Annotated in this window: 93 protein-coding genes, 6 tRNA genes, 1 other RNA gene and 6 pseudogenes (2 of these 106 only partly in view); 74 read left to right on the forward strand and 32 right to left on the reverse strand. The window is 64.8% G+C overall.

Going from position 1 to position 114,983, the window contains the following annotated elements; translation table 11 throughout:
- The 9 genes from tig to ACCQ13_RS04245 all read left to right on the forward strand — a co-directional run.
- Positions 1 to 991 carry the 3' portion of a trigger factor gene (tig, locus tag ACCQ13_RS04205; protein ID WP_159406679.1) on the forward strand. 302 nt of this gene lie to the left of the window's left edge, so only the last 991 of its 1,293 coding nucleotides appear in the window; its start codon lies beyond the left edge, outside the window; its stop codon occupies positions 989 to 991.
- Positions 992 to 1,083: 92 nt separating this feature from the next.
- Positions 1,084 to 1,710, forward strand: a complete 627-nt coding sequence (gene clpP, locus ACCQ13_RS04210; RefSeq protein WP_104605016.1) for an ATP-dependent Clp endopeptidase proteolytic subunit ClpP — start codon at positions 1,084 to 1,086, stop codon at positions 1,708 to 1,710.
- 125 nt (positions 1,711 to 1,835) lie between these two features.
- On the forward strand, positions 1,836 to 3,122 hold the full coding sequence (gene clpX / locus ACCQ13_RS04215; RefSeq protein ID WP_104605018.1) for an ATP-dependent Clp protease ATP-binding subunit ClpX: 1,287 nt from the start codon (positions 1,836 to 1,838) through the stop codon (positions 3,120 to 3,122).
- 144 nt (positions 3,123 to 3,266) lie between these two features.
- Entirely contained in the window at positions 3,267 to 5,738 is a 2,472-nt protein-coding gene (lon, locus tag ACCQ13_RS04220) for an endopeptidase La (protein ID WP_372372342.1), read from the forward strand.
- Positions 5,739 to 5,952: 214 nt separating this feature from the next.
- Complete coding sequence (hbs, locus tag ACCQ13_RS04225) at positions 5,953 to 6,225, forward strand: non-specific DNA-binding protein Hbs (RefSeq protein ID WP_002806049.1); 273 nt, start codon at positions 5,953 to 5,955, stop codon at positions 6,223 to 6,225.
- Positions 6,226 to 6,236: 11 nt separating this feature from the next.
- Positions 6,237 to 6,311 (forward strand) — tRNA-Val (locus tag ACCQ13_RS04230).
- 28 nt (positions 6,312 to 6,339) lie between these two features.
- Positions 6,340 to 6,416: transfer RNA gene (locus ACCQ13_RS04235), tRNA-Asp, on the forward strand.
- 93 nt (positions 6,417 to 6,509) lie between these two features.
- A tRNA-Asp gene (locus ACCQ13_RS04240) sits at positions 6,510 to 6,586 on the forward strand.
- A gap of 189 nt (positions 6,587 to 6,775) precedes the next feature.
- On the forward strand, positions 6,776 to 8,746 hold the full coding sequence (locus ACCQ13_RS04245) for a peptidyl-prolyl cis-trans isomerase (protein ID WP_104605024.1): 1,971 nt from the start codon (positions 6,776 to 6,778) through the stop codon (positions 8,744 to 8,746).
- A gap of 699 nt (positions 8,747 to 9,445) precedes the next feature.
- On the opposite strand, the gene ACCQ13_RS04250 is transcribed toward ACCQ13_RS04245, so the two are convergent.
- On the reverse strand, positions 9,446 to 10,633 hold the full coding sequence (locus tag ACCQ13_RS04250; RefSeq protein WP_159406681.1) for a lytic transglycosylase domain-containing protein: 1,188 nt from the start codon (positions 10,631 to 10,633) through the stop codon (positions 9,446 to 9,448).
- On the reverse strand, positions 10,630 to 11,397 hold the full coding sequence (gloB, locus tag ACCQ13_RS04255; RefSeq protein ID WP_159406682.1) for a hydroxyacylglutathione hydrolase: 768 nt from the start codon (positions 11,395 to 11,397) through the stop codon (positions 10,630 to 10,632). The genes ACCQ13_RS04250 and gloB overlap by 4 nt, the downstream gene beginning before the upstream one ends.
- A gap of 12 nt (positions 11,398 to 11,409) precedes the next feature.
- Here gloB and ACCQ13_RS04260 point away from each other — a divergent pair, with 12 nt between their 5' ends.
- The 3 genes from ACCQ13_RS04260 to dnaQ are packed head-to-tail and all read left to right on the forward strand — an operon-like array spanning position 11,410 to position 13,293.
- Positions 11,410 to 12,066 carry a hypothetical protein gene (locus tag ACCQ13_RS04260; RefSeq protein ID WP_104605030.1) on the forward strand — a complete coding sequence of 219 codons (657 nt, stop codon included), beginning with the start codon at positions 11,410 to 11,412 and terminating at the stop codon, positions 12,064 to 12,066.
- Positions 12,067 to 12,096: 30 nt separating this feature from the next.
- Positions 12,097 to 12,549, forward strand: a complete 453-nt coding sequence (gene rnhA, locus ACCQ13_RS04265; RefSeq protein WP_159406683.1) for a ribonuclease HI — start codon at positions 12,097 to 12,099, stop codon at positions 12,547 to 12,549.
- A 9-nt stretch (positions 12,550 to 12,558) separates the two neighbouring features.
- The gene (gene dnaQ / locus ACCQ13_RS04270; protein WP_159406684.1) at positions 12,559 to 13,293 is read left to right on the forward strand and encodes a DNA polymerase III subunit epsilon; all 735 of its coding nucleotides are present in this window, start codon (positions 12,559 to 12,561) and stop codon (positions 13,291 to 13,293) included.
- Between the two features lie 118 nt (positions 13,294 to 13,411).
- Here the strand turns inward: dnaQ and ACCQ13_RS04275 are convergent, their stop codons facing one another.
- Positions 13,412 to 14,116 carry a PP2C family protein-serine/threonine phosphatase gene (locus tag ACCQ13_RS04275; RefSeq protein ID WP_104605036.1) on the reverse strand — a complete coding sequence of 235 codons (705 nt, stop codon included), beginning with the start codon at positions 14,114 to 14,116 and terminating at the stop codon, positions 13,412 to 13,414.
- 196 nt (positions 14,117 to 14,312) lie between these two features.
- Here ACCQ13_RS04275 and ACCQ13_RS04280 point away from each other — a divergent pair.
- Positions 14,313 to 14,403: transfer RNA gene (locus ACCQ13_RS04280), tRNA-Ser, on the forward strand.
- Between the two features lie 256 nt (positions 14,404 to 14,659).
- Entirely contained in the window at positions 14,660 to 15,064 is a 405-nt protein-coding gene (locus tag ACCQ13_RS04285; RefSeq protein WP_159406685.1) for a DUF6165 family protein, read from the forward strand.
- A 208-nt stretch (positions 15,065 to 15,272) separates the two neighbouring features.
- Here the strand turns inward: ACCQ13_RS04285 and ACCQ13_RS04290 are convergent, their stop codons facing one another.
- Entirely contained in the window at positions 15,273 to 16,322 is a 1,050-nt protein-coding gene (locus ACCQ13_RS04290; protein ID WP_104605040.1) for a glycosyltransferase family 9 protein, read from the reverse strand.
- 20 nt (positions 16,323 to 16,342) lie between these two features.
- On the opposite strand from ACCQ13_RS04290, the gene ACCQ13_RS04295 reads away from it, so the two are divergent.
- From ACCQ13_RS04295 to ACCQ13_RS04325, 7 genes and pseudogenes are all read left to right on the forward strand, one after another.
- Positions 16,343 to 17,092 (forward strand): 3-deoxy-D-manno-octulosonic acid kinase, encoded by a 750-nt coding sequence (locus ACCQ13_RS04295; RefSeq protein ID WP_104605042.1) that lies wholly within the window; start codon positions 16,343 to 16,345, stop codon positions 17,090 to 17,092.
- Complete coding sequence (locus tag ACCQ13_RS04300) at positions 17,092 to 17,841, forward strand: MBL fold metallo-hydrolase (RefSeq protein WP_104605044.1); 750 nt, start codon at positions 17,092 to 17,094, stop codon at positions 17,839 to 17,841. Before ACCQ13_RS04295 ends, ACCQ13_RS04300 begins: the two co-directional genes overlap by 1 nt.
- Positions 17,841 to 18,872: a GTP 3',8-cyclase MoaA gene (gene moaA / locus ACCQ13_RS04305; protein ID WP_104605046.1), complete on the forward strand. Its 1,032-nt coding sequence runs from the start codon at positions 17,841 to 17,843 to the stop codon at positions 18,870 to 18,872. The genes ACCQ13_RS04300 and moaA overlap by 1 nt, the downstream gene beginning before the upstream one ends.
- A 14-nt stretch (positions 18,873 to 18,886) precedes the next feature.
- A pseudogene (locus ACCQ13_RS04310) lies at positions 18,887 to 19,027 on the forward strand (DUF4440 domain-containing protein); the annotation flags it as partial.
- Positions 19,028 to 19,051: 24 nt separating this feature from the next.
- Complete coding sequence (moaC, locus tag ACCQ13_RS04315) at positions 19,052 to 19,549, forward strand: cyclic pyranopterin monophosphate synthase MoaC (RefSeq protein ID WP_104605048.1); 498 nt, start codon at positions 19,052 to 19,054, stop codon at positions 19,547 to 19,549.
- Complete coding sequence (moaD, locus tag ACCQ13_RS04320; protein WP_104605050.1) at positions 19,546 to 19,791, forward strand: molybdopterin converting factor subunit 1; 246 nt, start codon at positions 19,546 to 19,548, stop codon at positions 19,789 to 19,791. Before moaC ends, moaD begins: the two co-directional genes overlap by 4 nt.
- The gene (locus ACCQ13_RS04325) at positions 19,788 to 20,231 is read left to right on the forward strand and encodes a molybdenum cofactor biosynthesis protein MoaE (RefSeq protein WP_104605052.1); all 444 of its coding nucleotides are present in this window, start codon (positions 19,788 to 19,790) and stop codon (positions 20,229 to 20,231) included. The genes moaD and ACCQ13_RS04325 overlap by 4 nt, the downstream gene beginning before the upstream one ends.
- Positions 20,232 to 20,415: 184 nt before the next feature.
- On the opposite strand, the gene ffs is transcribed toward ACCQ13_RS04325, so the two are convergent.
- Together ffs and ACCQ13_RS04335 are read right to left on the reverse strand one after the other, a co-directional pair.
- An RNA gene (ffs, locus tag ACCQ13_RS04330) (signal recognition particle sRNA small type) lies at positions 20,416 to 20,512 on the reverse strand.
- A gap of 73 nt (positions 20,513 to 20,585) precedes the next feature.
- Positions 20,586 to 20,678, reverse strand: a tRNA-Ser gene (locus tag ACCQ13_RS04335).
- Between the two features lie 221 nt (positions 20,679 to 20,899).
- Between ACCQ13_RS04335 and dnaX the strand changes: the two genes are divergently transcribed.
- From dnaX to ACCQ13_RS04355, 4 genes are all read left to right on the forward strand, one after another.
- A complete protein-coding gene (gene dnaX, locus ACCQ13_RS04340; RefSeq protein WP_159406687.1) occupies positions 20,900 to 22,924 on the forward strand; it encodes a DNA polymerase III subunit gamma/tau in 2,025 nt (674 codons plus the stop codon).
- A gap of 6 nt (positions 22,925 to 22,930) precedes the next feature.
- Positions 22,931 to 23,251: a YbaB/EbfC family nucleoid-associated protein gene (locus ACCQ13_RS04345; RefSeq protein ID WP_104605090.1), complete on the forward strand. Its 321-nt coding sequence runs from the start codon at positions 22,931 to 22,933 to the stop codon at positions 23,249 to 23,251.
- Positions 23,252 to 23,346: 95 nt separating this feature from the next.
- Positions 23,347 to 23,940: a recombination mediator RecR gene (recR, locus tag ACCQ13_RS04350; RefSeq protein ID WP_104605088.1), complete on the forward strand. Its 594-nt coding sequence runs from the start codon at positions 23,347 to 23,349 to the stop codon at positions 23,938 to 23,940.
- 104 nt (positions 23,941 to 24,044) lie between these two features.
- Entirely contained in the window at positions 24,045 to 24,395 is a 351-nt protein-coding gene (locus tag ACCQ13_RS04355; protein WP_159406688.1) for a histidine triad nucleotide-binding protein, read from the forward strand.
- 140 nt (positions 24,396 to 24,535) lie between these two features.
- Here ACCQ13_RS04355 and ACCQ13_RS04360 read toward each other — a convergent pair whose 3' ends face one another.
- From ACCQ13_RS04360 to ACCQ13_RS04375, 4 genes are read right to left on the reverse strand one after another with little or no spacing between them, the layout of a single operon-like run.
- The gene (locus ACCQ13_RS04360) at positions 24,536 to 25,069 is read right to left on the reverse strand and encodes a Slp family lipoprotein (protein WP_104605084.1); all 534 of its coding nucleotides are present in this window, start codon (positions 25,067 to 25,069) and stop codon (positions 24,536 to 24,538) included.
- The gene (locus tag ACCQ13_RS04365; protein ID WP_104605082.1) at positions 25,066 to 27,018 is read right to left on the reverse strand and encodes a transglutaminase TgpA family protein; all 1,953 of its coding nucleotides are present in this window, start codon (positions 27,016 to 27,018) and stop codon (positions 25,066 to 25,068) included. Before ACCQ13_RS04365 ends, ACCQ13_RS04360 begins: the two co-directional genes overlap by 4 nt.
- Positions 27,011 to 27,967, reverse strand: a complete 957-nt coding sequence (locus tag ACCQ13_RS04370) for a DUF58 domain-containing protein (protein ID WP_104605080.1) — start codon at positions 27,965 to 27,967, stop codon at positions 27,011 to 27,013. The genes ACCQ13_RS04365 and ACCQ13_RS04370 overlap by 8 nt, the downstream gene beginning before the upstream one ends.
- A gap of 5 nt (positions 27,968 to 27,972) precedes the next feature.
- Positions 27,973 to 28,926 (reverse strand): AAA family ATPase, encoded by a 954-nt coding sequence (locus ACCQ13_RS04375; RefSeq protein ID WP_104605078.1) that lies wholly within the window; start codon positions 28,924 to 28,926, stop codon positions 27,973 to 27,975.
- A 38-nt stretch (positions 28,927 to 28,964) separates the two neighbouring features.
- Between ACCQ13_RS04375 and ACCQ13_RS04380 the strand changes: the two genes are divergently transcribed.
- On the forward strand, positions 28,965 to 30,806 hold the full coding sequence (locus ACCQ13_RS04380) for a glycosyltransferase family 39 protein (RefSeq protein ID WP_159406689.1): 1,842 nt from the start codon (positions 28,965 to 28,967) through the stop codon (positions 30,804 to 30,806).
- A 127-nt stretch (positions 30,807 to 30,933) separates the two neighbouring features.
- On the opposite strand, the gene ACCQ13_RS04385 is transcribed toward ACCQ13_RS04380, so the two are convergent.
- On the reverse strand, positions 30,934 to 31,518 hold the full coding sequence (locus ACCQ13_RS04385) for a Maf family protein (RefSeq protein WP_104605074.1): 585 nt from the start codon (positions 31,516 to 31,518) through the stop codon (positions 30,934 to 30,936).
- A 108-nt stretch (positions 31,519 to 31,626) separates the two neighbouring features.
- On the opposite strand from ACCQ13_RS04385, the gene ACCQ13_RS04390 reads away from it, so the two are divergent.
- From ACCQ13_RS04390 to ACCQ13_RS04455, 14 genes and pseudogenes are all read left to right on the forward strand, one after another.
- Positions 31,627 to 32,136, forward strand: a complete 510-nt coding sequence (locus ACCQ13_RS04390; RefSeq protein WP_104605072.1) for a YceD family protein — start codon at positions 31,627 to 31,629, stop codon at positions 32,134 to 32,136.
- A 99-nt stretch (positions 32,137 to 32,235) separates the two neighbouring features.
- Positions 32,236 to 32,427 (forward strand): 50S ribosomal protein L32, encoded by a 192-nt coding sequence (rpmF, locus tag ACCQ13_RS04395; protein ID WP_159406690.1) that lies wholly within the window; start codon positions 32,236 to 32,238, stop codon positions 32,425 to 32,427.
- 92 nt (positions 32,428 to 32,519) lie between these two features.
- Positions 32,520 to 33,497 (forward strand): beta-ketoacyl-ACP synthase III, encoded by a 978-nt coding sequence (locus tag ACCQ13_RS04400; protein ID WP_104605068.1) that lies wholly within the window; start codon positions 32,520 to 32,522, stop codon positions 33,495 to 33,497.
- Positions 33,498 to 34,095: 598 nt separating this feature from the next.
- The gene (fabD, locus tag ACCQ13_RS04405) at positions 34,096 to 35,040 is read left to right on the forward strand and encodes an ACP S-malonyltransferase (RefSeq protein WP_104605066.1); all 945 of its coding nucleotides are present in this window, start codon (positions 34,096 to 34,098) and stop codon (positions 35,038 to 35,040) included.
- Between the two features lie 81 nt (positions 35,041 to 35,121).
- Positions 35,122 to 35,865, forward strand: a complete 744-nt coding sequence (gene fabG / locus ACCQ13_RS04410) for a 3-oxoacyl-ACP reductase FabG (RefSeq protein WP_104605064.1) — start codon at positions 35,122 to 35,124, stop codon at positions 35,863 to 35,865.
- Between the two features lie 204 nt (positions 35,866 to 36,069).
- Entirely contained in the window at positions 36,070 to 36,309 is a 240-nt protein-coding gene (gene acpP / locus ACCQ13_RS04415; protein ID WP_002814322.1) for an acyl carrier protein, read from the forward strand.
- Positions 36,310 to 36,450: 141 nt separating this feature from the next.
- A complete protein-coding gene (fabF, locus tag ACCQ13_RS04420; RefSeq protein WP_104605062.1) occupies positions 36,451 to 37,686 on the forward strand; it encodes a beta-ketoacyl-ACP synthase II in 1,236 nt (411 codons plus the stop codon).
- Between the two features lie 206 nt (positions 37,687 to 37,892).
- A complete protein-coding gene (locus ACCQ13_RS04425; RefSeq protein WP_104605060.1) occupies positions 37,893 to 39,248 on the forward strand; it encodes an aminodeoxychorismate synthase component I in 1,356 nt (451 codons plus the stop codon).
- 60 nt (positions 39,249 to 39,308) lie between these two features.
- Positions 39,309 to 40,382, forward strand: a complete 1,074-nt coding sequence (gene mltG, locus ACCQ13_RS04430; protein WP_104605058.1) for an endolytic transglycosylase MltG — start codon at positions 39,309 to 39,311, stop codon at positions 40,380 to 40,382.
- Complete coding sequence (locus ACCQ13_RS04435) at positions 40,379 to 41,338, forward strand: DNA polymerase III subunit delta' (protein ID WP_159406691.1); 960 nt, start codon at positions 40,379 to 40,381, stop codon at positions 41,336 to 41,338. Before mltG ends, ACCQ13_RS04435 begins: the two co-directional genes overlap by 4 nt.
- Positions 41,335 to 41,688, forward strand: coding sequence for a PilZ domain-containing protein (locus tag ACCQ13_RS04440; RefSeq protein WP_159406692.1), 354 nt, complete (start codon positions 41,335 to 41,337; stop codon positions 41,686 to 41,688). The genes ACCQ13_RS04435 and ACCQ13_RS04440 overlap by 4 nt, the downstream gene beginning before the upstream one ends.
- A 169-nt stretch (positions 41,689 to 41,857) precedes the next feature.
- Positions 41,858 to 41,932: transfer RNA gene (locus ACCQ13_RS04445), tRNA-Val, on the forward strand.
- A gap of 122 nt (positions 41,933 to 42,054) precedes the next feature.
- Positions 42,055 to 42,816 carry a hypothetical protein gene (locus ACCQ13_RS04450; RefSeq protein WP_159406693.1) on the forward strand — a complete coding sequence of 254 codons (762 nt, stop codon included), beginning with the start codon at positions 42,055 to 42,057 and terminating at the stop codon, positions 42,814 to 42,816.
- 86 nt (positions 42,817 to 42,902) lie between these two features.
- Positions 42,903 to 43,643 (forward strand): annotated as a pseudogene (locus ACCQ13_RS04455) (IS1595 family transposase); the annotation flags it as partial.
- Between the two features lie 26 nt (positions 43,644 to 43,669).
- Here ACCQ13_RS04455 and tnpC (ACCQ13_RS04460) read toward each other — a convergent pair.
- From tnpC (ACCQ13_RS04460) to tnpA (ACCQ13_RS04480), 5 genes are read right to left on the reverse strand one after another with little or no spacing between them, the layout of a single operon-like run.
- Positions 43,670 to 45,250 carry an IS66 family transposase gene (gene tnpC, locus ACCQ13_RS04460; RefSeq protein WP_506185098.1) on the reverse strand — a complete coding sequence of 527 codons (1,581 nt, stop codon included), beginning with the start codon at positions 45,248 to 45,250 and terminating at the stop codon, positions 43,670 to 43,672.
- Positions 45,251 to 45,270: 20 nt separating this feature from the next.
- Positions 45,271 to 45,612 carry an IS66 family insertion sequence element accessory protein TnpB gene (gene tnpB / locus ACCQ13_RS04465; protein WP_104605767.1) on the reverse strand — a complete coding sequence of 114 codons (342 nt, stop codon included), beginning with the start codon at positions 45,610 to 45,612 and terminating at the stop codon, positions 45,271 to 45,273.
- Positions 45,606 to 45,896: an IS66 family insertion sequence element accessory protein TnpA gene (tnpA, locus tag ACCQ13_RS04470; RefSeq protein WP_274392039.1), complete on the reverse strand. Its 291-nt coding sequence runs from the start codon at positions 45,894 to 45,896 to the stop codon at positions 45,606 to 45,608. The genes tnpB (ACCQ13_RS04465) and tnpA (ACCQ13_RS04470) overlap by 7 nt, the downstream gene beginning before the upstream one ends.
- Complete coding sequence (gene tnpB, locus ACCQ13_RS04475; RefSeq protein ID WP_159406698.1) at positions 45,896 to 46,309, reverse strand: IS66 family insertion sequence element accessory protein TnpB; 414 nt, start codon at positions 46,307 to 46,309, stop codon at positions 45,896 to 45,898. Before tnpB (ACCQ13_RS04475) ends, tnpA (ACCQ13_RS04470) begins: the two co-directional genes overlap by 1 nt.
- Positions 46,303 to 46,602 (reverse strand): IS66 family insertion sequence element accessory protein TnpA, encoded by a 300-nt coding sequence (gene tnpA / locus ACCQ13_RS04480; protein WP_159406697.1) that lies wholly within the window; start codon positions 46,600 to 46,602, stop codon positions 46,303 to 46,305. Before tnpA (ACCQ13_RS04480) ends, tnpB (ACCQ13_RS04475) begins: the two co-directional genes overlap by 7 nt.
- A gap of 159 nt (positions 46,603 to 46,761) precedes the next feature.
- On the opposite strand from tnpA (ACCQ13_RS04480), the gene ACCQ13_RS04485 reads away from it, so the two are divergent.
- Complete coding sequence (locus ACCQ13_RS04485; RefSeq protein ID WP_506185142.1) at positions 46,762 to 46,962, forward strand: phage major capsid protein; 201 nt, start codon at positions 46,762 to 46,764, stop codon at positions 46,960 to 46,962.
- Positions 46,963 to 47,080: 118 nt separating this feature from the next.
- Here ACCQ13_RS04485 and ACCQ13_RS04490 read toward each other — a convergent pair whose 3' ends face one another.
- From ACCQ13_RS04490 to ACCQ13_RS04500, 3 genes and pseudogenes are all read right to left on the reverse strand, one after another.
- Positions 47,081 to 47,743, reverse strand: a complete 663-nt coding sequence (locus ACCQ13_RS04490) for a DUF2290 domain-containing protein (protein WP_159406696.1) — start codon at positions 47,741 to 47,743, stop codon at positions 47,081 to 47,083.
- Complete coding sequence (locus ACCQ13_RS04495; RefSeq protein WP_159406695.1) at positions 47,743 to 48,867, reverse strand: DEAD/DEAH box helicase; 1,125 nt, start codon at positions 48,865 to 48,867, stop codon at positions 47,743 to 47,745. The genes ACCQ13_RS04490 and ACCQ13_RS04495 overlap by 1 nt, the downstream gene beginning before the upstream one ends.
- Before the next feature lie 271 nt (positions 48,868 to 49,138).
- Positions 49,139 to 49,369 (reverse strand): annotated as a pseudogene (locus ACCQ13_RS04500) (transposase); the annotation flags it as partial.
- 86 nt (positions 49,370 to 49,455) lie between these two features.
- Here ACCQ13_RS04500 and tnpA (ACCQ13_RS04505) point away from each other — a divergent pair.
- The 3 genes from tnpA (ACCQ13_RS04505) to tnpC (ACCQ13_RS04515) are packed head-to-tail and all read left to right on the forward strand — an operon-like array spanning position 49,456 to position 51,691.
- Entirely contained in the window at positions 49,456 to 49,755 is a 300-nt protein-coding gene (tnpA, locus tag ACCQ13_RS04505; protein ID WP_146090374.1) for an IS66 family insertion sequence element accessory protein TnpA, read from the forward strand.
- Positions 49,749 to 50,090 carry an IS66 family insertion sequence element accessory protein TnpB gene (tnpB, locus tag ACCQ13_RS04510; protein WP_104605767.1) on the forward strand — a complete coding sequence of 114 codons (342 nt, stop codon included), beginning with the start codon at positions 49,749 to 49,751 and terminating at the stop codon, positions 50,088 to 50,090. Before tnpA (ACCQ13_RS04505) ends, tnpB (ACCQ13_RS04510) begins: the two co-directional genes overlap by 7 nt.
- A gap of 20 nt (positions 50,091 to 50,110) precedes the next feature.
- Positions 50,111 to 51,691, forward strand: coding sequence for an IS66 family transposase (tnpC, locus tag ACCQ13_RS04515; RefSeq protein ID WP_159406550.1), 1,581 nt, complete (start codon positions 50,111 to 50,113; stop codon positions 51,689 to 51,691).
- Between the two features lie 35 nt (positions 51,692 to 51,726).
- Here tnpC (ACCQ13_RS04515) and ACCQ13_RS04520 read toward each other — a convergent pair.
- The 6 genes and pseudogenes from ACCQ13_RS04520 to prpR form a co-directional block, all read right to left on the reverse strand.
- A pseudogene (locus ACCQ13_RS04520) lies at positions 51,727 to 52,125 on the reverse strand (transposase); the annotation flags it as partial.
- Positions 52,126 to 52,284: 159 nt separating this feature from the next.
- The gene (locus ACCQ13_RS04525) at positions 52,285 to 54,765 is read right to left on the reverse strand and encodes an XVIPCD domain-containing protein (RefSeq protein WP_338063394.1); all 2,481 of its coding nucleotides are present in this window, start codon (positions 54,763 to 54,765) and stop codon (positions 52,285 to 52,287) included.
- Positions 54,762 to 55,193, reverse strand: coding sequence for a hypothetical protein (locus tag ACCQ13_RS04530; protein WP_159406701.1), 432 nt, complete (start codon positions 55,191 to 55,193; stop codon positions 54,762 to 54,764). Before ACCQ13_RS04530 ends, ACCQ13_RS04525 begins: the two co-directional genes overlap by 4 nt.
- Positions 55,194 to 55,376: 183 nt before the next feature.
- The gene (locus ACCQ13_RS04535) at positions 55,377 to 55,532 is read right to left on the reverse strand and encodes a hypothetical protein (protein WP_274392054.1); all 156 of its coding nucleotides are present in this window, start codon (positions 55,530 to 55,532) and stop codon (positions 55,377 to 55,379) included.
- Between the two features lie 60 nt (positions 55,533 to 55,592).
- A pseudogene (locus ACCQ13_RS04540) lies at positions 55,593 to 57,138 on the reverse strand (IS3 family transposase).
- 155 nt (positions 57,139 to 57,293) lie between these two features.
- Positions 57,294 to 58,871 carry a propionate catabolism operon regulatory protein PrpR gene (gene prpR, locus ACCQ13_RS04545; protein WP_372372344.1) on the reverse strand — a complete coding sequence of 526 codons (1,578 nt, stop codon included), beginning with the start codon at positions 58,869 to 58,871 and terminating at the stop codon, positions 57,294 to 57,296.
- Between the two features lie 173 nt (positions 58,872 to 59,044).
- Between prpR and prpB the strand changes: the two genes are divergently transcribed.
- From prpB to pbpC, 12 genes are all read left to right on the forward strand, one after another.
- Positions 59,045 to 59,941, forward strand: a complete 897-nt coding sequence (gene prpB, locus ACCQ13_RS04550) for a methylisocitrate lyase (protein WP_104605162.1) — start codon at positions 59,045 to 59,047, stop codon at positions 59,939 to 59,941.
- A 76-nt stretch (positions 59,942 to 60,017) separates the two neighbouring features.
- Positions 60,018 to 61,172 carry a bifunctional 2-methylcitrate synthase/citrate synthase gene (gene prpC, locus ACCQ13_RS04555; RefSeq protein WP_159406704.1) on the forward strand — a complete coding sequence of 385 codons (1,155 nt, stop codon included), beginning with the start codon at positions 60,018 to 60,020 and terminating at the stop codon, positions 61,170 to 61,172.
- 151 nt (positions 61,173 to 61,323) lie between these two features.
- Positions 61,324 to 63,918 (forward strand): Fe/S-dependent 2-methylisocitrate dehydratase AcnD, encoded by a 2,595-nt coding sequence (acnD, locus tag ACCQ13_RS04560; protein ID WP_372372345.1) that lies wholly within the window; start codon positions 61,324 to 61,326, stop codon positions 63,916 to 63,918.
- Positions 63,919 to 64,006: 88 nt separating this feature from the next.
- Entirely contained in the window at positions 64,007 to 64,249 is a 243-nt protein-coding gene (locus ACCQ13_RS04565) for a type II toxin-antitoxin system ParD family antitoxin (protein ID WP_104605156.1), read from the forward strand.
- Positions 64,246 to 64,563, forward strand: coding sequence for a type II toxin-antitoxin system RelE/ParE family toxin (locus tag ACCQ13_RS04570; RefSeq protein WP_104605154.1), 318 nt, complete (start codon positions 64,246 to 64,248; stop codon positions 64,561 to 64,563). Before ACCQ13_RS04565 ends, ACCQ13_RS04570 begins: the two co-directional genes overlap by 4 nt.
- 81 nt (positions 64,564 to 64,644) lie before the next feature.
- Positions 64,645 to 65,844, forward strand: coding sequence for a 2-methylaconitate cis-trans isomerase PrpF (gene prpF, locus ACCQ13_RS04575; RefSeq protein WP_104605152.1), 1,200 nt, complete (start codon positions 64,645 to 64,647; stop codon positions 65,842 to 65,844).
- A 404-nt stretch (positions 65,845 to 66,248) separates the two neighbouring features.
- Positions 66,249 to 68,465 (forward strand): TonB-dependent receptor, encoded by a 2,217-nt coding sequence (locus ACCQ13_RS04580; protein ID WP_372372346.1) that lies wholly within the window; start codon positions 66,249 to 66,251, stop codon positions 68,463 to 68,465.
- A 76-nt stretch (positions 68,466 to 68,541) separates the two neighbouring features.
- Entirely contained in the window at positions 68,542 to 69,534 is a 993-nt protein-coding gene (locus tag ACCQ13_RS04585; RefSeq protein WP_104605148.1) for a nucleoside hydrolase, read from the forward strand.
- 571 nt (positions 69,535 to 70,105) lie between these two features.
- A complete protein-coding gene (locus ACCQ13_RS04590; protein WP_208800478.1) occupies positions 70,106 to 75,007 on the forward strand; it encodes an alpha-2-macroglobulin family protein in 4,902 nt (1,633 codons plus the stop codon).
- Positions 75,008 to 75,367: 360 nt separating this feature from the next.
- Positions 75,368 to 78,334, forward strand: coding sequence for a TonB-dependent receptor (locus ACCQ13_RS04595; RefSeq protein WP_159406709.1), 2,967 nt, complete (start codon positions 75,368 to 75,370; stop codon positions 78,332 to 78,334).
- Positions 78,335 to 78,408: 74 nt separating this feature from the next.
- Positions 78,409 to 79,356, forward strand: a complete 948-nt coding sequence (locus tag ACCQ13_RS04600) for a glycerophosphodiester phosphodiesterase family protein (protein ID WP_104605142.1) — start codon at positions 78,409 to 78,411, stop codon at positions 79,354 to 79,356.
- A 99-nt stretch (positions 79,357 to 79,455) separates the two neighbouring features.
- Positions 79,456 to 81,867: a penicillin-binding protein 1C gene (gene pbpC, locus ACCQ13_RS04605; protein ID WP_104605140.1), complete on the forward strand. Its 2,412-nt coding sequence runs from the start codon at positions 79,456 to 79,458 to the stop codon at positions 81,865 to 81,867.
- Positions 81,868 to 82,680: 813 nt separating this feature from the next.
- Here pbpC and ACCQ13_RS04610 read toward each other — a convergent pair.
- Positions 82,681 to 83,163 (reverse strand): peroxiredoxin, encoded by a 483-nt coding sequence (locus ACCQ13_RS04610; RefSeq protein WP_104604715.1) that lies wholly within the window; start codon positions 83,161 to 83,163, stop codon positions 82,681 to 82,683.
- 162 nt (positions 83,164 to 83,325) lie between these two features.
- Between ACCQ13_RS04610 and ACCQ13_RS04615 the strand changes: the two genes are divergently transcribed.
- The 11 genes from ACCQ13_RS04615 (at position 83,326) to ACCQ13_RS04665 (ending at position 94,427) form a co-directional block, all read left to right on the forward strand.
- Positions 83,326 to 83,799, forward strand: coding sequence for an Hsp20/alpha crystallin family protein (locus ACCQ13_RS04615; RefSeq protein ID WP_104604713.1), 474 nt, complete (start codon positions 83,326 to 83,328; stop codon positions 83,797 to 83,799).
- Between the two features lie 394 nt (positions 83,800 to 84,193).
- Entirely contained in the window at positions 84,194 to 85,102 is a 909-nt protein-coding gene (locus ACCQ13_RS04620; protein ID WP_159406710.1) for a DnaJ C-terminal domain-containing protein, read from the forward strand.
- Positions 85,103 to 85,447: 345 nt separating this feature from the next.
- Entirely contained in the window at positions 85,448 to 85,834 is a 387-nt protein-coding gene (pilH, locus tag ACCQ13_RS04625; protein ID WP_104604709.1) for a twitching motility response regulator PilH, read from the forward strand.
- Positions 85,835 to 86,352: 518 nt separating this feature from the next.
- A complete protein-coding gene (gene hflK, locus ACCQ13_RS04630; RefSeq protein WP_104604707.1) occupies positions 86,353 to 87,483 on the forward strand; it encodes an FtsH protease activity modulator HflK in 1,131 nt (376 codons plus the stop codon).
- The gene (gene hflC, locus ACCQ13_RS04635; RefSeq protein ID WP_104604705.1) at positions 87,483 to 88,346 is read left to right on the forward strand and encodes a protease modulator HflC; all 864 of its coding nucleotides are present in this window, start codon (positions 87,483 to 87,485) and stop codon (positions 88,344 to 88,346) included. Before hflK ends, hflC begins: the two co-directional genes overlap by 1 nt.
- A gap of 383 nt (positions 88,347 to 88,729) precedes the next feature.
- The gene (locus ACCQ13_RS04640; RefSeq protein WP_104604703.1) at positions 88,730 to 89,194 is read left to right on the forward strand and encodes an REP-associated tyrosine transposase; all 465 of its coding nucleotides are present in this window, start codon (positions 88,730 to 88,732) and stop codon (positions 89,192 to 89,194) included.
- A gap of 108 nt (positions 89,195 to 89,302) precedes the next feature.
- Positions 89,303 to 89,416, forward strand: a complete 114-nt coding sequence (locus tag ACCQ13_RS04645) for a DUF2065 family protein (protein ID WP_146090345.1) — start codon at positions 89,303 to 89,305, stop codon at positions 89,414 to 89,416.
- A gap of 126 nt (positions 89,417 to 89,542) precedes the next feature.
- The gene (locus ACCQ13_RS04650) at positions 89,543 to 89,656 is read left to right on the forward strand and encodes a DUF2065 family protein (RefSeq protein WP_159406711.1); all 114 of its coding nucleotides are present in this window, start codon (positions 89,543 to 89,545) and stop codon (positions 89,654 to 89,656) included.
- A gap of 148 nt (positions 89,657 to 89,804) precedes the next feature.
- A complete protein-coding gene (locus tag ACCQ13_RS04655) occupies positions 89,805 to 89,990 on the forward strand; it encodes a DUF2065 domain-containing protein (protein WP_104604699.1) in 186 nt (61 codons plus the stop codon).
- A gap of 320 nt (positions 89,991 to 90,310) precedes the next feature.
- Complete coding sequence (locus ACCQ13_RS04660) at positions 90,311 to 91,603, forward strand: adenylosuccinate synthase (RefSeq protein WP_159406712.1); 1,293 nt, start codon at positions 90,311 to 90,313, stop codon at positions 91,601 to 91,603.
- 160 nt (positions 91,604 to 91,763) lie between these two features.
- Positions 91,764 to 94,427, forward strand: a complete 2,664-nt coding sequence (locus ACCQ13_RS04665) for a M1 family metallopeptidase (RefSeq protein WP_159406713.1) — start codon at positions 91,764 to 91,766, stop codon at positions 94,425 to 94,427.
- A gap of 137 nt (positions 94,428 to 94,564) precedes the next feature.
- Here the strand turns inward: ACCQ13_RS04665 and ACCQ13_RS04670 are convergent, their stop codons facing one another.
- The 4 genes from ACCQ13_RS04670 to hsdR form a co-directional block, all read right to left on the reverse strand.
- Complete coding sequence (locus ACCQ13_RS04670; protein WP_208800480.1) at positions 94,565 to 95,902, reverse strand: restriction endonuclease subunit S; 1,338 nt, start codon at positions 95,900 to 95,902, stop codon at positions 94,565 to 94,567.
- Positions 95,895 to 97,433 (reverse strand): class I SAM-dependent DNA methyltransferase, encoded by a 1,539-nt coding sequence (locus tag ACCQ13_RS04675; protein ID WP_104604692.1) that lies wholly within the window; start codon positions 97,431 to 97,433, stop codon positions 95,895 to 95,897. Before ACCQ13_RS04675 ends, ACCQ13_RS04670 begins: the two co-directional genes overlap by 8 nt.
- Complete coding sequence (locus tag ACCQ13_RS04680; RefSeq protein ID WP_159406714.1) at positions 97,430 to 98,632, reverse strand: Fic family protein; 1,203 nt, start codon at positions 98,630 to 98,632, stop codon at positions 97,430 to 97,432. Before ACCQ13_RS04680 ends, ACCQ13_RS04675 begins: the two co-directional genes overlap by 4 nt.
- 88 nt (positions 98,633 to 98,720) lie before the next feature.
- Entirely contained in the window at positions 98,721 to 102,194 is a 3,474-nt protein-coding gene (gene hsdR / locus ACCQ13_RS04685; protein WP_159406715.1) for a type I restriction-modification system endonuclease, read from the reverse strand.
- Between the two features lie 269 nt (positions 102,195 to 102,463).
- On the opposite strand from hsdR, the gene ACCQ13_RS04690 reads away from it, so the two are divergent.
- The 4 genes from ACCQ13_RS04690 (at position 102,464) to ACCQ13_RS04705 (ending at position 106,591) form a co-directional block, all read left to right on the forward strand.
- Complete coding sequence (locus ACCQ13_RS04690; RefSeq protein WP_104604686.1) at positions 102,464 to 102,697, forward strand: XAC0095 family protein; 234 nt, start codon at positions 102,464 to 102,466, stop codon at positions 102,695 to 102,697.
- A gap of 369 nt (positions 102,698 to 103,066) precedes the next feature.
- Entirely contained in the window at positions 103,067 to 104,719 is a 1,653-nt protein-coding gene (locus tag ACCQ13_RS04695; RefSeq protein WP_159406716.1) for a CHASE2 domain-containing protein, read from the forward strand.
- On the forward strand, positions 104,712 to 105,098 hold the full coding sequence (locus ACCQ13_RS04700) for a hypothetical protein (RefSeq protein WP_104604682.1): 387 nt from the start codon (positions 104,712 to 104,714) through the stop codon (positions 105,096 to 105,098). Before ACCQ13_RS04695 ends, ACCQ13_RS04700 begins: the two co-directional genes overlap by 8 nt.
- A gap of 14 nt (positions 105,099 to 105,112) precedes the next feature.
- A complete protein-coding gene (locus ACCQ13_RS04705) occupies positions 105,113 to 106,591 on the forward strand; it encodes a M48 family metalloprotease (RefSeq protein WP_159406717.1) in 1,479 nt (492 codons plus the stop codon).
- A gap of 109 nt (positions 106,592 to 106,700) precedes the next feature.
- Here the strand turns inward: ACCQ13_RS04705 and ACCQ13_RS04710 are convergent.
- Both ACCQ13_RS04710 and ACCQ13_RS04715 read right to left on the reverse strand, forming a co-directional pair.
- Positions 106,701 to 106,808: pseudogene (locus tag ACCQ13_RS04710) on the reverse strand (TetR/AcrR family transcriptional regulator); the annotation flags it as partial.
- 18 nt (positions 106,809 to 106,826) lie between these two features.
- Complete coding sequence (locus ACCQ13_RS04715; protein WP_104604678.1) at positions 106,827 to 107,573, reverse strand: EAL domain-containing protein; 747 nt, start codon at positions 107,571 to 107,573, stop codon at positions 106,827 to 106,829.
- A gap of 265 nt (positions 107,574 to 107,838) precedes the next feature.
- Here ACCQ13_RS04715 and ACCQ13_RS04720 point away from each other — a divergent pair, with 265 nt between their 5' ends.
- The 3 genes from ACCQ13_RS04720 to ACCQ13_RS04730 all read left to right on the forward strand — a co-directional run.
- Positions 107,839 to 108,477 (forward strand): HD domain-containing protein, encoded by a 639-nt coding sequence (locus tag ACCQ13_RS04720; RefSeq protein WP_104604676.1) that lies wholly within the window; start codon positions 107,839 to 107,841, stop codon positions 108,475 to 108,477.
- 102 nt (positions 108,478 to 108,579) lie between these two features.
- Complete coding sequence (locus ACCQ13_RS04725; protein ID WP_104604717.1) at positions 108,580 to 111,108, forward strand: excinuclease ABC subunit UvrA; 2,529 nt, start codon at positions 108,580 to 108,582, stop codon at positions 111,106 to 111,108.
- Between the two features lie 754 nt (positions 111,109 to 111,862).
- Positions 111,863 to 114,983, forward strand: partial view of a transducer protein car gene (locus ACCQ13_RS04730; protein ID WP_159407925.1) — the 5' portion only. Its footprint extends 2,882 nt past the window's final position; 3,121 of the gene's 6,003 nt are visible here — the first part of the coding sequence; its start codon is at positions 111,863 to 111,865; its stop codon lies beyond the right edge, outside the window.

Below are 114,983 nucleotides of genomic sequence, written 5' to 3' on the forward strand. Positions count from 1 at the left end.
CGTCGCCACCTTCGAAGTGGTGCCGGATTTCGGCGATATCGACGTGGCCAAGCTGTCGGTGGTGCGTGCGGCCGCTGAAGTGACCGATGCCGACATCGACCAGATGATCGAAAACCTGCGCCTGCAGCGCCGCACCTGGAATCCGGTCGAGCGCGGCGCGCAGGTCGGTGACCTGGTGGCACTGGAGACCTGGTCGCAGGCCGGTGATGAGCGTCTGCCCGCCGAGGGCGTGGAGACCGGCAGCAGCGTGCTGGGCTCGGGCGTGATGTTCGACCAGATCGAAAAGGGTCTGGAAGGGCTGTCCAAGGGCGAAGACAAGACCCTGAGCGTGGATTTCCCGGCCGAATGGCGGGTGCCGCAGCTGGCCGGCAAGACCGTGCAGGTGCATGTCAAGGCAGTGGAAGTGTCCGAACCGGTGTTGCCGGCGGTGGACAAGGAATTCATCAAGAGCTTCGGCGTGAAGAGTGGCGATGCCGAGCAGTTCCGCGCCGACATCCGCACCAACCTGGAGCGCGAGCTCAAGGGCGCGCTGATGAACCGTCTGCGCCGGGAAGTGGGCGAGCAGCTGATCGCCGCCTATGCGCATGTCGAAATGCCGCCGCGCCTGGTCGAGAACGAAGCGCGCTCCATGTTGGCCCAGCAGGTCGAGCAGCTGCGCCGCAGTGGCCGCGATCCGGGCCAGGTGCCGGCCGACGCCCACCAGGGTTTCATGGACGCCGCCGCCAAGCGCGTGCTGGTCGGTCTGCTGGTGGGTGAAGTGGCCCGTCGCAACGAGCTGCGCCTGGAATCCAAGCGCGTCAGCGAAACGCTGCGTCTGATCGCCTCGACCTACGAAGAGCCGGAGCAGGTCATTGAGATGTACCGCAACGACCCCCAACTGATGGGTGGGCTGCAGAGCCGTGTCATGGAAGAGCAGGTGATCGACTGGATCGCCGAGCGCGCCCAGCACACCGAGCAGTCGCTGTCGTTCCAGGACGCCATCCGGGTCTGAGGCGGGAGCAAGAGAACCGCGCCCTGCCGTCGTCGGGGTGCGGATATCGAACACGGGCATCGGCACAGGCCGCTGCCACAACAGGAAGACCGATGAGCATTGTGACCAAAGCCCTGAATCTGGTGCCCATGGTGGTCGAGCAGACCAGCCGTGGCGAGCGTGCGTACGACATCTACTCGCGTCTGCTGAAGGAGCGTCTGATCTTCCTGGTCGGTCCCATCGACGACCATATGGCCAACGTGATCGTGGCCCAGCTGCTGTTCCTGGAAGCGGACAATCCGGAAAAGGACATCAGCATCTACATCAATTCGCCCGGTGGCGTGGTCACCGCCGGCATGGCGATCTACGACACCATGCAATACATCAAGCCGGACGTGAGTACGATTTGCGTCGGCCAGGCAGCCTCCATGGGCGCGCTGCTGCTGGCGTCGGGTGCGGCGGGCAAGCGCTATGCGCTGCCGAATTCGCGCGTGATGATCCACCAGCCGCTGGGTGGTTTCCAGGGCCAGGCGACGGACATCGACATCCATGCCCGCGAGATCCTGACCCTGCGTTCGCGCCTGAACGAAATTCTTGCCAAGCACACCGGTCAGTCGCTGGAGACCATCGCGCGCGACACCGAACGCGACAACTTCAAGAGTGCCGTCGATGCCCAGGCCTATGGTCTGGTGGATCAGGTGCTGGAGCGCCGTCCGGACGAGTCGATCCAGCCGTCTTGATTTTCAGGTCATTGAAATTGCAGGAAAATCCGGCAGGGTCGGGCAGGGCGAATGTCCTCCCGGCCCTGTGCTATTCTCGAAATCGAACCCCCGTGCATCGGGTGGGGTAACTGGGTAACAGAAGCATGAGCGAAGACCGCCAAGGTCGTTCCGGCGACAGCAACAAGATTCTCTACTGCTCGTTCTGCGGTAAGAGTCAGCATGAGGTCCGCAAGCTGATTGCCGGTCCTAGCGTATTCATCTGCGATGAGTGCGTTGAGCTGTGCAATGACATCATCCGCGAAGAACTCGAGGAAAAGGCGCAGTCGGCACGGTCCAGCCTGCCCAAGCCGCGCGAGATCCTCGAGGTGCTGGATCAATACGTGATCGGGCAGTTGCGCGCCAAGCGCACGCTCGCGGTGGCGGTGTACAACCACTACAAGCGCATCGAGAGCCGCAGCAAGAACGACGACGTCGAGCTGGCGAAATCCAACATCCTGCTGGTCGGCCCCACCGGTTCGGGCAAGACGTTGCTGGCCGAAACGCTGGCGCGGCTGCTCAACGTGCCGTTCACCATCGCCGATGCCACCACGCTCACCGAAGCCGGCTATGTCGGCGAGGACGTGGAAAACATCATCCAGAAGCTGCTGCAAAAGTGCGATTACGACGTCGAAAAGGCGCAGCAGGGCATCGTCTATATCGATGAAATCGACAAGATCTCGCGCAAGAGCGAGAACCCGTCGATCACCCGCGACGTGTCCGGCGAAGGCGTGCAGCAGGCGCTGCTGAAGCTGATCGAAGGCACGGTGGCCTCGGTGCCGCCGCAGGGTGGCCGCAAGCATCCGCAGCAGGAATTCCTGCAGGTGGACACCAAGAACATCCTGTTCATTTGCGGCGGCGCGTTTGCCGGCCTGGACAAGGTGATCCAGCAGCGCTCCAACGATGCCGGCGGCATTGGCTTCGGTGCCAAGGTCAAGAGCAGCGAGCGCAAGCGGGAAGTGGGCAAGATCCTGGCCGAGGTCGAGCCGGAAGATCTGATCAAGTTCGGCCTGATCCCGGAATTCGTCGGCAGGCTGCCGGTGGTCGCCACGCTGGAAGAGCTGGATGAACCGGCGCTCATCAAGATCCTGACCGAACCCAAGAACGCCATCACCAAACAGTTCAAGAAGCTGTTCGACATGGAAGGCGTGGAGCTGGAGTTCCGCCCGGATGCCTTGTCGGCGATCGCCAAGAAGGCGCTCAAGCGCAAGACCGGCGCGCGCGGCCTGCGCACCATCGTCGAATCGGTGCTGCTGGATACCATGTACGAGCTGCCGTCGCAGGAAAATGTCAGCAAGGTCGTGGTGGACGAGTCGGTGATCGAACACAAGTCCGAGCCGTATCTGATCTACCAGGCGCAACCGGCGCCGGCCAAGGCCGCGTCCGGGGACTGAGCCCTGCCAACCCATTGCCCAGGTGGTGTCCTCGCTGGTGGCTAAAGGGTTTTCGAGCGCTACTTGCAACGTCTAGCCGATGGCCCCATAACGGGGCCATCGGTTTTTTTTACGCCTTGAATGTCCCTTCCTGCGGAGCGCCCCATGGCCCAGTCCCAACCAGAAGTTCTCGATCTGCCGGTGTTGCCGCTGCGCGACGTGGTGGTGTTTCCGCACATGGTGATCCCGCTGTTCGTGGGGCGTGACAAGTCGATGCGCGCGCTGGAAAAGGCCATGGAGGCGGACAAGCGCATCCTGCTGGTGGCGCAGAAATCGGCCGAGACCGACGACCCTGCGGCGGCCGACCTGTACACCGTCGGCACGCTGGCGCAGGTGCTGCAGTTGCTGAAGCTTCCCGATGGCACCATCAAGGTGCTGGTGGAAGGCCTGTCGCGCGTCACTGTCGACAAAGTGGTCGAGCTGGACGGCGCATTGCAGGGCCAGGGCACCGAGGTCGAAGCCAGCGATGCGCGCGAGCCACGCGAAGTGGAAGCGATCGCGCGGTCGTTGATGTCGCTATTCGAACAATACGTCAAGACCAACCGCAAACTGCCGCCCGAGCTGCTGCAGACCCTGGCCGGCATCGACGAGCCGGGCCGCCTGGCCGACACCATCGCCGCGCATATCGGCGTGCGGCTGGCCGACAAGCAGCGCCTGCTGGAGATCACCGAAATCGGCGAGCGGCTGGAGCTGCTGGTCGGCCTGGTGGACGGCGAAATCGACGTGCAGCAGCTGGAAAAACGCATCCGCGGCCGTGTGAAGTCGCAGATGGAAAAGAGCCAGCGCGAGTACTACCTCAACGAGCAGATGAAGGCCATCCAGAAAGAACTGGGCGACCTGGACGATGCACCGGGCGAGCTGGAAGAGCTGGCCCGCAAGATCGCCGAAGCCGGCATGCCCAAGCCGGTGGAAACCAAGGCCAAGGCCGAACTCAACAAGCTCAAGCAGATGTCGCCGATGTCCGCCGAAGCGGCGGTGGTGCGCAACTATCTGGACTGGTTGCTGGGCGTGCCGTGGAAGAAGCGCACCAAGGTCCGCAAGGACCTGAAGGCGGCCGAGGACACGCTGGATGCCGACCACTACGGCCTGGACAAGGTCAAGGAGCGCATTCTCGAATACCTGGCCGTGCAGTCGCGCGTGAAGCAGATGAAGGGACCGATCCTGTGCCTGGTCGGCCCGCCGGGCGTGGGCAAGACCTCGCTCGGGCAGTCGATCGCCAAGGCCACCAACCGCAAGTTCGTGCGCATGAGCCTGGGCGGCATCCGTGACGAGGCCGAGATCCGCGGCCATCGCCGGACCTACGTCGGGTCCATGCCCGGCCGCCTGGTGCAGAACCTCAACAAGGTCGGCAGCAAGAACCCGCTGTTCCTGCTGGACGAGATCGACAAGATGTCGATGGACTTCCGTGGCGATCCGTCGTCGGCGCTGCTGGAAGTGCTGGACCCCGAGCAGAACAACTCCTTCAACGACCATTATCTGGAAGTGGATCTGGACCTGTCGGAGGTGATGTTCGTCGCCACCTCCAACTCGCTCAACATCCCCGGCCCGCTGCTGGATCGCATGGAGGTCATTCGCATCCCCGGTTACACCGAGGACGAAAAGCTCAACATCGCCATGCGCTACCTGGTGCCCAAGCAGATCAAGGCCAACGGCCTGAAGCCGGACGAGATCGAGATTGGCAACGATGCCATCCAGGACATCGTGCGCTACTACACCCGCGAATCGGGCGTGCGTAATCTCGAGCGCGAGATCGCCAAGATCTGCCGCAAGGTGGTGAAGGAAATCGCACTAGCCGGCCCGCAGCCGGTGGTGGCCAAGACAGCCACCAAGAAAGGCAAGCCGAAGGCGCTTGTGGCCGTGGGGTCGAAGAATCTCGACAAGTATCTGGGCGTGCGCCGCTTCGATTTCGGCCGCGCCGAAGAAGAAAACGAGATCGGCCTGGTGACCGGTCTTGCCTGGACCGAGGTTGGTGGCGAACTACTGCAGATTGAGTCCACCCTGGTACCGGGCAAGGGCAACCTGATCCTCACCGGCCAGCTCGGTAACGTCATGAAGGAGTCCGCATCGGCTGCCTTGTCGGTGGTGCGTTCGCGCGCCGAGCGGCTGGGCATCGACGTGGATTTCCTGCAGAAGCAGGACGTGCACGTGCACGTGCCCGATGGCTCCACGCCGAAGGATGGCCCCAGTGCCGGTATCGCGATGGTGACCTCGCTGGTGTCGATCCTGACCAAGGTGCCGATTCGCGCGGATGTGGCGATGACCGGCGAGATCACCCTGCGCGGGCGCGTGTCGGCAATTGGCGGCTTGAAGGAGAAATTGCTGGCCGCCCTGCGCGGTGGCATCCGCACCGTGCTGATCCCGGACGAGAACCGCAAGGACCTGGCCGACATCCCGGCCAACGTGACCCGCGATCTGGAGATCGTGCCGGTGAAGTGGATCGACGAAGTGCTAGACCTGGCACTGGAACGCCTGCTGGCGCCGAAGAAGGCCGGCAAGGAAAAGGCGCGCAAGACCGCTTCGCGCGTGGCCGTGCGTGGCAAGTCGCGCAGCACCCCGGGAGCCCGCGTCAAGCACTAACGCGCGCTGTCTAGGACGTCCCGAAACACGCCAAAACCCGCGTCGTTATTGGGTTTTGGCTTGCGTGCTGTTGGGGGCGCTGGTATAAATGCACGACTCGTGGGCGCGGCAAAATGTGATGCGTCACGCGATACCACTTGTGTCGGGTTCTTCGCTAACGGCAAGAGCGCCGATTGTCGATTCCGCGGCATCTGCCGCAAAGGGAGTTTCAAGAATGAATAAAACCGAATTGATCGATGGCGTTGCCGCTGCCGCTGACATCTCCAAGGCTGAAGCTGGCCGTGCTGTCGACGCGGTTGTGAGCGAAATCACCAAGGCGCTGAAGAAGGGCGACGCCGTCACCCTGGTTGGCTTCGGCACCTTCCAGGTCCGCGAGCGCGCTGAGCGCACGGGCCGCAATCCGAAGACGGGCGACAGCATCAAGATCGCCGCTTCGAAGAATCCTGCATTCAAGGCTGGTAAAGCCCTCAAGGATGCAGTAAACTAATCGACTCGCTAGGGTGCTTAGCTCAGCGGTAGAGCGTCTCCCTTACACGGAGAGGGTCGGGGGTTCGAAACCCTCAGCACCCACCATTAAGCACCAGGCAACTGTTTCAAGCGCGGAGCGGTAGTTCAGCTGGTTAGAATGCTGGCCTGTCACGCCGGAGGTCGCGGGTTCGAGTCCCGTCCGCTCCGCCAGTTATACCAAAGCCCCTGAGCGATTGGGGGCTTTGTTTTCTCCACTGCATTCGCGTCGCGATTGCGGTGGGGGTAGAGGGTCAAGTTCAAAGCGGAGCGGTAGTTCAGCTGGTTAGAATGCTGGCCTGTCACGCCGGAGGTCGCGGGTTCGAGTCCCGTCCGCTCCGCCAGTTATACCAAAGCCTCCGGCCTTGTGCCGGGGGCTTTTTTTTGGTTCGGCGCGGCCCGTTTCGGATGCGCCTGCATCGCTCCGGATCGGCTGTTCTTGCGCTGCGCTCCCGTAGTGACAGGCGCCGGGCTGGGTGCGTGGCGTCAGGCGGGTTACACTGCGCGGCTCGCCCACAGGCCGTGATTTGCCAATGCTGCAGAAACTTCGCGACAAGACGTCAGGCTGGATCGCCACCGCCATCCTGGGGTTGCTGATGATTCCGTTCCTGTTCGTCATCGATAACAGCTATTTGGGCGGCATTGGCGCCAACAACGTTGCCAAGGTGCAGGCGCCGCCGACCTGGTGGAAATCGGCACCGACGTGGTGGCCGGTCTCGTTGCTGTGGCAGCACCATGAAATCAGCACGCAGGACTTCCGCACGCGTTTCGAACAGGCGCGCATGCAGGAGCGTCAGCGCCAGGGTGAAAATTTCGACCCGCGCACGTTCGAATCCCGCGAAAACAAGCTGCAGGTGCTCGACCAGTTGGTGGATGAGCAGGTCGTGCGGCTTGGCGCCGAAGATGCCGGGATCGTGATCGGCGATGCGACGGTGCGCGATTACATCACCAACATCCAGGCGTTCCAGGTCGATGGCAAGTTCAGCCCGGACCAGTACCGTGCAGCGCTGGCGCAGGGAAATCCGCCACGCACGCCGGCACAGTTCGATGGGCTGGTGCGCGACAGCCTGCAGCAGTCGGTCATTCCACAGGCCGTTGCCGAATCCGGGTTTGCGACCAAGACCGAGTTCGAGCGCCTGCTCAAGCTGATGGGCGAAACACGTGACGTGGAGCTGGCGATGTTGCCGGCGCCGGCGGCCGACACTGCCCCCGTCAGCGACGTGCAGATCAAGCAGTGGTACGACGCGCACACGCAGGATTTCCGTCAGCCGGAGACGGTGAGCATCGAATACGTGGAGCTCAACGCCGCCACGATGCCGCCTGCCACGGCGGCCGATGACGCCACGCTGCGCAAGCGCTACGAAGAAGAAAAGGCGCGTTTTGTCGAGCCGGATCAGCGCCTTGCATCGCACATCCTGATTACCGCCGGCAGCGATGCCGCTGCACAAAAGGCAGCAGAAGCGAAGGCCGCCAAGCTGGCCGCCGAGGCCAAGCAGCCAGGTGCGGACTTCGCTGCGTTGGCCAAGGCCAACTCGCAGGATCCTGGCTCCAAGGATGCCGGTGGCGACCTGGGGTGGGTCGAGAAGGGGGCAATGGTCAAGCCGTTCGAGGATGCGCTGTTCTCGATGAAGGCAGGCGACGTTGTCGGGCCGATCAAGAGCGAATTCGGGTATCACGTGATCCAGCTGCGCGAGGTCAAGGGCGGGCAGGGTAAGTCGTTCGAGCAGGTCCGCGACCAGCTTGCCGCCGAGCAGCTCAAGGCCGATGCCGACAAGGCGTTTGCCGATGTCAGCGGCAAGCTGGTGGATCAGATCTACAAGAACCCCACCGCCTTGGAGCCGGCTGCAAAGCAGGTCGGTTTGCCGGTACAGACCCTGGGCCCGTTCTCGCGGACCACTGCCAGCGGCATTGCCGCCAATCCGGTGGTGTTGCGCTCGGCATTTTCCGAAACGCTGGTGCAGGACGGGACCGTGAGCGACCCGATCACCATCGCGCCCAATCACAGCGTGGTGTTGCGCGTGACCAACCACACCGCCGAACAGGCGTTGCCGTTGGACAAGGTGCGCGACAAGGTGACTGCCGCCGTGCATGCAGACCGCACCGAGAAGGCCGCTGCCGCCGCTGCAGACGCCTTGCTGGCCCGCGTGCAGAAGGGCGAAACCCTGCAGGTGCTGGCGCAGAGCGAGAAGCTGCAACTGCAGCCGATCCCGGGGCTGCCACGCACCGCGCCAATCCCGACGCCGGCCGCAAACCGCGCAATTTTCAGTGCTCCTCGCCCAAGCGAAGTGAAGCCTTCGGTCGGCAAGGTGGAGCTGGACGGCGGGCGCTTTGCGGTGTTCGTCATCAGCAAGGCCACGCCGGGCGACTTGAAGCAGATGCCGGCCGAGCAACAGACGATGCTGCGCGAGCAATTGAGCCAGATCGACGGCAACAACGCGGCGCAGGCCTACATCAAGGAAATGCGCAAGCGCTACAGAATCCAGATCGAAGAGGCACAGCTATAACGGCGCGCTGTCGATCGATGGAAGGAAAGAGCCCGGGTGACCGGGCTTTTTCTTGACCTGCACCGCCGTTGTAGGAGCGGCCCCGGCCGCGAGAGGCATTTCCGCTAAAGCCCCATCGCGGCCAGGGCCGCTCCTACAAGAGCGGCATGGCGGGTGGGGTGGGCGACGGTTGTCACTGACGAAGATGCGTGCGTGTCAGAGCAGGCCGCGCCGCTCATGGCCACGTGCCTCTCCGTTGCAAGAGCGGCCCCGGCCGCGAGAAGCGTTCCCGATAAAGCTCCATCGCGGCCAGGGCCGCTCCTACAAGAGCGGCATGGCGGGTGGGGTGGGCGACGGTTGTCACTGACGAAGATGCGTGCGTGTCAGAGCAGGCCGCGCCGCTCATGGCCACGTGCCTCTCCGTTGTAGGAGCGGCCCCGGCCGCGAGAAGCGTTCCCGATAAAGCTCCATCGCGGCCAGGGCCGCTCCTACAAGAGCGGCATGGCGGGTGGGGTGGGCGATGGTTGTCACTGCTGACGAAGATGCGTGCGTGTCAGAGCAGGCCGCGCCGCTCATGGCCACGTGCCTCTCCGTTGTAGGAGCGGCCCCGGCCGCGAGAAGCGTTCCCGATAAAGCTCCATCGCGGCCAGGGCCGCTCCTACAAGAGCGGCCTGACGGGTGGGCTGGGCGACGTCTGTCAGCGAAAAAGATGCGGGTACGTCAGGGCGTATCGTTGAATGACAGCACCATGCCAGGCTTCAAGACCGCGCGCTTGTCCAGGCCATTGCTGGCGAGCAGGGTGGCGACCGTGATGCCGTAACGGCGCGCGATGGCCCAGGCCGATTCGCCATTGCGGACGGTGTGGGTCCTGGCGGCCGTGCTGGAGGCCTTGGCGGTGGCGACGCTGGCTACCTCTGCTGCGGTCGCGCTGCGATTGGAGTGGGTGTCGGGAGTCGGCGTGGCGGCAGCCACCACCGCTCCGCTGGAACCCGGCTGTGCGGCTGCAATGGGAGCAAGTACATGCACGCCCTTGGGCGCGGCGCGTGCGCCTGCCATGGCAGGGTTGAGGCGGGCCAGCAGTTGCGGCTCGATTGCGCGTTGTCCGGCCCAGGTGTTGAGGCTGGTGCCGGTGGGCAGAGCGTGTTCGGTCAGGACCGGAACCTGGCGGTCCAGCGAGGTCAACAGAGTGCCCTGTTGCTGCGCGTGATCGAGGACGCAGGCCAGCGCATGCAGTTTTTCGACATAGTCGTAGGTGACCTTGGACATGCCCGGCAGCTCTGACGGACGCGCATTCTGCGCATTCATTCCGGCGCTGCGCATCGCTTGCAACACGCGGTACTCGCCGGCGTTGTAGGCCATCAGGGCCAGGCGCCAGTCACCGCCGAACATGCCATACAGCGTCTTGAGGTAGCGCACCGCCGCATTGGTGGAGTCCACCGCCGACAGGCGGCCGTCGTACTGCGCGCCGACCGGGACATGGTGGTTCCGGGCCGTGGTGGCGACGAACTGCCAAAGTCCCGCCGGACCGCTGCCATTGCGCGCGCCGGGGCGATAGCCGCTTTCGACGAAAGGGATCAGCGCAAATTCGGTGGGCATGTCGGCGGCGCGCAGCTCGTCGACCACATAGCCGAACAGCGGCAGCACATCCTGCGCATCGTCGGCCAGACGCGCGGGCGCGCGCGAGAAATGCTGCTCCCAACGGGTGTCGCTATGTTCGCTGTCGCAGCCGGGGTCGGCGCGGCCTTCCAGGAACGACGAAAAGATCTCGCGCCCGTTCCGCATGCTGGGAGCGCTGGTCGGGGCAGGTGTGCTCTCCACCGATGTCAGGCGCCCGGCGTCAGCGGACCAGGCAGCCGTCGATGTGGTGGCCGCACAGACGGCCAGTACTGCCAGAGCCAGGCGAATCATGCGCGAAAGTCGTCTTTCCAGCGACGAAGTTCGGCGAAAACATCTACTTCGGACAAGACTGCACCAGCGGCGCGCGCTGCTGCGGCGGCGCGAATTTCGGGGCTATGGGTACGCAGGAACGGATTGGTGGCCAGTTCACTCTTGAGCGAAATCGGCAGGGTAGAACGGGCTGCTTGACGCATGGCCTGGGCTTCCTGTTGACGGCGCTGCAAGGCAGCGTTGGTGGGATCGACGTGCAGCGCAAAGGCCGCATTGGCCAGGGTGTATTCATGGCCGCAACACACAAGCGTTTTGCCGGGCAATCGGGCCAGGCGCTGCAACGAGTCGAACATCTGTGGAGCGGTACCTTCGAACATGCGTCCACAGCCTAGGCTGAACAGCGTATCACCACTGAACAACTGGCCATCGGTCACGAAGGCGATATGGCTACGGGTATGGCCGGGCACCTCCAGTACTTCGAATGTGGTTCCAAGCAGGCGCAAGCGCTCGCCCTGGCCAACCTGGTGGGCAGCTGCAGGGCTGCGGTCGTCGGCGGGGCCGAACAGTTCCAGCTGCGGCCAACGTGCCTGCAGCGCCGGCACGCCGCCGATATGGTCGGTGTGGTGGTGGGTCAGCAAGATCGCGCTGGGCATCCATCCATCGCGCGCGGCTGCAGCGATCACCGGCTCGGCCTGGCCGGGATCGACCACGATGGCGCGACCATCGGCGGCGACCAATGCCCAAATATAGTTGTCGTCGAATGCGGGCAGGGCGATCAGTCGCATAGAATTGGGACCATGCCTGCCACGCCATTCTGCCGTCAAGCTGGTGTCTCAACCTGGTTTGATACGGGCGCGGGGCGCATCCTGCTGCAACTGGAGCGCCAACTGGCGCTGCAGGAGCTGCTGAAGCGTCCATCCCAGCCGTGGTTGTGGGTGACGCCCGGCGAGGATTTGCCGCCGCGCGAGGGCTTGCAGGGCCGCGGTCTGCGCTTGTTTCGCCATGCCGGGCGCTTCGCCGGCGATGCCCGCTGTGCGATGCCGTTTCCGCTGCCCACCGAGAGCCTGCAGGCCATCGTGGTGCAGCATGCCGTGGTCGGCGGGGCGGTGGAGTTTCTGGCCGAGTGCGAGCGCTTGTTGATGCCCGGCGGCCGGCTGTGGCTGTTCACACTCAACCCGTTGAGCCCGTATCGCTTCCATTGGGCGCGCCGCGGCCCGGTGGCGCTGCGCCCGGATCGCTGGCGGGTGCTGGCACAACGCGCCGGCCTGCATGGCGTGAATGGCGAGCGCTACCTCGGACCAATCTGGCGTGCCGGGCGCGGCTCCTCCGACCCCGGTCGCGCGCCCTGGCGCGCGGTGTACCTGCTCGAAGTGGAGAAGCGCGCCTGCGCACCGATTGCGCCGACCCCGATCGCACGGCCATCGCGCTGGCCGCAGCCGGTCGCCACGATCTGACCCCTAGCACCATTGCAACCCTGGAAACTGATGAAATCACTTGAAGTGCATACCGACGGCTCCTGCCTCGGCAATCCCGGTCCGGGCGGTTGGGCGGCGCTGTTGCGCTACAACGGCCGCGAGAAGGAACTGGCCGGTGGCGAAGCGGTGTCCACCAACAACCGCATGGAACTGATGGCCGCGATCATGGCGCTGGAAACGCTGACCGAGCCGTGCCAGATCGTGCTGCATACCGACTCGCAATACGTGCGCCAGGGCATCACCGAGTGGATGTCCGGCTGGGTGCGACGTGGATGGAAGACCGCTGGCGGCGATCCGGTCAAGAACCGCGAACTGTGGGAGCGGCTGCATGCGGCCACGCAGCGGCACAGCATCGATTGGCGCTGGGTGAAGGGCCACAATGGTGACCCGGACAACGAACGTGTGGACGTGCTCGCCCGCAACCAGGCCATTGCCCAGCGCAATGGCAGCGCAACTGCGTAAGAGGATTTCATGCGTCAGATCATTCTCGATACAGAAACCACCGGCCTGGAATGGCGCAAGGGCAACCGCGTCGTGGAAATCGGCGCGGTGGAGTTGCTGGAGCGGCGCCCGAGCGGCAACAACTTCCATCGCTACCTGAAGCCCGATTGCGACTTCGAACCCGGCGCGCAGGAGGTGACCGGGCTGACCCTGGAATTTTTGGCCGACAAGCCGCTGTTTGCCGAGGTGGTGGAGGAATTCCTCGCCTATATCGACGGCGCGGAGCTCATCATCCACAACGCCGCGTTCGACCTGGGCTTCCTGGACAACGAACTGGCACTGCTGGGCGACGGCTACGGGCGCGTCGTCGACCGCGCCACCGTGGTCGACACCTTGATGATGGCGCGCGAGCGTTATCCGGGGCAGCGCAATTCGCTGGATGCCTTGTGCAAGCGGTTGGGCGTGGATAACTCGCACCGCCAGTTGCACGGCGCCTTGCTCGACGCGCAGATCCTGGCCGATGTGTACATCGCGCTGACTTCCGGGCAGGAAGAGATCGGCTTTGCCAGCGCCGATGCCGGCCAGCATGCCAGCGATGGCGGCAATGCGATCACCTTCGACCCGGCGCTGCTGTTGCCGCGCCCGCGCGTGGCGGTGACTGCGTCCGAGTCGCAGGCGCATGAGGCACGCCTGGCGCAGCTGCGCAAGAAGGCCGGGCGTGCGCTGTGGGATCCGCCGGTCGAAGAGGTTGCGGCTGCTGGTTAGCCGATTGGTGGGAGCGGGGCGATGCCGTCAGGCCCGCCTGGTCCAGCCTCTCTCGACGCGCTTTGCGTGGATCCATGCAGAGCGGCGATTGAAATGTTTCAACAGCGCGAAGCGCGCCTCAGTAGCTACGCACCAGGATGGCGGTGATGTTGTCCGAGCCGCCGCCATCCAGCGCAGCGGCAACCAGGCATTCCACGCACTCCTGCGCGCTGCAATCGGCCTGCGACAGCGTTGCCGCGATGGCGGCATCGTCCACTTCCTCGGTCAGCCCGTCGCTGCACAGCAACAGCTGCATGCCGGATTTGAGTTCGCCCTGCATGGTGGCGACGTTGAGGTGGATCGGGTCGGTCACGCCCAGCGCCTGGGTCACCACGTTGCGATGCGGATGCGCACGTGCCTGCTCGCTGGTGAGCGTGCCCTGGGCGATGAGTTCCTGCACATAACTATGGTCCTGGCTCAGCTGGGCCAGGCGTCCGTCGCGCCAGAGATACGCGCGGCTGTCGCCGACCCAGGCCACTTCGAAGCGCTGGCCCAGCACGCGTGCGGCCACCACGGTGGTGCCCATCGGCAAGGTGTCGTTGCAGCGGCGCGAGGTCTTGATGATTTCCTCGTCGGCAATACGGATGGCCTGTGCCAGCGGCGTGCCGGCGCGCACTTCGCGCACGATGGTCTCGCGTGCCAGCGCGCTGGCGACCTCGCCGCAGGCGTGTCCCCCCATGCCATCGGCCACCAGCCACAACCCAAGTTCGCTGTCGCCGTAGTAGGTGTCCTCGTTGAGGTCACGGCGCAGTCCAACGTGGGTGAGGTGTCCGAATTCGAGCATGGGGCCGGGTCGCCAGGGAGAAGGTGCGCCACCATCATCGCGGCCCGACCGGCCAGCAGCAACACGCGACTGGCGAACGGCGCAATACCTGTTCACGCCCGGCCCGGATTTGCGCCAGCTGGCGCAGGCCCGGGCCGCTTGTGGCCGCGGCCGTGTGCCCGTATGATGCACGGCCCCAGGACACTGGGGACCATCTGGAGAGGTGGCAGAGCGGTTGAATGTACCTGACTCGAAATCAGGCAGGCGTTTATAGCGCCTCGGGGGTTCGAATCCCCCCCTCTCCGCCAGATTAGGGCGAGCAGTTGTGCCAGTGCCGCGTGAGTTTCGCCGGCGGCATTGGGGGGTGAGAAGCCCCGGGTTCGACAGGCAGCGCAGCTGCCTGCACGGCGAAGCCGCCCGCAGGGCGAAGGCAGGCAGTGCCGAGTGAATCCCCCCTCTCCGCCAGATTCGCATCAGCCCCCGCAAGGGGGCTTTTGTTTATGTGTGGCGATCGCTGCCTGCGGCGATGGCTACAATTCGCTCGATTCCCGTTGGAGGCCTGTCATGTCCGAGATCCTGGTGCCCGTGTCCTTTGGTGAACTGCTCGACAAGATCGCGATCCTGCAGATCAAGTCCGAGCGCATGACCGATGTGGCCAAGCTGGCCAATGTGCGCAACGAGTTGTCCGCGCTGGAGAACAGCTGGATGGCGCATCCGGCCGCCGGCCACGACATCGTGCGGCTGCGCGCCGAACTGAAGGCCGTCAACGAGCGGTTATGGGTGATCGAGGACGACATCCGGCTCAAGGAGCAGGCGCAGAGCTTCGATGACGCCTTCATCCAACTGGCGCGCAGCGTGTATATCGAAAACGACGAACGTGCGCGGATCAAAAAGCAGATCAACCTGGCGTTGGGCTCTTCCTACGTGGAAGAAAAGTCCTACCAGGACTATCGCGCAAGCAAGGCCTGAGGGTCTCGTCCGGCTGATCGGGCTGCCGGCTGGTCGGGCGCGATCGGTGGATGCGGTGGCCGGGTGCCACGTTGGGTGAGATCGGGGTACCGGTCGCTGTTCAGGGGGCGACTGCTCCGCGCACGTAGGGAGTTCCGGCGCGGTGGCCGTGGCGCCCGGCCATCGCCCGGGTTGCCACCCCGGCGCCGGGTGGACCGGTCTCCAGCGGCTAGCGTGGATGATCGGCGCGATACCGCTCGAAGGCGGTAATCGCATCGTCCACGCTGACCAGCTGCATCACGTCGTCGAATTCGATCTTGGTGCCCCAGCGCAGCTGGTCGGCCGGCTTGTGCAGGTACTTGCGTGCCGCCGCGTCGTAGCGGTCCACGCAATAGCGCACGTCCGAATACGGGCCGCTGCGCCGGGGGTTGCTGGCCGCATGCAGCCCCAGCACCTTGGTCCCCATCGCGTTGGCGATGTGCATCGGCCCCGAATCTGGCGTGACCACCAAATCTGCGCGGGCGAGCAGGGCGGGCAGCTGCTTGAGCGTGTCCTTGCCGACCAGGTCCAGCACCGGCGTACGTGCGTTGGCGGTGATGGCATCGGCGGTGCTGCGTTCCAGATCGCTGCGGCCGCCGCACAGCACCACGCGCCAGCCCTGTGCGGCGGCATGGTCGGCCAGGGCGGCGTGGCGGTCCGGGTACCAGTTGCGCCGCGCATGGCTGGAGCAGGGCGAGATCATCAGCACCGGGCGGCCGTCGTCCTGCCACTGCGCTTGCGCCCAGGCATGTGCGTCCTCGGGCACCGGCAGGTCCCAGCGCACCTGCGTCTGGCGCAGGCCCAGCGGCTCGGCGAAGCTGCCGATGGCGTCGAGCACATGGATGCCGGGGCGGTCGGCGATGCGTTCGTTGACGAACAGGCCGTGCAGGTCCCTGGAGCGGCTGCGGTCGTAGCCGATGCGCCGGCGCGCCGGCACGAAGGCCGAGAGTACGTTCGCGCGCAACGCCACCTGCATCTGCAGCAGGGCGTCGAAGCGCCCCAGCTGAGCCAGTTGCCGGCGCAGCGCGCGCATGCCCGCCACGCCACTGCGTTTGTCGTAGGCGTGGAAATGCACGCCGGGCAGGCCGTCGAGCAACTTCAGCCCGGCCTTGTCGATGATCCAATGCAGTGTCGTCTGCGGGAAGCCCGCCTGCAGCGTGCGCACCAGCGGCACTACGTGGGTGACGTCGCCCAGGGCGGACAGGCGCAGCAGGCACAGCGATGCAGGCGTGAGAGCCATGGTGTTGTTAGACTCGATAGATGGTTTCTTTCGACGCCACCGAAGCGCTGACGCCGTACCGCGAGGGTCGCGGCTATGGCGCCATTCTGTTCGACCGCGAACGGCTACGGCAAGCCGACGCCGGGTTGTTTTCGCCGCAGCGCTGGGGCGACAGGGCGCGGCCGGTCGACGAGGGCGGGCGTGGCGGCGCGTGGTTCGTGGATGCGCCGTTCGGCCGCAGCGTGTTGCGGCAATACTTGCGTGGCGGCATGGCGGCACGCGTGAGCCGCGATCGGTACCTGTGGAAAGGCGCCGGACGCACGCGCAGTTTTGCCGAGTTCCGGCTGATGCGTGAACTCATCAAGCGCAAGCTGCCGGTGCCGCGACCGCTGGCCGCCTGTTACTTGCGCGAAGGCCTGGGCTATCGCGCGGCGCTGTTGATGGAGCGGCTGGAAAACGTGCGCTCGCTGGCCGATCACGCCCAGGTGGCCGGGCGTGGCGCGCCCTGGGAGGCCACCGGCCAGCTGATTGCGCGCTTCCATCGCGCCGGGCTGGACCACGCCGATCTCAATGCCCACAACATCCTGTTCGACGCCGGCGGGCATGGCTGGTTGATCGATTTCGACCGCAGCGTGCTGCGCATCCCGGCCACGCGCTGGCGCAAGCGCAACCTCGAGCGGCTGCATCGCTCGTTGCTGAAGCTGCGCGGCAACCGCAGCCGCGAAGAGGTGGACAAGGACTACGAACGCCTGCATCGCGCCTACGAGCTGGCCTGGGGCCGGGGCTACTGATGCAGTGGGCCTTGCGCGTGCAGGGAGTCGGCAATGCGTCGGCGGTGGCGCTCGGTTCGCCGATGGCCACGCTCGAGCGCGCCGGTGCGCCGTGGCTGACCATCGATTGTGGCAGCGAGGGTCTGACTGCCTATCAGGCGCACTATGGTGGCCTGCCGCAGGCGATCTTCATCACCCATGTGCATCTGGACCATGTGGGCGGGCTGGAGCGGCTGTTCGTGGACAGTTACTTCTCCGAACGTCGCGGACGCACGCGCCTGTACGTGCCGGCACCGGTGGTGCCGCTGCTGCAGCGGCGCATTGCCGATTATCCGAACGTGCTGGCCGAGGGCGGGGCCAACTTTTGGGATGCGTTCCAGCTGGTGCCGGTGGGCGATGCGTTCTGGCACGACGGAGTGCGGCTGGAGGTGTTTCCGGTGCGCCACCACTGGCCAGAGACTGCCTTCGGACTGCGCCTGCAGGGTGCGTTGGTGTGGACCGGCGACACCCGGCCCATCCCGGAGATGCTGAAGCGTTATGCGAGCGACAACGAGCTGATTGCGCATGACTGCGGCGTTCACGGCAACCCGTCGCATACTGGCGTGGACGATCTGGAGCGGGAGTACCCGCAGGACCTGTTGGGCCGCATGCTGCTGTACCACTACGCCAGCGATGCCGACGGCGACGTGCTGCGCGCGCGTGGCCACCGCGTCGCCGTGCCCGGGCAATACCTGGTGTTGGCGGACCCGACCGCCGCCATGGTGCGCTGATGGGCACCCCGACGCTGCCCACGCTGGCCGGCGCGCCCCTGCAGGACCGCTATGGCCGCCCGCTGCGCGACCTGCGCCTGTCGGTGATCGAGGCCTGCAACTTCCGTTGCGGCTACTGCATGCCGGCCGACCGCGTGCCCGACGATTACGGCTTCGACTCACAGCAGCGGTTGAGTTTCGATCAGCTGGAAACGCTGGTGCGTGCGTTCGTGTCGGTCGGCGTCACTAAGGTGCGCCTGACCGGCGGAGAGCCGCTGCTACGCCGCGACCTGCCGAGCCTGATTGCGCGGCTGACTGCGATCGAGGGCATCGAAGATCTGGCGCTGACCACCAATGGCACCTTGCTTGCGCGCCAGGCTGTTGCGCTGCGGCAGGCGGGGCTACGTCGCATCACCGTCAGCATGGATGCGCTGGATCCGACATTGTTTCGGCGTATGAGTGGCGACCGCGGCGAGATCGCGCAGGTGCTGGGCGGCATTGCCGCGGCCGAGCGGGCCGGATTCGAGCGGCTGAAGATCAATTGCGTGGTGCAGCGCGGCGTCAACGAAGACCAGGTGTTGCCGCTGGTAGAGCACTTCCGGGGCAGCGGGCATGTGCTGCGTTTCATCGAATTCATGGACGTGGGCAGCTGCAACGGCTGGACCCCTGATGCGGTGGTGACGTCCGCGCAATTGCACGAACGCATCCACGCGCGCTGGCCACTGGTGGCGCTGGACGCCAATTACACCGGTGAAGTGGCGCAGCGCCATGCGTTTGTCGACGGTGCTGGCGAAGTGGGCTTCGTCAGTTCGGTCAGCGTGCCGTTCTGCGGCGATTGCCAGCGCGCGCGCGTTTCGGCAGACGGGCATCTGTATACCTGCCTGTTTGCCAGCCAGGGCCACGACCTCAAACCAGCCCTGGCCAACGGCGAGCCTGCGCTGGCAACACATCTGCGTCAGCGCTGGAGCGTACGTGGCGACCGCTACAGCGAAGTGCGGGCCTCGGTACCACGCCGCGGCAAGCCGGTCGAGATGTTTTTGATCGGCGGATGAGCGCAGACGCAGTGCTGACGCAGCTGCGCACACCGTCGATGGATCGCCGTCCTGAGGTCGTGCAGGCCTTGCGTAACTGGCGGCGGCGCAGGAGTTATGGTTGGCAGCTGCTGTTCCATCAAGGCACCCTGTTCACCGAGAATGCCGCATCCTGATCGCCTGTCTTCGCGTCGCTTCCCATGCCTGCAAAATCCCGTTCCGTACGCCTGACCCACCTCGACGATGCCGGGCTTCCCACGATGGTGGATGTCTCGGACAAGGTGGTCACCGCCCGTAGCGCCACCGCAGAGAGCCGCGTGCGCTTTCCGGCCGCCGTGGCCGCGCAGCTGCGCGCCAATGGCTTGCGCAGCGCCAAGGGCGGCATCGTGGAAACCGCAGTGATTGCCGGCACCATGGCGGTCAAGCGCACGCACGAATTGATTCCGTTCTGCCATCCGCTACCGATCGATGCGTGTCGTTTCGAGATCGACTGGGCCGGCGAGCAGGTGCTCGACATCCGTTGCACGGTACGTTGCGTGCATCGTACCGGCGTGGAAATGGAGGCGCTTACCGGTGCCAGCGTGGCCGCGTTGACGGTCTATGACATGTGCAAGGCGTTATCGCACAGCATGAGCATCGGCCCGACCAAGCTTGTATCCAAGCGTGGTGGCAAGCGCGATATCGGAGCGGCGCAATGACTGCGACGGTAACGGTGCTGTATTTCGCCAGCCTGCGCGAGGCGGCGGGCATGGCCGACGAGCGCGTGCAGTCCGATGCACAGAGCCTGCGTGGCCTGTACGCCGAGCTCGCTGCGCGGCACGGCTTGCGCTGGGGGCCAGCACAACTGCGCGTGGCCGTGGATGGCGCGTTCGCGCGCTGGGAGGATGCGCTGCGCGACGGCAGCGAAGTGGTGTTCATTCCACCGGTGTCGGGAGGTTGAGCATGAGCGATCAGATTGCCGCAGTGTTTGCGTTGTCCGATGTCCCGTTGCCGCTCGATCATCTGCGCGGCGGGATGGAACATCCACATGCCGGTGCCTTTGCCAGCTTCGAAGGCTGGGTGCGCAATCACAATGACGGCCGCCAAGTGGCCGGGCTGCGCTACGAGGCGTATGCCGCACTGGCGCAGGCCGAAGGCCAGCGTGTGCTGGACGAGGCGATGCAACGGTTTTCCATCGTGCACGCGCACTGCGTGCACCGCGTGGGCGAGCTGCGCATCGGCGACATGGCGGTGTGGGTCGGCGTGAGTGCGGCGCATCGAGGTGCCGCCTTCGATGCATGCCGTTTCATCATCGACGAGGTCAAGGCGCGCGTGCCGATCTGGAAGCACGAACATTACCTCGAAGGCGACGCAGGCTGGCTGCACCCGCAGTCGCAATGAGGTCGGTGCGGAGGTATTGAGCGCTCGTGGACCGCAGGACGCCAACAGGCCTGAGCGAACGCAATTAGTGCAGGCATGGCCCGCGACTTGGTTGCTCGATATCCAGACCGATGACGACGACAGCGCGCATCTCGCAATAGCGCATGTGGCTTGCGATGCATCCGGGTGGGGGATTGGGGTGGTGTCCCCGCCGGTTGACCTCGGCGCCCGCATCGATCGATACCGTTGCTGCCTTCCGGCCCTGGCGGGATTTTCGATCTAGCGTCGCGAGGGACCGACGGGGCCACCATAAGACGTGGGCCAGTGTCATGGCCCGGATCTGCTGCGACCGATTCGTCGCGCAGATCATGAAACTGGCGGAGAGAGGGGGATTCGAACCCCCGAAGCGCGGTTTAGACGCTTACACACTTTCCAGGCGTGCTCCTTCAACCACTCGGACACCTCTCCGTACCTGCCGGACGACCAGGTCGAAGGCAGGAGCGGGATTCTAGCCGTCACACGCGCGGTTAACAAGGACAAGCGTGCATGCGCCAGACCGTATCCGCGCCATGGAGGGGCCGGCAGGGCGGGGCGGTCAGCTGCGTGAAGGCGAGCGGGGGTGACGCCCGCTGAACGATCGGCTTGACGCGGCGTGGCACAATATCGGCTCAGAAGAAGCTGGTTGCCCGATGTCCTATCTCGTTCTCGCCCGCAAGTGGCGCCCGAAGCGTTTTGCCGAGCTGGTGGGCCAGGAGCACGTGGTGCGCGCGCTCAGCAATGCGCTCGATAGCGGGCGCGTGCACCATGCGTTTCTGTTCACTGGCACCCGCGGCGTGGGCAAGACCACCATTGCGCGCATCTTCGCCAAGTCGCTGAACTGCGAGACCGGCACCAGCGCCGACCCGTGCGGCACCTGCCCGGCCTGCCTGGACATCGATGCCGGCCGCTACATCGACCTGCTGGAGATCGACGCCGCGTCCAACACCGGTGTGGACGATGTGCGCGAGGTGATCGAGAACGCGCAGTACATGCCCTCGCGCGGCAAGTTCAAGGTCTATCTGATCGACGAAGTGCACATGCTGTCCAAGGCGGCCTTCAACGCGTTGCTGAAGACGCTGGAAGAGCCGCCCGAGCATGTGAAGTTCCTGCTGGCCACCACCGACCCGCAGAAGTTGCCGGTGACGGTGCTGTCGCGTTGCCTGCAGTTCAATCTCAAGCGGCTGGACGAAGACCAGATCCAGGGCCAGATGACCCGCATCCTGGCCGCCGAGCAGATCGAATCGGACCCGTCGGCGATCGTGCAACTGTCCAAGGCGGCCGACGGCTCGCTCCGCGATGGCCTGTCGCTGCTGGACCAGGCGATCGCCTACGCCGGCGGTGCGCTGCGCGAGGATGTGGTGCGCACGATGCTCGGCACGGTGGATCGCACCCAGGTCGGCGCCATGCTGCAATCGCTGGCCGATGGCGATGGCGCGCAGTTGCTCAAGGTGGTGGCCGCGCTGGCTGAATTCTCGCCGGACTGGAGTGGCGTGCTGGAAGCGCTGGCCGAGGCCCTGCACCGCGTGCAGGTGCAACAGCTGGTGCCGTCGGTGGCATTTGTCGGCGACGGTATCGACCCGACTCCGTTTGCCGCCCAGCTGCGCCCGGAAGTGGTGCAGCTGTGGTACCAGATGGCGCTCAACGGGCGCCGCGATCTGTATCTGGCGCCCAGCCCGCGCGCCGGGTTCGAAATGGCGGTGCTGCGCATGCTGGCCTTCCGGCCGGCGGCAACGGTGCCGGCTGGCAGCAGCGACGATGGCCGTGGCGCTGTTGCTGGCGGCAGCCGCACCGTCAATGCCGGCACGCAGGCTGCTGCGTCCGCCGCTGCCGTCTCTGCGCCTGCGATGGTGTCGACGCCGGCGCAGTCCACGGAAGAGGCATTGGCGCAAAATGCGCCTGCTGCTGCACTGCCGGCTGCTGTTGCGGTGGCGCCGGTGGTTTCGCTGGCGCCCTCGGCAGCGGCTGCCGGCGCAGCGCCGGCGCCGGCGCGCACCGACGATACCCCGCCCTGGGCGGTGGACGACGCGCCGGTCAGGACGCCTGCAGCGCCCGCGCCGGCATCGATAGCCGCATCTGCGTCCGAACCCGCCTCGCCCACCGCCCCGGCGATCACTCCAGCCTCGGTGGTGGTCGCGCCGGAAGCGGCCATGGCGCCCCCCGTTGAGGCCGCAGCGCCTGCACCTGCAGTCGTGCCCGATGCGGTGGAAGTGCCGCTGGCACCGCCGCCGGGTTTCGCCATGGCATCAACAGCGTCAGATTCGGCGTCGCTGCTCGGCGACGGCCACATCGCCGACGCCGAGCAGTGGCTGGAGCTGGTCACCCGCAGTGGCCTGAACGGCCCGTCGCGGCAGCTCGCGGCCAACGCGGCCTTTATCGGTCACCGCGACGGGGTGCTGCGGCTGGCGCTGGCGCCGGGCTTTGAATACCTCACGTCCGAGCGCTCCATCGCCAATCTGGCGCAAGCGCTGGCACCGGTGATGGGCAACACGCCGCGCATCGTCATCGAGACCGGCAGTGCCGACGTCGAGACCTTGCACGAGCGCGCCAACCGGCAAAAAGGCGAGCGCCAGAGCGCCGCCGAAGACGCTTTCATGAACGACCCGAATGTGCAGCGGCTGATCCAGCAGCAGGGCGCGCGGGTGGTTCCCGATTCCATCCGCCCTTACGACGAGTAACGACCCATGCGTGGAAATATTGCCCAACTGATGCAGCAGGCGCAGAAGATGCAGGAGAGCCTGCAGCGCGCCCAGGAAGAACTGGCCAAGCTGGAAGTCACCGGCACAGCCGGCGGCGGCATGGTCAGCGTGACGCTGACCGGCGCCAAGGAATGCCGCAAGGTGCGCATCGACCCGAGCATCCTCTCCGACCAGGAGATGGCCGAAGACCTGATTGCCGCCGCCTTCAACGACGCCTCCAACAAGATCGATGCCGAATCCAAGGACCGCATGGGTTCGGCCACGGCCGGCATGCAGCTGCCGCCTGGCATGAAGTTGCCGTTCTGAGAGGCGGGGAATCGGGAGTGGGGAATGGGGAATCGTAGAGCGAGATGGCTTTGCTGTTGCGATTCCCAACTCCCGATTCTCGATTCCCAACCCGAATGTCCTCCCTACTCGAACAACTGATCGAGGCCTTCCGGGTGTTGCCGGGCGTGGGCCAGAAATCGGCGCAGCGCATGGCCTACCACGTACTCGAGCGCGAGCGCGAGGGTGGGCGTCGCCTGGCTGCGGCGCTGGCCAATGCGGTGGAAAAGGTCGGCCACTGCGTGCAGTGCCGGGATTTCACCGAGTCGGACATCTGCACGATCTGCGCCAGCAGCAGCCGTGATCGGCAGCAATTGTGCGTGGTGGAATCGCCGGCCGATCGGCTGGCGATCGAACACGCCACCGGCTATCGCGGCCTGTACTTCATCCTGCAGGGACGGTTGTCGCCGCTGGACGGCATCGGCCCGCGCGAACTGGGGCTGGACCGGCTCGGCGAGCGCCTGGCCGCCGGCGAGGTCACCGAAATGATCATCGCCACCAATGCCACCGTGGAAGGCGAGGCGACCGCGCATTACCTGGCACAGCTGGCCCGCCAGCACGGCGTGCGCCCCAGCCGGCTCGCTCAGGGCATGCCGCTGGGCGGCGAGCTGGAATACGTGGATCGCGGCACCCTGTCGCATGCCTTCGGCACGCGCAGCGAGGTGCTTTGAGTGCTGGGAATCGGGAGTCGGGAATGGGGAATCGGAGAAGCAACGTCAGGAGCCAAGGGCTGTAAGCTCTTGCGATTCCCCAATCCCGATTCCCGATTCCCGCCATGACCGACACCATCTTCGGCAAGATCATTCGCCGCGAAATTCCCGCCACTATCGTTTATGAAGACGACGAGGTGCTGGGCTTTAAAGACATCGCACCGCAGGCGCCGGTGCATGTGCTGTTCATCCCCAAGCAGCAGGCGATTCCCACCCTGGACGATGTGCCGCCGGAGCAGGCGTTGCTGGTCGGCAAGCTGGCGCTCGCCGCTGCCACGTACGCTCGCCAGCAGGGTCTGGCGCAGGACGGCTACCGCATCGTGATGAATTGCCGCGAGCATGCCGGGCAGACGGTGTTCCACATCCATCTGCATCTGCTGGCCGGCGCGCCGTTGGGGCGATTCGGCACGCCCTGATCCGGGTGTTTCGGTGCCGGCTACGCATCCTGCACGCGAATCACACCGACGGTTGTTCATCTGCCTGCGGATTACGCACAAACAAAAACGCCGCTCCCGAGAGAGCGGCGTTTTGCAGGCTACGCTGACTCAGCGCTGGATCACCACCAGCCGCGGCCCCAACCCCAGCCGCCACCCCAGCGCGGACCCCATGGGTCGCCCCACGGGCCGTACGGGTAGGCCGGAATCACGTCCACGTCGCGGACTTCCGGCCAGAGGTAGACCACGTCGGCCGCCACCTTGGGCAGCCGGTAGTCGTACTCACCGATCTTGGTGGTCTCGAAGCCTTCGATCTTGCCGATGAAGGTGACCTCGCGGCCGGGTTCGAACACCGCCGGATCGTAGAAGCCCGCGCGGCATGCGAGGAAACGCCCGTCGCTGGCGTCCACCGCGTTGCGGTCCGGGCGGCCGCTGGCGTTGAGCGGGCGCGAGATCAGTTCGAAGCAGGTCTGGCCCTGGCTGGGCTTGGTCTGGATGATCTTGCCGCCCCAGCGCACCGAGGTGCCCAGTTGCGCGCTGGCGGCAGAGTCGCTCGGGCTGACCGTGGGGAACTGGCCCTGCAGCGGCTTGGGTGCGGTGGCGCAGGCAGCGAGCCCGAGCACTGCGATAAGGGGAACAAGAAAACGGGTACTCATGAGGAAGCTCCGATTCGCGGGCGATGCTGCTGCAGGTCGTTCAGAAGCGTGGCGCTGTCCAAACTGGCGCCAGCGTAGCGCGCGGCAGCGAAACGTTGGCTGAGTGCCAGCAGCGGCGTGCCCGGGTGCGTGCGGGCCACACGCTGCGCCCAGGCGATGGCCGGCTCGTGCGGCTCGCGTGCCAGCCCCAGCTTGGCATAGCGGCGGCTCAATCGATGCCAGGCGCGCAGCAACGGGTCGCGCTCGCGTTCGCCGCGTGCCAGCAGCCAACCCATCCAGGCCAGGGCGCCGATGGCGAACACGCCGAAGATGGTAGCCAGCTGGGTCGGGTCCAGGCGTTCGATGCCGAACGGTTGCAATAGCCGTTGCTGGCGGTCGGCATTGAAGGACAGCACCAGATCGTTCCAGCCGCGGCGCAGCCAGTCGCTGACCTGGCCGAGGCTGGCCCAGGCGCCGAGCTGGCCGAAGTCGTTACCGCCACCGGTCTGCAGGCGATCCTCCAGCGTGTCGTAGATGCGCTCCGGTGCCACCGCGGCAGTGGGGTCCACGCGCACCCAGCCACGGCCTGCCAGCCACACCTCGGTCCAGGCATGCGCATCCATGCGCCGCACCACCCAATAGTTGCCAAAGGTGTTGTAGGTGCCTCCGGCGTAGCCGGTCACCACGCGCGCGGGGATGCCAGCGGCGCGCATCAGCACCACGAACGCCGAGCTGAAGTGTTCGCAGAAGCCGGCCTTCTGCTGGAACAGGAATTCGTCGACGCTGTTGCGGCCCAGCAGTGGCGTGTCCAGCGTGTAGGCGAATTCGCGGGTGATCCACTGCAGCGCCCGTTGCATGATGGCCTCGTCGTTGCCGCCAGCCTCGGCGCGCCATTGCCGGGCCAGGGTGAGCGTGCGTGGATTGAAGCCGGGCGGCAGCGCGAGCGCACGTTTGCGCAACTGTGCGGGCAGATCGGTGTCGAAGCGTGCCGGCGGTGCCGACTCCAGATCCCAGCGGGTAAGAGCGATCAGCGGCCGCTGCGCAAATAATTCGTAGTCAGGCGAGAGATCGGCATTGGCAACGCCTTGGGTAGGGAGATCCAGCGAGACCAGCTGGCGACGATCGGTGGGCTCGTAATCCAGGCGATAGCGATAGGTCTGCGGGCCGGGCGTGACCGATGCCGGTTGGCCGCGACCGGTCCAGCGCGCGCGCTGCCAGGAACGGCCATCGAAGTCCCACATCACTGGCCCGCGCCAGTAGCGTTGCTCCGGCGGCGGTGCCTTGCCGGTGAACTGCACGCGCAGCGCCGGGTTGTCGTCGGCCATCAGGTCGATCCACTCGCCCGGCGACATATTGTCCGACAAGCCGGGCCGCGCCAACGCACGCTCGGGCACGCCCCACAGCGGCGAGCTCAGGCGCGGCAGCAGCCAGAACGTGGCCAGTGCCAGCGGCACCCCGATCGCCACCAGTCTGCCGATGCCGCGCAACTGCAGGCGCAGGGTGGGGGTGGCGGTGTGGTGCTCTTCGTCGGCCAGCCGCTGCATGCTGAGCAGGGCGCTGAGCACGGCCAGCAGTGCCAGGGCCATCGTCGCCGGCCCCTGGTCGAGCAGGAACGCCGCAAACGGGGCGAACAATGCGAAGCCCAGCAGACTGCGTGCATCGCGCAAGCTGCGCAGTTCGGAGGCCTTGATCGCCAGCATCGCGGCCAATACGGCGCAGCCGGTATCGCGGCCGAAGCGCATGCCGATCTGCCAGTACACCGCTGCCAGCATCGCCACCACCAGCAGCAACCGCACCGGTGCCATCAGCGTGCCGCGCCAGCTCAGCACGCCGACCAGCAAAGCAGTCACGGCGATGGTGGCGGCGAGCAGGCCAGGCAACTGCAGTAGCAGCGGTGCCAGCGCCAGCCAACTGGTGGCCAGTACCCAGCCACGGCTGGCCTGCGCAATGGGAAGGGCCGGCTCAATCATGGGGAAGCAGTGCCAGGGCACGCAGACACAGATGATGGTGCGAAGGCCCTTGCGCAGGCCCCAGCGGCGGCTGGCCGGGCAGCAACAGGCGATAGCGGCGCCCGTCGCGTTCGGCCAGGCTGACCCAGCGTGCCAGCCGCGCGATGCGGCGTTCGTAGGGCAGTGCGTGCAAGGTGCGCCAGTCGAGCGTCACCTCGATGCCGAGCGGCTGTTCGTACTCGCGCACCAGCAGGGTGTCGCGGCGGGCCGAATGCTTCCAGGAGATCATACGTGGGGCATCGCCGGCGCGGTACGGGCGCAGCTGGTGCAGTTCCTCGCCCTGGGCGTGCAGCCGGGTCTGGTTGGGCGCGCCGGCGCCGTCCGGCAGGCTGGGGCCGTGATCCTCGGGCCGGGGGTAGGCCAGCAGCGGCGTTTCCGGCCACACCCAGGACCATGCACGCACCAGTCCCAGCGGCTGGGTGCTGGACAGCCGGATGCGTTCGATGTCCTGCCAGCCGCGCCGGATGGTGGGCAGCAGCAGGTCGACCTCGGCGTTGTCGTGATCGAGCAGCGAACAGAAGCCGCTGCTGTCCAGGTGATCCAGGCGCAGGCCACGTCGCATGCGGGTGTCGCGGCGGGCCAGCGAGACCCGCATGCGCAGCGCATCGCCGGCGATCACCGGTTCGGCCGAGACTGCCTCCACGCGCAGCGCCGACAACTGCAGGTGCGCCATGATGCTGCTGGCAATCCCGGCGGTGGCCAGCAGCAGCGCCAGCAGCAATGCCGGGTTGTTGTTGTAGTTCAACGCGCCCAGCAACATCGTCAGTAGCAAGGCGGTGACGAACAGCCCGAAGCGGGTCGGCAGCACATAGATCCGCCGCCGATCCAGCACGATCGGCAAGGCCTCCGCGCCCCGCGGACGGGCCAGCAGGCTGAGGCGGCGGCCAATGCCGTGCAATGACGCACGCACCGGTATCAGTCCACCGGCACGCTGTGCAGCAGCGCCTTGGCCAACGCCGGTCCGGACGAGGATTCGGCTTCCGGCACCAGCCGGTGCCCGGCCACGGCCACGAATAGTGCCTGTACATCCTCCGGCAGCACATGCTCGCGCCCCAGCAGCAGCGCGTAGGCCTTGGCGGCACGCAGCAGCGCGATGCCGGCACGCGGTGACAGCCCCACCCGCACCCCTGCATGCTGGCGGCTGCGCAGCAGCAGCGCCTGCACATAGGCGATCAACGCATCGCTGGTGTGGATCTGACCGACCGCCGCGCGCAATGCCACCACGTCGGTATCGCTGAGCTGCGGTGCGGCCTGGGCGATCAATTCGCGCCGGTCGGTCCCCGACAGCAGCGCGCGTTCGGCATCGGCGCTGGGGTAGCCCAGGCTCAGCCGCAGCAGGAAGCGGTCCAGCTGCGAGTCGGGCAGGGGAAACGTGCCCGACAGGTCCACCGGGTTCTGCGTGGCGATCACGAAGAACGGCTCGGGCAAGGCATGCGTGACGCCATCGAGGGTGACCTGCTGTTCGGCCATCGCTTCCAGCAAGGAACTCTGCGTGCGCGGCGGGGCGCGATTGATTTCATCGGCCAGCAGCACGTTGGTGAATACCGGGCCGGGATGGAACTGGAACTGGCGCGAGGCGGCATCGTAGACCGACACGCCCAGCACATCGGCCGGCAACAGGTCCGAGGTGAACTGCACGCGCTGGAAACCCAGCCCCAGGCTGGAGGCCAGGGCGTGGGCCAGGGTGGTCTTGCCCAGGCCGGGCAGGTCCTCGATCAATAGATGTCCCCCGGACAGCAGTGCCACGAACGCCAGCCGCACTTCCTGCGCCTTGCCCAGCAGCAGCGAATTGACCTGGTCTTGCGCGCGCCGCAGCGATTGACGCAGCGCATCGGTTAGCATTTCCGTGGAACGCAGCGGTGTCGACATCACAATTCCGTAGGTAAAAAAGAAGAGTGCACAGGGCAATGCAGGGAGACCAACGCGCACATCGCACCTTCGTGATCCTGTGGACACTGGCCACTGCCGTCAAGCTGTTGATCGCCGCACGGTTGCCGTTGTTCGTGGACGAGGCGTTCTACTGGCAGGAAGGCCAGCATCTGGCCGCGGCGTATTCGGATCTACCGGGCATGACCGCCTGGCTGGCGCGGCTGGGGGTCGAGCTCGGTGGGCATCACCTGCTGGCGCTGCGGCTGCCGTTTCTGGCCATCGCCGCGTTGCTGCCGTGGTTGATCGCGCACATCGCCACGCGCTGGTTCGGCTCCACCCTGGGTTGGCAGGCGGGCAGCCTGACTCTGCTGATGCCGCTGTCGGCCACGCTGGGCATCCTGGCGGTGCCGGATGTGCCGATGGCCTTGGCAGCGGTGCTCTGCATGGATGCCGGCGCGCGGCTGTTGCGCGAGGTCGATGCCACCAGTGCGCTGGAGCTCGCCATTGGCCTGGCAATCGGTGCGCTCAGCCACTACCGCTTCGTTGGCGTGATCGGCGTGGGCTGCATCGCGCTGGTGTGCATTCCGCAGGGGCGCGCGGTGCTGCGCGACCCGCGTATCTGGATGGCGCTGACGGTGGGCGCAGTGAGCTGGTTGCCGTTGTTGTTCTGGAACACCGACCACGACGAGGCCGGGCTGCGCTTTCAGCTGGTCGACCGACATCCGTGGCGGTTCCAGATTGGCGGTCTATGGTTCCTGTTGATCCAGGCAGTGGCGGTAACGCCGCTGTTGGCATGGGCGATGTTCAAGGTGGGCCTGGCTGGCACACGCACTGGTGGGGGTGCGCGCGCGCAATGGCGCTATTTTGGCCTGCTGGGCGGCATCTCGACCGTGGCGATCTTCGTGCTCGGCTTCTTCAGCGATGCCGAACGCATCAGCTTCCATTGGCCGCTGCCGGGCTATCTCGCGCTGCTGGTGCCGGTGCCGATGATCCTGATGCGCTGGCCGCACGCACTGCGGCGTGCCGCCTGGCTGCTGGCGCTGCTCGGCATGCTGGCCGCGTATGGGTATTACCTGGCGGTGTCGGTACCCTCCATTCGCGCGCATGCGGCTGGCGAAAAATACTACCCACGCAATTTTGCCGGCTGGAACGATCTGGCGCGCGCGGTCAGGCGTCAGCTGGCGCAGATGCCGCCGGACACGCGCGTACTGGCGGAGAATTTCAAGGTCGGCGCCGAGCTCGGGTTTCAGTTGCGCAATGCGCAGATCCAGGTGCTGCCTGCCGATTTGAACGACAAGCACGGGCGCAGCGCGCAGCTGCAGCAGTGGGGCCTGCTCAGCGACGGCACGCGTGACGGACCGCGATTGCTGGTGCTGTCGCCCAGCGATCAGCGCTACCGCGATCTGCTCGCGCGTTATCACGCCATCTGCGACATGGTCGGGCCGTTGCCACCGCCGACCGTGGTTTCCACCGATCATGGCTATCAGCGGTTTTTGCTGTTCGCATTGCCAGCGCAGCGCGCGCCCGGGCCATGCGTGGCCCCGGCGATGGCCTGGATCGATACGCCGCTGCCGGATGCCAATGTCGCAGGCCAGGTGCAGGTGCGCGGCTGGGCCTTCAAGGATGGAGTCGGGTTGGCAGATGTGGAGCTGCTGCTCGACGGCCGCCCGGTGGCCAGCGCCGCGTACGGCAGTGCGCTGGAGGTGCGCCCGTACTGGAAACTTTCCACCGACCCGCAGCATCCGAACGTCGGTTTTTCCGCCACGCTCGACACGCGGGCGTTGCCCCCCGGCACGCACTGGTTGGGACTGCGCCTGCACGGCCGCGACGGCAGCGTCGAGGACTGGTGGGAACAACCCGTCACCGTTTCCGCACCCTAAATTCCACAATGACCGATAGCTTGTGCCGTGCGCAGTGGTCACCGCGCTGTGGGCGCAGGCAGTGGCGCACAAGCTGGCAAGCATCAGTCATCGCGAGGGTGGGCCATCGCCACGGCCGGATCGGATTTCAAGGAAGCACGAAGCCCGCCTGCCGCAACAGCCGCGCCAGCGCGATCAGCGGCAGGCCGACCAGTGCGGTGGGGTCGGTGCTGCGGATGGCGTCGAACAGGCTGATGCCCAGGCCTTCACACTTGAAGCTGCCCGCACAATCCAGTGCCGGCTCGGTGGCCAGGTAGCGCGCGATGTCGTCAGGCGTCAGCGGGCGCAGCTGTACCTCAGTGAGATCCAGGGCATGCCATCTGCCTTGCGGGCCGACCAGGCTGACGGCCGTATGGAAGCGCACCACGCGCCCGGACATGGCGCCCAGTTGCGCCTGCGCCCCGGCGAGGGTGCCCGGTTTGCCCAGGGCCTCGCCATCCAGGTCGGCAACCTGGTCTGCGCCGATCACCCAGGCGTCGGGGGCGTCGGGGGCGCCGGCTGCCACGGCGGTGGCCTTTTCGGCGGCCAGGCGGGTGGCCAGGGCGGCCGGCAGTTCGCCTGGCCGGGCTCGCTCGTCGACCTCCGGGCGGGCGGTGCTGAATTCCAGTTGCAGGCGGCCAAGCAGGTCGCGCCGGTAGACGGAGGTGGAGGCAAGGATCAGGCGTGGCATCATGGGCGTTGCGCGAGGTGGCAGGAGAGTCTGCCAGCCCGCACGGGTTGCAGCATCTGTGAATGGGTGCATTTGACAGGGCTGCGGCGGGTGCTTAACATTCTGCGGCTTATGTCCGCGAACGTGCCCGAAATGTTGGATGCTTGGCGGATGGTCGCAGCGCGCAGGCGCTTCGATGGCCGCATCCGGTTGTCCGCGATGACCCGCCTGCAAGACAGCCTGGTCGATACCGAAGGCGAGTGCGTCTACTCGCTTGAGTTCGACCAGGACGCTCTGCTCAAGGTCGCCTATGTCGAACTCAGCATCGATGTCGAGCTGCCGCTGGCGTGCCAGCGCAGCCTGCAACGATTCCTGTATCCGGTGCGGATCAGTCAGCGTCTTGGCCTGATTCGCGACGAGGACGAAGAGGCTGCATTGCCGCCCGATTACGAAGCCTTGCTGGTGCCGGAAGACGGCATGCTGCGGGCGCTGGATCTGGTGGAGGACGAGTTGGTGTTGTCGGTGCCGGTGGTGCCGGTGGCGCCCGGAAGCGAAGCCGTCGAGGCTGAGTGGGTTCCGACCCGGGAAGAGCAGGACAAGGCCAGCCCGTTCGCGGCGCTGGCAGCGTTGAAAAAACAGTAACCGCCGCTGTTAAGGGCGGAAAGACAGGTCGACGCGGGCGTAGAGCGTGCGGTTCGACTCAACAGATCAAAGTTATCGAACTAAAGTTGGAGCAATCCCATGGCTGTGCAGAAATCCCGTGTCACCCCGTCCCGTCGCGGCCAGCGTCGTTCGCACGACGCCCTGACCGCCAAGCAGCTGTCGACCGACCCGACCAGCGGCGAGATCCATCTGCGCCACCACATCACCGCCGACGGTTACTACCGTGGCAAGAAGGTGATTGCGACCAGGTCGGCCGTTCAAGAAGATTGATCCGTGGCGCCCGCCGCGTCTTGTGCGCGGCCGGGCGGTCCTCGATTCTTCCGGAGCCGCCGGTCACTGTGGCTCTTGCACCAGGAAACAGTATGAGCAAGCGGATCTATTCCAGAATCGCGGGCACGGGTAGCTATTTGCCCGAAAAGGTGTTGACCAACGACGACATGTCGAAGATCGTCGACACCAGCGATGAATGGATCTTCTCGCGCACTGGTATTCGTGAGCGGCACATCGTTGCCGACGACCAGACCACCAGCGACCTGGCGTATTTCGCCTCGCTGAAGGCGATGGAAGCGGCCGGTGTGACGGCCGACGAGATTGATCTGATCGTCATCGGCACCACCACCCCCGACCTGATCTTCCCGTCCACGGCCTGCCTGCTGCAGGCGCGGCTAGGCAATGTCGGCTGTGGTGCGATGGACGTCAACGCGGCCTGTTCGGGCTTTGTCTACGCGCTTAGCGTGGCCGACAAGTTCGTGCGTAGCGGCGACGCCAAGACCGTCCTGGTGGTTGGCGCAGAAACCCTGACCCGTATCGTCGACTGGACCGACCGCACCACCTGCGTGCTGTTCGGCGATGGTGCTGGCGCGGTGATCCTCAAGGCCGACGAAGACACCGGCATCCTCAGCACCCACCTGCATGCCGATGGCAGCAAGAAGGAACTGCTGTGGGATCCGGTCGGCGTTTCGGTGGGTTTCCGCGAGGGCAAGAACGGCGGTGGCGCGTTGCTGATGAAGGGCAACGACGTGTTCAAGTATGCGGTCAAGGCGCTGGATTCGGTGGTCGATGAGACCCTGGCCGCCAATGGCCTGGACAAGCACGACCTGGACTGGCTGATCCCGCATCAGGCCAACCTGCGCATCATCGAGGCCACCGCCAAGCGGCTGGAGTTGCCGATGGAGCAGGTAGTGGTCACCGTGGATCGCCACGGCAATACCTCGTCGGCGTCGGTGCCGCTGGCGCTCGACGAGGCCGTGCGCTCGGGCCGCGTGCAGCGCGGCCAACTGCTGCTGCTCGAAGCGTTCGGCGGCGGATTCACCTGGGGCTCTGCGCTGCTGCGCTACTGAGTCCCCGCTTGCTGAGTGGCTGGCCGTCGCGTGCTTGTGGCGCGCCGCGCTGCGGTTGCGCAGATGCCATCGCTCACCATGTGGCCTGGTCCAGGTTGCGCGCGCATTTCCAACTCATCAGTGCAGCGCTCATGCGCCTGTTGTGGCGCGGGCACGGTGGCCGCCTGCGGGCAGTGGCTTGCCTGCAGGGCGCGTGGACAGTGCGTGTGCGAGCCGCTGCCCACCCGCCGTGGTGCGCACCGACTTCCAGCCTGTGCCATGTTCGCTGATGCAGAGCGCTCGCCCTGGCGTTGCGAGATGGCGTGGGGCCGCAAAGCTGTAGCTGGTCAGCTGCAGTATTGCCATCATGGGCTTCGGCAGGCTACGCGGCATGCTGTAGCAGGCATGCCTGCTGGTTGGCCACCAGAACGTCGTGTGCCCGGTGGACGGGTTGACTGCCGGTCGTGCGCGTCTGGATACAGTGGCGACCGGCTTGCCAGCGCAGATGGGTGGATCGGCATGGCCGGCTTCGCGCCCGCGTTGCTGCATACGCGGCAGTACAGACGCCAGAGCGATTTCGCACGTATCATCCCGGCTCGATTTTTGCTGGCAGCCGCGCGTGACCGAATCCACTCTCGCCTTCGTCTTTCCCGGCCAGGGCTCGCAGTCCTTGGGCATGCTGGCCGAACTGGCCGAGCTGCACCCGCAGATCCGCGAGACCTTCGTCGAGGCCTCCGATGGCGCCGGGGTTGATCTATGGGCACTGTCGCAGGGCGGCCCCGAAGAGCTGCTCAATCGTACCGAGTACACCCAGCCGGCGCTGCTGGCTGCGGGCGTGGCGGTGTGGCGGCTGTGGAACGCGCAGCGCGGGCAGCGCCCGGCGCTGCTGGCAGGGCACAGCCTGGGCGAATACACCGCGCTGGTCGCCTCCGGCGCCCTGTCGCTGCATGACGGCGCACACCTGGTGCGACTGCGTGGCCAGTTCATGCAGGCGGCCGCGCCGGCCGGTGTCGGCGCGATGGCGGCGGTACTGGGTGCCGAGGATGCGGTGGTGCAGGAGGTCTGTGTCGAGGCGTCCGGCAGCCAGGTGGTGGTGCCGGCCAACTTCAATTCGCCCGGCCAGATTGTGATCGGTGGCGATGCCGCAGCGGTGGACCGCGCGCTGGCGTTGCTGGCCGAGCGCGGCGTGCGCAAGACGGTCAAGCTGGCGGTGAGCGTGCCTTCGCATACCCCGCTGATGCGCGATGCGGCCAATCAGCTGGGCGAAGCGATGGCCGGGCTGAGCTGGCAGGCACCGCAGATTCCGGTGGTGCAGAACGTCGATGCGCGCGTGCACGAGGGCAGCGAGGCGATCCGCCAGGCCCTGGTGGAGCAGTTGTACCTGCCGGTGCAATGGACTGGCTGCGTGCAGGCGCTGGCCGCCCGCGGCATCACCCGTGTCGCCGAATGCGGCCCTGGCAAGGTGCTGAGCGGGCTCATCAAGCGCATCGACAAGCGCCTGGACGCGCGTGCGCTGGCCACACCGGCCGATTACGCCGGTGCGCTCGATGCGTGGACCCACTGATCCAGTACACGTACTCCGTATGCAGGCCCCCTCGACGTTCGCGGCAATGATCGCGACGTCCCCCTTCGAGGAACAGTAGTCATGAACCAGCCTCTGCAGGGCGAAATCGCCCTCGTCACCGGCGCCAGCCGCGGTATCGGTGCGGCCATAGCCGACACCCTGGCCGCCCAGGGCGCCACCGTCATCGGCACCGCCACCTCGGCATCCGGCGCGGCGGCCATCGGCGAGCGCCTGACCGCCAGCGGCGGCCACGGCCGCGAGCTCAACGTCACCGATGCTGCCGCGGTCGATGGACTGATCGATGCGATCGGCAAGCAATTCGGCGCCATCTCGATCCTGGTCAACAACGCCGGCATCACCCGCGACAATCTGTTGATGCGCATGAAGGACGACGACTGGCAGTCCATCATCGATACCAATCTGACCAGTGTGTTCCGTACCTCCAAGGCGGTGATGCGCGGCATGATGAAGGCGCGCAAGGGCCGCATCATCAATATTGCCTCGGTGGTTGGCGTGACCGGCAATCCGGGCCAGACCAACTACGCGGCGGCCAAGGCCGGCATCATCGCGTTCTCCAAGTCGCTGGCCAAGGAGATCGGCTCGCGCGGGGTCACCGTCAACGTGGTGGCGCCCGGTTTCATCGATACCGACATGACCCGCGCCCTGCCGGAAGAGGCCAAGGCCGCGCTGCTCCAGCAGATTGCGCTGGGCCACCTGGGCGCGCCGGAAGACATCGCCAATGCGGTCGCCTTCCTGGCGGGCCCGACCGCCCGCTACATCACCGGTGAGACCCTGCACGTCAACGGCGGCATGTACATGCCGTGAGCGTGCGCCGCCGGGAGGCGTCAAGTGGTTGATCGGCCGGGAATTGTGTTGCAATGCAAGGCCCGGGCGCTTCCACTACACTATCCAACGCGGCCATCGCAGCGGCGATGGCGTTTTGTGAGTCCCTCACAGGAGCACCGCACATCCATGTGCGGGGGTCCTAAAACTCGAACCACCACTACTCCATCTGGAGCGATATCCCCAATGAGCACCATCGAAGAACGCGTCAAGAAAATCGTCGTCGAACAACTCGGCGTCAAGGAAGAGGAAGTCACCACCAGTGCATCGTTCGTCGATGATCTGGGTGCCGACTCACTGGACACCGTCGAGCTGGTGATGGCGCTGGAAGAAGAGTTCGAGTGCGAGATCCCGGACGAAGAGGCCGAGAAGATCACCTCGGTCCAGCAGGCGATCGACTACGTCAAGGCTCACGTCAAGAGCTGATGCGTTGTTCCTGGCTGCGGCGGCGTGCGTCATGCCGCTGCTGCGTCAGACATTCCATGGGGCCGCTGATGCGGCCCTGTGTTTTTCAAGCGTCACCCGCAAACCGCAAGCACCGTCCGTTCCGTGGTGAGGAGATCTGCAATGAGTCGTCGAGTTGTCGTTACCGGCATGGGCATGGTGTCGCCGTTGGGCAATGATCTGGCCAGCAGCTGGGATGGAATCATCCACGGGCGCTCCGGCATCGGCCCGATCACGCAGATCGATGCTTCGCAGTTCACCACCAGGATCGCGGGCGAGATCAAGAATTTCGACCCCACACTTTTTGTGTCCGCCAAGGACGTCAAGAAGATGGATTCGTTCATCCACTACGGTGTCGGCGCCTCATTCATGGCGCTGGACGATTCCGGCCTGGACATCAACGAAAGCAATGCCGAACGCATCGGTGCCATCCTCGGCTCCGGCATCGGCGGGCTGCTCGGTATCGAAGAGCAAACCATCAAATTCAATGAGGGCGGCGCGCGCAAGATTTCGCCGTTCTACGTGCCCAGCACCATCATCAACATGCTGCCGGGCCAGGTGAGCCTGATAAAGGGCCTGAAGGGCCCGACGTTCTCGGCGGTATCGGCCTGCGCCACCTCCAATCACTCGATCGGCACGGCGATGCGCATGATCCAGTACGGCGATGCCGACGTGATGCTGGCTGGCGGCGCCGAGCGCGGCTCCTCGCCGAGTTCGGTGGGCGGCTTCTGCGCCATGAAGGCCATGTCCACCCGCAACGACGATCCCGCCGCCGCCTCGCGCCCGTGGGACAAGCAGCGCGACGGTTTCGTGCTGGGTGACGGTGCCGGCGTGCTGGTGCTGGAAGAATACGAACACGCCAAGGCGCGTGGCGCGCGCATCTATGCCGAACTGGTCGGTTTCGGTGCCAGCTCCGACGCCTTCCACATGACCGCGCCGAGCGAAGACGGCGAAGGTGCGGCGCGCAGCATGGTCGCGGCGATGCGCGATGCCAAGCTCAACCCCGAGCAGATTGGCTATCTCAATGCACACGGCACCTCCACGCCGCTGGGCGATCTGGCCGAAACGATGGCGATGAAGCGCGCGCTCGGCGACCACGCCTACAAGACCATGGTCAGCTCGACCAAGTCGATGACCGGCCACCTGCTCGGCGCGGCCGGTGGGGTGGAGGCGATTTTCTCGGTGATGGCGCTGCACACCGGCATCATTCCGCCAACCATCAACCTGGACGAGCCCAGCGAAGGCTGCGACCTGGATTACGTGCCGAACGTGGCGCGCGAGGTCACGTTGGATGCGGTGATGTCCAACGGCTTCGGTTTTGGCGGCACCAACGGCACGCTGGTGTTCAAGCGCATCTGAGTCGGCGCGCCGTTGGCTCTGCACACCGCGTCGCGTGCGCCTGGGCGACGGTGGTGCGCGGCACTCGCGCCGCCGCCCGGTTATCGTTCGATCTGTGGTTGATCCGTCGTTTCCTGATCGATGGTTGATCCATTCCCGATTCACTCCCGTGCGCGCTGCAGTTTCGGCAGCGCCATGAATTTCCGCACCCACGCCATGCCGGACCGATGACGCTTACCAGATCACTGCACGCGGACATCGATCTGCTGGCGCTACACCGGCTGGCGCCGCAGCGCTATCCGGCGCTGCTGGAATCGACCGCCTCCGGCACCGAGCATGGGCGCTGGGACGTGCTGTTGCTGGCCGAGGGCGCCAGCCTGCGCCTGGATGCCGATGGCCGCACCCGCGATGGCGAGGGCAGGGTACTGAAAGGCAGTTTCCTGGCCGCGCTGGACGCCGCCTGGCAGGCCGAGCGCGTGCCACATGACGCGCACAGCCCATGGCCATTTCGCGGCGGTTGGGCGGTGCTGCTGGATTACGAACTGGCCGCCCAGGTCGAGCCGATCCTGCAGTTGCCCACGCGCACCGATGGCCTGCCCGCGGCACTGGCGCTGCGCGCGCCGGCGGCGGTGTTGCGCGATCGTGTGCAGGGCTACTGCATCGCGCTCGCCGAACCGGGCCGGGAGGATCTGCTGATCCGCATCGTCGAAGACATCGCCGCCTGCGCGGCGCTGCCACCGCTACCGGCCTGGGTCGGACCGGTGGCCGTCGACGAAGATGCGCCCGAGCGGTTTACCGACGCGGTGCAGCGGGTGCTGGATTACCTGCGGGCCGGCGATGTGTTCCAGGCCAATATCTCGCGCGCCTGGCGGGCTACCTTCGCCGACGCGGTCGACCCGGCGGCGCTGCATGCGCGGCTGCGCGCGGCCAACCCCGCGCCGTTTGCCGGGGTATTCGCCGCAGCCGGACGGGCGGTGGCCAGTTCCTCGCCCGAACGCCTGGTGTCGGTGCAGGGCGATGCAGTGCAGACGCGCCCGATCGCCGGCACCCGCGCGCGCTTTGCCGGCGACGACGATGCCGCGCGCATCCGCGAACTGGTGGGGCATCCGAAGGAACGGGCCGAGCACGTCATGCTGATCGACCTGGAGCGCAACGACCTCGGCCGCATCTGCGCGCCGGGCTCGGTGGAGGTGGACGAGCTGATGGCGGTGGAAAGCTATGCGCACGTGCATCACATCGTCAGCAACGTGCGCGGCCGCCTGCGTGCCGGCGTCACCCCGGGCGAGGTGATCGCGGCGGTGTTCCCCGGCGGCACCATCACCGGCTGCCCGAAGGTGCGCTGCATGCAGATCATCGCCGAGCTCGAACAGACCCCGCGCGGCGCCTACACCGGCGCGTTCGGCTGGCTCAACCGCGATGGCGACATGGACCTGAACATCCTGATCCGTACCGCCGAGGTGGCCGGCAACCAGGTGCGGTTCCGTACCGGGGCCGGCATCGTGGTGGATTCGGACCCGCAGCGCGAGCTGGACGAAACCCGCGCCAAGGCGCGCGGCGTGCTGCGCGCGCTGGATCCGGCATGAGCGCTTCAACGGGGCATCACCGCCGCGCGGTATCCTGCGCGGCGGTGGGGCAATGACGAGGTGGGTGTGGCGGTGACTGGCAAACGCGGATGTCTGGCCGTGCTGGGCACGGCAGTGCTGCTTGCGGCGCTAGTGGCGATTGCCGCACTGGTGGCATGGCGGCACTACCTGCAGTTCGCCGACACGCCGGCCAAGGCCACCGTGCCCAGCGTGGTGGTGGCACCTGGTGATTCGCTCAAGGCCACCCTGCGCAAGCTGCGCGCGGCCGGCATTACCCAGGGCGTGGATCTGGAATGGCAGCTGCTGGCGCGGCAGGTGGATGCGGCCGGCAAGCTCAAGGTAGGCGAATACGCACTGGCACCGGCGCTGTCGCCGCGCGAGTTGCTGACGCGCATGCGCCAGGGACGGGTGATCCAATACCGCTTCACGATTGTGGAGGGCTGGAATTTCCGCCAGCTGCGCGCCGCGCTGGCCACCGCCACGCCGTTGCAGCACTCCATCGGCGGCCTGGACGATGCGGCGCTGATGGCGCGGCTCGGCGTTGCCCACCAGCACCCGGAAGGGCGCTTCCTGCCGGAAACCTATCTCTACCAGCGCGGCGATAGCGATCTGGATGTGCTCAAGCGCGCGCATGCGGCGATGGACAAGGCGCTGGCACAGGCCTGGGCGCAGCGCGCAGCCGACCTGCCGCTGGCATCGCCGGAGCAGGCACTGATCCTGGCCTCCATCATCGAAAAGGAAACCGCGCTGGGCAGCGAGCGGCCGCTGATCGCAGGGGTGTTCCTGCGTCGCCTGCAGCTGGGCATGAAGCTGCAGACCGACCCCACCGTGATCTATGGCATCGGCAGCAGCTACGACGGCAATATCCGCCGCCGCGACCTCACCACCGACACGCCGTACAACACCTATACGCGCACCGGCCTGACGCCGACACCGATCGCCATGCCCGGCCGCGAGGCGCTGCTGGCGGCGGTGCGCCCAGCGCCCGGCGATGCGCTGTACTTCGTGGCCGTGGGCGATGGCACCGGTGCCCACGCCTTCTCGGCCACGTTGGCTGAGCACAACGCCGCAGTGGCGCGCTACCTGCAACGTCGCCGCGAGCCGACGCTGCCGCAGAAGGAACCCACACCATGACCGCCGCGTTTTCGCCCTGGCAGCAGCGCGCCTTCGACCAGACCGTGGCTGCACTGGACGCTGGTCGGCTCGGGCACGGGCTGCTGATCTGCGGCCCCGAAGGCCTGGGCAAGCGCGCAGTCGCACTGGCGCTGGCCGAGCACGTGCTGGCCAGCTCGCCCGACCCGGCACTGGCGCAGCGGACGCGCCAGTTGATCGCCGCCGGCACCCATCCGGACCTGCAGCTGATCTCCTTCATTCCCAACCGCGCCGGCGACAAGCTGCGCACCGAGATCATCATCGAGCAGGTGCGCGAGATTTCGCAGAAGCTGTCGTTGACGCCGCAGTACGGCATTGCCCAGGTGGTGATCGTCGACCCGGCCGATGCCATCAACCGCGCCGCCTGCAATGCCTTGCTCAAGACCCTGGAAGAGCCCTCGCCCGGCCGCTACCTCTGGTTAATCAGCGCGCAGCCGGCACGCCTGCCGGCGACCATCCGCAGCCGCTGCCAGCGGCTGGAATTCAAGCTGCCGCCTGCGCACGAGGCACTGCAGTGGTTGCTTGCCCAAGGGGTTGAGATGCGCGCCGCGCAGGACGCGCTGGAGGCCGCACGCGGCCATCCCGGGTTGGCTGCGCAGTGGTTGCGCGAGGACGGCCTGGCGGTGCGCCGCGCCGTGGCACAGGACCTGGAGCAGATCGCCAGTGGCCGCGCCGGCGCGGTGGATGTCGCGCAGCGCTGGACCAACGACGGCCAGGCCGATCAGCGTCTGCGCCATGCGGCCGACCTGGCGTTGGCACAGGCATCGGCCGGCTTGACCGATTCATCGCGGTTGCACAAGCTGGCGACCTGGTTCGACGCCGCCAATCGCACCCGTGATTTGCTGCGCACCACCGTCCGCGCCGACCTGGCAGTGACGGAACTGCTGCTGGCCTGGCGCGAAGGAACGCGCCAGGCACGTTCTAGGGGAACTCGATGAGTGCAATGAATGCACGCCAAGGCATTTTGTCGCTGGCGTTGAAGGACAAGCCGGCGCTCTACAGCGCGTACATGCCATTCGTGAAAGGTGGCGGCATCTTCGTGCCGACGCCCAAGCGCTACATGCTGTGTGACGAGGTCTTCCTGCTGCTGACCCTGCCCGATTCCAGCGAGCGCCTGCCGGTGGCCGGCAAGGTCATCTGGACCACACCCGCCGGTGCGCAGGGCAACCGCGCCGCCGGCATTGGCGTGCAGTTCCCGGACGGCCCGGAAGGCGAGGCGGTGCGCAACAAGATCGAGACCCTGCTGGCCGGCCTGACCACCTCGGACAAGCCCACGCACACCATGTGACACTGGGGGGGCTGACGCGGTAGGGCGGCGGTGCGCGAGGTGCGCGACCCAGCTGCTGCACCGCGATGGGATCGAAGCAATTGAGTCGCGATGTCGCTGCGTGACAGGCTCAGGGAAGCACCTGTTGACGATTGCCGTCGCTGCCCTATAATGTGCGGCTCGCGTCACCGGGCGGTTAGCTCAGCGGTAGAGCATTGCCTTCACACGGCAAGGGTCACAGGTTCGAACCCTGTACCGCCCACCATATTTGTAAGGCTTTACAGGAAACCGGCCCCGCGCCGGTTTTTTTGTAAGTGCGAGGTAAGTGCAGAGGCATGACTCTCCGGGGTAAGGTACGCTTGCGCAAAACGTTACCGGGAGTTAGTTGTGATCGAAGTCATCTGGGGTACGTCGCAGGAGAAGCCAGTCTCGTCAAGGCTCCTTGCAGATGATTTGGTCAAGGACCCCGCGCTCGGCGGCTATTTGTACTTAGGCTATCCGGTGATTGGCACGCCTACTGGTCCATTGAAGTTGGATGGATTACTGGTCTCGCCAGATGTGGGCCTAGTTGCTTTTGACCTTGTTGAAGGTCTTGACATAGGTGATTTTCAATCCCGGCAGGATGAGATTGCGTCGATGCTTGACGTGAGGCTTAAGCCGTATCCCGGGCTGAAGAATGGCCGCCAGCTAAAGTTTGATATCCATGTTGTCACCTACTGCCCCGCGAAGTCCCAGCACCCGGATTCGGTAGATCCTTACTTTGTGGCTTCGCGTGCGGATCTGTACCCGCTCGTCAAAAACTTCAAGTGGAACCAAACCGAACAGGTTTACAAGAACCTTGTTGGTGCAATCCAGGTTGTGACCTCTATCCGCGCGGGCAAGCAGAAGCGTGAGCCGAAGAAGCCGGACTCTCGTGGCGCTAAGCTCAAGCGTGTAGAGGACTCGATTGCTAACCTCGACCAGCACCAGTCGCAGGCCGTTATCGAAACCGTGGAGGGCGTACAGCGCATTCGCGGGCTTGCGGGTTCGGGGAAAACTATTGTCCTAGCGTTGAAAGTTGCCTACCTTCACGCTCAGAATCCGACTTGGCGAATCGGAATTACTTTCAATACACGTTCGTTGAAAGAACAGTTTAAAAGTCTCACCTGATTAGCCTCATTCCTCAGCCGGTAGTTGCAGGATTTGCGACGGGTCGGCTGGACAATGGCCCCACTTGAAGGCAACGGAGGTGGGGCATGGGTATCAACATCGTGCAGTTTCAGCCTGGATTGTCGATGACAGAGTTCGTGGATCGTTACGGAACCGAAGCCAAGTGTTATCGGGCCTTGTATCGGTGGCGCTGGCCGAATGGATTTCGCTGCCCGCAATGCGAAGGCCGCGCGCGCTCGCGCTTTCGACGCGATGGGCAGGTGTACTACCAGTGCCGTGCGTGCCGGCATCAGACCACCTTGCGTGCTGGCACGCTGTTTCAGTCCAGCAAGCTGCCCTTGCGCTTGTGGATGCAGGCGATCTACCTGCTGACATCCAGCAAGACCAACCTGGCGGCGCTGGAGTTGAAGCGGCATCTTGGAGTGAACTACAAGGCGGCCTGGCGCATGAAGCACAAGATCATGCAGGCGATGGTCGAGCGCGAAGAACCGCGAAAACTCAGCGGATTTGTGCAAATCGATGACGCGTACCTTGGCGGCGAACGCACCGGAGGCAAGCGCGGACGAGGCTCGGAGAACAAACAGCCGTTCGTGATCGCAGTGCAAGTGGACCAGAACAATGAACATCCTACCTTTGCGGTGATCGAGCCGGTGAAGGCTTTTGACAACGCCTCGCTGAAGGACTGGATCGAACGGCGTCTGGAGCCGGAATGCGAAGTTTACAGCGACGGATTGGCTTGCTTTCGCCGTCTGGAGGAGGCTGGGCATGCCCACACCACCCTCGATACCGGCGGTGGTCGTGCCGCAACCGAAGTCCAGGGTAAGCGTCCGCCAACCTCACCTACCCCGAAACCTCACTCCGTGCGCAACGGCAGCAATTGATCGATGTCCCGATCCAAGGTCGTCGGCAGCCGCGCCAGGGTGTCATGCAGCCAGGCATGCGGTTCGATACCGTTGGCCTTGGCGGTGGCCAGTAGGCTCATGATCGCCGCCGCGCGCCTGCCCGCCTGCGCTGAGCCGGCAAACAGCCAATTCTTGCGTCCCAGCGCCACCGGACGAATCGCGTTTTCGATCAGGTTGTTGTCGATCGGGTAACGTCCGTCCTGGACATAACGCGTCAGCGCGTCCCATCGCTTGAGCGTATAGGCCAGTGCACGCGCGGTGCCGCTGTTGCCCATCACCGTCTGCTGCAACTCCAACAACCAGCAGTTCAGCCGCGATAGCACCGGCACGGCGTGTTCTTGTCGGTAAGCCAGACGCTCATCGGGCTTCAGCGCGCTGGCTGCCGCTTCGATGGTGTAAAGCACGCCGATGCGCGCGATCGCTTCAGCCGCAATCGCGCTGCCGCTGGCCGCATGCTGCTCATGCCACTTGCGCCGGGCGTGGGCCCAACACCCCAGCTCCGTGACACCCTGCGCAAAGCTGGCTTTATAGCCGCTGTAGTCGTCCACCATCAGTGCGCCGCGCCACTTCCCAAGGAAATCGCGTGCGTGCTGGCCGCTGCGGCTGGTCTGGAACTGGAATACCACCATCGGTGGATCGGCGCCCGGGTGGTGGGCGGTGGCATACGCAAACAGATACGCACGCTTGGAGGAGCCTGCTGTTGGATCCAGCAGCTGCACCGGGGTTTCATCGGCATGCAGCACCGATTGCTGCTGCATCCGCACCGCCAGGCGGTCGGCCAACGGTTGCAGCGCCACGCCGATGGCGCCGATCCACTCGGCCATCGTGCTGCGTGACAAGGCAACGCCGCTGCGTGCATAAATGGCTTCCTGCCGATACAGCGGCAAGTGATCGACATACTTTGCGACAGCGACCTGGGCCAGCAGGCTGGCATCGGCCTGGCCGCGCTCGATGATCGCCGCCGCCACCGGCTCGGCGACGATCAGCTCACAGCGACGGCAACAATACTGCGGGTATACATCGCGCTTGACGTAGAACTCCAGCGGCTTGCAGGCCAGACGCTCGCTGACATGCTCGCCGATGGCCACCAGCGCGCTGTTGCACTGCGGGCAGTTGCAGTTGGCCGGCTCGTGCCGAGTTTCTACACGCTCAAGATGCTCGGGTAACGGCTTGCGCCCGGCGCTTGCTGCACGCCGCCGTTTCTGGGTCACCGCCGCCGTCTCGCCCTCGGCCTGGAGCGCGGCCAACTGCGCTTCCACCGCAGCGATATCGGCGGCCATGGTGTCTTCGAACAGCTGGCGCTGGTCCGGGTCCATGCGCTCGGTCTTGGCCGAGAATTGCAGACGGCGCAGGCGGGCGATCTCGGCGGTGAGCGCGGCGATCTGCGCATCGCGCAGGGTGATGGTGCGTTCGCGCGTATCGATCAACGCCTGTTGGCGTTCAATGGTGGTCTGCGCGGTCGCCAGCAAGGCGCGTGCAGCCTGGCGCAGCGCATGCGGATCATCAATCGTATCGAGGGCGGACAGGTCCATGTCCGCCACGATGCCACGGGTTACAGCTGCCGCACACCTGCCATTGGTGCAATGGACAATCGCTGCCAGTCCACGCCTGCACACAGCCAGGCCCACTGCTCAGCGCTCAAGGTCCAGGCGGTATCGCCCACACGCGGCCAGATGAAGTGTCCCTGATGCAGCCGGCGCGCGCACAGCCAGACACCATGACGATCAACGCACAGCACCTTGAGGCGGCTACGCGCGCGATTGACGACGACGTAGGCCTCGCCCTCGGCCACGGGGCGATCCAGCAGTGACTGCATCTGCAGCAACAGCCGATCCATGCCACAGCGCAGATCCACCGGGGCGGTGACAAGATGCCACGCCGACACGCTCAGCATGCACCAAGCTCGCGCAGCAGACGCGCAAGCCAGCCCGGATCACCGGCCGCCACGCTGAGGCTGATGCCACCGGCGAGACGGATCTCCACGCTGGTCGTGGGAACGGCGGGGGTGATGTGCAGCGGTAGTGTGGCTGGAAGTGCTGCAGGAGCTGCAAGTTTGCCGCGCCAGTAGGTGAAGCTGCTCAACGAGACACTGTGCTCGCGGCACCACGCCGATGGCGTGGCGCCGCTGGCGGACCAGGCAGCAATGCGGTGGGACCAATCATCGTGCTTTGAAGACATCAGGGAGATCCGTTGGGAGGAACGCGACATCCCAACGGGCTGCTGGCTGCTTGTATAGGTGAGGTTGGCGGACGCTTACGCCGCACACCTGCCATTGGTGCAATGGACAATCGCTGCCAGTCCACGCCCACGCACAACCAGGCCCATTGCTCAGCGCTCAAGGTCCACGCGGTATCGCCCACACGCGGCCAGATGAAGTGTCCCTGGTGCAGCCGACGCATGCACAGCCAGACGCCGTGACGGTCAACACAGAGCACCTTGAGGCGGCTACGCGCGCGATTGACGACGACATAGGCCTCGCCCTCGGCCACGGGGCGACCCAGCAGTGACTGCATCTGCAGCAACAGCCGGTCCATGCCACAACGCAGATCCACCGGGGCAGTGACAAGATGCCACGTCGACACGCTCAGCATGCACCAAGCTCGCGCAGCAGACGCGCAAGCCAGCCCGGATCACCGGCCGCCACGCTGAGGCTGATGCCACCGGCGAGACGGATCTCCACGCTGGTCGTGGGCACGGCGGGGGTGATGTGCAGCGGTAGCGTGGCCGGAAGTGCTGCAGGCGCTGCAGACGCTGCAAGTTTGCCACGCCAGTAGGTGAAGCTACTCAACGAGACGCCGTGCTCGCGGCACCACGCCGATGGCGTGGCGCCGCTGGCGGACCAGGCAGCAATGCGGTGGGACCAATCATCGTGCTTTGAAGACATCAGGGAGATCCGTTGGGAGGAACGCGACATCCCAACGGGCTGCTGGCTGCTTGTATAGGTGAGGTTGGCGGACGCTTACCCCGGAGCCTGTCGCAGGGAGATACCAACACGCTGATCCCGGCATGGCTGGCTCAGCTGCAGCTTGTTGTCGAAGCCCGCTTGCCCGCGAACGCTTTCTACGTGCTCTCCTCTCCCGACGCAGTTGACACACTAGAGCGCGCCCACCTGGAAGAGGATAATGGCCCGCGTATTACTGAGGACGAAGGGTTCAAGACCGACGCTCGCACCTACAAAGTCCGCCACGTGTTCGCTGCCCGTTGGCTAGATTGGCGCGGAGTCGCAAAAGTACCTCTTACCTAACGGCACGTACCTTCGCATTAGACTCAGGACCAGCCGGCGATGCCCTCAATTAATGCAGGCAAATCGTGAGCAGAATGTATTGTAAGAACGGAAAGGTAGCGACTAGTCGCTACCTGGATTAACGCCCATGCACGAAGTGTGTCATACGCAACTCGTTCGTAGAAATAGACGTTATTTTACTTAGTGGAGGCGGATTTTTATCGAAAATATTTTTGTGCCGCTTATAAGCCCGGCAGTAAAAATTTCTAACCACAAAAGATACGAAGCTAGACGGCCCCACCGGTCCCGAGACGGGAATTCTACAGCCTTCATATTGACCCAAAGTCAAATGCGAAGCCGGATGCGACGAATCCACGTAGTCATCAGGTGCATAGTCGAATCTAATAGGAAATCTAACTAGCCTCTTTGCAACAATGTCCCCATAAAGCTCATCCTCCTCGTAAAGGGCAGGAGCCTCATCGATTGTAGGCATTATTGGATTCGGGAAATAAGCCAACCGGTGCTTGATTAATTTTGGTTCACCATTGAAACGGTACTGAAAAATCAGCAAGCCACCATCTATCATCTTGACGTCATACGCTTCGTTGACGTCCATGTCGCGATATATCTCATCGTAACTTACATCTTTTAAGGCCATTGGGCTGCTTTGAGGTCGCCCGATAGTTACTGACCCTCCCACCCCTTTCTTAACTGTCGGGTGAAATTGCCTCACTGATAAACTCGTTCCAATCAAGCGATTCAGTACATCTTCCACTTGAGCACGAACGGAGTCGGGAGTCATTAGCGCCGCCCAAAGTTTTTAAGAGCTTCCAACTCGATGATAAGTTGATCTGGGTCCACCTCGCCACGCTCAACAGCTTGCAGCAACTGCTCTCTTTGCAGCTTGATATTCCTCCGCCTAGCCTTCGCTCGGCCTCCGAGAGTTTTATTAATCACCCGAAGTTCTTTTTTCTCGACATCAGTAGGGTAGGTGAACCTCAACTTGAATTCGTTGTCATAGAGCTGCTGGAATTCCTTTATCAGCACATCCATGTTGGGGCCATGTCCCAATACCCTTACCCAAGCCTTAGAACGAGTAATAGCTGTGAACAATCTATTGCGCCCCAAGGCTGTAGCCGTTTTGTCCCATCCTGACGCGCAATCTTGCGCGTTCATTATGTAGACCATACCTGCCTCGTTACCCTTAGCCCTGAAGACTCCGGTGAAGGTTACGGACCCCGCCTTACGAAATATGTCAGCCGCCGTACTTACACCAGCCAGCTCGCTGTTGATATTCGTACTAAAGAGCATTTGACGAGGAAGTGCCACCTCGCGCTTAGTAGTCAGAGGATTAGGATTGATTACAACAATGTCATCAGGGCGCAGCTCTTGTTCATACAGATCATTCTTGATGGCTTGCACCAGCCACTCAGCTTGGTCCGCAGGCGAGTCAAACTTGATAACTTGAATCAAGTCCTCAATGGGAGAATGGCTCTCTAAGAAATCTGGGGACGTATGGTTCGTTCTCGCAAGCGAAACCGGCGAACCGGGCTCCAGAGCACCTTCCTCAACCACATAACCGACATCTGTCCAGAGGCTATCCTCATCAAAAATTTGGACCAAGCCTTTCTCACGATAAATCCCAAAACCCAATGCGTGAGCTGTAGCAAGAAGAGGCCTAGAATTTCGATAACATTTCTCAAGGATAATATCCTGCCGGGGCCCGCCGTCTTCCACATTCAAACGAACCATGGGTTTCCCATCTGGTCCATTTCCGAAGAGCTCTTCCGCAGGAGGCATTGATGACCCCGTGAGCGATTGCAACTCGTCATAGGCGCATACAAGCCGATGCGGCGCAGGCAACGACACAAAGCATAGCCGCAGAAACTCTACCGGCAAATCTTGCGCCTCGTCGATCAAGATCATGTCATAGAGATCAACGGGCTGCTTTACAACTGCCAACGCTTCGGCGCATACACCTTGAAATTCTTTTTGTTCGCCGAATTTTATTTTAGCTGTTGCAAAGTCGTAATAGGGCGCTAGATTTGCCCGACAAAACTTGTGGTAAATGCCGTCTCGCTCTCTATCGCCCGGACCGCCCCAGGCGTTGATTATGTCAATGCAATCCCAGTCAGGCTCTGCACCAGTTTGCTCGATCGTAAAGCTATTGATGAGACTTCCTGATTAGCCCCATCCCTCAGCCAAGAAAGTTGCTTGCCATGCGCAAAACTCGCTCTGGGCAAGGCTTGCAGCGCATCAGCGCCGTCGCCAGTCGCGGCAGCATCTGTTCCAGACGAAATCTGCGGTTGAATCGATAAGCTGCTTCGGCCAGGTAGCGCCGCGCATACTTGGCTTGGCGCACCGCATGGTAGGTGCCGCTGATGGCACGTTTGACGTTGGCCAGCACCACATTCAACCAACGTGCTCCCTGGACTGTAAGCGTCCGCCAACCTCACCTATACAAGCAGCCAGCAGCCCGTTGGGATATCGCGTTCTTCCCAACGGATCTCCCCGATGTCTTCAAAGCACGATGATTGGTCCCACCGCATTGCTGCCTGGTCCGCCAGCGGCGCCACGCCATCGGCGTGGTGCCGCGAGCACAGTGTCTCGTTGAGCAGCTTCACCTACTGGCGCGGCAAACTTGCAGCGTCCGCAGCGCCTGCAGCACTTCCAGCCACACTACCGCTGCACATCACCCCCGCCGTTCCCACGACCAGCGTGGAGATCCGTCTCGCCGGTGGCATCAGCCTCAGCGTGGCGGCCGGTGATCCGGGCTGGCTTGCGCGTCTGCTGCGCGAGCTTGGTGCATGCTGAGCGTGTCGGCGTGGCATCTTGTCACCGCCCCGGTGGATCTGCGCTGTGGCATGGACCGGCTGTTGCTGCAGATGCAGTCACTGCTGGATCGCCCCGTGGCCGAGGGCGAGGCCTACGTCGTCGTCAATCGCGCGCGTAGCCGCCTCAAGGTGCTGTGCGTTGATCGTCATGGTGTCTGGCTGTGCGCGCGCCGGCTGCATCAGGGACACTTCATCTGGCCGCGTGTGGGCGATACCGCGTGGACCTTGAGCGCTGAGCAGTGGGCCTGGCTGTGTGCAGGCGTGGACTGGCAGCGATTGTCCATTGCACCAATGGCAGGTGTGCGGCAGCTGTAACCCATGGCATCGTGGCGGACATGGACCTGTCCGCCCTCGATACGATTGATGATCCGCATGCGCTGCGCCAGGCTGCACGCGCCTTGCTTGCGACCGCGCAGACCACCATTGAACGCCAGCAGGCGTTGATCGATACGCGCGAACGCACCATCACCCTGCGCGATGCGCAGATCGCCGCGCTCACCGCCGAGATCGCCCGCCTGCGCCGGCTGCAATTCTCGGCCAAGACCGAGCGCATGGACCCGGACCAGCGCCAGCTGTTCGAAGACACCATGGCCGCCGATATCGCCGCAGTGGAAGCGCAGTTGGCCGCGCTCCAGGCCGAGGGCGAGACCGCAGCGGTGACCCAGAAGCGTCGGCGTGCAGCAAACGCCGGGCGCAAGCCGTTACCCGAGCATCTTGAGCGTGTAGAAACTCGGCACGAGCCGGCCAACTGCAACTGCCCGCAGTGCAACAGCGCGCTGGTGGCCATCGGCGAGCATGTCAGCGAGCGTCTGGCCTGCAAGCCGCTGGAGTTCTACGTCAAGCGCGATGTGTACCCGCAGTATTGCTGCCGTCGCTGTGAGCTGATCGTCGCCGAGCCGGTGGCGGCGGCGATCATCGAGCGCGGCCAGGCCGATGCCAGCCTGCTGGCCCAGGTCGCTGTCGCAAAGTATGTCGATCACTTGCCGCTGTATCGGCAGGAAGCCATTTATGCACGCAGCGGCGTTGCCTTGTCGCGTAGCACGATGGCCGAGTGGATCGGCGCCATCGGCGTGGCGCTGCAACCGTTGGCCGACCGCCTGGCGGTGCGGATGCAGCAGCAATCGGTGCTGCATGCCGATGAAACCCCGGTGCAGCTGCTGGATCCAACAGCAGGCTCCTCCAAGCGTGCGTATCTGTTTGCGTATGCCACCGCCCACCACCCGGGCGCCGATCCACCGATGGTGGTATTCCAGTTCCAGACCAGCCGCAGCGGCCAGCACGCACGCGATTTCCTTGGGAAGTGGCGCGGCGCACTGATGGTGGACGACTACAGCGGCTATAAAGCCAGCTTTGCGCAGGGTGTCACGGAGCTGGGGTGTTGGGCCCACGCCCGGCGCAAGTGGCATGAGCAGCATGCGGCCAGCGGCAGCGCGATTGCGGCTGAAGCGATCGCGCGCATCGGCGTGCTTTACACCATCGAAGCGGCAGCCAGCGCGCTGAAGCCCGATGAGCGTCTGGCTTACCGACAAGAACACGCCGTGCCGGTGCTATCGCGGCTGAACTGCTGGTTGTTGGAGTTGCAGCAGACGGTGATGGGCAACAGCGGCACCGCGCGTGCACTGGCCTATACGCTCAAACGATGGGACGCGCTGACGCGTTATGTCCAGGACGGACGTTACCCGATCGACAACAACCTGATCGAAAACGCGATTCGTCCGGTGGCGCTGGGACGCAAGAATTGGCTGTTTGCCGGCTCAGCGCAGGCGGGCAGGCGCGCGGCGGCGATCATGAGCCTACTGGCCACCGCCAAGGCCAACGGTATCGAACCGCATGCCTGGCTACACGACACCCTGGCACGGCTGCCGACGACCCTGGATCGGGACATCGATCAATTGCTGCCGTTGCGCACGGAGTGAGGCTTCGGGGTAGGTGAGGTTGGCGGACGCTTACGGTTGTCTGTCAGGCGAGCACGCACCGGATTGAGCTCAACGTAGCGATAGCAGCGAAGGACGTAGTCCGCACTGTCCACAAGACATGCTTTGTACCGCCCCTCCCATAGCGTACCAGTGCGCCCGTGGCGGCCATTGAACAATGCGACGTAGTTTCGTCCAAGCCGCTGCATCAATTGCCCGATCCGTCCCGCATCAGGTGGCGTGACTAGCAAGTGCACATGGTTGTCCATCAATACGAAAGCATGCAGCTGACAGCCTGTGGCGTGCAGGGCCTCATGCAGCAGGTGCAGATAGCGCAATCGATCGCCATCATCCAGAAAGCAGGGCAACCGGTTGTTCCCGCGCTGCACGATGTGCTGCGGGATGCCGGGAAGGTCGATGCGTGGAAGTCTGGCCATGGCACAAGACTCGCAGCCACGCCTTGGTGCTGATAGCGAGGAAACTTCTCGAGAGCTGACAAGCTAGCCTGAAATTTGTGTAGGAAGTGAACCTGACCCCGTTAGCTGTCTGAAATTTCTGTAGGAAGTGAATCTGATACCGCTTGCGCCGGTCATCCGTCAAAGACTGATCGGTGGGCCCTGCGGAGCGCCTTGCTGTTGTCCTTGCGCCGCTTCTTGCTGACTTGATTGGGCCTGGGCCTGTTCCTGAGCAATCATGTGGTTGGCGGCGTGTAACTTTGCATCCGACTGTTCCAAAGGTATGTGAATTGCCTGGTCGATCGAGACAGATACGCGCTTATGCACTGGATCGTCGATGCGTCCTTCGATCGCGAAGAGGTTGCCGGTCTTGCCCAGCAATACATGATCCACGCGTTGCAGTGCGTTTGCTGCAAGCGAGGTGTCGTGCGCATCAGGATTGCGTTCGCGATTGTCCTTGCAGGCCGCCAGCAGGCAGCGGCTGACGCGCTCGCTCATGTCGTCATACGGCTTGCCGACGCTCTCATCGATCTTGGCCACGCCCTCGCGGATCTGCTTCAACATGGCGTGATCGGGATGATCCGGATCTTGCGGGCCGGAAGCGTGCGCTCGTGCGGGTCCGCTATTGTCCCGTGCCCCGATGTTTTGCTCAACTTTCTCCCGTGAGGCATCTGCGTTGCCGTGGTGTTGCACACGCGGTGCAGTGACATGGATCGTGTCTAGCGTAGTGATCGGTACGGCGGCAGCTTGGGACGGTGGCTGTGCCGTCACACGCTGACCGGCAGAGACCTGGGCGGCATAGGTTCCTTCAAGCTCCAGCTTCAGATTTCCTTTGGCCTGGCTGACCCAGAGCATTCCGTCGTGCGTCCATTGACCGTCTTTGTTGCGCTCATAGAGATCACCGTCTGAAGCGACAATGCGCCCAGGATGCGTCAGGGCATCCTGCACTGCGGCAGGGAATACCGCGTGACGCGTCCAGCCATTCTGGTCGTAAGCCTCTTTGTACTGCGCAGCCATCGCCGCTGGCGTCTGCATCGCGTTCTGTTGAATGATCTGCTGCGATGCTTCATCGAGTTGTGCTGCACGTTGAGGGCTTGCTGTCTCGGTGTGGGTGCTCATTGTCCGATCGACCAATCCGTCGGCTATCTGGCGCGTCCATTGCTGCGTGCCCGGCTCGTGTACCCAAGGGGCCTCGCGCAGGCTGCGAGTATCACTTGCGTTGGCAGGCAGGGTATAGGGATCTCTATTCTGCGGCGGCGCCCCCAGAGCCAGCTCGATGGACGTACGGGATGCTTTGAAGGTCAGCACATCCGCGACTTCCGGCGTGGCAACTTCCGCCCGCGTCTTGTAGAGCGGTACACCGGCCTCGCCAAAGGCGATGGCGGCTGGATCGACTTCGCCGGTACTGACGTCACGCGCCCACCGCGCTCCAGTTTGATGATTCTCAAGACGCCAGGTGTTGCCTTGCGCGTCCTGTTGATGGGAAATGCGATGGTCGTTGATGGCATCGGCCAGCTTGTCGCCGCCCACCGCGCCAACGATGCCGCCGATCGCTCCCGTGACCAGCAAGCCCGGGCCAGACTCCACGCCTAGCGCCGCACCTACACTTCCGCCAAGCGCGGCCCCGCCGATGGCGCCCAGATTGCGTGTGGCGTAGCGTGTGACCTCTGCTTCGGCTGCCGTGCTGTTGCCCTGCCCGTCCAGCCGCTCGGTGTCTCTAGCCGTAGCGCCCAAGTCGTACACGGCGGCCGCTGCACCCACAACGCCCAGTCCACGGATCGTGCCTGACGCTAGCTTGCGTGAAGCCGCTGCCTCAGCACTGAGCGCTGTCTCCGCGATGCTTGCGGCTTGCACATCAAACCCGGTCGGCGCACTGACCATGCCCGCTGCGGTGAGTTCTGCGGAGGTCCGGAAGTGCGTTTGCTGCAGCTCTAAGCTTCCAGCGAATTCACGCGAAAATGTGACCTTGTCAACTTTTGAGCCGATGCTCTCTGGTGCTACGAAGATGCCCTTTGGGGCAGCCTGGATAAAGTGTGTTTGCACTTCTGGCAGCACAGCGCCCGCGCCACCTTGCGCGTAGAGCGCATGCAACTTCGGAATGGCTTCTCCGCCTAGCGAAGTGACGTTGGGATTAGTCAGTACAGCAGGGACCTCGACCTGGCCGAAGACACGCTCGAGGTTCGCGGCAGAAGCAACAACTTTAATATCACCGCGCAGGGAACTTGCGAATTCGTGCGAGGCTTCGCCCCAGAGGCATTTCGACAAGGACATGGGGCTTTGCGATGGAACCGCCGGGTCGCCAAACAAGAACGACGCAGCAGACTCCCTGGCTATCTTCGGTGGCAAGCCTTGCGACCTGAAAATCTCGGAGGCCTTCTGCTCGACGGCGGATCGGGCTTCCGTGAGGAACTTGGCACGCGGTGTGTCGTTGATGATGGGAAGTCCAGTCCTTTCAGAAAGTTCAACCGCCATAACCTCGGATGAGACATCCCCAACCCAGCGACTGTAAAGAATTCCACCCTGACCAATCGGTTTTGCCGAATACGACCTTGCAATTTCGGATATTTCATCTAGAGAATCTGCTTTCTCTATCAGAGAGATCGAGACAGCGTGGTCGCTCATTTCTGAACTCCGGGCTGTTCATTGCGCATGGTCAATGACCAATTCTCATTGAAAATTACCTTTCCCGTGAAGATTGCACCTCCACTTTCACTAATGATCAGCGGCTTCTTCGTAAAGGAAGTTCCAGCATCTATTAGCTGGATGATGACAACCTTTATGGACTCAATCTCGTCATCGGTGAAGGGGCGAACTGACCAGGCGGTAATTGGCATTCCGACTTGAAGCTCTACCGAAAATCCAAAAGAGACAACCGCTACGTCATAATGGGTTTGGTCTGGAAGCCAATCATTCTTTAGCTCTCCAAAATACTCCGTACCATCAATTTCAATGGCGAAGGTCTCGTGACCAAGCTCGTCAGCGCCCCGGATGCCGCCTGAAAAACGGGCCCTACCTGCTGGCAAATCTATCCATTCAAATGGCGATGACATCTCAATTCCTTTCTTGCTGGATCCAAATGGTATGGCTTATCGAATGGCATGGCTTAATCGAACAGGACGATACGCAAGGTAGTTATGCTACATCGCTGCCAAGGCAACAAGCACGGGTGCGACATCGGCAAGTGCGGCTACTCATTATTGCACCACAAGCGGCATGTCGTTCTTGGTGGCCGCTTACTTGCTGGACGCGCCATCTTGCCTGTTTGCCTCAACCAATAATTGCTCGTACGACTGCACACGCATACGTAGGCGAATGAGATGCCATGACATCGCAAAGGCAAACAGCAGCGAGAAAGCCAGCACACCCTGGACTAGGGTGATCTTGCTCAACACCGTCCAGTCGCCTAGACGCCAGTCTTTCGGTGATTGTCAACATAGTTGTCCGCTATTTCATGCTGCCAACTTCATGTCATCGGGTGCTTTTCTATCGTCGTTATCCGGGTTCAACCAAACCGCGCCGACAGGCGTCCAGTTACGCGTGGCGCGTCCGCGCCAGCGGCTCGGATGACGCATGGCGGCCTCCCGGTACACGTCCGCGCGTGCGGCCAGGATGGCCTGGTCGCGTCGCTCATGGCGCTCGTGCGGTGTCACGAATCGGATGCCACTGTGGCGGTGCTCGCTGTTGTACCAGTCCACGAAGCCCGCCACCCAACTGCGCGCGCAGGTGATGTCGGTAAACGGCCTGCTCGCATACGACGGCGCGTACTTCAGCGTGCGGAACAGCGCCTCTGAATAAGGGTTGTCGTCACTCACCCGTGGACGGCTGAAGGACGGGGTCACATGAAGGCTCTGCAAGGTGGCCAGCATCGTTGCCGCTTTCATCGGGCCGCCATTGTCAGCGTGCAGTACCAGCGTGTCGCGCGCCACCTGCTCTCGCATGCAGGCTTTCCCGATCAGCACCGATGCGTGGATGCCCAGCTCCTCGTGGTGGACCTCCCAACCGACAATCTTGCGACTGTAGACGTCCAGGATCATATACAGCTTGAAGAACTGGCCTTTCACCGTCGAGGGCAGATACGTGATATCCCATAGACTTGGCGAGGGGCATCGGCACGCACCGCCATCGGTTTAGCCACAGTTCGCGGGGCGGCGGCGCGACCACGGCGATTGACTTGCCCACGCGCACGCAGCACGCGATACATGCTTGATTCCGATGCGATGTAAATCCCCTGATCTGCCAGCCGGGGCACGATCTGCGAGGGGGGCAGGCTCTGGTAAGCGGGCTGGTTGGCGATGGCCATGATTCGTTCCTTATCGACGCAGCTCAGCGCATGCGGGCAGTGCTTGGCCGCGCCTTTTCGAGCATCCACCAGCGTGCTGGCACCGCGCCAACGGCGCAGCGTGCGGCAGCTGATGCCCAGCACCTGGCATGCCTTGATCTCGCGGGCACCGGCGGCCACTGCCTCGGCGATCAACGTGACGGCTCTCTGTTTCAACGACGCGGGGATCAGACGTCCTCGTCGGTGCCCCAGAGAGCCTGGGCTTTTTTTGACAGCGTCAGCAGCGCTGCCGCCTCCGCCAGGGCGCGATCCTTGCGCAAAAGCTCCTTCTCAAGCTGCTTGACGCGCTTGCGCATCACCGTGGAAACCGCCCGCTCCGCTGCCGAGGCGCTCGACTGCATGGTCTCAAAGGCCTGCCGCCAGGCAGCGATCTGCTCGGGGTAGATGCCGTTCTCACGGCACCACGCCGAGCACTCGGCCTCGTTCATCGGCATCGTCTGGGCGACGGCTCTCAGTTTGGCTTTCACGTCCCATTTGTTCGGCGAAGTAGCGGTGTCAGGCACGATATATCCTTGGCTGCGGATCTGTTTCTTCCACGCGTACAACGTGGGGGCGCTGATGCCAGTGTGACGGCTCAGGTCAGCAACGCTCTGATTGTTGGGGGGCATCATCCGCCGGACGATCTGGTCTTTGAGTTCGGGGCTGTAGCGGGCCATCGGGCTCTCCATCTGAGGATTCAGGGGAGCGGACAACTATCGTGACATGGGGGGGCACCGTCAATTACGCGATCAACCAGGCGACCGGTCACTTGAGCACGGGCGATACCGAGTACACGCGGGTCAAGTGATCGCTGCGTGCTGGCGCCTGCATTTCAGGCAGGTAATGCCGCCGCGTGTGCCTGCATCCAGCGCCACAAGGTGGTGCGCGAGACGCCGAGTGCCTGTGCGGCGAGGGCGCGATTGCCGTTTGCGCGATCGAGCGCTGCGCGGACTGCTGCTGCAGTGAGGTGCATGCGGGAGGTCGCAAGGTCGGTGTGGTCGGCTGCTGCCGCGCCGTCGCTCATGGGCAGATCGAACAGTTCTGGTGCCCAGCGTTGCAATTGATCCAGGCCCAGGCTGTCGTGCGGTTGCGCTTTCCAATGGATGCACAGGCGCTCGACCAGGTTGCGTAGCTCGCGCACATTACCCGGCCAGGTGTGCCGTTGCAGCCGCTGCAGCGCTGCCGGAGACAATGGCGATGGCAGCGTGCCGAGTTGCTGGAAGTAATGCGCCAGCAGTAGGGCGATCTCTGCGGGGCGGTTGCGCAGCGCCGGTAATGCGATGCGTAGCGCTGCCAAGCGATAAAAAAGGTCGCGGCGGAAGCGCCCTTGCTCGACCAGCACCTGCAGCGGTTGCAGGCTGGCGGCGACCACGCGCACGTCCACCGCTACCGGCAGCGTGGCGCCTACGCGCAATACTTCGCGCTCTTCCAGAACGCGCAGCAGGCGGGTTTGCAGTGGCATCGGCAGTTCGCCGATTTCGTCGAGAAACAGCGTGCCGTCCTGTGCGGCTTCGATCAGGCCGGTGTGGCCACCACGGCGCGCGCCAGTGAAGGCGCCATCGCTGTAGCCGAACAATTCTGCTTCCAGCAACGACTCGCTGATGGCGCCGCAGTTGATGGCAACGAAGCGGCCGCGACGCCGGCTGCCGGCGTGCAGCTGGCGGGCGATCAGTTCCTTGCCGGTGCCGGTCTCGCCGCTGATGAGCACAGTCCCCGAATGGGGGGCATATAACTGCACCAGTTCGCGTGCCTGCCGCATGGGGGCATCTTCGCCAAGCAGGGCGTCGTCGCGGCGCACGCGGCGTGTGCGGCTGCGCGTGGTCAGGCGCTGTGGGCTGGTGGAGGCGCTGCTCAGCGTGATGGCCTGCTCCAAGGCTTCGCGCACCGATGCGGCCGAATACAGCAATACGCCGGGCAGGCCGGCCTGCTCGGCGAAATCGATCGCCATGCCGGTGCCCACGATGACCTGGGTGCCGGCCGTGCGCAGGTCGGCAATGCAGTCGCGCGCGTCTTCGGCAGTGACGAACCGGCGGTGTTCGATGTCCAGGTCGAAACTGGTCTGGAAGGCATGAAACGAAGGTACGTCGCTGGCATGCGTCACCACGCCGATGCGCGGAGCGATACGGCGCGCGCGCGCCAGCGCTTCCATCAGGTCGAAGCCGGTCGCCTGGATCGGTGCCAGCGGCAACGCCAGGCGGCTGCGCAGGTAGGCGGCGTTGGAGCCGCCGGCCACCAGCGCGTCGCAACGCTCGCGGCGCAGGCGCTGGCCAATGACCTCGACGGCTTCGGCAAAGCCCAGGTTGATCTGCTCGATGCGCGCACGCTGGTCGAATTCGGGGATGACATCGGCCAGCAGGCCGGTCAGCCGCGAGACGCTGACGGTCCAGATGGTAGGTGGGGTGGACTCCATGGAGTCGGTCGGTGGAATGCTGTGCATTGGTCAGTCGTGTTTCGTTATTGTTTCATGCTGCAGCAGATGTTTCGTTCATGCAACACTAGTGGCGGGTTGACCACGTAGAATCAATGGCTTGCCGTTGGCATGGCCTTTGCGCATTGTCCCTCCATCTCACCGCAGGAATCGCCATGACGTCTTCGCCTACCGCCACCGCCGGCACGCGCTTTCGCGCAGCACTGGCTGCCGAGTCGCCGCTGCAGGTCATCGGCGCGATCAATGCCAATCATGCGCTGCTGGCGCAGCGTGCCGGCTACCAGACCATCTACCTGTCCGGCGGCGGTGTGGCGGCCGGTTCGCTCGGGTTACCGGACCTGGGCATCAATACGCTGGAAGACGTGCTGATCGACGTGCGCCGCATCACCGACGTCTGTGCGTTGCCGCTGCTGGTAGACGTGGACACCGGCTTCGGGCCGAGCGCGTTCAATATCGAGCGCACCATCAAGTCCCTGATCAAGGCCGGCGCGGCTGGCTGCCATATCGAAGACCAGGTGGGCGCCAAGCGCTGCGGGCACCGGCCGGGCAAGGAAATCGTCAGCCAGGGCGAGATGGTGGATCGGGTCAAGGCAGCGGCCGATGCCAAGACCGATCCAGCGTTCTTTTTGATCGCGCGCACCGATGCGATCCAGATGGAAGGCGTGGAGGCGGCCATCGAACGCGCCATTGCCTGCGTGGAGGCTGGTGCGGACGGCATCTTCGCCGAGGCCGCCTACGATCTGGAGACCTACAGGCGCTTCGTCGATGCGGTGAAAGTGCCGGTGCTGGCCAACATCACCGAGTTCGGCAAGACGCCGTTGTTCACCCGCGACCAGCTCGCGCAGGCCGGCGTGGCGATCCAGCTGTTTCCGTTGTCGGCCTTCCGTGCGGCCAACAAGGCGGCCGAGCAGGTTTACATGGCCATCCGTCGCGATGGGCATCAACAGGCCGTGCTGGACAGCATGCAGACGCGCGAGGAGCTGTACGAGCGCATTGGCTATCACGATTACGAACAGCGGCTGGATGCGCTGTTCGCACGCAAAGGCGCATGATTGCACCTTGCTGCGTCCACGATTCTTTAGCTTTGTCCGTGACTTCGCAACACGCCACCGTTTGGGAGCTCATCGCATGAACGACACCGTCATTCCCGGCTTCAAGCCGAAGAAATCCGTTGCCCTGTCCGGCACGGCCGCCGGCAATACCGCCTTGTGCACCGTGGGTCGCAGCGGCAACGACCTGCACTACCGCGGTTACGACATTCTCGATCTGGCTACCACCAGCGAATTCGAGGAGATCGCCTACCTGCTGGTGCACGGCAAGTTGCCCAACAGCGGCGAGCTACGCGGCTACAAGGCCAAGCTACGCTCGCTGCGGGGCGTGCCGGCGGCGGTGAAGGCGGCGCTGGAGCAGCTGCCGCCGTCAGCGCATCCGATGGATGTGCTGCGGACTGGCGTCTCGGTGCTGGGCTGCCTGCAACCGGAAAAGGACGACCACCATCATCCGGGCGCGCGCGATATCGCCGACAAGCTGATGGCCAGCCTCGGCTCGATGCTGCTGTACTGGTATCACTACAGCCACAACGGCAAGCGCATCGAAGTGGAGACCGACGACGATTCGATCGGTGGGCATTTCCTGCACCTGCTGCATGGGTTCGCGCCCAAGGATTCGTGGGTGCGTGCAATGCACACCAGCCTGATCCTGTATGCCGAGCACGAGTTCAATGCGTCCACGTTTGCCTGCCGCGTGATTGCCGGTACCGGTAGCGACATGTACAGCGCCATCGCTGGTGGCATCGGTGCGCTGCGCGGCCCCAAGCATGGCGGCGCCAATGAAGTGGCGTTTGAAGTGCAGAAGCGCTACGACACGCCCGATGAAGCCGAGGCCGATATCAAGGCGCGGGTGGAGCGCAAGGAAGTGGTGATCGGTTTCGGGCACCCGGTGTACACGGTGTCCGATCCGCGCAACAAGGTCATCAAGGACGTCGCGCGCGAGCTTTCCGACGAGCAGGGCAGCCGCAAGATGTACGACATCGCCGAACGCCTGGAAACGGTGATGTGGGACATCAAGAAGATGTTCCCGAACCTGGATTGGTTCAGTGCGGTGAGCTACCACATGATGGGTGTGCCGACGGCGATGTTCACCCCGCTGTTCGTGCTGGCGCGTACGGCCGGTTGGAGCGCACACATCATCGAGCAGCGCGTGGATGGCAAGATCATTCGGCCGTCCGCCAATTACACCGGCCCGGAAGATCAGGTGTTCGTGCCGTTGGATCAGCGTTCGTGAAAGTCGCTGTTTGCGAGCGGCCCTCATCCGCCCTTCGGGCACCTTCTCCCGCTTTGCGGGAGAAGGGAGGGTGGCGAGCAGCATGGGGTGAGTAGCGAGACCAGCAACAGCAACAGCAACAGACCCCACCCGCTTTGTGATATCGCCAGCCATGAATAGCCAGTACCGCAAGCCCTTGCCAGGCACCTTGTTGGAATACTTCGATGCACGCGCCGCCGTCGATGCGTTGCAGCCCGGCGCGTATGCGGCATTGCCATACACCGCGCGCGTGCACGCGGAAAACCTGGTGCGCCGCGCCGAACCGCAGATGCTGGACGCCTACCTGCGCCAGCTGATCGAGCGTAAGCGCGAGCTGGATTTTCCGTGGTTTCCGGCGCGTGTGGTCTGCCACGACATTCTTGGGCAGACCGCGCTGGTGGACCTGGCAGGCCTGCGCGATGCCATCGCCGAGCAAGGAGGCGACCCGGCCCAGGTCAATCCGGTGGTGCCGGTGCAGCTGATCGTGGACCACTCGTTGGCGGTGGAATACGCAGGGTTCGACAAGCAGGCATTCGCCAAGAACCGCGACGTGGAAGATCGCCGTAATGCCGATCGTTTCCATTTCATCGAATGGACCAAGCGCGCATTCGAGAACATGGAAGTCATTCCGCCGGGCAACGGGATCATGCACCAGATCAATCTGGAGAAGATGTCGCCGGTGATCTACACACTGGACGGCGTGGCATTTCCCGATACCTGCGTGGGCACCGACAGCCACACCCCGCATGTGGATGCCTTGGGTGTGATCGCGGTGGGCGTAGGCGGGCTGGAAGCGGAAAACGTGATGCTGGGGCGCGCCTCGTGGATGCGCCTGCCCGACATCATCGGCGTGGAGTTGACCGGCCGGCCGGCGCCGGGGATCACCGCCACCGATATCGTGCTGGCGTTGACCGAGTTCCTGCGCCAGCAGCGTGTGGTGGGCGCCTACCTGGAGTTCTTCGGTGCCGGCGCCAGTGCGTTGACCATCGGCGACCGCGCCACCATTTCCAACATGACCCCCGAGTTCGGTGCGACGGCGGCAATGTTCTACATCGACCAGCAGACCATCGATTATCTGCGCCTGACTGGTCGCGACGATGCACAGGTGGCATTGGTGGAAACCTACGCACGCCACACCGGCTTGTGGGCGGACGACCTGGTGACGGCACACTACGAGCGCGTGCTGCAGTTCGATCTCTCCAGCGTGGTGCGCAACATGGCTGGCCCGTCCAATCCGCACAAGCGCGTGGCGACCAGTGAGTTGGCGCAACGCGGCATCGCAGGACGCTGGGAAGAGGTGCCGGGTCAGATGCCCGATGGCGCGGTCATCATCGCGGCCATCACCTCCTGCACCAATACCTCCAACCCGCGCAACGTCATCGCCGCCGGCCTGCTGGCGCGCAATGCCAACGCGCGCGGCCTGGGCCGCAAACCGTGGGTCAAGAGTTCGCTGGCGCCGGGGTCCAAGGCCGTGCAGCTGTATCTGGAAGAAGCCGGCCTGTTGGGAGAACTGGAGCAGCTGGGCTTCGGCATCGTGGCCTTCGCCTGCACCACCTGCAACGGCATGAGCGGCGCGCTGGATCCAGCCATCCAGCAGGAGATCATCGAGCGCGATCTGTATGCCACCGCCGTGTTGTCAGGCAACCGCAATTTCGACGGGCGTATCCATCCGTATGCCAAGCAGGCCTTTCTGGCCTCGCCGCCGCTGGTGATTGCCTATGCGATCGCCGGCACGGTGCGCTTCGATATCGAGAAGGACGTGCTGGGTGTCGATGCCGATGGTGTACCGGTCACGCTGAAGGACCTGTGGCCGAGCGATGCGGAGATCGACGCGGTGGTGGCGCGCAGCGTCAAGCCGGAGCATTTCCGCAGCGTGTACGAGCCGATGTTCAAGCGCAGTGTGGGGCAGGGCATGCAGGTCAGCCCGTTGTACGACTGGCGCCCGCAAAGCACCTACATCCGCCGCCCGCCGTATTGGGAGGGCGCGCTGGCCGGTGTACGCACCCTGCGCGGCATGCGGCCGCTGGCGGTGCTGGGCGACAACATCACCACCGATCATCTGTCGCCATCGAGCGCGATTCTGGCCGGCAGTGCGGCCGGCGAGTATCTGGCGCAGATGGGCGTGCCGGAAGAAGATTTCAATTCCTACGCCACCCATCGCGGCGATCATCTCACCGCGCAGCGTGCCACCTTCGCCAACCCCAAGCTTGTCAATGAAATGGCAGTGGTCGATGAGCAGGTCACCGCCGGTTCGCTGACGCGGCTGGAGCCGGACGGTCAGGTGCTGCGCATGTGGGAAGCCATCGAAACCTACATGGCGCGCAAGCAACCGCTCATCATCATTGCCGGTGCCGATTATGGGCAAGGATCCTCGCGCGATTGGGCGGCAAAAGGTGTGCGTCTGGCGGGCGTGGAAGTGATCGTGGCCGAAGGTTTCGAGCGGATTCACCGCACCAACCTGATCGGCATGGGCGTCTTGCCGCTGGAGTTCAACGCCGAAACCAATCGCAAGACGCTGGGTATCGATGGCAGCGAAACCTTCGATGTGGCGGGCGAACGCACGCCGGGTGCCACGCTGACACTGTCGATCCATCGGCGCAACGGCGAGCAGCTGCAGGTGCCGGTGATCTGCCGGCTGGATACTGCCGAGGAAGTCTCGATCTACGAAGCCGGTGGTGTGCTGCAGCGGTTTGCGCAGGATTTTCTGGAAGCGAGCAAGGTGGCCTGAGGCAGGCCCGTCCAGCGGCCCTGCTGCGGCTTGCTGGCGGTGCTTCCAGCAGGCACACTTTGGCAATCTTTGCCATTGGAGAGCGTGGATGGCCACCATGAACATCTCGCTGTCGGACGAGCTCAAGGCATTTGTCGACCAGCAGGTTGTGGAGCATGCCTATGGCTCCAGCAGTGAGTATCTGCGGGAGCTGATCCGCCGGCAGCGCGACGCGCAACAACTGCGCGCCGTGCTGTTGGACGGCGCCAACTCCGGGCCCGCCGTTCCGATGGGCACTGAATTGTTCGACACGCTTCGGGCACGTGCCCACGCGCGTGACGCAAGCAAGTGACGTCGGCGCGTTGGCGCCCGCTGGCCTTGCAGGATGTGAAGGCCGCTGCGGCGTGGTACGGCAGTGCGGCTGGGACGCAGCGCGAACTGGCCTTCATCAAGGCGCTTGAGTCCGCAGTGGCGATGATTGCGCTTCACCCCGACGTTGGATCCAGCCGCTACGCCATGTTGCTGCAGTTACCGGAGATCCGTTCCTGGCCATTGAAGGGATACCCGTATTTGTTGTTCTACACCGCACACGCGGACGATATCGTCATCTGGCGTGTGCTGCAGATGCAGCGCGATATTCCCGCATGGATGATGGATTCCCCCTAGCGGTGACGGTATGCCGTCACCTTGCCGGCGTGGTCACCGATACCGTATCAGCCACTGCTCGTTCTACGACATCACGACGCCATGACCCATCTTCCCCAACTCCGCATCCCTGCCGCCTACCTGCGCGGTGGCACCAGCAAGGGCGTGTTCTTTCGTCTGCAGGATTTGCCCGCAGCGGCGCAGCAGCCCGGTGCTGCACGCGATGCGCTGTTGCTGCGGGTGATCGGCAGCCCCGATCCCTATGGCAAGCAGATCGATGGCATGGGCGGGGCGACGTCGAGCACTAGCAAGAGCGTGATCGTCTCCACCAGTACGCGGCCGGGTCATGATGTGGACTACCTGTTCGGGCAGGTGTCCATCGACAGCGCGTTCGTGGATTGGAGCGGCAACTGCGGCAACCTGTCGGCGGCGGTGGGGCCGTTTGCGATTGCCAATGGCCTGGTCGATGCCGCAACGCTGCCGCGCGATGGCGTGGCAACGGTACGGATCTGGCAGGCCAATATCGGCAAGACCATCGTGGCGCACGTGCCGATGACCGATGGCCAGGTGCAGGAAACCGGTGACTTCGCATTGGATGGGGTGACCTTTGCGGCGGCCGAGGTACAGCTGGAGTTCCTGGACCCGGCCGACGATGCCGAAGGCGAGGGCGGGGCGATGTTTCCCACCGGCAACCTGGTCGACCAGCTGGATATTCCCGGCCTGGGCCGGCTCGATGCAACGCTGATCAACGCCGGCATCCCGACCATCTTCGTCAATGCGCGCGATTTGGGATATACCGGCACCGAGCTGCAGGACGCCATCAATAGCGACCCGCGTGCGCTGAGCCTGTTCGAGACCTTGCGTGCACACGGTGCGGTGCGGATGGGCTTGATCGCGCACCCGGCAGAGGCGGTCACGCGCCAGCACACGCCCAAGGTGGCGTTCGTTGCGCCGCCTGCGGACTACATCGCTTCCAGCGGCAAGGCAGTCAAGGCAGCCGAGATCGATCTGCTGGTGCGAGCGATGTCGATGGGCAAGCTGCATCACGCCATGATGGGGACTGCGGCGGTTGCCATCGGTACCGCGGCGGCAGTGCCGGGCACGCTGGTCAATCTGGCAGCCGGCGGTGTGGCGCGCCCGGCGGTGCGGTTCGGGCATCCATCGGGCACCTTGCGGGTAGGCGCCGAGGCGACACCGGTGGATGGGCAGTGGCAAGTCACCAAGGCGCTGATGAGCCGCAGTGCGCGCGTGCTGATGGAAGGGTGGGTGCGGGTGCCAGGTGGTATCGCCGAGGTCGAGTGATTGGCGCAAGGGGCGTCTTGCCTTCCAGGCAGGTGGCGTGTGTGCGGCATGTAGCGTGCCGGTAGCACTGGGCGCTGCGACCAGTATCTGGGTAGTGAGTCTTGATTGCACGGTGTGATCTGGGGCGGCGGACGCACCTGCGATGCGGTGGGGCGCGCGTCGAGGTGTTCTTGCGAGAAAACCGTCTTGCTGGGACCGCTGGGACTGCTTGTCGCGCTCAGGCGCGCTCCTACCCGGCTGACGGGAGAGGTTTATGGCTGCGTTGCATCAATTAGAGCGCTTCGCCTGGGGGTGTAGACTTTTTTGCACGCGATCTGTTGAAGTTGTGTAAATTGTGTTAATTATGGTGCATTGCGGCATGCAGGCCAGGCAGCCGCCCTGCCACCAGAACTTGGAGTCTTCCCATGTCAGCCAGCCGGTCGCTCAAGATCAGCGCGCTTGCCGTCGCCGTCGCGTCTTTCCTCCCGCTCCACGCTGCTGCGCAGCAGGCTCCCGGCGACGACGGTGTCGTACGTCTGGAGGCGGTCAAGGTCACGGTCGAACGCCGTTCGGAAGATTCCAAGGACGTGCCGGTGTCGGCCAGCGTGCTGCGTCCGGAATTCCTGGATGCCATTGCCACCAGCGGCTCGGACATCCGCGTGCTGGCCGGTAAGGTGCCCAGCCTGAACATCGAATCGTCCAATGGCCGCGTGTTCCCGCGCGTGTACATCCGCGGCTACGGCAACACCGACTTCAATACCTACGCTTCGCAGCCGGTGTCGTTGATCTATGACGACGTAGTGCAGGAAAACGCCTTCCTGAAGGGCTTCCCGATCTTCGACCTGGAAGGCCTGGAAGTGCTGCGTGGCCCGCAGGGTACGCTGTTCGGCCGTAACACGCCGGCCGGCGTGGTCAAGTTCAATTCGGTCAAGCCGACCATCGGCGCCAATGACGGCTACGCCAGCCTGTCCTACGGCACCTACGGCACCATGACCCTGGAAAGCGGCCTGAGCATCGCGATGGGCGACCACTGGGCGGCGCGTCTGTCCGCCCTGGGCCAACGCCGCGACGACTGGGTGGAAAACCGCGACGGCCGCGACCTGGAAGGCTATACCGACTCGGCCGTGCGCCTGCAGTTGCTGTACCAGGCAAGCGATGATTTCAGCGCGCTGTTCAATGCGCATGCCCGGCACCTGGACGGCACCGCGCGGCTGTTCCGCGCCAACATCATCCAGCCCGGCACCAACCAGCTGGTGGATGGCTTCGATGCGGAAAAATCCTTTATCGACGGCGCCAACACACAGGAATTGCAGACCTACGGCGGCAGCGCCAACCTGACCTGGGACCTGGGCGACATCGCGCTGCACTCGATCACCGCCTATGAAGGCATCGGCAAGTACTACAGCCGTGGCGACATCGACGGCGGCTTCGGCGCGGTGTTCGCACCGCCGTCCGGCCCGGGCGCGATTCCGTTCCCGGTGGAAACCGCCGGTGGCATCAAGAGCCTGGACCAGTACAGCCAGGAGCTGCGTGCCGAATCGCAGTACGAAGGCCCGCTCAACTGGCAGGCCGGCCTGTACTACTTCCACGACGATGTGGAAGGCGAGAACTACACCTACAACACCTTCAGCGGCGGGGACCTTGCCAGCTACCAGCTGACCCGCCAGCGCAACACCTCGTGGGCGGCGTTCGGCTCGTTGAATTATGCGGCCACCGACCGCCTGAACCTGCGCGCGGGCATCCGCTACACCTACGACAAGAAGACCTTCGACGTGCTGGCGCTGGATCGGGTCACCCTGGTGGAGCCGTCCAGCGGCGAGACCGACAACTCCAAGGTCACCGGCGACCTGGCGGCCACCTTCGCCCTCAATGAAGACGTCAACGTGTACGCACGTGCCGCACGTGGTTTCCGTGGCGCCAGCTTTGGCGTGCCCTCGGGCACCGCGCCGCTGACCGTGGCCGAGCCGGAGACGGTGGATTCGTTCGAGATCGGCGTCAAGTCCGACCTGTTCGACAACCGTGCACGCCTGAGCTTCGACATCTACGATTTCCGCGTGAAGAACCAGCAGCTCACCGCGGTGGGTGGCGCGTCCAACGACGTGCGCCTGCTCAATGCCGACAAGACCAAGGCGCGCGGTGCCGAATTCGATTTCGAGGCGCTGCTCACCCAGAACCTGCGCGTGACTGCAGGTGGCGCCTACAACTGGACCCGCATCGACGACCCCAGCCTGTCGGTGGGCGTGTGCCGCACCTGCACCGTGACCGATCCGATCAACGCGGCTGGCCGCGCGCTGATCGACGGCAACGCGCTGCCGCAGGCCGCCAAGTGGATGGCCAATGCCACCCTGCGCTACGGCATCCCGATGGGTGACGATGGCGAGCTGTTCTTCTACACCGACTGGTCCTACCGCAGCGAAGTGAACTTTTTCCTGTACGACTCGCGTGAGTTCATCGGCCAGCCGCTGGTCGAGGGCGGCGCCAAGATCGGCTACAACTGGGGCGCCGGTGCGTACGAACTGTCGGCGTTCTGTCGCAACTGCACCAACCAGATCCGCGTGACCGGCGCGATCGACTTCAACAACCTCACCGGCTTCATCAACGACCCGCGCATCGTCGGTGCGCAGTTCCGCGCCAATTTCTGATCGGCGCCGGCGTGTAGCAGCACTCAGCCGCCGGCGATCCTGCCGGCGGTTTTTTTATGGCAGCAGGAGTAGCGACATGCAGTGGATCCGGCAACGCGTATGGGTGATGGTGGCGATGTGGTGCACGTCCACCGCCGCGTGGGCGCAGCGTCCTGCACCGGCCGAACCGCGCGCAGACGTGCCGCTGGCAGCCGAGAAGGTGGTGGTGTCCACCGACATCGGCGACGACATCGACGATGCCTTCGCGTTGGCCCTGTTGCTGCGCAGCCCGCAACTGGATGTGCTGGGGATTGCCTCGGCCTGGGGGGACACCCGCTTGCGTGCGCAGTTGTTGCAGCGTGTATTGCAGCAGGCCGGGCGCGACAAGATTCCGTTGGCGGTGGGGGTGCCCACCACCAGCACGATCGCCTTCAGCCAGGCGCGTTGGGCCGCCAAGGGCCAGCTGCCGGCGGGGTTGCCGGACGCGGCGGCAATGATCCTGCAGCAGGCGGGTCGCCACCCAGGGCAGGTGACCCTGCTGGTGCTGGGTCCGATGACCGATGCCGCGCTGGCGCAGCAACGCGACCCTGCCGGCTTTGCCAAGCTCAAGCGCATCGTGGCGATGGGGGGCTCGGTGCGGGTGGGCTACGGCAAGTCCGCGTATCGCCCGGCCAGCGCGCCGGCTGCCGAGTACAACATCGTGTCCGATGTGGCTGCTGCGCAGCGCGTGTTCGCGGCGGGCGTGCCGATCGTGCTGCTGCCGCTGGATGCCACCCAGATCACGTTGGAAGAACCCGAGCGGATAGCCTTGTTCGCGCACGGCGATGGCCTGACCGACGCGCTGACCCAGCTCTACTACCAGTGGCGCAACACCGACCAGCCCTGGGCCAGCGCCACGCCAACGGTGTTCGACGTGGTGCCGGTCGCCTGGTTGCTGCGCCCCGCACTGTGCCCGACCATCCCGCTGCATCTGGACGTGGATGCGCAAGGATATACCCGCGAAAGTGCGGGCACGCCGAACGTGCAGGTCTGCCTGCGCCTGGACAAGCCGGCGTTGATTGCGTTGTATATGCGACAACTGCTGCGCTGAGATGTCTGCTGCGGCGTGGCCAGGGAAGCGCAGGTGCTGTCGGTACTGCGCCGCTCCGGTGCGGCGGTGTAAACCGCCCCTCATCCGCCCTTCGGGCACCTTCTCCCGTCAACGGGAGAAGGAGAGTCATGCGCTCTCCCGTCAACAGGAGAGGAGAGTCATGCGCTTTGTGGTGGTGCAAGCCTTCGCAACTGACGGAACTCAATTGCACTTGCAGAACCTGCATCCAATAGGCAGCGAAATTGTTTCCACGCGTGCGAGGCAGCATCACGCCGGCGTGCGAGACACAGCGCGGCACTTCTTCTCCCGCGTGCGGGAGAAGGTGCCCGGAGGGCGGATGAGGGGCCGTTGAGGACATTCCCACCAGCCCAGGAGCACCGAGTCGGGCCACCCGGCTGCAGGTTGTCTGCGCGCAGCTGATCCAACGGCCACCACGCGTTCTTTGCCCGAAGTCGCGAGAAGACGCAGGGCGGGCAGCCTCTGCCGCCACGCAGCGCATGCAGGTGAGGCGCGTCGCTATACTGGTGGTCTCAGTCATGGGGTAGCGCGAATGGACAGCCGGGAATCAGGGATGAGGGCGTCGGGCATGCGGCGCATGGTGCTGTGGGTGGTCTTGCTCACGGTGGCGCTCGGCAGCGTGGCCTGCAAGCGCAACGAAAGCGGCCAGCTACCGGCCGCCAGCGGCGAGGCGATCAAGGGCGACACGCAGGCCATCACCGGCTTTGCGCTGGCGCGCGCCTATCCCGACCAGACCAGCGATGGCGTATCGCTGGCGCTGGAATTCTCCCGGCCGTTGGTTGGGACGCAGGATTTCGATGCGCTGGTGCGTTTCGAGGAAAAGGTCGGTACCGGTGACAGCAGCTGGTCGCTGTCCGACGACGGCAAGACCCTGCGCTATCCGTATGTCGAGGCCGCCAAGGACTACACGGTGCTGATCGACGCCAACCTGCTGGCGGCCGACGGTAGCCGGCTGGGCAAGCCGCTCAAACAGAAGGTCTATACCGGCCAGTTGCAACCGGTGGCCGGGTTTGCCTCGCAGGGCAGCGTGCTGCCGGCGCGCGAAAGCCGCGGCCTGCCGGTGGTGTCGGTCAACGTGCCGGAAGTGGACGTGGAATTCCTGCGTGTGCGCGAGAAGTCGCTGCCGGCGTTCTTCCAGCATTTCCAGCGCGGCGGGCGCCGCGGCAGCTGGGAGCTGGAAAGCGAATACAGCGGCAAGCAGCCGTTGTCCAAGCTGGCCGACCCGGTCTACGTCAATCGTTTCATCCTGGGCGGCAAGCAGAACGAGCGCGTGCTGACCTACCTGCCCACGCAGGACATCAAGGAGCTGCAGGAGCCTGGCCTGTACTTCGCGGTGATGAAGCGTGCCGGCAGCTTCGGCAACGAATTCGATACCGCCTTCTTCACCATCAGCGACATCGGCCTGCACACGCGCGCCTACAAGGACAAGCTGTTCGTGCACACCGCCTCGTTGCAGAGCGGTGAGCCGATCAAGAACGTGGAAGTGCGCATTCTGGATGCCAAGGGCGAGCTGTTCCTCAAGGGCGCCACCGACGGCAACGGCAATGCGTTGCTCAACTACACGCTCGATGCTGGCCATGTGCTGGTGGCGCGCAGCAAGACCGATCTGTCCATGCTGCCGTTCAACCAGCCGGCGCTGGATCTGAGCGAGTTTGCGGTGGCCGGGCGGCAGAGTGCGTGGTTCGACGTATTCGCCTGGGCCGGGCGCGACCTGTATCGCCCCGGCGAGACCATGCGGGTCTCGGCGATCCTGCGCGACAACGACGGCAAGCCCACCAAGCCTCAGCCGGTCTTCCTGCGCCTCAAGCAGCCGGACGGCAAAACGTTCCGCGAAACCAAGCTGCAGCCCGGCGAACAAGGCTATTTCGAGTTCACCCAGCAGATTCCCGCCGATGCGCCGACCGGCCGCTGGCAGGTGGAGTTCCGCACCGACCCGGCCAGCAAGGACGCCGTACAGGGCATGACCGTGCGTGTGGAAGAGTTCCTGCCCGAGCGCATGAAGCTGGACCTGGACAGCACGCAGAAGACCTTGAGCGCCGGCCAGCCGTTCAAGCTGGTGGCCAATGCCGCGTATCTGTATGGCGCGCCGGCCGATGGCAACCGCTTCACCGCCAAGCTGGCGGTGAGCGTGGAGCAGCACCCGCTGGAGTCGTTGCCGGGCTGGTTCTTCGGCGACCCCACGCTGGAGCTGCCGCGCGAAGCCAAGGACGTGATCGAAACCGAGTTCGGCGGTGACGGCATCCTGCGCGAAGACATCGCGCTGCCGGCCGAGGCCAAGCCGGTCAGCACGATTGCCGCGGTGGTCTCCGGCAGCGTGTACGAGACCGGCGGACGTACCGTCACCCGCACGCTCAAGCGCGTGCTGTGGCCGGCCAAGGCGCTGGTCGGCGTGCGCCCGTTGTTCGACGACAAGGACGGCGCCGATGCCAATGCCAACGCGCGCTTCGAGATCACCCGTGTGGATACCGATGGCAAGCCGCAGCCGGCCAAGGGCCTGAAGGCCACGCTGGTGCGCGAGCTGCGCGACTACCACTGGAACTACACCGACGACCATTGGGATTACGACTTCACCCGCCGCTTCGAGAACAAGGACACGCGCATCATCGACGTGGCCGGCGGCAACGCCAAGCTCGATTTTCCGGTGGAATGGGGCGAGTACCGCCTGGATGTGTTCGACCCGGCCACCGGGCTGACCACGCGCTACCCGTTCCGCGCCGGCTGGAGCTGGAACGACGAAAATCGTGGCCTGGACGCGCGCCCGGACAAGGTCAAGCTGGCCCTGGACAAGACCGGCTACCGCGCCGGTGACACGCTCAAGGTGACGCTGACCCCACCGCATGCCGGCAAGGGCGTGCTGCTGGTGGAAAGCGACAAGCTGCTGTACGTGCAGGACATCGACGTCAAGCCGGGCAGCACGTTCGAGATTCCGGTGACAGAAAGCTGGGAACGCCACGATGTCTACGTCACCGCGCTGGTGCTCCGCGGCGGCACCGCTCCCAGCAAGATCACGCCCGCACGCGCCGTGGGCGTGGCGTTCGTGCCGATGGAGCGCAAGGCCCGCCGCGTGGCAGTGGGCCTGTCTGCGCCCAAGCAGATGCGCCCGGAGCAGCCATTGCCGGTGACGGTGAGCGTGCCCGAGCTGGCAGGCAAGGCCGCACACGTGACCATCTCGGCGGTGGACGTGGGCATCCTCAACATCACCCGCTTCCCGGTGCCTGATGCCAACGCGCAGTTCTTCGCGCAGCGGCGCCTGGGCACCGATGCCTACGATATCTACGGTCGGGTGATCGAAAGCTTCGAAGGCACCAGTGGCAAGCTCAAGTTCGGTGGCGACATGGCACTGGAAGCGCTGCCGCAGGCCAAGCGCCCTACGGCGCGCGTGCAGACCGTGGACCTGTTCTCCGGCTCGGTGAAACTCGACGCCCGTGGCAATGCGCGCGTGCAACTGCCGGTGCCGGATTTCAACGGCACCCTGCGGGTGTCGGCGTTGGTCTACTCGGACACGCGCTACGGCAACCACGACATGGAAACCATCGTGCGTGCGCCGATCCTGGCCGAGGCCAGCATGCCGCGCGTGATGGCGCCGGGCGACCGCAGCACGGTGACGCTGGACGTGCAGAACTTTACCGGCAAGCCGGGTGAGTTCAGTGTGCGCGTGGACGGCATCGGCCCGCTGGCGATTGCCGAGGCGGCGCGCAGCATCAAGCTGGCCACCGATGCCAAGCAGACGCTGAGCTTCCCGCTCACCGCCACCGAAGGCTATCGCGTGGCCAAGGTGCGCGTGCGCGTGGATGGTAACGGCTTCAAGGCCGACCGCAGCTACGAGTTGCCGGTGCGTGCCGGCTGGCCGCAGGTGCTGCGTGCGCAGACGCGCGTGCTCGACCCGCTGGCACCGATCACCCTGGACAGCGGCTTTGCCGATGGCCTGATGGCCGGCTCGGTCACCGCGCGCATGGTGGTCAGCCCACTGCCACCGATTCCGTTCGCCAGCGCGCTGCAGGGCGCGCTGGAGTATCCGTACGGGTGCGCCGAGCAGACCACCAGCAAGGGCTACGCGGCGCTGTTGCTCGACGACGCCACCGCCAAGGCACTGGGCACCCAGGGGTTGGAGGCGGCCACGCGTCGCGAACGGATGGAAGGCGCGTTCGGGCGGCTGGCGTCGATGCAGATCGCCAGTGGGCATTTTTCGATGTGGGGCGACGACGGCTATGTCAATCCGGCGCTGACGCCGTACATCGCCGAGTTCCTGCTCGACGCCAAGGATGCTGGTTTCACGGTGCCCGACAACGTGTTGCAGAAGGCGCTCAATCGCCTGAGCGAAGATCTGCTCTCCGGCGGCAATGAGTTCTATGGGCAGGACCGCCGCGACAATCTGAAGTTCGCCAACCAGGCCTGGTCCGGTTACGTGCTGGCACGTGTCAACCGCGCCCCGCTGGGCACGCTGCGCGCGCTGTACGACAACCAGCGCGACAAGGCGCTCACCGGCTTGTCACTGGTGCACCTGGGTGCGGCACTGTCGCTGCAGGGCGACACCAAGCGGGGCGAGGCGGCGATCAAGGCTGGCTTCGCCAAGGACAGTTCCGAGCGGCCGCCGTATTTCGGCGACTACGGCAGTGCAATCCGCGACGATGCCTTGATGATGGCCCTGCTGCACGAACGTGGCCTGTCCAAGCCCGAGTACGACACCCGCGCAGTGGCCCTGGGGCGTGCGCTGGATGCACGCCGCGCTGGTGGCCCATTGTGGCTGAGCACGCAGGAGCAGGTGGCACTTGCGCGCCTGGGCAAGGCCTTGATGGTGGGGCAGGGCAAGCAGGTGTCCGGCACGCTGACCGTGGGCGGCGACGCCCAGCAGATCGCTCCGGCACGGGTGTTCGGGCGCAGCTTCGACAGCGCCGCGCTCGCACGGGGGGTGCAGTTTGCGCCGCAGGGCGAGGCGCCGATGTACGCCAGCCTGGAAGTGGCCGGCATCCCGCGTAGCGCACCGGAGGCAGATACGCGCCACCTCAGTGTGGAGCGCAGCTGGTACACCACCGACGGCAAGCCGTGGACGCCGCGCGCACTGAAGGAGGGCGAGGCGCTGATCGTGCGCGTCACCATCACCGCCAACGAGGCGATGCCCGACGCCTTGCTCACCGATCTGTTGCCGGCCGGCCTGGAGATCGAGAACTTCAACCTGGGCGACGCCAAGCAGTGGGCTGATGTGGTGGTGGACGGTATCGGCATCTCCGAGCGTTCCAGCGCCGCCGACATCAAGCACGAAGAGTTCCGCGACGACCGCTATGTGGCCGCGCTGGCACTCTCCAGGGGCAGCAAGGCCCAGGTGTACTACCTGGTGCGTGCAGTCACGCCGGGCACCTACACCGTGCCGCCGTCGCTGGTGGAAGATATGTACCGGCCGGAACTGCGCGGGGTGGGGCACACCACTCCATCCACCATCACGGTGGTGCAGCCGTAAGGCGATGCGTTGGTCCTTCTCCCGTCGGGACATTGTCCTCCTTCATGGAGGAGAAGGTGCCCCGCAGGGGCGGATGAGGGTCGGTGCGGAGCCTGGTGTGATCGATTGCCGAGCGGCTTCGCCCCGTCCCCTCACCCCAACCCCTCTCCCGCCGGGAGAGGGGCTTTGATCGCCCGCAGCAGGAGTGAAGCGCCGCACTGACGGTTGTTTCGACTCCGACGACCTGCTTCGTATCTGGCGATGCCGCTACGCATTGTCTTGGCCTTGAGATGCGAGCGAAACGCAGGGGTCATTTCCATTGGCTACGGTGGCGTGCTTTCTCACAGGCGTGGTGCTCTTGCTACGCGATCACGGGATTCCATGCAGCGCTCCGATTCGTGCCGTTTTCACTTGTCCGTTCTCGCCGTCGCCATCGCGGCATGTTCGCCAGCATTGCAGGCGCAGACCAACGCGACGTCTGCTAGCGCAGAGCGCACCGTTGCATCGTCGCCCGCATTCTCTGTAAATCCCGCAGGCGCCAGCGCGGCACCGGGCGATGCGGTGGGCGCACAATCGCTCGCGTCCTCAGGGGAAGTATCCAACGCCGCCGCACCGGCCGCCGCAACCAAAACCGGCGTGCAGACACTGGATGCCATGCAGGTCACCGGCGTACGGCGCGCCAACGCAGCAGCGGTGGAAAGCAAGCGTGCGGCGACCAATATCACCGACGTCATCAGCGCCACCGATGTGCGCGCACTGCCCGACAGCACCATTGTCGAAGCGCTGCGTCGCGTACCGGGCCTGTCGGTGTTGCCTGCCACTGACAACGAACATCCGCGCGATGAGGCGGCTACTCCGGTCTTGCGTGGTCTCGGGCCGTCGTACAACAACGTCACCATCGACGGGCTGACCATCGCCTCGCCGGGCACGCCGAACGGCACGCTCGGTTCGATCACGCGTGGCGTGCGGCTGGATCTGCTGCCGGCTTCGATGGTCAGCGAATTGCAGGTGGTCAAGACCTTCACGCCGGACCTGGATCCCAACGCCACCGGTGGTGCGATCAACCTGAAAACCCGCAGCGCGTTCGAAAACGGCGGCAAGCCGTTCTTCAGTGCCGAAGCCGCACTGGGACACGCCAACGACGTGGGCAAGCCGCGCGACCAGGACGATCTTGGCTACCGGTTGAATGCCACCGGCAGCCGCACCTTCGGTAGCGAGCAGCAGTACGGGCTGACCTTGTCGGCCAACTACCAGACGCTGAGCAGCTACACCGAAACCCACATGACCACCGACACAGTGCATTACGGCTTCTACGACGCCAACGGTGTGCTGCAGACCGGCGCCAATCTCGGCAATGGCTGGGCCGTGCCGCAGCAGGACAAGTACTGGTACGTGCAAAACCAGCGCGACCGCTATGGCGTCACCGGCAAGTTCGAAATGCGGCCCAGCGCGGCGCTGGAAGCGTACGCCATGGCCGGCTATTACTCCTTCAAGGACGACATGCAGCGCAACGAAGTCATCATCGACCCGCGCAATCGCAATCAGGTGTTTGACCAGACCGCGACCTCCGGTCGCTATCCGGGTGGAGATATCGAGGTGGGTTACTCAAACCAGATCATGACCACGCAGACCAAGGTGGCCCAGCTGGGCACGCTGTGGCGGCCCAGCGATCGGCAACAATTCTCTGCGCGCGGCGCGTGGTCGGATGCCACCTACGACGAGCCGATCCGCATGATTAAATACGCCACCGGCATCACGCGCCCGGCGCCGGTGCCGGTGGGGCAGACCGGCAATGGCGTGAGCCTCAATGCCACGCCAAATTATGCGTTCAACTACGACACCTCCGGGTTCGACCAACGCTTCGCCGTGTCGCCGCAGGCTTACACGAATCTGGACAACTACAGCCTGTCGTACTGGCGGCCGGACTACAAGCGCACGGCCGCCGATCGCATCCTCACCGGTCGGCTCGATTATGGCTTCAATCAAGGCGAAAGCGATCAAGGCATTGGCTTTGCAGCGGGCGTGTCCTACACCACCGACAAACCGTCCTACGACATCTACCGTGTGGAATATCAGCCCAATCGCAGCGCGCCCGCGCTCGGCCTCGCCGATGTGGTCGGCAGCGGCAGGGCGCCGATGCGCTATGTGGGGTTGAACCTGCTCAGCATCGATCCGGACAAGGCCAATCGCGTGCTGGCCAGTACGCCATTGAGCGCTTTCAACAGCACCGACCAGCAGGCCTTCAGTAACCAGGACAACTTCACCCATACCGAAAAGACCTTCGGCAGCTACGGCCTGGTGAGCTATCGCAGCGACCGGCTCAATGTGCAGACCGGCGTGCATCTGGACAGCACCAGGCTCGACACCGTCGGTCGCCAGCGGCAGCTGGACACCGCCAGCAACCGCTATGTCTATGTCGATCATCCGACCAGTGCGGAGTACGACTATCTGCTGCCGTCGGCCGTCATGACCTACCATCTGACCGACGCGCTGGACCTGCGCGCCGGTGCCAGCCGCACGCTCGGCCGGCCGCCTTACGATGCGTACGCCGCACGCACCTCGATCGGCTTCGTCAACACGGCCGACGCCGGCAACCCGAATGCGCAAGGCGTCACGGTCACCATCGGCAACCCGGACATCAAGCCGCGTGTGTCCAATAACCTGGATTTGTCGCTGGAATGGCAGCTGCCTGGCGATTTCGACGCGTTCGCTGCGGCGGCGGTGTTCGACAAACGCATCCAGGATGAAATCTTTACGCTCTCGCGCACCGACAGTTACACCTTCGATGGCACCACCTACGCCAATGCGATGATTAGCACACCGGCCAATGCTGCCAAGGCACGCATCCGCGGTGTGGAGTTCAATGGCATCGTCAATACGCTATCCCCGCTTGCGCCCTGGTTGAGCGGCGTCGGATTCAGCGCCAATCTGGCGCTGCTCGATGGCAGCCTGGATGTGCCCTACAGCGTCGGCAGCGGCGGCGCGGTGACCCAGCGCGAACGCACACTCGACAATCTGGTCGGCCAGCCGGACTACACCGCCAATGCCACGCTGTTCTACAACACCGGTGGCCTGGAACTGCGCGCGGCCTACAACCGGCAGGGCAAGGCGCTACGCGCCATCGTCAGCAATATCGATTGGCAGGATCTGTACTGGTCGCCACGCTCGCAACTGGACTTCACCGCCACCTACGCGGTCAGCAAGCAGTTCAGCCTGGTCGGCCAGGTCAGTAACCTCACCCATAGCCGCATCACCAGTGTCACCGGCCCCGGGCAGAACCTGCTCAAGGACAGTTACTCGGTACCCACGACCTATTGGGTTGGTCTGCGGTTTACCCCGGCGTTTTGATCCAGCAGCATCACGCAGCACGGTGAGGCTGGTAGATGCACAGCGATTTATTTCCCTCAAGCGGAGTCGTTTCGATGTCCTTGCATTCTGTCACCGCCCTTGCCGCATCGGTGTGCGCGGCCATGGCCACCCCCGCTACTGCAGCGCCCAACGGCGTGGCCGCCATCCAGGCACGCTTGAGCAATCCGCAGGGCGGCATCGTGGTCGTGGCCCATCGCGGGTGTCATGCGCCAGCACCTGAACACGGTTTCGCCGATACCGCGCCGGAGAACTCCTTGGCCGCACTGGAGCGCTGCATCGCGATCGGCGCCGATGTGATGGAAACCGATGTGCGACGTGCCGCCGACGGCACCCTGGTGATGCTGCACGACGCCACCGTGGACCGCACCACCGACGGCACCGGCAAGCTGTCCGAACTGACCCTGGCGGACCTGCAGAAGCTGCGCCTGCGCAGCGACGAAGGCGGCGCGCAGGCGCCGCTGACCGACCAGCGCGTAGTCACTTTGGAGCAGATGCTGGCCGCGTCCAAGGGCCGTATCCTGCTCAATCTGGATGTCAAAGATGCGATCTACGTGCAGGTGGTCGATGCGGTGGCGCGTTTGGGGATGCAGCACCAGGTGATCGTCAAGGCCGAAGCCGGCATCGCCACGCCACCACTGGCGGGAATGGCGCCGTTCAACACCGTGTACTTCTTCCCGATTCTGCTCAATGCACACGGCACTGCCGATCTGGCGGCGATCGCCAAGGCGCAGACGCGCAATGCGCGCCCGATGGCGTTCGAGTTGCCCAGGATGGCCGCCGCGCAACTGCCCGCGCTGACCGCGGTGAGCAAGGCGCACAGCGTGCGGTTGATGGTCAACTCGCTGTGGGAAGGCTTCATCGTCGGCTACGGCGGCGATGCCGATGCAGTACGCGACCCGGACAAGGTCTGGGGCCGGCTGTACCGCGACGGCGTGAGTATCATCCAGACCGATGCACCGGAAGCCTTGCTGCGTTATCGCGCCACGCTGGAAAAACGCTGAGCCAGCGGCGGGTGTCAGTAGCGAACCGATAGCCTGTGGGCAGGCGGTGCGAGCGCGTAGCAGTGGCCGAAACACGTTTTGCCCTGCATGCTTGGCACAATGGACGAACAACCGCCGGCGCAGACCTGGATGGACCGCACGCAGCCGCGTCCGCCTGCGCGCAAACAACCGGCCCGGCGTGGTCGCCGCTGGCTGCGCTGGAGTGCGGCGGCCCTGCTCACCGGGTTGCTGGTGCTGGACCTGGCCTTCCCGCTGCCGCTGCCCGAATCGCGCGATACCTCCACCCTGGTGGTGGCACGCGACGGCACGCCGTTGCGCGCGTTCGCCGACCGCAACGGGGTGTGGCGCTATCCGGCCACCCCTGAGACGGTGTCGCCGCTCTATCTGCAGGCGTTGCTGAACTACGAGGACCGCTGGTTCTGGCGGCACCCCGGCATCAATCCATGGGGCCTGCTGCGCGCCGCTGGGCAGTGGCTCGGCAGCGGGCGCATCGTGTCCGGCGGGTCCACCCTGACCATGCAGGTGGCACGCATCCTGGACCCGCATACGCGCACGCCGTGGGGCAAGGCCAAGCAGCTGCTGCGTGCGATGCAACTGGAACTGCATCTAAGCAAGCGCGAGATCCTCACCCTCTACCTGGAGCGCGCACCGTATGGCGGCACCATCGAGGGCGTGGAAGCAGCCAGCTGGGCCTATCTCGGCAAGCCGGCCAAGGCGCTCTCGCAGGCCGAAGCGGCCTTGCTGGCGGTGTTGCCGCAGTCGCCCAGCCGGCTGCGCCCGGACCGGCACCCGGAGGCGGCGCAGCGCGCGCGCGACAAGGTGCTCGACCGCATGGTGGAACTGGGCGTGTGGTCGCGCGGACAGGTGGACGATGCGCGCATCGAGCCGGTGGTGACCCGGTCGCTCAAGCCGCCGCTGCAGGCGGCCTTGCTGGCGCAACGCCTGCACAGCGCACAGCCGCGCGCCGCACGCATCGTCACCACGCTGGATGTGGAGCTGCAGCGCACGCTGGAAGAACGTGTGGGCACGTATTTTTCGCAATTGCCCGAACGGACCTCGGCGGCCCTGCTGGTGGTCGATAACGCCACCATGGAAGCGCGCGCCTACGTGGGCTCGGCCAGCTTCGGCGACCGCAAACGGCTGGGGCATGTGGACATGGTGCAGGCCTGGCGCTCGCCTGGCTCCACGCTCAAGCCGTTCCTCTACGGCATGGCACTGGACGATGGCCTGGTCCATTCGGAAAGCCTGCTGGTGGACGCGCCGCAAAGCTTCGGCGATTACCGGCCCGGCAACTTCGATGCCGCCTTCAATGGGCCGGTGAGCGCGGCCACTGCATTGCGCCTGTCGTTGAATGTGCCGGCAGTGGATCTACTCGATCGCATCGGCCCGGCACGCTTTGCCGCGCGGCTGTCCAATGCCGGCATTGCGCTGCACTTCCCGCGTGGCACACCGCCATCGCTGGCGCTGATCCTGGGCGGCACCGGTGCGCAATTGCAGGAGTTGGTAGGCGCCTTTGCGGCGTTCAATCGTGGCGGCATTGCCGGGCATGTGCGCTATACGCCGGACGATGCGCAGATCAACCGCCGGCTGATGTCGCCCGGTGCTGCCTGGATCGTGCGCGAGATCCTGCAGAGCAACCCACGCCCCGGCTACGGCAGTGGCACCTTCGACACCGCCGCGCGCCCGGGCGTGGCCTGGAAGACCGGCACCAGTTATGGCTACCGCGATGCCTGGGCGATCGGTGGCACGCGTCGCTATACGGTGGGCGTCTGGGTAGGGCGGCCGGACGGCACGCCGCTGCCCGGGCAATACGGCGCGGTGACGGCATTGCCGCTGATGTTCGAGGTCATCGATGCATTGCCGCGCAATGCCGGCGACAGCGTGCCGGTACCGATGCCTGCGACGGTGCAGCCGGTGGAGATCTGCTGGCCACTGGGGGGGGCGGCCCAGCAGACGCCGCCGCCGCTGTGTGCGCGCCGGGCCGAGGCCTATACGCTCGATGGCGCGGTGCCGCCGACCTTCGCCGACCGCGATGCGCGGCTCTGGCAGAGCGGCCAGCTGCGGTTCGAGGTGGACGCGCGCAGCGGCCAGCGGCTGTCGCAGGAATGTACCCAGCCGCATCAGCGGCAATCGCGTGCGTTGGCGCGTTGGCCGGCGCTGGTGTCGCCTTGGCTCAGCGCGGCCGAGCGCACGGCTGCGCAGTTGCCACCGTTGGCCGCCGACTGTCTGCCCGATGGGCGCATGACCGGTGGCGGCGTGCTGCGCATCGAAGGGGTGAGCGACCGTGCCACCCTGGCACGCGCAAACGACAGCGTCCGCCCGGTGCGATTGCAGCTGCGCGCGTTGGGCAGCGAAGCGCGCATCGATTGGCTTCTGGATGGCCGCTGGATCGCCCAGACCAGCGGACGACAGGGATTTCAGCGCGATTTCGCGGAGGTGGGACAGCACACGCTGACCGCGATGGCCGGCGATGGCGCCTGGACCCAGGTACGGTTTCGCGTACTACGTTGATTCCATCATCGACGGACGACTCACCCACGCGCAATCTGTAGGAGCGCACCCGGGCGCGATGGAGCGTTACCGTGAAAGCTTCGTCGCGCCCGGGTGCGCTCCTACGGGGGGGCGAAGCACATCAGGCTTGGAGGCACTTGCCGATCCCGCCTTCCAACATGTCGGCCAATGCGTCGGCATGTTCTTCGCTGCGCAAGTCGCTGCCTTGATTGTGCTCGATCTGTAGGAGCGCACCCGGGCGCGACGGAGCGTTACCGGGAAAGCCTCATCGCGCCCGGGTGCGCTCCTACGGGGGGGCGAAGCACATCAGGCTTGGAGGCACTTGCCGATCCCGCCTTCCAACATGTCGGCCAATGCGTCGGCATGTTCTTCGCTGCGCAAGTCGCTGCCTTGATTGTGCTCGATCTGTAGGAGCGCACCCGGGCGCGATGGAGCGTTACCGTGAAAGCTTCGTCGCGCCCGGGTGCGCTCCTACGGGGGGGCGAAGCACATCAGGCTTGGAGGCACTTGCCGATCCCGCCTTCCAGCAGGTCGGCCAATGCGTCGGCGTGTTCTTCGTCGCGCAAGTCGCTGCCTTGATTCTGCTCGATCTGTAGGAGCGCACCCGGGCGCGACGGAGCGTTACCGGGAAAGCCTCATCGCGCCCGGGTGCGCTCCTACGGGGGATCGAAGCACATCAGGCTTGGAGGCACTTGCCGATCCCGCCTTCCAACATGTCGGCCGATGCATCGGCGTGTTCTTCGTCGCGCAGGTTGTGCTCGGCATGCGAGCACTTGGTCGGCGTACCCGCCTACGTGGGCGGTGGGCGAGACGTCAGTCGGGCAGGTGCTGCAACACGTAATCGGCGGCAGAGACCTTGAACTCGCCAGGCGCTTCGACGAACAAGGCCTTGACTACGCCGTCGTCGGCATACAGCGCATAACGGCGCGAACGCAGGCCCATGCCCGAGCCGCTGGCGTCGATTTCCAAACCGAGCGCGCGGGCCAGTTCGGCGTTGCCGTCGGGTAGCAGGTGCAGGCCGTCGGGCACCAGCTGGCTGCGCCCCCATGCCTGCATGACGAAGGGGTCGTTGACGGCGGTGCACAGCACCTCGATGCCGCGTTTGCGGAAGGCCTCGAAGTGCTCCACATAGCCTGGCAGGTGCTTGGCCGAACACGTGGGAGTAAACGCCCCCGGCACCGCAAACAGCAACACCTTGCGGCCTGCGAACAGCGTCTGCGTGTCGACCGCTTCAATGCCCTCGCGCAGGCGCTTGAGCACGACTTCGGGAATGCTGTCACCAACGGCGATGGTCATGGGGCGGGGCTCCTGTGGCTGAACGCAGTCTAGAAAAGGGCAGGGAAAAAGCGCGTCAACACGCTTGAAATCCGCAACCCGATGCCTATCTGACGCACATGGCCGGCGCAGCGGTGCACGCCATCGCCGCTGGCCCTTCACCCAACCTGTTGGAGGCTTGCCATGAACATCGTTCGTTATCCCCAGTGGCCCACGCACGCCCTACAAAACGAGATCAAGCACGTATTCGACCGCTTCTTCGAGCAAAACGGCGAGACCGACGAATCGGCCGTGGTCACTGCGCAGTGGGTGCCACGCGTGGACATCAAGGAAGAACCCAATCACTTCGTGCTGTACGCCGATCTGCCGGGCATCGACCCGGGCCAGATCGAAGTGCAGATGGACAAGGGCATCCTGTCGATCAAGGGCGAGCGCAAGGGCGAATCCAGCACCGACACCGAGCGCTTCTCGCGCATCGAGCGCCGCTACGGCAGTTTCCATCGCCGCTTTGCGCTGCCCGACAGTGCCGATGCCGATGGCATCACCGCCGCTGGCCACAACGGGGTGCTGGAAATCCGCATTCCCAAGCGCCCTGCGGCCACCCCGCGTCGCATTCAGGTCGGCAACGGGCAGGAGGCCAGCGGCCGGGCACAGTAAGTGCGGAACCGCCGTATCGGCTCAGCTCGCTGGCCGATCCGGCCCCGGCAGGCGCGATAGGCGCAAGCCGCGGGACGGGCCGGCCGGCATGGCCAGGGTCGGTACGCGGGTGTCGTTGCGAAGCAACCGGCCTTGGGCGAAGTCATCGGCTTCGCTCTCCGGTGACGGCCGCGCCGTAGAATAGGCGCGGTCGCCTGCCAGGCTGCGAATGGAGCGGTTGGCACCTTCAGTTGCGTCAGCGCCAGGCGGCGCGGTGGGTATCCGGATCGGAGGGCACGGCGTGTCCAGGCGACGGCCATCCACCGCGTCACCGCTGCCGTGTCAACCAGGTGCCGACTGATCGAACAGGCTCGTGGCCCCGGCTGCGGGCCGTTTTTTTTCCAGAGGTGATTAGATGGAATTCAAGGATTACTACGCAACGCTGGGCGTGGAGCCCAGCGCAGGCGATGCGGAGATCAAGACCGCGTATCGCCGGCTTGCGCGCAAGTACCACCCCGACGTCAGCAAGGAAGCCGGCGCCGAAGACAAGTTCAAGGCCATCAACGAAGCCTACGAGGCGCTGCGCGACCCGCAAAAGCGCAAGGCTTACGACCAATTGAAGGCGCAGGGCTACCGTCCGGGCGACGAATTCCAGGCGCCGCCGGGTCATGGCGGCGGCCAGGGCTTCGATTTCGAGGAAGTGTTCGGCAACGGCGGCGCCGGCGGCGGCTTCAGCGACTTCTTCGAAAGCCTGTTCGCCGGCCAGCGCGGTGGCCGTGCACGCGGGCCGGGTGCTGGCCCCGGCGCCGGGGCCGGGGCCGGGGCCGGCCCGCAGGCGCGTGGCGACACCCGCGCCAAGCTGGCGGTGCCGCTGGAAGCGGTGCATTCGGGCGATAGCGTGCGCATCACCATCAACGGCAGGCAGCTGGACGTGCGCGTGCCCAAGGGCGTGCAGCCCGGCCAGGTGATTCGCCTGAGCGGGCAGGGCAATGGGGGAGGCAACCTGTTGCTGGAGATCGAGTACGCCGCACACCCGCACTTCGAGGTGGACGGGCGCAACATTCTCTACACCCTGCAGGTGATGCCCTGGCAGGCCGCGCTGGGCACCACCATCAGCGTGCCCACCCTGGGCGGCTCCGTGGAGTTGAAGGTGCCTGCCGACTCGGATGCTGGGCGCAAGCTGCGCCTGCGCGGTCGCGGCTTGCCGGGTACGACCCCGGGCGATCAGATCGTGGAGCTGGAAATCCTGGCTCCGGCTCCTGCTGACGACGCGCAGAAGAAGGCGTACCGCAACCTCGCCAAGGCGTTTGGCGAGACGGTGTGAGTCTTGAGTCGGAGCCCCCCTCCCTGCGGGGCGATGAGGCATGGCTTGCGCGCCATTGGCGCGCGTGCCTCGGAGCGCCCGCGCCGCTGGCGCGGGCTGGGGCACGGAGCGAGGGGGGATGAGGGTACGCCGAGCCGGCAATGCAGCAGTCAACGTCGATCTGCGCCATTCAATTGCAGCCGTACCCTCATCCGGCGCTGCGCGCCACCTTCTCCCGACGGGAGAAGGAAACAAGCCCCGCTCCTGCGCATGCCACAACATTCGCCAGGCGCCAGACAGCTGGCCCGGTCAACCTACCGAAAGCGCAGCCGGCGCACTACACTCGCCGCACACTAGGGGGAACACATGGCACGCATTCTGATCGTCGACGACTCGCCATCGCAGCTGCTGGGGATTCAGCGCATCGTCGAAAAGCTGGGACACGAAACCATCACCGCCACCGACGGCGCCGCCGGCGTGGAAGCGGCCAAGGCGTCGCTTCCGGATCTGGTGCTGATGGATGTGGTCATGCCCAACCTCAACGGCTTCCAGGCTACCCGCACGCTCAAGCGCGAGCCCACCACCCAGCACATCCCGGTGATCCTGGTGACCACCAAGGACCAGGACACCGACCGCATGTGGGGCATGCGCCAGGGTGCGCGCGCCTACATCACCAAGCCGTTCTCTGAAGACGAGCTGCTGGAAGTGATGGAGCGTGTGTTCAACCAGAAGGACGAACCGCCGACCGCTTGATCGCCTGGGTCAGGCCGCGTCGGGCGAGCAGGCAGAGCACCGCATGAAAGAAGGGCGTGGAAGATGAGGGAGTGGCCATTGCTCGCCGCCCCATCATGCTTGCCCATCCCGCCTGGATAGGACTGGCGCACCTTCGTGGTGGTGGACTGCGCAAGCGAGGGCGCGTGTCGCCGTGCATCCGCCGCGTCAGCTCGTCAGCGTGCATCAGGCCGGTGGCCGGCGCCTCAGCATCGGCCCTGCTGGACCCGTGCGATCGGGCGGGCAACACTCGAATATCCGCTGCAGGCCGTTGCCCGGCAGCGCAACTTCGCGCGGTCACCGGATTGCCGCCCTCGCAGAGCCACTGCGGGTTGCTCGGTTCTGGTCGCCTCCCGATCCGCCCCGGCGGCTAAACCGCCGATGCACCGATCCGGGCTTTTCAAAACGGTCCATCTGCCCCATCTAGTAGAATCGGCGAAACACACAACACGGCGGCACTGCGGGACTGGCCCGCATCGCCCCTCGATCACGGAGCGTGCATGGCCTGGAACACACCCGGCAACAAGGGCGGAGATGGCCCGGACCCCAACCGTCGCAGGTCCTGGGGGCCGCGTGGCGGCGGCAATGGTGGTGGCTGGGGCAATCTGCCCGCGCCATTGAAAGAGCTGTTCGACGGCGGCGTGGGTCGCTGGATCCTGGTCGCAGTGGCGCTGATGGTGCTGTTCTCCAGCTTCCAGCTCATCGGCGAACAGCAGCGTGGCGTGGTGCTGCGCTTCGGCCAGTTCTCGCGCATCCTGCAGCCCGGCCCGAATTTCAAGCTGCCCTGGCCGATCGAGTCGGTGCGCAAGGTCAATGCCACCGAGATCAAGACCTTCAGCAATCAGGTGCCGGTGCTGACGCGCGATGAGAACATCGTCAACGTCTCGCTCAACGTGCAGTACCAGATCAGCGACCCGCGCAAGTACCTGTTCGGCTCGCGCAATGCCGAGCTGGTGCTGGAGCAGGCTGCGCAGAGTGCGGTGCGCGAGCAGGTCGGTCGTTCCGATCTCAATACCGTGCTCAACAATCGCGGCCCGTTGGCGATCGCGTCCAAGGACCGCCTGCAGGCGGCGCTGGATGCCTACAACACCGGCCTGGCGGTCACCGGCGTGACCTTGCCCGACGCCCGCCCGCCGGAAGAAGTGAAGCCGGCTTTCGACGAGGTCAACGGTGCCCAACAGGTGCGCGAGCGCCTGATCAACGAAGCCCAGGCCTACGCCGCCAAGGTGGTGCCGGAGGCGCGCGGCCAGGGTGCACGCACCCGTACCGGCGCCGAAGGCTACAAGCAGGCGGTGATCTCCAAGGCCGAGGGTGACGCGGACCGCTTCGCGCTGCTGCAGGAACAGTACGCCGGCGCCCCGGAGGTCACCCGCAAGCGGCTGTGGCTGGAAACCGTGCAGAAGGTGTTGTCCGAGAACCGCAAGGTGATCGGCAGCGATGGTCGTCAGGTCATCTACGTGCCGTTGCCCGCCGATGCCGGCAAGTCCTCCGGCAGCGCTGGCAACGCTGGTGGCGTGCCGTCGATGGTGCCGCAGGACGTGTTGCTCAATCCGCCGCAGGGCGCCAGCAGCGAAGCCATCCGCAATCCGGAACGTGGCCCGCGTCCTACCGGCCGTGAAGGAACCGAATAATGAAGAATTCGCTAGTCATCGGCCTGATCGTCGCCGTGTTGCTGGGACTGCTGGGCTCGGTCTTCGTGGTGCGCGAAGACCAGACCGCCATGGTGCTCAACCTGGGCCGCGTGGTGCGTGCCGACCTCAAGCCTGGCCTGCATTTCAAGATTCCGATGGTGGAATCGGTGCGCGTGTTCGATCGCCGCTTCCAGGTGCTGGATACCGCCCCGGCGCGTTACTTCACCGCCGAGCAGAAGGACGTGAGCGTGGACTTCTTCGCGATCGGCTACATCTCCGATGTGCGGGCGTTCTACCGTGCTACCGGCGGTGAGGAGTCGGTGGCCAACTCGCGCCTGGCGCCGATCATCACCGACTCGCTGCGCAACCAGATCAACTCGCGCACCCTGCAGCAGCTGGTTTCCGGCGACCGCAGCGAGCTGATCGCCAGCCAGCTCAAGGGCATCAACGGTGCCATCAAGGGCTTAGGCATGCAGATCACCGACCTGCGTATCAAGCAGATCGACCTGCCCACCGACAGCCAGGTGATTACCGACGTCTACGAGCGGATGCGTGCCCAGCGCAAGCAGGAGGCCAGCAAGCTGCGCGCCGAAGGCGAAGAGCAGGCTCTGACCATCCGTGCCCAGGCCGACCGCGAAAGCACCGTCATCAAGGCCGACGCCGAGCGCGATGCACAGAAGCTACGCGGCGAAGGCGATGCGCAAGCTGCGCGTATCTACGGGCAGGCCGGTTCCAAGGACCCTTCGTTCTACGCCTTCTATCGCAGCCTGGAGGCCTATCGCGAGTCGATGGCCGACGGCAATGGCGTGGTGGTGCTGGACAAGAACGACCCGTTCCTGCAATACCTCAAGAGCGATCGCTGAGTCGCTTTGCGTTGAACAGACAACGCCCGCGTAATGCGGGCGTTGTCGTATGAGGCTCTCCCGCCCAGCAGGCAGGCGCACCCCCCAGCCGTAGGAGCGCACCTGGGCGCGACCGCCTTACCGGGAATGCCCCTCGCGCCCGGGTGCTTGGCTGGCCACGCATGGATTGGCCGTGCCGCCGTACCCGACGATCCGCGACTTTCCGTAGGAGCGCACCCGGGCGCGACGGAGCGTTACCGGCAAAGCCCTCGCGCCCAGGTGCGCTCCTACGCTGGCTCCTGATAGGAGCGCTCCACAAAACACCTGCCGTCGCGAACATCTCCGACAGCAACCCCCACCAAACGCCGATACCGCACACCGACGATCACCATCAGCATTGCCTCATGGTGAATGCTCGCTCCCCAGGCCATCGCGCGCTGCGCCGCGGCAGGCACGGTACACCCAACGCCTGCTACCTGCTGACCACCACGACATGGCAGCGTCGCACTGTATTTGCAGATTTTCAGCTTGCAGCAACCGCCTGCCGGGCATTCACTGCAGCAATACCTCCCGATGCCAGGCTGCTGGCCTGGGTGCTGATGCCGGATCACGCGCATTGGTTGTTGCAACTTGGACACGTCGCCGGACTGGCCGACGTCGTCTCGCGCATGAAAGCGTGCTCGGCGCGTGCGGTGAACGCGCAGCGTCGGTCCGGTGCACCGGTGTGGAGCCGTAGCTACCATGACCATGCAGTGCGCAAGGACGACGACCTGCCCGCCGCAGCGCGTTACGTCGTTGCCAACCCGCTGAGGGCCGGACTGGTCACTCGGGTCGGGGACTATCCGTTCTGGAACGCCATCTGGCTTTGAGCGCCTTACCGGAAATGCCCATCGCGCCCGGGTGCGCTCCTACGCAGGTCGCGTGTCGTGCGGCGGATCCGGGGCACACTACCGGTCCCCCGGACACCGGCATCGCCCATGCATGACTTGCTGACCGCCCTGTGCCTGATTTTCATCATCGAAAGCGTGCTGCCACACACCATGCCGATCGCCTGGAAGCCCTTGCCAGGCAAGCTGGCTCCAAGCGTGTAGGAGCGCACCTGGGCGCGAGCGCTTTACCGGGAATGCCCATCGCGCCCGGGTGCGCTCCTACGCAGGTCGCGTGTCGTGCGGCGGATCCGGGGCACACTACCGGTCCCTCGGACACCGGCATCGCCCATGCATGACTTGCTGACCGCCCTGTGCCTGATCTTCGTCATCGAAAGCGTGCTGCCACACACCATGCCGATCGCCTGGAAGCCCTTGCCAGGCAAGCTGGCTCCAAGCGTGTAGGAGCGCACCTGGGCGCGAGCGCCTTACCGGCTGGCTTTGAGCGCCTTACCGGGAATGCCCATCGCGCCCGGGTGCGCTCCTACGCGGGATGCGTGTCGGGCGGCGGATCCGGGGCACACTACCGGTCCCCCGGACACCGGCATCGCCCATGCATGACTTGCTGACCGCCCTATGCCTGATCTTCATCATCGAAGGGCTGCTGCTGTTCGCCGTGCCGATCGCCTGGAAGCGCATGATCGATCAGCTCTTCAGCCTGCCGATCGCGCAGGTGCGGGCCATCGGCGCGGCGACCCTGGTGCTGGCCGTCATCGGGCTGTGGATCGTGCGTCATTGATCCGCCTGCGGTGAGCGGTATCGGGAGAAACGTGAAGAGGCATGGGTGCCGCCATGCGGCCTGTGCCAAGCCCCTGCTCGACCAGGCGGCCGCGTTCCCGCGCGCCGGGGGTAGTGCATGTCGCCAGAAACCCGGATAATGCACAAAAGCCGGCCGGGCACGCTCCAACCAGAGCACTCCGTTCGGCTTTTTCCGTGTCGGTGCGTCTGGTCGCTGCCACGCTCCCCGATGGAGCGTGCCTACGGTGGCGCCGTCGGCCCCGAACCGGTCCCATCCCGCGGCCCCGATGGCCGCAGCAAAACTTGAGGAGTCCACCCGTCATGGGTCAGTCAGTTGTCGTGCTCGGTGCCCAGTGGGGCGATGAAGGCAAAGGCAAGATCGTTGATCTGCTCACCGAGGAGATCGGTGCGGTCGTCCGCTTCCAGGGCGGCCACAACGCCGGCCACACCTTGGTCATCAACGGCAAGAAGACCGTCTTGCACCTGATTCCCTCCGGCATCCTGCGCGACGATGCGCTGTGCCTGATCGGCAACGGCGTGGTGATCTCCCCGGCCGCACTCATCAAGGAGATCGGCGAGCTGGAATCGGCTGGGGTGGAAGTGCGTTCGCGCCTGAAGATCAGCCCGGCCGCGCCGCTGATCATGCCCTACCACATTGCCCTGGATCAGGCCCGCGAGAAGGCTGCCGGCGGCAAGGCCATCGGCACCACCGGTCGCGGGATCGGGCCGGCCTACGAAGACAAGGTGGCGCGTCGCGGCATCCGCATCGCCGACCTGCATTACCCCGCGCAGCTGGAAGAACTGCTGCGCACCGCGCTGGATTACCACAACTTCGTGCTGACCAAGTACCTGGGCGTGGACGCGGTGGACTTCCAGAAGACCTTCGACGAAGCACTGGCCTTCGGCGATTACGTGCAGCCGATGAAGTCGGATGTGGCCGGCATCCTGCACGAGCTGCGCAAGCAGGGCAAGCGGGTGCTGTTCGAAGGCGCGCAGGGCGCGTTGCTGGACATCGACCACGGCACCTACCCGTACGTCACCAGCTCCAACACCACCGTGGGCGGCGCATTGGCCGGTACCGGCGTGGGCGCGGACGCCATCGACTACGTGCTGGGCATCGCCAAGGCCTACGCCACCCGCGTGGGCGGCGGCCCGTTCCCTACCGAGCTGGACGACGAAGTGGGCCAGGGCATCCGCGACCGCGGGGCCGAGTACGGCGCCTCTACCGGCCGCCCGCGTCGTTGCGGCTGGATGGACATCGTTGCGCTCAAGCGTGCGGTGGCCATCAACGGCATCTCCGGCCTGTGCATCACCAAGCTCGACGTGCTCGATGGCATGGAAAAGCTCAAGGTCTGCATCGCCTACGAATACCGCGGCAAGCGCACCGAATACGCGCCGCTGGACGCGCAGGGCTGGGAAGAGTGCACCCCGGTGTACCTGGAGTTCCCGGGCTGGACCGAGAACACCCACGGCATCACCGAATGGGACAAGCTACCGGCCGCCGCACGCGCCTACCTGCGCGCGCTGGAAGAGCTGGCCGGCTGCCCGATCAGCATCGTGTCCACCGGCCCGGACCGCGACCACACCATGGTGTTGCAGGACCCGTTTGCCTGATCGGCTGACGTTGCATCGCAGACACAACGGCCCGGCTAGTCCGGGCCGTTGCCGTTTGAGGATTGGTGAGCATTGGCATGACTTCCGGCGGTACGCGCCGATGAAGGCGCAGGGGATCATGGTCGGCTGAGGTCCACACGTTCCATTACGAGGATTACCCATGCGTCTTTTCCTGGCGACCGCCATCGTGTTGGCCCTGGCCGGTACCTCCCTGACCGGCTATGTCGACGCTGCAGCGCCTGCGCCGGCCACGAAGGCGCCAGCGGCCATCACCACCCAGCTGCCACGCACCGCCAGGCCCAGCCATTACGCCATCGAGATAACCCCGCATGCCGAGGCGATGCGCTTCGATGGCAAGGTCAGTGTCGATCTCCAGGTGCTGGTGCCCACCGATGCCATCGTGCTGCAGGCGGCGGATCTGCGCTTGGGCAAGGCCACGCTGGCCCCGGCAGGCCGCGCCCCAGTGGCGGCCAAGGTCACCACCGATGCCGACGCGCAAACCGCCAGCATCGCCACTGGCGCAGCGCTGGCACCGGGCAAGTATTTGCTCACGCTGGACTACAGCGGCACGATCGGCACGCAGGCCACGGGCCTGTTCGCACTGGATTACCCCACCGCGCAGGGCACCCGCCGCGCGCTGTTCACCCAGTTCGAGAATTCTGATGCGCGCCGCTTCGTGCCTTCCTGGGACGAACCCAATTTCAAGGCTACCTTCGATCTGGTCATCAACGCACCGGCCGGGCAAATGGCGGTGAGCAACATGCCGGTGGCCTCCGCCATGCCGGGTGCCAACGGGCGCACGCGCATCGCCTTCCAGACTTCACCAAAGATGTCCACCTACCTGCTGTTCCTCAGCATGGGCGAGTTCGAGCGCGCCACCGTCACCGCCGACAACGGCACCGAGATCGGCGTGATCGCGCAAAAGGGCAAGGTGGATCAGGCGCGGTTCGCACTGCAGTCCGCGCGCGATGTGCTGCACGAATACAACGCCTACTTCGGCATTCCCTATCCCTTGCCCAAGCTGGACAACGTTGCCGCGCCCGGTAGCAGCCAGTTCTTCGGTGCGATGGAAAACTGGGGCGCGATCTTCACCTTCGAACGTTTCCTACTGCTGGATCCGGCGGTCTCCACCGTCAGCGACAAACAGGACGTGTTCACCATCGCCGCGCACGAAATCGCCCATCAATGGTTCGGTAATCTGGTGACCATGGCGTGGTGGGACGATCTGTGGCTCAACGAAGGCTTCGCCAACTGGATGGAGGCGCGCACCACCGCCAAGCTGCATCCGGAGTGGGATATCGACAAGACCGGCCCGGCCTACAAGAGCCGCAACGCGATGGCGCTCGATGCCTACGCCACCACCCACCCGGTGGTGCAGCATGTGGCCACCGTGGAGCAGGCCAGCCAGGCGTTCGACGCCATCACCTACGACAAGGGCGAGGCGGTGGTCGGCATGCTGGAAGACTATGTCGGTTCGGACAACTGGCGCACCGGCGTGCGGCAGTATCTGCGTCAGCATCAATACGGCAATGCGGTCACCGGCCAGTTGTGGCAGCAGATCGACAAGGTGGCGCCCGGCAAGCACTTCATCGACATCGCCCACGACTTCACCCAGCAACCGGGCGTACCGCTGATAACGACCAGCACCCGCTGCGACGCCGGTACCACCACACTCACCCTGGAGCAGGGCGAATACACCCTGGACCGGCCGAACAAGAAGCCATTGCTCTGGCGCGTGCCTGTTACCGTGCGCGACGGCGCTGGCAACACGCAGCGCGTGCTGGTGGACCACACCGCGCAGCTCAAAGTGCCCGGCTGCGATGCCCCGGTGCTGGTCAACGCCGGCCAGAAGGGCTACTACCGCACGTTGTATGCGCCTGCGCAGTTCACCGCGCTGACCGCGCGCCTGCCGACGCTGCCGGTGGTGGACCAACTGGGCATCCTGCTCGACACCGCTGCGCTGGCAACGGTCGGGCTGCAGCCGGATGCGGACCTGCTCGACCTCACCGCCAGCCTGCCGGCGGATGCGGCGCCGGATCTTTGGAAAGTCGTCTCCGCCACGTTCGTGGACCTGGATGTTCTGTTCCAGAATGCTGCAGCCGACCGCGCCGCCTGGCGCCGCTACGCGCTGGCGCGGTTGGCACCCGTGTTCGCCCGCTATGGCTGGGATGAGCGCGATGGCGACACCGCGCAGGTCAAGCAATTGCGCGCGCAATTGATGATCTCGCTGAGTTCGCTGGACGACCCCGCCGTGATCGCCGAGGCGCAACGCCGCTTCGCCGCCTTCCCGGCCAAGCCCGCCGCATTGTCGCCGGAGCTGCGCAGCACCGTGCTCGGCATCGTCGCCCGGCATGCCGATGCCGCCACCTGGCAGACGCTGCAGGCAATGGCGCAGAAGGAACCCTCCGCAATGGTGCGCGACGAAGACTACCTCTATCTGGCCCAGGCCAAGGACCCCGCACTGGCCGCTCGCGCCCTGGCGCTGGCCCTCACCAGCGAACCCGGGGCAACCAATGCCGCCAGCATGATCCGCGCGGTGGCCAAGCAGCACCCGGAGCTGGCGTTCGATTTTGCCGTTGCCCATCGCCGCCAGGTCGACGCCTTGGTCGACACCACCTCGCGTGCGCGCTACTACCCCGGCCTGGCCGATGGCTCGTTCGACCTGAAGACCGTCGACAAGATCAAGACCTATGCCGACAAGTACATCGCCCCCACCTCACGCCGCGAAGCGAACACCGCCATCAGCACCATCCAGACCCGGGTCAAGCTGCGCGACCAGCGTGTGCCGCAGATCCGGGCGTGGTTGCAGGCGCGCAAGGGGTGAATGACGCGCGCTGTACAGGCCTCGCTGCATCCGCCGGACGATCTGGTCGTTGAGTTCGAGGCTGTAGCGGGCCATCTGGGTCTCCATCTGAGGATTCAAGGGAGCGGACAACTATCGTGACATGGGGGGCCCCAGGGTCAGCTTGTTGCCGCCTTGCGGCCACGTTTCGGTTTGGGTGCGGCGGCGCGCTGGGCGCGGATGCGTTCCAGCAGCACGCTGGCCGGTTCGTCGCTGGGGTCCTGCGGCACCAGTTCGCCGCGGAAGGCCTTGGCGAGCAGGCTCTGGGTCAGGGTGTCGATGCGCTGCTGGGCGGCGGCGACCTTAGCTTCCAGCTGGTCGGCGTAGGCGAATAGTTGTTCGACGCGGCGGACGATTTCCTTCTGCTCCGCAACGCTAGGAAGAGGTACTCGTACCGCTTCGAGGTCGCCTTGGGAAATTTTCCAAATTCCCGCAGTGGTTCTCGCTAGGCTTTCAATCTGCCTGCGAATGCCGTGATCGTTCCAAACCAGACATAGAAATTCACCAAGTAGCTTGCTGTTGTCAGCCCGAACTCGAATCATCGTATCTGGGAAGGCCATAGGCTCATTGCAATCAGGGACGAGCCCACCTCTTCCGACCAAATCTTTTGACCCATTGCCTCTCGATACCAAGAAGTCGCCCGCCTGAACCAAGAAGCGTGAGGCATCCAGCTCTTTCCAGTCGCCCTTCTTACTCTCTCTGAAGTCTATTCCGGACGCCTTCAAAGACGATAGACGGAGGACGGGCAGTCCATCACCGTCGGTTACCGATTTCCCATTGCGAAGAGGTTCTGAGATGGCTTCCCTCAGCTGAGTCTGTAGTACTTCTCGATCCGAAATTCCCGCGGAATCGGAGTCTTTGCAAGCCGAACTTAATACTGAAGCGCGGAAGCGCTTGAGGAGGGCGGGGATGGCGTCGATGCGGGCCTTGAGGGTGTCGACCTGGGCCAGCAGCGCATCCATCTTCTGCGCGATGCGCTTTTGTTCTGCCTCGGGTGGCAGACGGACGGGAAAGTTCTCGACAAAGGCACGGGGGACGCGACGAAGGCCGACAGCGCCGGTCATGTTTTCTTCGCCTTCGCGGAGGAACTGTGCGCTCTTGATAACGGCCAAGAGATAACTTGGAGAAATTCCAGCATTGCGACGGCGCAATACGTGGAATTCAGAGCTGCCGGCGCCTGCGCCGTTGGGTAGGCCAGCGACGAGTGCGGCTTTGCCGTTTTCGAAGCAGGGCGTCACCTTGGCGAAAATAACGTCATCATTTTCGAAGTGCGTGTATGCCTTCTTGACCTCATGCCATGGACGAGGCTCGTAGTTAAGTGGGTCCCTGAAGTTGGTTGCTGCATGCGACATCGGTACGAAGCCGATTTCCATGCCGTCGTCCCACGCGGATTTGGGGCCCATCGCACAGATCTCACCGATGGTCGTTTCGGCCCACCCAACCGGCAACTCACTCACCGTCCACCTCGCCGCTGGTCACTTCCAGCCCCATCACCTCGGCCAGCAGCCGCTTCTGTTCCAGCGCCTCATCACCGGCGCCCAGCGCCTGCATCAGCGCGTCGAGTTCGCGCAGCGCTTCGCTGAGTTCGGCCATCGCTTCGGCGGCCAGCACTTCGGGTGCGGGCAGGCTGCTGGCATCTACGCTGTCGGCGTCCTTGAGCCAGCTGATATCCAGCGAGTCGCCGCGCTCGGCGATCTGGGCGCGAGTGAAGCAACGGAAGCGCCCTTGTTCCCCTTCATCGGTGCGCGGGTTGGCGCCGTTGGGATCGGTGCCGTAGGCCTCCTCGAACGGTTTCAGATGCGCCGGCCCGAACGGGGTGCGCTTGCCGAAGTTGGGCATGTTGCTGCGCAGGTCGTAGACCCACGTCGCCTGGGTGCAGTGGGTGTCCTGGCGCGGGTTGGCGGCGGTGCCTTTCTGGAAGAACAGCACATTGGTCTTGACGCCCTGCGCGTAGAAGATGCCGGTGGGCAGGCGCAGCAGGGTGTGCAGGTTGCACTTGTCCATCAGGTCGCGGCGGATCTCGGTACCGACGCCGGCCTCGAACAGCACGTTGTCCGGCAGCACCACGGCGGCGCGGCCACCGGGCTTCAGGCCTCGGTAGATGTGCTGCAAAAAGGCAAGCTGCTTGTTGCTGGTCTTGTAGGTGAGGTCGTCACGGGTGGGTCCGCCGCCGCCCTTGGCGGTGCCGAATGGCGGGTTGGACAGGATGATGTTCACGGGAGGCAGTTTCTTGCCGGGATCACCCAGGCTGTTGCCGAGCTGGACCACGCCGGCGCCTTCGCCGGACAGGCCGTGCAGCAGGCAGTTCATCAGCGCCAGGCGGCGGGTGCCGGGCACCAGCTCCATGCCGGTATAGGCCTTGTGCTGCTGGAAGCGGCGGGCTTTGTCGTCGAGCGTGTACAGATCGTCGGTGTTGGCCTTGATGTAGGCATCGGCGGCGATCAGAAAGCCGGCGGTACCGGCGGCCGGATCCTGCAGGGTTTCGCCGGGCTGCGGCTGCAGGCAGCGGATGATGGCGTCGATCAGCGGGCGCGGGGTGAAGTACTGGCCGGCGCCGGACTTGGTCTCGTTGGCGTTCTTCTGCAGCAGGCCTTCGTAAAGGTCGCCCAGGCCGTCCTCGCGCGCGCTGAACCAGTCCAGCCCGTCGAGCGCGGTCACCAGGGTTTCCAGATGACGCGGCTCCTTGAGGCGGGTCTGCGCGTCGGCGTAGATGGCGGCGATCATTGGATCGCTGCTCTTCCCTAAGTCCAGCAGCATTTGCCGGTAGTGATTGAGCAGGTTGAGGCCGGACTTGCCGTTGAGATCAGGCCAGCGGCTGCCGGCGGGCAGCTTGTGCTCGAAGGCGTCGTTGTTGCGTACCTGCTCGTATTCCATCTTGACGAACAGCAGCAGCACCAGCTCGGTGACGTAGTCGCTGTAGTTGATGCCGTCGTCGCGCAGGACGTCGCAGAGGTTCCAGAGTTTCTGGACGATATCGTTATGGGTCATGGGGTGCTGCCTTGTTCTGAAGTGGTGCGGGCCGGCAGCGCGATGCTGGAGGCCGGCGTGTTGATGGCGTAACGGGTGCTGCGGCCACTGCCTGGCAGGCGGCGCAGGCAGCCTTTTTCCAGCAGGTCGGCCAGATGGCGGGTGGCGGTGGCCTTGGAAACCTTGGCCACGGCCTGGTATTGCGAGGCGCTGATGCCGTGTTCGAAGCCGCGTTCGCCGCCATCGAGCAGACGATTGAGCACCTTGACCTGTTCGGCCGACAACGGCTGTGCGTGATGCTGCTGCCAGAAGCGCGCCTTGGCCAACACGCGGTCGATGCGGTGCAGGGCCTGTATGAGGCTGTCGTGCAGGGTAGTGAGGAACCAGTGTAACCAGTGGGTGATGTCGAGCAGGCCTTTCTGGGTAGTTTCCAGGCTGCGGTAGTAGCCGCTGCGGTCGGCGAGGATGCTGGCCGACAGTGCATGGAAGTGGATCGCCTGCGGTTGCGCCTGGGCCAGGGCGAGATCGGTGAGTGCGCGGGTGAGGCGGCCATTGCCGTCGTCGAACGGGTGCAGAGTGACGAACCACAGATGGGCGATGCCGGCACGCAGCAGCGGGTCCAGCGTGGCGTCGGTGCGCGAGCTGGCGAACCAGTCGAGGAAGGCGGCGAGCTGGGTGTCGAGCCCCTCTCGCGGCGGGGCTTCGAAGTGGACGGTGGGGCGGTCGAGCCGGCCGGAGACGACCTGCATCGGCTCATCGCCACGCAGCGCGCCAATGCGGATGCGCGTGGGCAGCAGACTGTCCTGTTCGGCAAACAGCCAGCGGTGCCATTGCAGCAGGCGGGGCAGGTCCAGCGGGGTGTCGGGGTGGCCGGTGGCGTCTAGCATCAGCGCGGCCAGCCCCTCGCTGCGGCCAGTGGTGCGGCGAGGGCTGTCTTCGGCCAGGCCCAGATGGCGGGCCAGCGAGGAGCGTACCGAGCCGACATCCAGCCGCTCGCCCTCGATGGCCGAGGAGGTGACGATGTTGGAGAGCAGGGTGTCCAGCGCTTCGGCGGCCTGCTGGTCGCCGGCGACCGCGCCAGCCATGCCGAGCAGCTGGCCGTGCGCGTGCTGGCAGTCGCGCAGCAGTGCCGCCAGGGCATCGGCCTGCCAGTGGACGCGAGGCCAGTCGGGCTGTTGCCAGATCCAGCGAGGGCAGGGGGCGGTTGTTCGGTTGGGCATCGGTGAGCCGATTGGTCGATTTAATTGGCTCTTTGAATGAGCCGATTATCCCGACTAATCGGCTCATACGCCAGTGTCAATTACTGACTCAGCCAGTCTGATCCCACAGATGCTCGCCCAGATCGCCCAAGATCTGGTCCAGCCGGCCATCGAGCAGGCGGTCCAGCTGCAGGGCGCCGCCATCGCCGCTGAAGTTGCGTTGCACGGTGTCGCGGTCCATGACCACCTCGTGTATCAGCTGCTGGGCCAGCCGCTTGAGCCAGCGCCGCTGCACCGGCGTCCAGCTGCGCTGGGCATAGATGCTCTGCATGGCCTTGTCGACACGCTGCTCGAACGGCACCAATGCCTCGCCCAGCGCGGCACGGCGGATGTAGCCGATGATGCTGGCGGCGACCTCCTGCTGGGTGCTGTCGCGCCACGCGCCGCGCAGGTGGGCCTCGCTGTAGCCGTGCTGGTCGAGCAGCAGGCGTACCTCACGCAGCTGGGCGCGGGTGAGGTCGCGGGGGCGGTTGACGATGACGCTGAGCGCGGCGGACTGGTTGATCTGCTCGCGGATGAAGGCGTTGAAGCTGTCCAGGTAATCGGTGGGGGCCTCGTTGACGCCATAGTTCTGTGCGCGTTCGAGCAGGGTGTCAGTGTGTTCGGAAATGACCGGATAGCGGTCCGTGCCCAGCAGCACGCCCACTTCGGCCAGTTGCTCCACCAGGCGCGAGTGCTCGCGGAGGAAGCTGGCGGCATTGCGCGCGCCGAGCTTGTGCAGATGAGTGTGCAGCACGGCGGGCGCCACGCCCCAGGAGGTTTCCAGCTCGCTGAGCTTGTCGCGCAAATCCGGGCGCTGCTCGGCGCGATGCTGGGCCTTGCGTAGCACGCGCATGATGCGCTGGCTCAGTTGGTCGAGCGCGTCGTCGGCGTGGCTGCCGCCGTTGCTGCCTGGGGCATCGAAGCTGCGCTGTTGGCTGAGCTCGTGGACCAGTTGCTCGATGCTGATGTTGGGGTCCTTGACCAGCGGGCGCATGGTGTCGACGTCTTCGAGCGCGGTGTACAGATCGACCGGATCGAAGATGCGGAATACAGTCTTGCCGATGTCGTCGCAGCGGCGGGTGGCGCGGCCCTTCATCTGTTCGTAGAGAATGCGCGAGCGGACCCGGCGCATGAACACCAGGTTGGCGATACGCGGCACATCGATGCCGGTGGTCAGCAGGTCGACGGTGATGGCGATAGTGGGGTGGCGCTCGTTCTTGTAGTTGCGGATCAGCTGGTCGACCTTGTCGCTTTTGCCGGTGATCACCGCGACGCTGGCTTGGTTGTAGTACTTGCCATGGACCTGTTTGAAGGCCTCGTCCAGCTGGTTCTTGACGCGCTCGGCGTGGGGCTGGCTGACGCAGAAGATCAGGGCCTTTTCCTCGCCGTCCGGGTCCAGTTCGATGGCGAGCTGCTCGCAGACGACCCGGTCGAAGTCCGCGGTTATCACACGCCGGTTGAACGACTCGATATTGAAGTCGAGTTCGTCTTCCAGGTCTGCGGTATCGACTTCGCCGGTCTGCGTGTTGATGACGCTGACGCGCTCGCCGCGATCGAAATGGATGCCGTTCTTGCCGAGCGCGGTGGTATAGCGGATGGGCGGCTCGTGGTCGATCAGCCAGTCATCTGCCACTGCTTCGCGGTAGCTATAGGTGTAGATCGGCTTGCCGAAGATCTCGGTGGTGTGCTTGGCCGGCGTGGCGGTCAGGCCGATACGGCAGGCATCGAAGTAGTCGAGCACGCGGCGGTATTGCGACAGGTATTGCGCGTGGTCGCGCACGGCCAGCTCGCCTTCGGTCATTTCCTGGTCGAGCGTGTAACCGCGGTGGGCCTCGTCGACGACGATGCAGTCGAAGGTTCCGATCGGTGGCGGGTCATCGGACTGGAAAATGCGCCGGACCATGGCCTGCACAGTGGCGACCTGCACACGGGTCTCATCGGCGGTGCGGGTGTCGTCCAGGCCATCGAGGTTGTAGATCTGCGTCAGCGTCTGGTTCTGCTCCAGCTGCATCTCCTGCATCGTCTCGGTGGCCTGGGTGCCGAGCGCGGAGCGGTCGACCAGGAACAGAATCCGGTGGAAGCGCTCGGCCTTGAGCAGACGGTAGATCAAGCCAATCATTGTGCGCGTCTTGCCGGTGCCGGTCGCCATCGCCAGCAGGCAGTTGCGTGAGCCCGATGCCAGCGCGTCTTCCACTGCCTGGATCGCGCGCTGCTGGTAGTCGCGCAGGTTGAGGTAGGCGAAGCCTTCCTGGGCCAGATCGCGCTCGGCCTGGTCGCGATCGCGGGTGAGCAGATCGGCGATGTCCTCGGGCGTGTGGAACTTCTGCAGCGGGCGCCGCAGATTGGCCGGTGAGCGCAGGTCGCGGAACCAGATGCCCGATTGCTCGGCCAGCTGCTTGACATAAGGACGGCCGTTGCAGGCGAATGCCAGCGGCACCTGGAAATGGCCGCCCTGGCCATCGGCCCAGCCTGCGATCTGGATGGTGGCCGAATAAGCGGGTGTCAGGTCGCGGCTCATCACGAAGTCGCGTGCGTAGCGCTCGGCCTGGGGAATCCGGTCGGCAATGTTGATCTGCTTGCGCTTGGCCTCGACGACGGCGACCGGCGTGAGGCCGGCGAACAGCACATAGTCGGCGTTGGCGCGCGGCACCTTGGTGGGCCACTCGGCGATGGCGAGATTGCGCCCTTTTTCCGGGCGGATGCCCTTGGCGTGGGTGAGGTCGAGGGAGTCTGCTTCCCAGCCGGCCTCGCGCAGCTGTTGGTCGATCAGGATGCGGGTGAGGTCTTCGCTGAGGTCGAAGTTGTTGCTGGCCTGCTGGGTGGCGCCGGCGACCTGTTGGGTGGCGGCCGGGCGGGCGGTGTCCGGCTGTTGCAGGCTGGCGATGCGTTGTTCGAAGTCCTGGCGGAGCCGTTGCAGTTCCTGTTCGCGTTGGACTGCCAGCGCCGACTGCTCACGCGCTTCGACGTCCATCGCTTCGGCAAGCTCGGCGTTGAGCTTGGCTTCGCTGTTCTTGAGTTCGGCGAGCGCCTGGCTCTGGTCGTGTTGCTGGCGGGCGGTATCCAGCTCCGCTTTCAGGCGATGGACCTCGGCCTGCACGTCGCGCAACGGCGCGGCTGGATCCTTCGGGGGCACGAAAGCACCAGCCTTGAATTCGGCGGTGTTCCTGCCGAAGGCCCGGTGGTACCAGACCGCCAGGTCGCGGGCGACCTTCAGGCCATCCATCGCTTCGCGGTGTTGCGTGGTGAAGCCGTGGGTCGCCTTGTTGCCCTCGACCCGCAGTACGTGGAACAGCTCCTGGATCCGCCGGTCCAGGCGCAGCTCGCGTGCGAGCTGGTAGATCAGATCCGCCTGGGTCGTTCGTTGATCGTGGAGAATGCCGGCGCGCCCGGCGAGATCCTGGGCAAGTGCTTCGGCGAACTGCCGGAGCTTGATCAGCGTGGTGTTGGGATCACTGGCAAAGACCTGCTCGGCCATCGAGGCCAGCTTGAAGAAGACCGGATCGTGTTCCTGCAGGAAGGAAAAGTTGCTATCGACAGTCACACGCGTATCCGTACAGTGGCGCCCGGCGGGACGGCATCTCGCGGTAGCCATCATAGGTCACCGATGCTGCCGTCGTCATTCTAGCGCCGGATGCGATGGACCGAGATGTGATGGCTTGGGCCGTCCGCAGCAACTTTGTTGGCCGCTACGCAAGTTCTTCCCATGAGTTCCCAGTCTTTTGTCGACAACTCAAGTCGTTGCCGCAATCAAACTCGGGGGCAGCATACGACAACGGTGGCCTTGCTTGATTGGTCACTGCGAGAGATCCAATGGCCGAGGCGCATCATCACTTGTATGCGAACACTGGCTACTACCTGCCAGAACACGCGCAATACCGCTTGCAGCAACTGCGCGACCATATGCGGTTTCTGGCGCGCCTGGCGCAGCCACGCGCGCAGGCCGAAGAGCAGTTGCGGCAGCCGTCCGTCTGCGTGGACGCGTTGGGGTTCTGCCTGGAGCTGTTGTCAGAGCAATTGAACGTGTTGCTTGTGCAGTTGCAGTAGCCCGCACATCTGCAACAAGACGTGCCCACCAACGAGTGTGCTAGCACTGAGGAGCCACGATGCCGTGGCCAATGACTGCCTGAGTTACGTGCTGAAGAGTACACAGTCACCAAAGACACTGTGCTGTCTCCGTTGATCTGATCCATCGTGGGACTGGACCTATTGCGTGTGGCGTGCTTGGTGCATATGGATCCAGCACTGCCACACTGGAGGCGGGGGGCGCATGCCATCCCTGATGAAGCAGCATCCGTTAGCGGGTGTCATTCACCTGGCTGGGCAGCTCCGCCACTACGAAGACTCCGCTGCCAAGCACATCACACTCTGCACATCAGACGCTCAAGCCAGCCGCAGCGCTGCCGCTAGCAATCCATGAGCTGGCCGCTTATTGCGCCGGCCTTGTGGCAGGAGCCAGGTTTGGTCTTACAGGACAATTCGACGGATCAGCAGGGCGCGGCGGCGCCGGATGGCCTGCGACAGCGGGCCGATGGATTGGTTGGTCTCAGTAACATGATCGGGCGCCGAGCCTGGCTGCGGCGACCTGCTGCGTGGGCGTTGCGCTGGGTGGACGTCAGCTTACGGATTTTCGTGATCGCGTTCCTGTTCGCAGTGGTGATCGGGGTGATTGACCCGTTCGGGTTGAAGCGTGCCAGTGAAGGGCAGTCGCAACGGATCGCGGGACGGATGTTTGCGCCGTTCTATGGGATGCCGCCGACATCCGCCGGTTCGCCAGCGGCGAGTGCGCAAGACCATATCGCGGTGGTGTTGATCGACGATCACACCTTGCAGGCGCGCGAGTTGGCGTGGCCGCCGCGCTACAGCTATTACGACGAGATGCTGCGGCGGGTGTTGGCGCAGCAGCCGCGGGCGGTCTATGTCGACATCCTGATGGAGCAGCGGCGCGACTACGACGACAGCTATACGGACGCGCGCGACGGCATTGCGGCCGAGATCGGCTGCGCGAAGGTGCCGGTGTTGTTCGGAGTGTCGGCTCCGGGGCGGCGTTCCATCTTTTCCGGGGTGGGCTCTGCGGCATCTGGGTGCAGCACCGCCTTGCCTGCGAGCAATAGCGACATTGTGCCTGTTGCCCAGGATGTGGTGACCAGCTGGAAAGGCGTTGGAAGCGACTACCCGCTGCTGCTGGCGGCCAAGAACGTACGTGACGAGGGCTGGGTGCCGTCACTGTCGACCGGGCCAGGGTTCGGGGCGGACTATCGCTCGGTGGCCCTGGCGTTGTATCAGCAGGCCTGCCGTACACGTTCGGATGCGGGCTGCCGCGAGAGCGCGCGGGCGCTGAACGCCCAGGCGCTGGGCACGCCGATGTCGGTACAGTGGGGGTCGACCTTGCCGCGATTGCCTGTGCAGCCGCATGGGCTGGGCTGCGTTCGTACTGCGCCTGTGGGATGGTGGAGTCGTCTGGCAAGTGCGGCTGGGCTGACTGTCTATGGCTTCCTAAGCGGTCTCGACGAGCAGGTGGAGAACCACCGACGTGAACGCTGCGCCTACACCCTGACCGTGTTCGAAGAACAGCTGGACGACCCGGCGCTGGCCGCCGTGTTGAAGGACCGTGTGGTGCTGATCGGCACGCGCTTGAACGGTCTTGGCGACCAGGTGATCTCGCCCGTGCACCAACAGCTGCCGGGCGTCTACCTGCATGCCATGGCGCTGGATAACCTGATGCAGTGGGGAAGCGAACGGATGTACACCGACAGCCTGCGCGACCGCCTGTCCGAACTGCTCGGCATGTTGCTGATTTGCTTCACTGCCGGTGCCGCCTTGCTGCTGACCCCACGCATATCGCCGCGCTGGCTGCGCTGGCTGCGCAGCGCCGTCGTCGTGGTGGCCTGCATTGGTAGCAGCCTGTTGATCGTGCTGGTTTCGCAGCTCTACCTGCGGCAACCGCCCGGCCACTGGCTTTCCGCCCTGGTGCTTGCCTGCGTCGCGATCTGGGAGGTGAGCTGGTGGAATGTTCGCGAACAACCGTCGGCCAGGCCTGCCGAGATACCGGAGACCATACATGAGTGATGCGATAAAGCGATTCCAGCCGTTGCTGTTGCTGGTAGCTCTGCAGGTACAGCCAGTCTTGGCTCAAGAGTTGCGGCAGCCGCATGTGGCCGAGGTGTATGGGCAGTTGATGACCTATGAAGAAGTCGACGGTAGATTCCGACGCTCGGAGCCTTTGCCGGCAGGCATCGATGTGCGCCAAGCCAGGGTCACCCGTGTTTCTCCCAAGGGCTACGTGCTTGTCGAGACGGCCAACGGGCCGGTCTGGCTGGATAAGTTGAAGGTGAAGGTCGCCGGCGACCTCAAACTCTCTGGCAATGTTCGTTGCACCAGCATGGTCAGTGAGGCCAGCGATGCAGTTACCGCAGGCGTGCGCGGCGTCGGCGAGGGATGTCGGTGACGTCGGTGCGCTGCATGTTGGCAATGGTACTGGCGCTGCTGGTTGCTGCGCCTGCTAGCGCCGGCGATAAACGAATCGAACAGAAGCATATCGACGCGATCGGCCGCGGTCTGCAGATCTTCACCGGGGCCAACCAATCGCTGCGGCAGGGGCAGGTGATGACGGCACTGCAGCGGCAGCGTTGGACATATGGCACGGTGCAACACGCGCAGCTCGATGCCGACCTCGATCAGGTGTTGCAGGAGATTCGCGCGGTGGCCGGCGCGTCGGCGCCGGCGGCCAGAATCCATGTCACGCCTGCGCCACTGCTGGAAGCCTATGCGAACGACGACGGCTCCATCTTCATTGCCGCCGGCATGCTGTCGAACCTGCCCAGCCGGGATGCGTTGGCGGCATTGATTGCACATGAGTATGCACACGTGCTGATGCGCCATGCCGGCGCCAGCATGCTCGAACGCCTGAGTAATGTAGGGGGTGGTCTGACGTCGCTCTATCTGGATCAGGCCTACGTGGACGCGCAGCGCCGGGGCAACGCAGAGACCGGATATGTACGCCAAGCAGTGATGCGCGAGGCATTGATGCAGTCGGTGCAGGCGGGAATCGTGCCCAGGCGGATGCGTCTGCAGGAAGAAGATGCTGATCGCAAGGGTGTCGATCTGATGATCGCCGCCGGCTACAACCCGCTTGGAATGATGGAACTGTTGACACTGATGGAGCTGTGGGAGCAGCAGAACAAGCGGGCCAGCGCAGAGGCGATCGCACAGGCTGGGCTGTCCGGAACGGTGGAACGGTATCTCAAGGCGAGCGATCAGGCGCAATCGGCCGCGCACAAGGTGGGCGACCGCGGCTTGGTCGATGGCGTCATCACGACCCTGGTTCAGGGAGTGAACCGATCCGTGGACCGCGCCGGCCGTAGTCATCGCGTGGCGGAAAAGCGTGCAGAGCAAGCGCGCGGGCATATCGAGGCGCACTACAGCGATGCCGAGCGTGCTGATATACGCGCTCTGCCCTGGGAACAACAGCCAAGCGTGGCCGAACTGTTCGCCGATCTGGAGCAAATTCAGGCATTGATGCAGGACAAAGCCAGGCAGCTGCGGCGTCGCGATGCCGAGCCCACCGCGCTGGCGTCACTGCTCGCGCGGCCAGCTGGGCAGACGCCGCTGGGCCGCTATCTGCAGTTGCGCCTTAATGTGAATTTCACCGACGACGGCGCTGCGCTACTGGAACGGCAGCGCGAACTAGCGCGCGGTGATTCACTGTTCATTGCCCACCAGTTCGTGCTGGAGGATGCTGATCGTTATCGCCAGCGCGAGCATGCGTTGCAGCTGCTTTCTATCAGCCGGAAAAGCCTCGGCGACCCGCCGGAACTGCTCCCCTACGACATCCGCTTCCAACGACGCATGGGCAAGGACGACCTGGCTAAGCTCGCATTGGCCCGCTGTGCGGGAACTGGCGACGCACGCCTGCGGCGTGCCTGCGAGCAGGCGCGGTAGGCCAGTTCTTTGCTTTTACGATAAACGATCACAAGGCACGGTAATCCTGCTTCGCTGTAGACGATGATGCTATGCGGAGCATGGGGATGCAGGCGTATGCGGTTGAATTCATGCTGCTGGGCATCACGCTGTGCAAACCACCGCACAGGGCGGCGATGACGGAGATGCGGGCCTGAAACTGGTATTCGCTGCTGGCGGTTTCGGCGTGGCTGCGCAGTCGTTGCGTTGGCCACTGTCAATCCGGCCATTGCACCTGCGGTAGCGCTCCGATCTGCGGGCGGGCGAACAGGTAGCCTTGTTGCAGGTGAATGCCCAGGTCGCGCAGGGTGCGGTATTCGTCGGCTTGTTCGATGCCTTCGGCGATGACGGCGACGTGCAGCTCTTCACACATGCGGGTGACGTGGCGCACGATGGCCTGGCGGCTGCGGTCGGTGTCGATGCCGCGGACCAGCGCAATGTCCAGCTTGAGCAGGTCGGGCTGGAAATCGGCCAGCAGGCCGAGGCCGGCATAGCCGGCGCCGAAGTCGTCGATGGCGGTCTTCATGCCGCGCGCGCGGTAGGTGCGCAGGATGTCGAGCAGGTGTGCCGGGTCGGCCAGGTGTTCCTGCTCGCTGACTTCGAAGATGATGGCCTGCAGCGGCCAGCCGTATTGCGCGGTGGCCGCGAGCGTGGCACGCAGGCAGTGTTCGGGGTTGTAGACCGCGTTGGGCATGAAGTTGATCGACAGCAGCGTGGGCAGGGCGATCTGCGCGGCGCATTCGATCGCCTTGATGCGGCAGGCCTGGTCGAAGGCGTAGCGGTTGTGCGTGTCCACCGAGGCCAGGATGCTGCCGGCCGATTCGCCGTTGATGCCCCGCACCAGCGCTTCACCGGCATAGATCTGTCGTGCCATGACGTCCACGATGGGCTGGAAGGCCATGGTGATGGCGGTGGGGAACTCATGACCATCGCGGCAGGCGGTGCAAACGGGAAGGCTGGACATGGTGTGGGAAGTCGTGCGACCTGGAACGAGCCTACGCTATCGGCCGCAACGGTGCGTCATTGAGCACGCTGGCCGATCCGATGCCCGGCAGGCAAGTCAGGTACAGCCGGTGCACGGAAGCGGCAAAGCGTTCAGGCTCCCGTGTTACCTGCCAGGGCATTTGTAGGATACGACCGGCCGAGCTCGCTGCAGGTGTCGTAGCGTCGTCACCCGGCGCGTGGTCGGGCCCGGCGATACTGGGTGCATTGCTCGCATCGGATGCCCCATGACCGCTCTTACCGAACGCTATGCCCAGGCCGTGGATTACGCGCGCATCGCCCATGCCGGGCAGCTGCGCAAGGGCACCCAGGTGCCGTATCTGAGCCACCTGCTGGGCGTCTCCACACTGGTGCTGGAATGCGGTGGCGACGAGGAGCAGGCCATTGCCGGGCTGCTGCACGATGTGGTGGAAGACTGTGGCGGTGGGCATGAGGCATCGATCCGCGCGCAGTTCGGCGACAGCGTGGCCGATATCGTCATGGCCTGTACCGATGCCACTGCCGAAGACAAGGCCGAGGTGGACGATAGCGAGCGCGCGCGCAAGCGCGATTGGCGCGAACGCAAGCTGGCGTACCTGGAGCATCTGCGCAAGACGCCGGAGCGCGCCTTGCTGGTGTCCGGTTGCGACAAGCTCTATAACGCACGCAGCATCGTGCAGGATCTGGAAAATCCTGCGGTGGGTCAGGACATCTTCAACGTCTTCACTGCCGGCCGCGATGGCACCTTGTGGTACTACGCCGCGCTGGAAGAGATCTTCCGCATCCGGGATGCGGCGACTGCGCGCCTGTTCAGTGCGGTGGTGGTGCGCATGCAGGCCCTGGCCGAGATCGCCGAGCAGCCGGTACCGACGCACGCGCCGGCGTGAGCTAACCCCGCAACGCATCTGCAATAACCGACCGCGCGCACTGACGTTGGCTGCATGCCTGCCGCGCTAGGCTGGGGCCTTGTCGATTCCGGTTTGATGGTCATGTCCAACGCAACATCCGCTTCCTCCGGCCAGGTGCACGTGCGCGGCGCGCGCGTGCACAACCTCAAGAATGTGGATGTGGATATTCCACGCGATGCGCTGGTGGTGTTCACCGGGGTGTCCGGCTCGGGCAAGTCGTCGCTGGCGTTCGGTACCCTCTTTGCCGAAGCGCAGCGGCGCTACCTGGATTCGATTTCGCCCTATGCGCGGCGCCTGATCGACCAGGTGGGCGTGCCGGAAGTGGATGCCATCGACGGGCTGCCGCCAGCGGTGGCCCTGCAGCAGGCGCGCGGTGCGCCAAGCACGCGATCGTCGGTGGGCAGCGTCACCACCCTCTCCAATTCGCTGCGCATGCTGTACTCGCGTGCCGGCCACTATCCGCCGGGGCAGCAGATCATCTATGCGGACGGGTTCTCGCCGAACACGCCGGCCGGTGCCTGCCCTACCTGCCACGGCCTGGGCCGCATCTACGACGCGACCGAGGCGACCATGGTGCCGGACCGCAGCCTGAGCATCCGCGAGCGCGCGGTGGCGGCCTGGCCCGGTGCCTGGCACGGCCAGAACCAGCGCGACATCCTCACCACGCTGGGCCATGACGTGGACCTGCCGTGGCACAAGCTGCCGAAGAAGACCCGCGACTGGATTCTGTTCGCCGACGAGCAGCCGGTGGTGCCGGTGTATGCCGGCTACGACCTGGACGAGGTCAAGCGCGCGCTCAAACGCAAGGAAGCGCCAAGCTACATGGGCACCTTCACCAGTGCGCGGCGTTATGTGTTGCACACCTTTGCCACCACCCAAAGCGCGCAGATGAAAAAGCGCGTGGCGCAGTACCTGGTGAGCACGCAATGCCCGCAATGCGACGGCAAGCGGCTACGGCGCGAAGCGCTGTCGGTCACCTTTGCCGGGCTGGATATCGGTGAATTGTCGCGGCGTCCGCTGGACGAGGTGGCCGAGTTGCTGCGCCCGGCGGCAGAGGCCGACCTACGCATGCAGGGCAGGAAGAAGGGCATTGCCGATCATCCGGGACAGCGCATCGCCGCGCAACGCATCGCGGCGGATCTGCGCGCGCGCATCGCGGTGGTGCAGGCGCTTGGCCTGGGATATCTCAGCCTGGAGCGCAGCACGCCCACCCTGTCGCCGGGCGAACTGCAACGGCTGCGGCTGGCCACGCAGATCCGCTCGCAGTTGTTTGGCGTGGTGTATGTGATGGACGAGCCATCGGCCGGCCTGCACCCGGCCGATGCGCAGGCGCTGCTGGGCGCGCTGGACCAGCTCAAGGCGGCGGGCAATTCGGTCTTCGTGGTCGAGCACGAAGTGGACGTGATCCGCCACGCCGACTGGATCGTGGACGTGGGCCCGGCCGCCGGTGCGCATGGCGGGCAGGTGCTGTACAGCGGTCCGCCCGCCGGGCTGGAGACGGTGGAAGCATCGTCCACGCGGCGCTATCTGTTCGGTGCGCCGCCGCAGGTGCCTCGCCATGCGCGGCAGGCCCGTGACTGGCTGCAGTTGCGCGGCATCACGCGCAACAACGTGCGTGGCCTGGATGTGGATCTGCCGCTGGGGGTGTTCACCACCGTCACCGGCGTGTCCGGCTCGGGCAAGTCGTCGTTGATTAGCCAGGCACTGGTGGAACTGCTCGCCACGCATCTGGGCCAATCACAGTCAGAAGACGAGCAGGCGCTGGATCCGCTGGAGCGCGGCACTCAGGTGCCGGTGGAGGGTGCGATCGTTGGCGGGCTGGATCGGGTGCGCCGGCTGGTACGCGTGGACCAAAAACCGATCGGGCGTACGCCGCGCTCCAATCTGGCGACCTACACCGGCTTGTTCGACCCGGTCCGCAAATTGTTTGCGGCCACGCCCGCCGCGCGTCGCCGCCGCTACGACCCGGGGCAGTTCTCCTTCAACGTCGTCAAGGGCCGCTGCGCCACCTGCGAAGGCGAGGGCTCGGTGTCGGTGGAGTTGCTGTTCATGCCCAGCGTCTACGCGCCATGCCCCACCTGCCACGGCGCGCGCTATAACGCCAAGACGCTGGAGATCGAACTACGCGGTCACACCATTGCCCAGGTGCTGGAGCTGACCGTGGACCAGGCCGCAACGTTCTTTGCCGACGATGCCAGCGTGCTGCGACCGTTGCAGGCGCTGCGCGAAGTAGGGCTGGGCTATCTGCGGCTGGGCCAGCCGGCCACCGAACTCTCCGGCGGCGAGGCGCAGCGCATCAAGCTGGCCACTGAGCTGCAACGCGCCCAACGGCGCGACACGGTCTACGTACTGGACGAGCCCACCACCGGCCTGCATCCGGCCGACGTGGACACCTTGATGACGCAGTTGCAGGGTCTGGTGGAGGCGGGCAATACGGTGATCGTGGTCGAACACGATATGCGCGTGGCTGCCAGCAGCGACTGGGTGCTGGACATGGGCCCGGGTGCGGGCGATGCCGGTGGCACGGTGGTGGTTGCCGGTACGCCGGCGCAGGTGGCGCAACAGGCCCACAGCCGTACCGCTGCATCTCTAGCAGAGTGGATCGGTTAGTCCTACTGTGTCATTAAACACGAAGGTGTAGAGGCATCTGTCCAATTTAATGACACGGTAGGATTGGGCGACGCAGGTCGGATCTTACCAACAAGGTCGGAACTCAAGCCACGTCATGCTTCGCCATCTCGCGCAGCGTTTCGCATTCGAAATGCCGCGCTACCCTCCACGCACTAAATTCTTGCTGGCGAGACGGCGGTACGTTGGATGCCTGACGCGCCGGCAACCATACATGCTGACAAGGTGTCATTTCTTCTGGGAGGGAGTGCGACATGCGCTTAATGGCGTCAGGACAACAGCGTTACGCGCGGTAGCGAGATTGTGTTCAATCGCATGCCCGCCATCGGGGTAGCGACGCTCGCGTGAGCGCGCATCTTTGCGGGATCCGACGGTTGGTATGAGTTGGTCGTGCATCAGTGCGCCACTAAGTGCTTCGGGTTTGCCCGCGTCCGGTTGAGTACCGCCGATCGAGCCGAATGCTTTGCCTGACGCACGCTTTGCGCAATGTCAGGGACCCACAGGCCTGTCTGATCGCGACGTACGTCCTTGGGACTTCACAATTTGAGGCGTCACCGTACCGATGCCTCACCAAACATCCTACTTTTTGGATAGTTCGATGACCACACCAGACTTCATCGCTTCAACGGGCGCGCCCCGGCCGCTGCCGACGCCAGCGTCGGTCGAGGCACCGGCGCCGACCACACCCTCACCGCAGGGGCCTTCCGCCGAGCCTACTTCTCCTGCGTTTGCCGCCTTGCCGGCAAGGCGAGGCGCGTCCAGAACCTCGGTTGCTAAGGTCCGCGTGCACAGTTCCCTGTCGCAGCATGGCCGACGTACCGGTGTGCAGTTGGACGGCTCCTCGGCGTCGGATCGCGATATCGCACGCATGATCGACGCGTGGCTTGCGCGTCGGCCGGCGATCCAGAGCGAATCGGCGCTAGGCGGCGGCGGACGGCTGCTGCGCTATGTGGCCGATCCCAAGGACCCGCGGATGCCACGCAACGAAGCGTTCTTCACCACAACGCCGGGTTTGCTGATCGCAGGATTGACCGTGCATCCGGACGTCGAACATCGCACCGGCACGGCGCCAACAGCCGATCAGGTCGCCAGCCAGCTTACCGACCCACCGATTGGCCTGCTGACTGGTATCTGGCAGGCGACCGATGGTCAATGCTTCACCTATCGTGCCAGCAAGCTGCATCGTGCCGATGCGAGCCAGGGTTGGGCACCGGTTCCGCTACCCGCCAGATGCCGTGCGCACGTAGATATCCGAATGCTCGGGCGGCAGGCCGATGGGGCGGTGTATATGCAGGCGGGTCCACATTGCTGGCGTGCCGGCAGCGAGCAGATCTCCATCAGTGTCGACAACCTGCCCGAGCATGCCGTGTTGCGCTTCGATGCAGCTGGCAGGCCGTGCATGCTCCATGATGGCGTGCTGCGCCGCTGCGATGAGGACAGCCCCGGTCGGGTGCTGGAGTTGTTGCGTCCGGTGCCTGGCGGCCCAGCGTTCGAATCGACGCCTGCGTTGCCGGTCGATCTGCTGCCGCTGGCTCATCCTGACGTTGAGGCGGCGTTGGTGCTCGATGACAAGGGGCGTGTGTATGAGGCGGATCTGCGCGGCACCGGGCCGATTGTTGCACGGCGCCTGACCCTGCCGGATCGGGTGGAGCGCGCCCAGGGATGGGCGGTCACGTCCATGGGGCTGGCCACCGACAACAGTGTGCATCTTGTGCTGGAAGACAGCTCCGGGCACCGCATCGCGTTGCAACGGCCGGCAGGGCAGGCGAGATTCCAGCCGGCGTTGATGCTCGACCGTCCGCTTCTGCTGATGCGCAGCGAAGGACTGCAGCTGCCCACCGATGAGGCGATACAGTCGCAGGTGGTGCTGGATGGGCATGCCCGGTTGGGACATCTGGACGGGGTGCTGCACTACTCGCCCGCGCCGGACCAGCCATGGGAGCGGTTGACGCTTGCCGATGGCGCGCCACTCACCGGGGTTGTCTCGTTGCACAGCGGACCGCGTGGATTCGTTGATCGTCGGCCGGTATTTGCGCTACTGGCTGCGCCGCCGCAACTGGTCGAAATCATGCTTCCCGGGCGGACCACCTGGCTTGCGGCCGATGCGGTGCCCACCACGCCTTCCGGTGGGCCGCTCGTCGTGGTGCCGGACGTGGTGGAGGTACGCTGCAAGCCAATCGCCCATTTCAACGAAGAGCTCGTCCAGGTGGCAGTGCATGCAGACCGCAGCGCGGTGGTGATGACGGCTTCGGGAACATTGCTCAAGGTGGAGGCGGAAGGCAACTGCAGTCCGATACCCTCGCTGCAGCGCCCGCTGGCCATCGCGGTCGGGTTGGACGATGTGCTGTATGCGTTGGACCATCCCCGCGAAGGGCCTGTGCAGCTATGCCGGCTTGCCGAGAACGGGCAGCGGGATGCGATACAGATCAGCTTTCCACAGACGCTACCGCCACCGCGTGGGCTGCGGAGTACGCGTACCGGGCAACTCCAGGTGCAGCTCGGCGCGGGCTGGCACACCGTGTTGCCAGCGATGACGGATACAGATGGCACCCGCCTGGCGGCACGCATTGCAGCGTCTCCGTCACCTGAGGAAGTCGCTGCTGCCGGTACTCAATCCGGTACCAATGCCCATATAAACCAGCAGCAGGCAAGTCGGATCAGTACGCCCGACCACGACGCAGCGATCAGTACGACCTTGCTGGGCACGACGTCCACCGATCAGTTGCGCTTGAACTCAAATGCGCAGGTCCTGGTCGAGAGCGGTCGCTCACAGGCCACCGCGCTCGCACAAGTGGTGGCAGACATCGTCGGCGGTGCGGTGCGCACCTTGGCCGGATGGACCGGCATGGCCCAGCCACCCACTCCGCAGCAACAGCGGCTTGCCGGCTTCCGCCAAGAGGCGATGCAGGCGCAGTCGCTTGCGCTGGAACTGTTCGACACGTTGCCGGTGCTGGCGGAGGTGCGCATTGCCGATGCGGCGTCTCCGCGCCAACCGGTTGAGGGACTTTCGCCTGACCAGCATGCTCACCTGGTGACGTTGCGCAGAACGGCCTTAGCCGGGCTGTTGCGCGATCTGCGCAAGATCGGATTCCGCGAAGGTGCGTTGGCCGCCGATTTTTCCATGGCGGACGGGGCTGCCATCCAGCGCACAAGTTCGACTGCCAGTTATCGAGCCGCTGAACTCTGGCGGCGGGCGCGTTCTGCGGTCACACGCGTTGTGGCCCAGAAAGACGATGACTTGCTGCCGTCGTTTGACCGTTGCATCGCTGCCCTGGCCGGTGGCGCGGCGCTGCATCCGCAGGCGTTGAGCGACACCGAGCATGCGCTGCTTGCCGAGTTGCGCGAGGTTAGCCATCGACTCAAAATCCTCCAGGTCGCTTTGCCGGCCCAGAAGGATCAAGCCGCCAACGCGTCCGATGCGCCCAATGCGCTGCGCGGTGCCTGCCTGCTCGCAGGTCTGGTCGAGTACAACGCGCTGCTGGGCGTTGCCGACGCGCAGGCGCTGGAGGCAGCCGATGCCAGGTGGCAGTCAGGGCTGCATACGCTGGCCAAGTTGGGGTTGTCGTCCTGGTGCGAATTGGAAGCATTCGATGATGTGGTGTCGACATTTCGGCAGGAGGTCACCACGCCCGGCAGCGCCCGCCAGCTACAGCTGCTCAAGAGTCTTGGCCTGCCGTTGGGGAGCGCCCCGGATGAAATGGCCTCGCGCATGATCGATGTGCTGCAGGACCTGTTCAATCGCAGCACCTTTTTCTCAAGTCGGGTGCGCTCGGCCGAACTGCGCGGCTCGCTGGGGTCGGCGCAATGGATGCTTGTCAATCCGATCAATGTCGGTATGGGCGGGGAGGCCATCCACG

This window comes from Xanthomonas sp. NCPPB 1638, assembly GCF_041475635.2.
Lineage (GTDB): Bacteria > Pseudomonadota > Gammaproteobacteria > Xanthomonadales > Xanthomonadaceae > Xanthomonas > Xanthomonas cucurbitae.

Bases quoted from the DNA above. Each gene is read 5' to 3' on its own strand.
- clpX (WP_104605018.1), top strand. From the start codon at position 1,836: ATGAGCGAAGACCGCCAAGGTCGTTCCGGCGACAGCAACAAGATTCTC.
- prpR (WP_372372344.1), bottom strand. From the start codon at position 58,871: ATGGAGTCCACCCCACCTACCATCTGGACCGTCAGCGTCTCGCGGCTG.
- ACCQ13_RS04300 (WP_104605044.1), top strand. From the start codon at position 17,092: ATGCAGTGGGCCTTGCGCGTGCAGGGAGTCGGCAATGCGTCGGCGGTG.
- ACCQ13_RS04590 (WP_208800478.1), top strand. From the start codon at position 70,106: ATGAGGGCGTCGGGCATGCGGCGCATGGTGCTGTGGGTGGTCTTGCTC.
- ACCQ13_RS04725 (WP_104604717.1), top strand. From the start codon at position 108,580: ATGTCCAACGCAACATCCGCTTCCTCCGGCCAGGTGCACGTGCGCGGC.
- ACCQ13_RS04610 (WP_104604715.1), bottom strand. From the start codon at position 83,163: ATGACCATCGCCGTTGGTGACAGCATTCCCGAAGTCGTGCTCAAGCGC.
- dnaQ (WP_159406684.1), top strand. From the start codon at position 12,559: ATGCGTCAGATCATTCTCGATACAGAAACCACCGGCCTGGAATGGCGC.
- ACCQ13_RS04425 (WP_104605060.1), top strand. From the start codon at position 37,893: ATGACGCTTACCAGATCACTGCACGCGGACATCGATCTGCTGGCGCTA.
- hflK (WP_104604707.1), top strand. From the start codon at position 86,353: ATGGCCTGGAACACACCCGGCAACAAGGGCGGAGATGGCCCGGACCCC.
- acpP (WP_002814322.1), top strand. From the start codon at position 36,070: ATGAGCACCATCGAAGAACGCGTCAAGAAAATCGTCGTCGAACAACTC.
- gloB (WP_159406682.1), bottom strand. From the start codon at position 11,397: ATGCGACTGATCGCCCTGCCCGCATTCGACGACAACTATATTTGGGCA.
- ACCQ13_RS04245 (WP_104605024.1), top strand. From the start codon at position 6,776: ATGCTGCAGAAACTTCGCGACAAGACGTCAGGCTGGATCGCCACCGCC.
- rnhA (WP_159406683.1), top strand. From the start codon at position 12,097: ATGAAATCACTTGAAGTGCATACCGACGGCTCCTGCCTCGGCAATCCC.
- ACCQ13_RS04695 (WP_159406716.1), top strand. From the start codon at position 103,067: ATGAGCTGGCCGCTTATTGCGCCGGCCTTGTGGCAGGAGCCAGGTTTG.
- ACCQ13_RS04620 (WP_159406710.1), top strand. From the start codon at position 84,194: ATGGAATTCAAGGATTACTACGCAACGCTGGGCGTGGAGCCCAGCGCA.
- ACCQ13_RS04655 (WP_104604699.1), top strand. From the start codon at position 89,805: ATGCATGACTTGCTGACCGCCCTATGCCTGATCTTCATCATCGAAGGG.
- ACCQ13_RS04700 (WP_104604682.1), top strand. From the start codon at position 104,712: ATGAGTGATGCGATAAAGCGATTCCAGCCGTTGCTGTTGCTGGTAGCT.
- ACCQ13_RS04440 (WP_159406692.1), top strand. From the start codon at position 41,335: ATGAGTGCAATGAATGCACGCCAAGGCATTTTGTCGCTGGCGTTGAAG.
- moaC (WP_104605048.1), top strand. From the start codon at position 19,052: ATGCCTGCAAAATCCCGTTCCGTACGCCTGACCCACCTCGACGATGCC.
- prpB (WP_104605162.1), top strand. From the start codon at position 59,045: ATGACGTCTTCGCCTACCGCCACCGCCGGCACGCGCTTTCGCGCAGCA.
- ACCQ13_RS04640 (WP_104604703.1), top strand. From the start codon at position 88,730: ATGGTGAATGCTCGCTCCCCAGGCCATCGCGCGCTGCGCCGCGGCAGG.
- ACCQ13_RS04375 (WP_104605078.1), bottom strand. From the start codon at position 28,926: ATGTCGACACCGCTGCGTTCCACGGAAATGCTAACCGATGCGCTGCGT.
- hbs (WP_002806049.1), top strand. From the start codon at position 5,953: ATGAATAAAACCGAATTGATCGATGGCGTTGCCGCTGCCGCTGACATC.
- fabG (WP_104605064.1), top strand. From the start codon at position 35,122: ATGAACCAGCCTCTGCAGGGCGAAATCGCCCTCGTCACCGGCGCCAGC.
- ACCQ13_RS04295 (WP_104605042.1), top strand. From the start codon at position 16,343: ATGGTTTCTTTCGACGCCACCGAAGCGCTGACGCCGTACCGCGAGGGT.
- ACCQ13_RS04290 (WP_104605040.1), bottom strand. From the start codon at position 16,322: ATGGCTCTCACGCCTGCATCGCTGTGCCTGCTGCGCCTGTCCGCCCTG.
- tnpB (WP_159406698.1), bottom strand. From the start codon at position 46,309: ATGCTGAGCGTGTCGACGTGGCATCTTGTCACTGCCCCGGTGGATCTG.
- pilH (WP_104604709.1), top strand. From the start codon at position 85,448: ATGGCACGCATTCTGATCGTCGACGACTCGCCATCGCAGCTGCTGGGG.
- ACCQ13_RS04385 (WP_104605074.1), bottom strand. From the start codon at position 31,518: ATGATGCCACGCCTGATCCTTGCCTCCACCTCCGTCTACCGGCGCGAC.
- dnaX (WP_159406687.1), top strand. From the start codon at position 20,900: ATGTCCTATCTCGTTCTCGCCCGCAAGTGGCGCCCGAAGCGTTTTGCC.
- ACCQ13_RS04585 (WP_104605148.1), top strand. From the start codon at position 68,542: ATGCAGTGGATCCGGCAACGCGTATGGGTGATGGTGGCGATGTGGTGC.
- moaD (WP_104605050.1), top strand. From the start codon at position 19,546: ATGACTGCGACGGTAACGGTGCTGTATTTCGCCAGCCTGCGCGAGGCG.
- ACCQ13_RS04250 (WP_159406681.1), bottom strand. From the start codon at position 10,633: ATGATTCGCCTGGCTCTGGCAGTACTGGCCGTCTGTGCGGCCACCACA.
- ACCQ13_RS04285 (WP_159406685.1), top strand. From the start codon at position 14,660: ATGTCCGAGATCCTGGTGCCCGTGTCCTTTGGTGAACTGCTCGACAAG.
- ACCQ13_RS04715 (WP_104604678.1), bottom strand. From the start codon at position 107,573: ATGTCCAGCCTTCCCGTTTGCACCGCCTGCCGCGATGGTCATGAGTTC.
- ACCQ13_RS04525 (WP_338063394.1), bottom strand. From the start codon at position 54,765: ATGAGCGACCACGCTGTCTCGATCTCTCTGATAGAGAAAGCAGATTCT.
- ACCQ13_RS04665 (WP_159406713.1), top strand. From the start codon at position 91,764: ATGCGTCTTTTCCTGGCGACCGCCATCGTGTTGGCCCTGGCCGGTACC.
- ACCQ13_RS04380 (WP_159406689.1), top strand. From the start codon at position 28,965: ATGCAGGGAGACCAACGCGCACATCGCACCTTCGTGATCCTGTGGACA.
- ACCQ13_RS04615 (WP_104604713.1), top strand. From the start codon at position 83,326: ATGAACATCGTTCGTTATCCCCAGTGGCCCACGCACGCCCTACAAAAC.
- ACCQ13_RS04600 (WP_104605142.1), top strand. From the start codon at position 78,409: ATGTCCTTGCATTCTGTCACCGCCCTTGCCGCATCGGTGTGCGCGGCC.
- tnpC (WP_506185098.1), bottom strand. From the start codon at position 45,250: ATGGACCTGTCCGCCCTCGATACGATTGATGATCCGCATGCGCTGCGC.
- ACCQ13_RS04355 (WP_159406688.1), top strand. From the start codon at position 24,045: ATGACCGACACCATCTTCGGCAAGATCATTCGCCGCGAAATTCCCGCC.
- tnpA (WP_146090374.1), top strand. From the start codon at position 49,456: ATGTCTTCAAAGCACGATGATTGGTCCCACCGCATTGCTGCCTGGTCC.
- pbpC (WP_104605140.1), top strand. From the start codon at position 79,456: ATGGACGAACAACCGCCGGCGCAGACCTGGATGGACCGCACGCAGCCG.
- tnpB (WP_104605767.1), top strand. From the start codon at position 49,749: ATGCTGAGCGTGTCGGCGTGGCATCTTGTCACCGCCCCGGTGGATCTG.
- acnD (WP_372372345.1), top strand. From the start codon at position 61,324: ATGAATAGCCAGTACCGCAAGCCCTTGCCAGGCACCTTGTTGGAATAC.
- ACCQ13_RS04690 (WP_104604686.1), top strand. From the start codon at position 102,464: ATGGCCGAGGCGCATCATCACTTGTATGCGAACACTGGCTACTACCTG.
- ACCQ13_RS04530 (WP_159406701.1), bottom strand. From the start codon at position 55,193: ATGTCATCGCCATTTGAATGGATAGATTTGCCAGCAGGTAGGGCCCGT.
- ACCQ13_RS04400 (WP_104605068.1), top strand. From the start codon at position 32,520: ATGAGCAAGCGGATCTATTCCAGAATCGCGGGCACGGGTAGCTATTTG.
- ACCQ13_RS04705 (WP_159406717.1), top strand. From the start codon at position 105,113: ATGTTGGCAATGGTACTGGCGCTGCTGGTTGCTGCGCCTGCTAGCGCC.
- ACCQ13_RS04595 (WP_159406709.1), top strand. From the start codon at position 75,368: ATGCAGCGCTCCGATTCGTGCCGTTTTCACTTGTCCGTTCTCGCCGTC.
- ACCQ13_RS04565 (WP_104605156.1), top strand. From the start codon at position 64,007: ATGGCCACCATGAACATCTCGCTGTCGGACGAGCTCAAGGCATTTGTC.
- prpC (WP_159406704.1), top strand. From the start codon at position 60,018: ATGAACGACACCGTCATTCCCGGCTTCAAGCCGAAGAAATCCGTTGCC.
- ACCQ13_RS04495 (WP_159406695.1), bottom strand. From the start codon at position 48,867: ATGATCTTGATCGACGAGGCGCAAGATTTGCCGGTAGAGTTTCTGCGG.
- ACCQ13_RS04260 (WP_104605030.1), top strand. From the start codon at position 11,410: ATGCCTGCCACGCCATTCTGCCGTCAAGCTGGTGTCTCAACCTGGTTT.
- ACCQ13_RS04365 (WP_104605082.1), bottom strand. From the start codon at position 27,018: ATGATTGAGCCGGCCCTTCCCATTGCGCAGGCCAGCCGTGGCTGGGTA.
- tnpB (WP_104605767.1), bottom strand. From the start codon at position 45,612: ATGCTGAGCGTGTCGGCGTGGCATCTTGTCACCGCCCCGGTGGATCTG.
- rpmF (WP_159406690.1), top strand. From the start codon at position 32,236: ATGGCTGTGCAGAAATCCCGTGTCACCCCGTCCCGTCGCGGCCAGCGT.
- tnpA (WP_274392039.1), bottom strand. From the start codon at position 45,896: ATGTCTTCAAAGCACGATGATTGGTCCCACCGCATTGCTGCCTGGTCC.
- ACCQ13_RS04680 (WP_159406714.1), bottom strand. From the start codon at position 98,632: ATGCCCAACCGAACAACCGCCCCCTGCCCTCGCTGGATCTGGCAACAG.
- ACCQ13_RS04580 (WP_372372346.1), top strand. From the start codon at position 66,249: ATGTCAGCCAGCCGGTCGCTCAAGATCAGCGCGCTTGCCGTCGCCGTC.
- recR (WP_104605088.1), top strand. From the start codon at position 23,347: ATGTCCTCCCTACTCGAACAACTGATCGAGGCCTTCCGGGTGTTGCCG.
- clpP (WP_104605016.1), top strand. From the start codon at position 1,084: ATGAGCATTGTGACCAAAGCCCTGAATCTGGTGCCCATGGTGGTCGAG.
- ACCQ13_RS04360 (WP_104605084.1), bottom strand. From the start codon at position 25,069: ATGAGTACCCGTTTTCTTGTTCCCCTTATCGCAGTGCTCGGGCTCGCT.
- ACCQ13_RS04435 (WP_159406691.1), top strand. From the start codon at position 40,379: ATGACCGCCGCGTTTTCGCCCTGGCAGCAGCGCGCCTTCGACCAGACC.
- ACCQ13_RS04650 (WP_159406711.1), top strand. From the start codon at position 89,543: ATGCATGACTTGCTGACCGCCCTGTGCCTGATCTTCGTCATCGAAAGC.
- ACCQ13_RS04390 (WP_104605072.1), top strand. From the start codon at position 31,627: ATGTCCGCGAACGTGCCCGAAATGTTGGATGCTTGGCGGATGGTCGCA.
- ACCQ13_RS04660 (WP_159406712.1), top strand. From the start codon at position 90,311: ATGGGTCAGTCAGTTGTCGTGCTCGGTGCCCAGTGGGGCGATGAAGGC.
- moaA (WP_104605046.1), top strand. From the start codon at position 17,841: ATGGGCACCCCGACGCTGCCCACGCTGGCCGGCGCGCCCCTGCAGGAC.
- fabF (WP_104605062.1), top strand. From the start codon at position 36,451: ATGAGTCGTCGAGTTGTCGTTACCGGCATGGGCATGGTGTCGCCGTTG.
- tnpA (WP_159406697.1), bottom strand. From the start codon at position 46,602: ATGTCTTCAAAGCACGATGATTGGTCCCACCGCATTGCTGCCTGGTCC.
- hflC (WP_104604705.1), top strand. From the start codon at position 87,483: ATGAAGAATTCGCTAGTCATCGGCCTGATCGTCGCCGTGTTGCTGGGA.
- ACCQ13_RS04675 (WP_104604692.1), bottom strand. From the start codon at position 97,433: ATGACCCATAACGATATCGTCCAGAAACTCTGGAACCTCTGCGACGTC.
- lon (WP_372372342.1), top strand. From the start codon at position 3,267: ATGGCCCAGTCCCAACCAGAAGTTCTCGATCTGCCGGTGTTGCCGCTG.
- ACCQ13_RS04720 (WP_104604676.1), top strand. From the start codon at position 107,839: ATGACCGCTCTTACCGAACGCTATGCCCAGGCCGTGGATTACGCGCGC.
- ACCQ13_RS04275 (WP_104605036.1), bottom strand. From the start codon at position 14,116: ATGCTCGAATTCGGACACCTCACCCACGTTGGACTGCGCCGTGACCTC.
- tnpC (WP_159406550.1), top strand. From the start codon at position 50,111: ATGGACCTGTCCGCCCTCGATACGATTGATGATCCGCATGCGCTGCGC.
- ACCQ13_RS04645 (WP_146090345.1), top strand. From the start codon at position 89,303: ATGCATGACTTGCTGACCGCCCTGTGCCTGATTTTCATCATCGAAAGC.
- ACCQ13_RS04490 (WP_159406696.1), bottom strand. From the start codon at position 47,743: ATGACTCCCGACTCCGTTCGTGCTCAAGTGGAAGATGTACTGAATCGC.
- ACCQ13_RS04345 (WP_104605090.1), top strand. From the start codon at position 22,931: ATGCGTGGAAATATTGCCCAACTGATGCAGCAGGCGCAGAAGATGCAG.
- prpF (WP_104605152.1), top strand. From the start codon at position 64,645: ATGACCCATCTTCCCCAACTCCGCATCCCTGCCGCCTACCTGCGCGGT.